Source organism: Algoriphagus sp. Y33, assembly GCF_014838715.1.
In the GTDB taxonomy this organism is placed as follows: domain Bacteria; phylum Bacteroidota; class Bacteroidia; order Cytophagales; family Cyclobacteriaceae; genus Algoriphagus.
In genome coordinates this window covers 5,368,084-5,483,426 of sequence record NZ_CP061947.1, presented here as the reverse complement: position 1 = coordinate 5,483,426, position 115,343 = coordinate 5,368,084, and the positions used below count along the sequence as shown (strand labels likewise).

Annotated in this window: 107 protein-coding genes and 1 riboswitch (2 of these 108 only partly in view); of the genes, 43 read left to right on the top strand and 64 right to left on the bottom strand. The window is 42.3% G+C overall.

Annotated elements, in window-relative coordinates:
* On the bottom strand, positions 1 to 225 hold the 5' portion of the coding sequence (locus tag ID165_RS27175; protein WP_370539715.1) for a helix-turn-helix transcriptional regulator. It extends 195 nt beyond the left edge of the window; 225 of the gene's 420 nt are visible here — the first part of the coding sequence; its start codon is at positions 223 to 225; its stop codon lies off the left edge, out of view.
* A gap of 39 nt (positions 226 to 264) precedes the next feature.
* Positions 265 to 498 (bottom strand): helix-turn-helix transcriptional regulator, encoded by a 234-nt coding sequence (locus ID165_RS27170; RefSeq protein WP_370539714.1) that lies wholly within the window; start codon positions 496 to 498, stop codon positions 265 to 267.
* Positions 499 to 1,034: 536 nt separating this feature from the next.
* On the opposite strand from ID165_RS27170, the gene ID165_RS22465 reads away from it, so the two are divergent.
* Positions 1,035 to 1,850 carry a hypothetical protein gene (locus tag ID165_RS22465; protein ID WP_192347659.1) on the top strand — a complete coding sequence of 272 codons (816 nt, stop codon included), beginning with the start codon at positions 1,035 to 1,037 and terminating at the stop codon, positions 1,848 to 1,850.
* A 243-nt stretch (positions 1,851 to 2,093) separates the two neighbouring features.
* Here ID165_RS22465 and ID165_RS22460 read toward each other — a convergent pair whose 3' ends face one another.
* From ID165_RS22460 to ID165_RS22450, 3 genes are all read right to left on the bottom strand, one after another.
* Positions 2,094 to 2,609, bottom strand: a complete 516-nt coding sequence (locus tag ID165_RS22460) for a peptidylprolyl isomerase (protein ID WP_192347658.1) — start codon at positions 2,607 to 2,609, stop codon at positions 2,094 to 2,096.
* Positions 2,610 to 2,946: 337 nt separating this feature from the next.
* A complete protein-coding gene (locus ID165_RS22455; protein WP_192351720.1) occupies positions 2,947 to 4,650 on the bottom strand; it encodes a capsule assembly Wzi family protein in 1,704 nt (567 codons plus the stop codon).
* Positions 4,651 to 4,655: 5 nt separating this feature from the next.
* Positions 4,656 to 5,321: a hypothetical protein gene (locus tag ID165_RS22450; protein ID WP_225586876.1), complete on the bottom strand. Its 666-nt coding sequence runs from the start codon at positions 5,319 to 5,321 to the stop codon at positions 4,656 to 4,658.
* Between the two features lie 136 nt (positions 5,322 to 5,457).
* Here ID165_RS22450 and wecB point away from each other — a divergent pair, with 136 nt between their 5' ends.
* Together wecB and ID165_RS22440 are read left to right on the top strand one after the other, a co-directional pair.
* Positions 5,458 to 6,558: a non-hydrolyzing UDP-N-acetylglucosamine 2-epimerase gene (gene wecB, locus ID165_RS22445; RefSeq protein ID WP_192347657.1), complete on the top strand. Its 1,101-nt coding sequence runs from the start codon at positions 5,458 to 5,460 to the stop codon at positions 6,556 to 6,558.
* 1 nt (position 6,559) lies between these two features.
* Positions 6,560 to 7,048, top strand: a complete 489-nt coding sequence (locus tag ID165_RS22440) for a cupin domain-containing protein (protein ID WP_192347656.1) — start codon at positions 6,560 to 6,562, stop codon at positions 7,046 to 7,048.
* Between the two features lie 41 nt (positions 7,049 to 7,089).
* On the opposite strand, the gene ID165_RS22435 is transcribed toward ID165_RS22440, so the two are convergent.
* The 5 genes from ID165_RS22435 to ID165_RS22415 form a co-directional block, all read right to left on the bottom strand.
* The gene (locus ID165_RS22435; RefSeq protein WP_225586875.1) at positions 7,090 to 9,993 is read right to left on the bottom strand and encodes a TonB-dependent receptor; all 2,904 of its coding nucleotides are present in this window, start codon (positions 9,991 to 9,993) and stop codon (positions 7,090 to 7,092) included.
* An 84-nt stretch (positions 9,994 to 10,077) separates the two neighbouring features.
* Positions 10,078 to 11,313: a hypothetical protein gene (locus ID165_RS22430; RefSeq protein WP_192347655.1), complete on the bottom strand. Its 1,236-nt coding sequence runs from the start codon at positions 11,311 to 11,313 to the stop codon at positions 10,078 to 10,080.
* A 184-nt stretch (positions 11,314 to 11,497) separates the two neighbouring features.
* Positions 11,498 to 12,469, bottom strand: a complete 972-nt coding sequence (locus ID165_RS22425; protein WP_192347654.1) for a MoxR family ATPase — start codon at positions 12,467 to 12,469, stop codon at positions 11,498 to 11,500.
* A 346-nt stretch (positions 12,470 to 12,815) separates the two neighbouring features.
* Positions 12,816 to 13,436, bottom strand: coding sequence for a pseudouridine synthase (locus ID165_RS22420; RefSeq protein ID WP_192347653.1), 621 nt, complete (start codon positions 13,434 to 13,436; stop codon positions 12,816 to 12,818).
* A 10-nt stretch (positions 13,437 to 13,446) separates the two neighbouring features.
* Positions 13,447 to 13,623, bottom strand: a complete 177-nt coding sequence (locus tag ID165_RS22415) for a hypothetical protein (RefSeq protein WP_192347652.1) — start codon at positions 13,621 to 13,623, stop codon at positions 13,447 to 13,449.
* 143 nt (positions 13,624 to 13,766) lie between these two features.
* Between ID165_RS22415 and ID165_RS22410 the strand changes: the two genes are divergently transcribed.
* A complete protein-coding gene (locus tag ID165_RS22410) occupies positions 13,767 to 14,891 on the top strand; it encodes an amidohydrolase (protein WP_192347651.1) in 1,125 nt (374 codons plus the stop codon).
* Positions 14,892 to 15,062: 171 nt separating this feature from the next.
* On the opposite strand, the gene ID165_RS22405 is transcribed toward ID165_RS22410, so the two are convergent.
* The 3 genes from ID165_RS22405 to ID165_RS22395 all read right to left on the bottom strand — a co-directional run bounded on the left by ID165_RS22405 (position 15,063) and on the right by ID165_RS22395 (position 19,139).
* A complete protein-coding gene (locus ID165_RS22405) occupies positions 15,063 to 15,842 on the bottom strand; it encodes an NIPSNAP family protein (RefSeq protein WP_192347650.1) in 780 nt (259 codons plus the stop codon).
* Positions 15,843 to 16,170: 328 nt separating this feature from the next.
* Positions 16,171 to 18,501 (bottom strand): M1 family metallopeptidase, encoded by a 2,331-nt coding sequence (locus ID165_RS22400; RefSeq protein WP_192347649.1) that lies wholly within the window; start codon positions 18,499 to 18,501, stop codon positions 16,171 to 16,173.
* A gap of 56 nt (positions 18,502 to 18,557) precedes the next feature.
* A complete protein-coding gene (locus tag ID165_RS22395; RefSeq protein ID WP_192347648.1) occupies positions 18,558 to 19,139 on the bottom strand; it encodes a HupE/UreJ family protein in 582 nt (193 codons plus the stop codon).
* Positions 19,140 to 19,222: 83 nt separating this feature from the next.
* Here ID165_RS22395 and ID165_RS22390 point away from each other — a divergent pair, with 83 nt between their 5' ends.
* The 8 genes from ID165_RS22390 to ID165_RS22355 all read left to right on the top strand — a co-directional run bounded on the left by ID165_RS22390 (position 19,223) and on the right by ID165_RS22355 (position 28,574).
* Complete coding sequence (locus ID165_RS22390; protein ID WP_192347647.1) at positions 19,223 to 19,714, top strand: DUF6702 family protein; 492 nt, start codon at positions 19,223 to 19,225, stop codon at positions 19,712 to 19,714.
* Between the two features lie 304 nt (positions 19,715 to 20,018).
* Positions 20,019 to 23,123, top strand: coding sequence for a TonB-dependent receptor (locus tag ID165_RS22385; RefSeq protein ID WP_192347646.1), 3,105 nt, complete (start codon positions 20,019 to 20,021; stop codon positions 23,121 to 23,123).
* 18 nt (positions 23,124 to 23,141) lie between these two features.
* Entirely contained in the window at positions 23,142 to 24,662 is a 1,521-nt protein-coding gene (locus ID165_RS22380; protein ID WP_192347645.1) for a RagB/SusD family nutrient uptake outer membrane protein, read from the top strand.
* A 371-nt stretch (positions 24,663 to 25,033) separates the two neighbouring features.
* A complete protein-coding gene (locus ID165_RS22375) occupies positions 25,034 to 25,429 on the top strand; it encodes an RNA polymerase sigma factor (protein ID WP_225586874.1) in 396 nt (131 codons plus the stop codon).
* Complete coding sequence (locus ID165_RS22370; protein WP_192347644.1) at positions 25,407 to 26,693, top strand: hypothetical protein; 1,287 nt, start codon at positions 25,407 to 25,409, stop codon at positions 26,691 to 26,693. The genes ID165_RS22375 and ID165_RS22370 overlap by 23 nt, the downstream gene beginning before the upstream one ends.
* 91 nt (positions 26,694 to 26,784) lie before the next feature.
* Complete coding sequence (locus ID165_RS22365) at positions 26,785 to 27,171, top strand: 2-polyprenyl-6-methoxyphenol hydroxylase (protein ID WP_192347643.1); 387 nt, start codon at positions 26,785 to 26,787, stop codon at positions 27,169 to 27,171.
* Positions 27,172 to 27,174: 3 nt separating this feature from the next.
* Complete coding sequence (locus ID165_RS22360) at positions 27,175 to 27,711, top strand: YceI family protein (protein ID WP_192347642.1); 537 nt, start codon at positions 27,175 to 27,177, stop codon at positions 27,709 to 27,711.
* Complete coding sequence (locus ID165_RS22355) at positions 27,711 to 28,574, top strand: DUF5777 family beta-barrel protein (RefSeq protein ID WP_192347641.1); 864 nt, start codon at positions 27,711 to 27,713, stop codon at positions 28,572 to 28,574. The genes ID165_RS22360 and ID165_RS22355 overlap by 1 nt, the downstream gene beginning before the upstream one ends.
* Positions 28,575 to 28,763: 189 nt before the next feature.
* On the opposite strand, the gene ID165_RS22350 is transcribed toward ID165_RS22355, so the two are convergent.
* On the bottom strand, positions 28,764 to 29,330 hold the full coding sequence (locus ID165_RS22350) for a 2'-5' RNA ligase family protein (protein WP_225586873.1): 567 nt from the start codon (positions 29,328 to 29,330) through the stop codon (positions 28,764 to 28,766).
* Positions 29,331 to 29,576: 246 nt separating this feature from the next.
* Between ID165_RS22350 and ID165_RS22345 the strand changes: the two genes are divergently transcribed.
* Complete coding sequence (locus tag ID165_RS22345; protein WP_192347639.1) at positions 29,577 to 30,491, top strand: universal stress protein; 915 nt, start codon at positions 29,577 to 29,579, stop codon at positions 30,489 to 30,491.
* 123 nt (positions 30,492 to 30,614) lie between these two features.
* Here the strand turns inward: ID165_RS22345 and ID165_RS22340 are convergent, their stop codons facing one another.
* From ID165_RS22340 to rbfA, 4 genes are all read right to left on the bottom strand, one after another.
* Positions 30,615 to 32,402 (bottom strand): ABC transporter ATP-binding protein, encoded by a 1,788-nt coding sequence (locus ID165_RS22340; RefSeq protein WP_192347638.1) that lies wholly within the window; start codon positions 32,400 to 32,402, stop codon positions 30,615 to 30,617.
* Positions 32,403 to 32,671: 269 nt separating this feature from the next.
* Positions 32,672 to 33,271, bottom strand: coding sequence for a hypothetical protein (locus tag ID165_RS22335; protein WP_192347637.1), 600 nt, complete (start codon positions 33,269 to 33,271; stop codon positions 32,672 to 32,674).
* Positions 33,272 to 33,565: 294 nt separating this feature from the next.
* On the bottom strand, positions 33,566 to 34,795 hold the full coding sequence (locus tag ID165_RS22330) for an FtsX-like permease family protein (RefSeq protein WP_225586872.1): 1,230 nt from the start codon (positions 34,793 to 34,795) through the stop codon (positions 33,566 to 33,568).
* Positions 34,796 to 34,806: 11 nt separating this feature from the next.
* Positions 34,807 to 35,193 (bottom strand): 30S ribosome-binding factor RbfA, encoded by a 387-nt coding sequence (gene rbfA / locus ID165_RS22325; protein ID WP_192347636.1) that lies wholly within the window; start codon positions 35,191 to 35,193, stop codon positions 34,807 to 34,809.
* 89 nt (positions 35,194 to 35,282) lie between these two features.
* On the opposite strand from rbfA, the gene ID165_RS22320 reads away from it, so the two are divergent.
* From ID165_RS22320 to ID165_RS22280, 9 genes are all read left to right on the top strand, one after another.
* A complete protein-coding gene (locus tag ID165_RS22320) occupies positions 35,283 to 36,665 on the top strand; it encodes a hypothetical protein (RefSeq protein WP_192347635.1) in 1,383 nt (460 codons plus the stop codon).
* A 184-nt stretch (positions 36,666 to 36,849) separates the two neighbouring features.
* Positions 36,850 to 38,220 (top strand): ethanolamine ammonia-lyase subunit EutB, encoded by a 1,371-nt coding sequence (locus tag ID165_RS22315; RefSeq protein WP_192347634.1) that lies wholly within the window; start codon positions 36,850 to 36,852, stop codon positions 38,218 to 38,220.
* Positions 38,217 to 38,978: an ethanolamine ammonia-lyase subunit EutC gene (gene eutC / locus ID165_RS22310; protein WP_192347633.1), complete on the top strand. Its 762-nt coding sequence runs from the start codon at positions 38,217 to 38,219 to the stop codon at positions 38,976 to 38,978. The genes ID165_RS22315 and eutC overlap by 4 nt, the downstream gene beginning before the upstream one ends.
* Positions 38,959 to 40,272: an ethanolamine permease gene (gene eat, locus ID165_RS22305; RefSeq protein ID WP_192347632.1), complete on the top strand. Its 1,314-nt coding sequence runs from the start codon at positions 38,959 to 38,961 to the stop codon at positions 40,270 to 40,272. The genes eutC and eat overlap by 20 nt, the downstream gene beginning before the upstream one ends.
* Positions 40,273 to 40,485: 213 nt before the next feature.
* Positions 40,486 to 41,139 (top strand): DUF4433 domain-containing protein, encoded by a 654-nt coding sequence (locus ID165_RS22300; RefSeq protein ID WP_192347631.1) that lies wholly within the window; start codon positions 40,486 to 40,488, stop codon positions 41,137 to 41,139.
* A gap of 9 nt (positions 41,140 to 41,148) precedes the next feature.
* Positions 41,149 to 42,177, top strand: a complete 1,029-nt coding sequence (locus ID165_RS22295; protein ID WP_192347630.1) for a macro domain-containing protein — start codon at positions 41,149 to 41,151, stop codon at positions 42,175 to 42,177.
* A 393-nt stretch (positions 42,178 to 42,570) separates the two neighbouring features.
* Positions 42,571 to 44,205 carry a S8 family peptidase gene (locus ID165_RS22290; RefSeq protein ID WP_192347629.1) on the top strand — a complete coding sequence of 545 codons (1,635 nt, stop codon included), beginning with the start codon at positions 42,571 to 42,573 and terminating at the stop codon, positions 44,203 to 44,205.
* A gap of 292 nt (positions 44,206 to 44,497) precedes the next feature.
* Positions 44,498 to 44,989, top strand: coding sequence for a mobile mystery protein A (locus tag ID165_RS22285; protein WP_370539713.1), 492 nt, complete (start codon positions 44,498 to 44,500; stop codon positions 44,987 to 44,989).
* Positions 44,980 to 45,579 carry a mobile mystery protein B gene (locus ID165_RS22280; protein ID WP_192347627.1) on the top strand — a complete coding sequence of 200 codons (600 nt, stop codon included), beginning with the start codon at positions 44,980 to 44,982 and terminating at the stop codon, positions 45,577 to 45,579. The genes ID165_RS22285 and ID165_RS22280 overlap by 10 nt, the downstream gene beginning before the upstream one ends.
* A 75-nt stretch (positions 45,580 to 45,654) precedes the next feature.
* Here ID165_RS22280 and rpiB read toward each other — a convergent pair whose 3' ends face one another.
* From rpiB to glyA, 3 genes are all read right to left on the bottom strand, one after another.
* Positions 45,655 to 46,092, bottom strand: a complete 438-nt coding sequence (gene rpiB, locus ID165_RS22275) for a ribose 5-phosphate isomerase B (RefSeq protein WP_192347626.1) — start codon at positions 46,090 to 46,092, stop codon at positions 45,655 to 45,657.
* A 190-nt stretch (positions 46,093 to 46,282) separates the two neighbouring features.
* On the bottom strand, positions 46,283 to 47,137 hold the full coding sequence (gene tatC / locus ID165_RS22270; protein WP_192347625.1) for a twin-arginine translocase subunit TatC: 855 nt from the start codon (positions 47,135 to 47,137) through the stop codon (positions 46,283 to 46,285).
* Positions 47,138 to 47,153: 16 nt separating this feature from the next.
* Entirely contained in the window at positions 47,154 to 48,422 is a 1,269-nt protein-coding gene (glyA, locus tag ID165_RS22265) for a serine hydroxymethyltransferase (protein ID WP_192347624.1), read from the bottom strand.
* Between the two features lie 147 nt (positions 48,423 to 48,569).
* Between glyA and ID165_RS22260 the strand changes: the two genes are divergently transcribed.
* A complete protein-coding gene (locus ID165_RS22260) occupies positions 48,570 to 48,944 on the top strand; it encodes a UDP-glucuronosyltransferase (protein ID WP_192347623.1) in 375 nt (124 codons plus the stop codon).
* Here the strand turns inward: ID165_RS22260 and ID165_RS22255 are convergent.
* Positions 48,941 to 49,168, bottom strand: a complete 228-nt coding sequence (locus ID165_RS22255; RefSeq protein WP_192347622.1) for a hypothetical protein — start codon at positions 49,166 to 49,168, stop codon at positions 48,941 to 48,943. The two genes, ID165_RS22260 and ID165_RS22255, sit on opposite strands and share 4 nt — an antisense overlap.
* Positions 49,169 to 49,272: 104 nt before the next feature.
* Here ID165_RS22255 and ID165_RS22250 point away from each other — a divergent pair, with 104 nt between their 5' ends.
* Positions 49,273 to 50,181 (top strand): AEC family transporter, encoded by a 909-nt coding sequence (locus ID165_RS22250; protein ID WP_192347621.1) that lies wholly within the window; start codon positions 49,273 to 49,275, stop codon positions 50,179 to 50,181.
* On the opposite strand, the gene ID165_RS22245 is transcribed toward ID165_RS22250, so the two are convergent.
* From ID165_RS22245 to ID165_RS22195, 11 genes are all read right to left on the bottom strand, one after another.
* Positions 50,182 to 50,985, bottom strand: coding sequence for an inositol monophosphatase family protein (locus ID165_RS22245; RefSeq protein WP_192347620.1), 804 nt, complete (start codon positions 50,983 to 50,985; stop codon positions 50,182 to 50,184).
* 22 nt (positions 50,986 to 51,007) lie between these two features.
* Complete coding sequence (gene rsmI / locus ID165_RS22240) at positions 51,008 to 51,700, bottom strand: 16S rRNA (cytidine(1402)-2'-O)-methyltransferase (RefSeq protein WP_192347619.1); 693 nt, start codon at positions 51,698 to 51,700, stop codon at positions 51,008 to 51,010.
* On the bottom strand, positions 51,697 to 51,930 hold the full coding sequence (locus tag ID165_RS22235; protein WP_192347618.1) for a 4a-hydroxytetrahydrobiopterin dehydratase: 234 nt from the start codon (positions 51,928 to 51,930) through the stop codon (positions 51,697 to 51,699). The genes rsmI and ID165_RS22235 overlap by 4 nt, the downstream gene beginning before the upstream one ends.
* Positions 51,931 to 51,941: 11 nt before the next feature.
* Complete coding sequence (locus ID165_RS22230; protein ID WP_192347617.1) at positions 51,942 to 52,211, bottom strand: DUF493 family protein; 270 nt, start codon at positions 52,209 to 52,211, stop codon at positions 51,942 to 51,944.
* Positions 52,212 to 52,292: 81 nt separating this feature from the next.
* Positions 52,293 to 54,404 carry a SurA N-terminal domain-containing protein gene (locus ID165_RS22225; RefSeq protein ID WP_192347616.1) on the bottom strand — a complete coding sequence of 704 codons (2,112 nt, stop codon included), beginning with the start codon at positions 54,402 to 54,404 and terminating at the stop codon, positions 52,293 to 52,295.
* Positions 54,405 to 54,488: 84 nt separating this feature from the next.
* Positions 54,489 to 55,772 (bottom strand): hemolysin family protein, encoded by a 1,284-nt coding sequence (locus ID165_RS22220; RefSeq protein ID WP_192347615.1) that lies wholly within the window; start codon positions 55,770 to 55,772, stop codon positions 54,489 to 54,491.
* 2 nt (positions 55,773 to 55,774) lie between these two features.
* Positions 55,775 to 56,035: a hypothetical protein gene (locus tag ID165_RS22215; protein ID WP_370539712.1), complete on the bottom strand. Its 261-nt coding sequence runs from the start codon at positions 56,033 to 56,035 to the stop codon at positions 55,775 to 55,777.
* A 27-nt stretch (positions 56,036 to 56,062) separates the two neighbouring features.
* On the bottom strand, positions 56,063 to 56,563 hold the full coding sequence (gene lptC, locus ID165_RS22210) for an LPS export ABC transporter periplasmic protein LptC (protein WP_225586871.1): 501 nt from the start codon (positions 56,561 to 56,563) through the stop codon (positions 56,063 to 56,065).
* A 131-nt stretch (positions 56,564 to 56,694) separates the two neighbouring features.
* The gene (locus tag ID165_RS22205) at positions 56,695 to 57,996 is read right to left on the bottom strand and encodes a lipopolysaccharide assembly protein LapB (protein ID WP_192347614.1); all 1,302 of its coding nucleotides are present in this window, start codon (positions 57,994 to 57,996) and stop codon (positions 56,695 to 56,697) included.
* Between the two features lie 98 nt (positions 57,997 to 58,094).
* Positions 58,095 to 59,378: a hypothetical protein gene (locus ID165_RS22200; protein WP_192347613.1), complete on the bottom strand. Its 1,284-nt coding sequence runs from the start codon at positions 59,376 to 59,378 to the stop codon at positions 58,095 to 58,097.
* Positions 59,368 to 60,084 carry a type III pantothenate kinase gene (locus ID165_RS22195; protein WP_192347612.1) on the bottom strand — a complete coding sequence of 239 codons (717 nt, stop codon included), beginning with the start codon at positions 60,082 to 60,084 and terminating at the stop codon, positions 59,368 to 59,370. The genes ID165_RS22200 and ID165_RS22195 overlap by 11 nt, the downstream gene beginning before the upstream one ends.
* Before the next feature lie 105 nt (positions 60,085 to 60,189).
* On the opposite strand from ID165_RS22195, the gene ID165_RS22190 reads away from it, so the two are divergent.
* From ID165_RS22190 to ID165_RS22180, 3 genes are all read left to right on the top strand, one after another.
* Positions 60,190 to 61,263 (top strand): anhydro-N-acetylmuramic acid kinase, encoded by a 1,074-nt coding sequence (locus ID165_RS22190; protein ID WP_192347611.1) that lies wholly within the window; start codon positions 60,190 to 60,192, stop codon positions 61,261 to 61,263.
* Positions 61,264 to 61,334: 71 nt separating this feature from the next.
* Entirely contained in the window at positions 61,335 to 62,561 is a 1,227-nt protein-coding gene (locus tag ID165_RS22185) for a Glu/Leu/Phe/Val dehydrogenase dimerization domain-containing protein (protein WP_192347610.1), read from the top strand.
* A 181-nt stretch (positions 62,562 to 62,742) separates the two neighbouring features.
* Positions 62,743 to 64,263, top strand: coding sequence for a sodium:proton antiporter (locus ID165_RS22180; RefSeq protein ID WP_192347609.1), 1,521 nt, complete (start codon positions 62,743 to 62,745; stop codon positions 64,261 to 64,263).
* Positions 64,264 to 64,266: 3 nt separating this feature from the next.
* Here the strand turns inward: ID165_RS22180 and ID165_RS22175 are convergent, their stop codons facing one another.
* The gene (locus ID165_RS22175) at positions 64,267 to 64,854 is read right to left on the bottom strand and encodes a DNA-3-methyladenine glycosylase I (protein WP_192347608.1); all 588 of its coding nucleotides are present in this window, start codon (positions 64,852 to 64,854) and stop codon (positions 64,267 to 64,269) included.
* Between the two features lie 294 nt (positions 64,855 to 65,148).
* Between ID165_RS22175 and alr the strand changes: the two genes are divergently transcribed.
* Positions 65,149 to 66,303: an alanine racemase gene (gene alr, locus ID165_RS22170; protein WP_192347607.1), complete on the top strand. Its 1,155-nt coding sequence runs from the start codon at positions 65,149 to 65,151 to the stop codon at positions 66,301 to 66,303.
* Here alr and purU read toward each other — a convergent pair.
* From purU to rfbC, 9 genes are all read right to left on the bottom strand, one after another.
* A complete protein-coding gene (purU, locus tag ID165_RS22165; protein WP_192347606.1) occupies positions 66,300 to 67,154 on the bottom strand; it encodes a formyltetrahydrofolate deformylase in 855 nt (284 codons plus the stop codon). The genes alr and purU overlap by 4 nt on opposite strands.
* A gap of 81 nt (positions 67,155 to 67,235) precedes the next feature.
* The gene (locus ID165_RS22160) at positions 67,236 to 67,511 is read right to left on the bottom strand and encodes a hypothetical protein (RefSeq protein WP_192347605.1); all 276 of its coding nucleotides are present in this window, start codon (positions 67,509 to 67,511) and stop codon (positions 67,236 to 67,238) included.
* A gap of 74 nt (positions 67,512 to 67,585) precedes the next feature.
* Positions 67,586 to 68,323, bottom strand: coding sequence for a shikimate dehydrogenase (locus ID165_RS22155; protein ID WP_192347604.1), 738 nt, complete (start codon positions 68,321 to 68,323; stop codon positions 67,586 to 67,588).
* Entirely contained in the window at positions 68,320 to 69,255 is a 936-nt protein-coding gene (locus tag ID165_RS22150; RefSeq protein WP_192347603.1) for a DUF368 domain-containing protein, read from the bottom strand. Before ID165_RS22150 ends, ID165_RS22155 begins: the two co-directional genes overlap by 4 nt.
* 58 nt (positions 69,256 to 69,313) lie before the next feature.
* A complete protein-coding gene (locus ID165_RS22145; protein ID WP_192347602.1) occupies positions 69,314 to 70,084 on the bottom strand; it encodes a phosphosulfolactate synthase in 771 nt (256 codons plus the stop codon).
* Between the two features lie 16 nt (positions 70,085 to 70,100).
* Complete coding sequence (locus tag ID165_RS22140; protein WP_192347601.1) at positions 70,101 to 71,516, bottom strand: tetratricopeptide repeat protein; 1,416 nt, start codon at positions 71,514 to 71,516, stop codon at positions 70,101 to 70,103.
* 144 nt (positions 71,517 to 71,660) lie between these two features.
* Positions 71,661 to 72,614, bottom strand: a complete 954-nt coding sequence (locus tag ID165_RS22135; RefSeq protein ID WP_192347600.1) for an NAD-dependent epimerase/dehydratase family protein — start codon at positions 72,612 to 72,614, stop codon at positions 71,661 to 71,663.
* Between the two features lie 15 nt (positions 72,615 to 72,629).
* On the bottom strand, positions 72,630 to 73,376 hold the full coding sequence (locus tag ID165_RS22130) for a tyrosine-protein phosphatase (protein WP_192347599.1): 747 nt from the start codon (positions 73,374 to 73,376) through the stop codon (positions 72,630 to 72,632).
* The gene (gene rfbC / locus ID165_RS22125) at positions 73,376 to 73,927 is read right to left on the bottom strand and encodes a dTDP-4-dehydrorhamnose 3,5-epimerase (protein ID WP_192347598.1); all 552 of its coding nucleotides are present in this window, start codon (positions 73,925 to 73,927) and stop codon (positions 73,376 to 73,378) included. The genes ID165_RS22130 and rfbC overlap by 1 nt, the downstream gene beginning before the upstream one ends.
* Before the next feature lie 201 nt (positions 73,928 to 74,128).
* Here rfbC and hflX point away from each other — a divergent pair, with 201 nt between their 5' ends.
* Positions 74,129 to 75,379, top strand: a complete 1,251-nt coding sequence (gene hflX, locus ID165_RS22120) for a GTPase HflX (protein WP_192347597.1) — start codon at positions 74,129 to 74,131, stop codon at positions 75,377 to 75,379.
* Positions 75,380 to 75,923: 544 nt separating this feature from the next.
* Entirely contained in the window at positions 75,924 to 77,585 is a 1,662-nt protein-coding gene (locus tag ID165_RS22115) for a PQQ-dependent sugar dehydrogenase (protein ID WP_192347596.1), read from the top strand.
* A gap of 221 nt (positions 77,586 to 77,806) precedes the next feature.
* Here ID165_RS22115 and ID165_RS22110 read toward each other — a convergent pair whose 3' ends face one another.
* The gene (locus ID165_RS22110) at positions 77,807 to 79,459 is read right to left on the bottom strand and encodes a M1 family metallopeptidase (RefSeq protein ID WP_192347595.1); all 1,653 of its coding nucleotides are present in this window, start codon (positions 79,457 to 79,459) and stop codon (positions 77,807 to 77,809) included.
* A 265-nt stretch (positions 79,460 to 79,724) separates the two neighbouring features.
* Here ID165_RS22110 and ID165_RS22105 point away from each other — a divergent pair, with 265 nt between their 5' ends.
* The 3 genes from ID165_RS22105 to ID165_RS22095 are packed head-to-tail and all read left to right on the top strand — an operon-like array spanning position 79,725 to position 80,650.
* Positions 79,725 to 80,087, top strand: coding sequence for a n-acetylglutamate synthase (locus ID165_RS22105; RefSeq protein ID WP_225586870.1), 363 nt, complete (start codon positions 79,725 to 79,727; stop codon positions 80,085 to 80,087).
* A gap of 42 nt (positions 80,088 to 80,129) precedes the next feature.
* A complete protein-coding gene (locus ID165_RS22100) occupies positions 80,130 to 80,348 on the top strand; it encodes a hypothetical protein (protein WP_192347594.1) in 219 nt (72 codons plus the stop codon).
* Positions 80,345 to 80,650 carry a type II toxin-antitoxin system RelE/ParE family toxin gene (locus ID165_RS22095; protein WP_192347593.1) on the top strand — a complete coding sequence of 102 codons (306 nt, stop codon included), beginning with the start codon at positions 80,345 to 80,347 and terminating at the stop codon, positions 80,648 to 80,650. Before ID165_RS22100 ends, ID165_RS22095 begins: the two co-directional genes overlap by 4 nt.
* Positions 80,651 to 80,977: 327 nt before the next feature.
* On the opposite strand, the gene metE is transcribed toward ID165_RS22095, so the two are convergent.
* Positions 80,978 to 83,305, bottom strand: coding sequence for a 5-methyltetrahydropteroyltriglutamate--homocysteine S-methyltransferase (metE, locus tag ID165_RS22090; RefSeq protein WP_192347592.1), 2,328 nt, complete (start codon positions 83,303 to 83,305; stop codon positions 80,978 to 80,980).
* A gap of 187 nt (positions 83,306 to 83,492) precedes the next feature.
* Positions 83,493 to 83,691, bottom strand: a riboswitch (cobalamin riboswitch).
* Between the two features lie 286 nt (positions 83,692 to 83,977).
* Positions 83,978 to 85,354, bottom strand: a complete 1,377-nt coding sequence (locus ID165_RS22085) for a tRNA/rRNA cytosine-C5-methylase (RefSeq protein ID WP_192347591.1) — start codon at positions 85,352 to 85,354, stop codon at positions 83,978 to 83,980.
* Between the two features lie 274 nt (positions 85,355 to 85,628).
* Here ID165_RS22085 and ID165_RS22080 point away from each other — a divergent pair, with 274 nt between their 5' ends.
* Both ID165_RS22080 and ID165_RS22075 read left to right on the top strand, forming a co-directional pair.
* On the top strand, positions 85,629 to 85,991 hold the full coding sequence (locus ID165_RS22080; RefSeq protein WP_192347590.1) for a DUF1304 domain-containing protein: 363 nt from the start codon (positions 85,629 to 85,631) through the stop codon (positions 85,989 to 85,991).
* A 104-nt stretch (positions 85,992 to 86,095) separates the two neighbouring features.
* The gene (locus ID165_RS22075; protein WP_192347589.1) at positions 86,096 to 86,473 is read left to right on the top strand and encodes a GxxExxY protein; all 378 of its coding nucleotides are present in this window, start codon (positions 86,096 to 86,098) and stop codon (positions 86,471 to 86,473) included.
* Between the two features lie 81 nt (positions 86,474 to 86,554).
* Here ID165_RS22075 and ID165_RS22070 read toward each other — a convergent pair whose 3' ends face one another.
* Both ID165_RS22070 and ID165_RS22065 read right to left on the bottom strand, forming a co-directional pair.
* The gene (locus ID165_RS22070) at positions 86,555 to 88,078 is read right to left on the bottom strand and encodes a magnesium chelatase (RefSeq protein WP_192347588.1); all 1,524 of its coding nucleotides are present in this window, start codon (positions 88,076 to 88,078) and stop codon (positions 86,555 to 86,557) included.
* A gap of 5 nt (positions 88,079 to 88,083) precedes the next feature.
* Positions 88,084 to 89,184 carry a VWA domain-containing protein gene (locus ID165_RS22065; RefSeq protein ID WP_192347587.1) on the bottom strand — a complete coding sequence of 367 codons (1,101 nt, stop codon included), beginning with the start codon at positions 89,182 to 89,184 and terminating at the stop codon, positions 88,084 to 88,086.
* A 189-nt stretch (positions 89,185 to 89,373) separates the two neighbouring features.
* Here ID165_RS22065 and ID165_RS22060 point away from each other — a divergent pair, with 189 nt between their 5' ends.
* Positions 89,374 to 89,601 (top strand): hypothetical protein, encoded by a 228-nt coding sequence (locus ID165_RS22060; protein WP_192347586.1) that lies wholly within the window; start codon positions 89,374 to 89,376, stop codon positions 89,599 to 89,601.
* Here the strand turns inward: ID165_RS22060 and ID165_RS22055 are convergent.
* Positions 89,598 to 89,996: a PIN domain-containing protein gene (locus ID165_RS22055; protein ID WP_192347585.1), complete on the bottom strand. Its 399-nt coding sequence runs from the start codon at positions 89,994 to 89,996 to the stop codon at positions 89,598 to 89,600. The two genes, ID165_RS22060 and ID165_RS22055, sit on opposite strands and share 4 nt — an antisense overlap.
* A 7-nt stretch (positions 89,997 to 90,003) precedes the next feature.
* Positions 90,004 to 90,261, bottom strand: coding sequence for a DUF6364 family protein (locus ID165_RS22050; RefSeq protein WP_192347584.1), 258 nt, complete (start codon positions 90,259 to 90,261; stop codon positions 90,004 to 90,006).
* Between the two features lie 101 nt (positions 90,262 to 90,362).
* Between ID165_RS22050 and queG the strand changes: the two genes are divergently transcribed.
* The gene (gene queG / locus ID165_RS22045) at positions 90,363 to 91,298 is read left to right on the top strand and encodes a tRNA epoxyqueuosine(34) reductase QueG (protein ID WP_192347583.1); all 936 of its coding nucleotides are present in this window, start codon (positions 90,363 to 90,365) and stop codon (positions 91,296 to 91,298) included.
* A gap of 15 nt (positions 91,299 to 91,313) precedes the next feature.
* Positions 91,314 to 92,429, top strand: coding sequence for a magnesium/cobalt transporter CorA (gene corA, locus ID165_RS22040; protein WP_192347582.1), 1,116 nt, complete (start codon positions 91,314 to 91,316; stop codon positions 92,427 to 92,429).
* Between the two features lie 2 nt (positions 92,430 to 92,431).
* Here corA and ID165_RS22035 read toward each other — a convergent pair whose 3' ends face one another.
* The 3 genes from ID165_RS22035 to ID165_RS22025 all read right to left on the bottom strand — a co-directional run bounded on the left by ID165_RS22035 (position 92,432) and on the right by ID165_RS22025 (position 94,380).
* Positions 92,432 to 92,836: an META domain-containing protein gene (locus ID165_RS22035; protein ID WP_192347581.1), complete on the bottom strand. Its 405-nt coding sequence runs from the start codon at positions 92,834 to 92,836 to the stop codon at positions 92,432 to 92,434.
* Between the two features lie 85 nt (positions 92,837 to 92,921).
* The gene (gene nadC / locus ID165_RS22030) at positions 92,922 to 93,782 is read right to left on the bottom strand and encodes a carboxylating nicotinate-nucleotide diphosphorylase (RefSeq protein WP_192347580.1); all 861 of its coding nucleotides are present in this window, start codon (positions 93,780 to 93,782) and stop codon (positions 92,922 to 92,924) included.
* A 199-nt stretch (positions 93,783 to 93,981) separates the two neighbouring features.
* Complete coding sequence (locus ID165_RS22025) at positions 93,982 to 94,380, bottom strand: DUF4783 domain-containing protein (protein WP_192347579.1); 399 nt, start codon at positions 94,378 to 94,380, stop codon at positions 93,982 to 93,984.
* Positions 94,381 to 94,517: 137 nt separating this feature from the next.
* Between ID165_RS22025 and gpmI the strand changes: the two genes are divergently transcribed.
* A complete protein-coding gene (gene gpmI / locus ID165_RS22020) occupies positions 94,518 to 96,041 on the top strand; it encodes a 2,3-bisphosphoglycerate-independent phosphoglycerate mutase (protein WP_192347578.1) in 1,524 nt (507 codons plus the stop codon).
* On the top strand, positions 96,041 to 96,613 hold the full coding sequence (locus tag ID165_RS22015; RefSeq protein WP_192347577.1) for a hypothetical protein: 573 nt from the start codon (positions 96,041 to 96,043) through the stop codon (positions 96,611 to 96,613). Before gpmI ends, ID165_RS22015 begins: the two co-directional genes overlap by 1 nt.
* Positions 96,614 to 96,680: 67 nt before the next feature.
* Here the strand turns inward: ID165_RS22015 and ID165_RS22010 are convergent, their stop codons facing one another.
* Positions 96,681 to 98,360, bottom strand: coding sequence for an amidase (locus tag ID165_RS22010; protein ID WP_192347576.1), 1,680 nt, complete (start codon positions 98,358 to 98,360; stop codon positions 96,681 to 96,683).
* A 30-nt stretch (positions 98,361 to 98,390) separates the two neighbouring features.
* Here ID165_RS22010 and ID165_RS22005 point away from each other — a divergent pair, with 30 nt between their 5' ends.
* Positions 98,391 to 98,870 carry a hypothetical protein gene (locus ID165_RS22005; RefSeq protein ID WP_225586868.1) on the top strand — a complete coding sequence of 160 codons (480 nt, stop codon included), beginning with the start codon at positions 98,391 to 98,393 and terminating at the stop codon, positions 98,868 to 98,870.
* Between the two features lie 235 nt (positions 98,871 to 99,105).
* Here ID165_RS22005 and ID165_RS22000 read toward each other — a convergent pair whose 3' ends face one another.
* The gene (locus ID165_RS22000; protein WP_192347574.1) at positions 99,106 to 99,426 is read right to left on the bottom strand and encodes a hypothetical protein; all 321 of its coding nucleotides are present in this window, start codon (positions 99,424 to 99,426) and stop codon (positions 99,106 to 99,108) included.
* A gap of 273 nt (positions 99,427 to 99,699) precedes the next feature.
* Here ID165_RS22000 and polA point away from each other — a divergent pair, with 273 nt between their 5' ends.
* Together polA and radA are read left to right on the top strand one after the other, a co-directional pair.
* The gene (gene polA / locus ID165_RS21995; protein WP_192347573.1) at positions 99,700 to 102,528 is read left to right on the top strand and encodes a DNA polymerase I; all 2,829 of its coding nucleotides are present in this window, start codon (positions 99,700 to 99,702) and stop codon (positions 102,526 to 102,528) included.
* A 143-nt stretch (positions 102,529 to 102,671) separates the two neighbouring features.
* Positions 102,672 to 104,045, top strand: coding sequence for a DNA repair protein RadA (radA, locus tag ID165_RS21990; protein WP_192347572.1), 1,374 nt, complete (start codon positions 102,672 to 102,674; stop codon positions 104,043 to 104,045).
* Positions 104,046 to 104,348: 303 nt separating this feature from the next.
* Here radA and ID165_RS21985 read toward each other — a convergent pair whose 3' ends face one another.
* The 9 genes from ID165_RS21985 to ID165_RS21945 all read right to left on the bottom strand — a co-directional run.
* Positions 104,349 to 105,209: a phosphoenolpyruvate hydrolase family protein gene (locus ID165_RS21985; RefSeq protein ID WP_192347571.1), complete on the bottom strand. Its 861-nt coding sequence runs from the start codon at positions 105,207 to 105,209 to the stop codon at positions 104,349 to 104,351.
* A 174-nt stretch (positions 105,210 to 105,383) separates the two neighbouring features.
* Positions 105,384 to 106,661, bottom strand: a complete 1,278-nt coding sequence (locus ID165_RS21980) for a Tm-1-like ATP-binding domain-containing protein (protein ID WP_225586867.1) — start codon at positions 106,659 to 106,661, stop codon at positions 105,384 to 105,386.
* Between the two features lie 137 nt (positions 106,662 to 106,798).
* Entirely contained in the window at positions 106,799 to 107,758 is a 960-nt protein-coding gene (locus ID165_RS21975; RefSeq protein WP_192347570.1) for a glycoside hydrolase family 43 protein, read from the bottom strand.
* 286 nt (positions 107,759 to 108,044) lie between these two features.
* On the bottom strand, positions 108,045 to 108,899 hold the full coding sequence (locus tag ID165_RS21970; RefSeq protein WP_192347569.1) for a sugar phosphate isomerase/epimerase: 855 nt from the start codon (positions 108,897 to 108,899) through the stop codon (positions 108,045 to 108,047).
* A 6-nt stretch (positions 108,900 to 108,905) separates the two neighbouring features.
* A complete protein-coding gene (locus ID165_RS21965) occupies positions 108,906 to 110,021 on the bottom strand; it encodes a Gfo/Idh/MocA family protein (RefSeq protein WP_192347568.1) in 1,116 nt (371 codons plus the stop codon).
* 61 nt (positions 110,022 to 110,082) lie between these two features.
* Positions 110,083 to 110,811, bottom strand: coding sequence for a ThuA domain-containing protein (locus ID165_RS21960; RefSeq protein WP_192347567.1), 729 nt, complete (start codon positions 110,809 to 110,811; stop codon positions 110,083 to 110,085).
* Between the two features lie 238 nt (positions 110,812 to 111,049).
* Entirely contained in the window at positions 111,050 to 111,598 is a 549-nt protein-coding gene (locus ID165_RS21955; RefSeq protein WP_192347566.1) for a plastocyanin/azurin family copper-binding protein, read from the bottom strand.
* A 7-nt stretch (positions 111,599 to 111,605) separates the two neighbouring features.
* Positions 111,606 to 114,716 carry a PVC-type heme-binding CxxCH protein gene (locus ID165_RS21950; protein WP_192347565.1) on the bottom strand — a complete coding sequence of 1,037 codons (3,111 nt, stop codon included), beginning with the start codon at positions 114,714 to 114,716 and terminating at the stop codon, positions 111,606 to 111,608.
* 275 nt (positions 114,717 to 114,991) lie between these two features.
* Positions 114,992 to 115,343, bottom strand: the final stretch of a protein-coding gene (locus tag ID165_RS21945) for a two-component regulator propeller domain-containing protein (protein WP_192347564.1). The gene runs 3,728 nt beyond the window's last position; the window shows 352 of its 4,080 coding nt (coding positions 3,729-4,080); its start codon lies beyond the right edge, outside the window — the gene reads right to left on this strand; its stop codon occupies positions 114,992 to 114,994.

Genomic DNA, 115,343 nt, shown 5'->3' with positions numbered 1-115,343 from the left:
GTTTTGCCCGTTGGTGTAGTCTATTCTGATTAGATGAAAGTTCGTGAGCGCTTGTTGTAATTCAGAAATGTTGTTGCTGCTTCTTTCTCTGTTTATGTTTTGTTCAAAGCGGGTTCTGTCGGCAAGTAAATTTGCTTTGTCCTTGTCCGTCTGTTTTAAAACCGCCTTTATTTTGTCAATTGCTTCTGAATAGTCCTTTATGAAAGATGTGTCTTTATTTTTCAAAACCAATTGTTCTGCAAGAATTAAAGCATTTGCTTGGTTTTAGGTGAACATTACAGGAGGAATTTTATAGCCGTCCATTAATGTATAGCCTTTACCATCTTCTGTCAAAATGGGAACTCCTGCTTGTTCTAAAGCTCTTATGTCGCGATAAATTGTTCTAATACTCACATTGAATTTTTCTGCAAGGTTTGTCGCCGTCAAAAGTCGTCTCGTTTGCAATTGCGTTAAAATCGCAGTCAGTCGTGAAAGTCGTCTTGTATCGTTATCGTTCATTCGTCAATTTGTCGGTGCGTTGTTTTGATGCAGTTTGTTTTAAATGGCTACTAACGAAAGTGGTCACTCCACTTCTGTAGTCCTATTGCATCCAGATCGCCATTGCCCACAGTTCTTTCGGCTTTTGTTAGAGCAAGTTAATAAATGCTTTTATCCTTTTGAACTCGCTAGATTAGTCCACGGTACTAATCCTAAACGCCAGGCCCTATCTGACACTTTCATATGATCATATTTTGTTTTTTCAATAGTCGATAACCCGTCCCGAACTCGATCCGCGAGAATCCCGCACCGTGAATAATCACGTCTTCCGAAATATATGGCCGTCTTCTCTTACCCTTATTTCTACTCTTTAAATCACCAATTCTACGGAATGAAGCCAGAAAGCAAATGAGCCCTGTCAACTGAAACTCCTTACAAACGACTGATCGTCAGATCGTCCAATGTTAAGTTTTGGAGAACTATTCGCTATAATGTTACCAAATTATTAACTTTACATTACATTGGTCGTATGTTTAGTAACATTAGCTTCATTCAAGGTGAAAAAAGCGCTCCTCACATATATCCTTCTATCCACCATAGGCCTCCATGCTATGGCTCAGAATGCTATTGAGACACTACGCTTTGACAGCAATTCGGAAAAGGAGCTGTGGATGACAGGGCAAGCGAATCCCTATTTTTTATTTAGAGCAGTTCAGGCAGAAAGTGCTCCTTCTGACCAAAAATGGAATGATTTAGTAGCTGAATTGGATCAAAAATTCCATAAAAAAGGAACACACATCAGTCTACTTCGCCAACTCTTCCAGAAATCCCACCAGCATCTCTTCAAGACCTATGAGCAACATGCTACATTCAATGATATGCTTGGCATAGGCTTATACGATTGTGTAAGCGCATCCGCCGCTCTGGCGTTACTTTTGGATCGTTACGATTTTGATTACAAAGTCGTCGAGACAGATTATCATGTATTTATAGTGGTATATCATGAAAATAAAGACATCATTTTGGAAAGCACACTTCCTGTAGGCGGAATGATCACGGCCCCCCCGGAAGTCGCCTCTTACCTAGAAGGATATAAAGCTGATGATTCCATGCGTCCCAAGTCTTTTAATCAACGATTGGGGGCTCCAAAAGTAGATTTATCAGATAACACCATTTTCAGAAAAGTCAATCTCGCCCAATTGGCCGGTTTACAATACTATAATGATGCGATCTCTCATTTTAATGAGCAAAGCTTTGAAAAAGCATCTTCCCAATTAAGTAAAGCCTTGAAGCTTTACAACTCCGGGCGTATAGAAGGTCTAAAAGTTTTGGCGGACGAACAAGCAACTTTAGTAGCTCGCTCAAATCAATAATAACATCCTTGACCAAAGTTAGAACTAATCCCTAGTTCAAAACTATTGCAACTGTCCCCTGCCTGCTATACAGAAAATGTGGCTGTCTCTCTCATGGCTAGTTTTTCCTGTCAGGCTAAGCAGCCAGTCTGCCGAAGGCATGAGAGTCGAAGCCCTTTTAGTGCCATTTTTTAAGCATATTTCGACTTCCCGCCACAACGAGGCAAGCTGCTCAATGTGACGAATACAGCCTCATTGAGATAGTCAATGGTGGTGATGTCCATCCGGACCATGGGCGTGTCCATGTTCGAGTTCTTCAGGAAGCGCATCCCGCACGGCAATGATCTTTCCCTCAAAGAACAAATCATACCCGGCCAGCGGTGGATTAAAGTCCATATGAACCCCTTTGTAATCAATCTTGGTAATCTCTCCACGGATCTGCCCTCCCTTGTTATCCTGCATAGGAATTACATTGCCTACACGAAGAAGATCCTTATTTTTCTTTCCTTTTTCTTTAAAATTAGCTTTCGGAATGATCGTTTTTTTCTCTTCGATATAATCCCCATAAGCATCATCAAAGCCTAGAAGCACAGAAAATTCCTCTCCTGCAGATTTGCCAAGTAATGCCTCTTCAAATTTGGGAAATACCTCTCCTGCATTAAACAAAAAATAAAAGGGCTTATCCTCAGGCACATTTTCATAAGGAACCATACCCGTCTCTCCATCATCTACTTTTAGGTCATAGCACAGTGCTACCACTGTGTTCTTTTCTATTTTCATCTGTTTATAATTTGATTTCCAATGGTCATATGGAATCTCGCATGGCTTATAATCATCCCAGTGTGTGTCGCTCTCGACATGCTCGATTTCATCTGTTTATAATTTGTTTTTCATTGGCCACACAGAATCTTTGACGAGTAAACTAATCATTGCCCTGCGTACTTTAATGATGATTTTAATCGTGTCGATATCCTATGATTACAAATTTTCCTTAAGGGCCATATGCCCCCTGTCGTCGGACAGGAAATCTCTGCAGGTCACATTGCTTATAATCATCCCGGTACGTGACGCCTGAGTTGAGTCATGCCCAATTTCATGTTTCTGTTGAAGCTAACTCCTATTGGAAGATATACGCCAATCCTACCTGAGCTACAAAATTCTTGCGGTCATATCCCGGAACAAAATATTCGTCAGGGCTATTTTCCAAATACCATTTATAGTTTAAGGTATTCACGTATTGCAAGCGGGCGTTTACCAAAACACTTCCAAACTTCCAATCTCCAATAAGTGAAGGCACCAGATCTATGTATTTGTTTCTCCAGTCCTTAGATGCCTCATATCTATAGTAGTAATAATCATTGTTGTAGACAATTCTCTCCATCTGAAAACCAATTCGGTTCATCTTATTCACCCAAGCCAACTCCACAAAAATCACATTACTAGCCGGGCCATTTCCGGCACCAAGCACCTGTCCCTTGTGTGTGTAACCTTCCATGACATGACCGTGAATGTACCAAGTTTTGAGATTTCGAATATCTTCCCTAATTGTCTGACCTGTTTGGGTCATTTCCGAAGAAATCTGGAAATAATGATCCGGTTTTTTTAAGCTCATCAGGTGGGAAAATCCAAAAGTAAATGCCCTTCCGGACTCCGGAGTAGCCATAAAGTCATTGAGCTTTCTGTCGTTATCCCGGGTTCCATATTCACCGTAAAACTCAAAATGCCCCTCTGGACTAAGCCATCTAAAAAACCCTGAACTAAACTGCTGCCTCTTTTCTTGGGTAGGGTCGACGATATTCTGAGCTTTCTTTCTTCCATTGAAAACAGGCAGGACATCGCCCAAGCCGGAAATCTCACTTCTGTACATCTGGCTGGTAGAACCATAGCCAAGGAACAATCCCGGTACCCATTTGGGCTGATAGGTCAATACCAACCCTGACATAAAGCGTCTACTGTCTTCCCTCCTAGGGACTAACACATTAGTTTCTTGAAATCGGTAATCCGGCCAAGGCGGCAAAAACCCGGAAGATTTCAAGAAACCTCCTATCAATTGTCCTTCAAAAGATCCAACTTTGGTTTTGACCGGTTTTCTCGTATTTGCCGTGAAATGTATAAATCCCGGGGCATTATTTCCCAATAAAAGTGAATTCCTTCTGCCCGGTCCCCACCACAAATTCTCAGAAGATACTCCTATCGAGTACTCTTGGTAATTGAAACGAATACTGGATTGACCTAAATATGCCTGTGTATATCCACTACTACCGAATCTCTCCGGCATGTCAATACGATTCATAAAATCGTAATAGAATAGTATACTTGATTGATGCTCGATTGGAAATCCCTTATAATCAGAATTCTGTGCCATCAGCAGCTCAGGCTGAAACTGCACACTCAATGGCCCATACTCCAAATACGCACCGGGACTTAAGATAGTCTGAATACCGCGATTGGGGATAAACGCTCCATCATTGACACCAAAAGCATAGGTAGAATTGTATTGAAATTTGGCTACTGCCGGCATCATCAAGAACTTACCTTTATTATTCCTGCCAAAAAACTTATGGACGGTTGTCAGATCCATATCCACCACGGAGCTGTCAAGATCAAAACCATGCTCAACCCCAAATGCTGACACCGGATAAAGAGGTCTGATCATAAATGATGAGGCAGAATCGATATCACCAAGCAATTGTGCACGTCGTAAATAATCATCCAGTACGGGAGATCCCACGGGCACTGTCTGCGCCGGTGAATAATGACTTACCAAAAGGAACAGCAACGAAGCTCCTAAACAGCTATTTAAAAATTTCCTTGTCTTCATCATACTCATTTCAAGGTAAGGGCTTCAACGGTTATTCCTGCAAGGGACCATGATTCATCACATAGCGGATCAGGAGAATTCTCTGCCACCAAATCCGAATTCATATAGATTCTGCCTGTAGATCCACTATGTTCCAGTATTTTTGAAATACTGTACCGTGTCGTGAAATTTGCCACTGTATCATATAGGCAAAGTCCGGGCATATTGGTTTGAATTGCACCTGTTTTCGGTCTATTTGTTTTAGAAAAGGTATCAGGATAAGACTGATAGAGGCAATAAGTCGATTCGCAAGGAGTATTGGAAAAAGTAGTCCTGAAAACCTCCTCATTGTCAACCCCAAAAAACCATTGGTCTGGCCCACCTACTCCATCAGAAGTGTTACCATCCCAGGTATCGTGAATCAAAATCTCAATAGTCACCTTCAAAAGATTGTGGGAAGGAAGGCCGGTGAGATTGAGAGCTACTTCTTCATTATGATAATGTCCCATTACAGTATCATTTTGGAATACCATAAATCTGCCATTCTCAAAACCGTCAAGATTCATATCAGAAAAATCATTGGTATAGGCGACCGTTTCTGACTCCAGGGTATCCGCACAAGAGAAAAATATGGCTACGACTACTAGTAGTAAAAAGGGCTTAAACGCTTTTGGCAAAATATTGCAATCCATCTACTTCAGTTAGTTAGGAAAATATAACCCTGCAAAGAAACAAAAAAGGAACCAAATGAGACTTACCAAGAGAACGCTAATTTATCAAAAGCCTTCAAAAGGATTTACTAATTTTAGCAGATCATAAAACGAAGCAATGACTACTTTTACCATCGTCGCAGGTGCTCGGCCCAATTTCATGAAAATTGCACCTATCATTCATCAATTGATCAAAAAACAGCAAGAAGGGATCCCTGTGGAATTCCGGCTGGTACATACCGGACAACATTACGACAAGAAAATGTCGGGAGACTTTTTTGAACAACTAAACATCCCCGAACCCCATGCAAATCTGGGAGGTGGGGGTGGCTCCCAAGCTGAACAGACAGCGGCAATTATGGTCTCTTTTGAGAAAGAACTGCTGGAAAATCGCCCAGACCTTGTGTTGGTAGTAGGAGACGTGACCAGTACCCTTGCCTGCTCGATCACTGCCAAAAAACTCCAAATCGATGTGGCACATGTGGAAGGAGGGATCCGCTCCGGCGACTTGACAATGCCTGAAGAGATCAACAGAATGGTAACAGACAGCATCACGGATCACTTTTTCACTACTTCTGAAATCGCCAATACCAATCTTCTGAAAAGTGGTTTTGCAGAGGAAAAGATTCATTACGTAGGCAATGCAATGATCGATACGCTCATGGCTCAAATGCCCAGGTTTCGCAAACCCCAAGGTGAAATATTTGACAAATTAGTGTCAGGACAGTACTTTGTCATGACAATGCACCGACCTGCGAATGTAGATCAGGAACACAAGCTGAAAGCTATGATTGATGCGATACTGGAAGGAACAGAAGGACTCCCTGTCATATTCCCCGTTCATCCAAGGACCGCCAAAAACCTACAGACTCTCGGTATAGATGCCGATAATCTGCATATGAGTGACCCTTTGGGTTACCTGGAATTCAATTATCTGGTAAAAAATGCAAAAGGCGTGATTACCGATTCCGGAGGAATTACGGAAGAAGCATCAGTTATGAACGTGCCATGCATCACTTTACGGGATAATACTGAGCGGGCTGAAACCATACATCTTGGAACCAACGAACTCGTAGGAACGGATCCGGCCAAGCTAAAACCTTACCTAGAAAAAATCATGAATGGAAACTGGAAGCAATATCAGGGAATACCACTTTGGGATGGGAAAACCGCTGAGCGAATTGTGGATATTTTAATAGATTCCTACCCTACTGGCTAAGATGAAGGTTAAAGACAGAATAGCTTTTTTGGTAGAAAAATTACGACTTACCCCACATCCGGAGGGCGGGTTCTATTCAGAGACGTATCGATCCGGAGATTGCATAAGTACAGATTCAGGCAAAAGAGACCTAACTACTGCGATATACTTTCTTCTCACCTCGGAAAACGTATCCAAATTCCACCGTATCAAAAGTGATGAGCTTTGGTTTTTCCACGAAGGAAGTAAGTTGACCGTCCACACCTTGAGTGAGATAGGTCATCAGCAGTACTCACTTGGATATCCTTCTAGCAATGCTAAAACTGTTCCGCAGCATTTGGTGCCCGCAAATACTATTTTTGGAAGTTCCGTGGATGAACCGGGTAGTTATGCTTTAGTTTCCTGTGTAGTAGCTCCAGGATTTGATTTTAGGGATTTTGAGCTTTTCAATGAGCAAAAGCTCATTACCCTATTTCCTAAACATGCAGATATAATCAAAAAATTGACATAGAAAAGGCTCCGATTAGGAGCCTTTTCTATGTAGAAGACATCTTAGAAAGACAATGCCAATCTTAAGTTTATTTTTGTTCCCGGAGATAGGCTGCTGAAGATTTGATCCTCGGCTTGATAGGACTGAAACACATATTCTCTCTTAGAATTCAGAAGATTTTGCACACCTACTCCGGCTTGCAGACGCTCATCCGCTCCGAAAGTTTTGTTGATATTCAGATTCAAACTGTTGAATGGTACCGAATACGTATCCGTTCTGTTACCAAAACCTACATATTGAAGAGACGAACCTTGTACATTATAAAATATTCCCGCTTCCCAGCCAGTGACATAAGACTGGTAGCTCAAGCCTGTATTAATCAAGTAAGGAGCTTGGCCTGCCATATCCCTAGTATCTTTGATCTCCTGCCCCTCTCTAGCACTAAGCTGTCTTGATCTATACTCAGATTCAGACATTTCGATCTTGGATTTGGTGACCGTCACATTCGTATTCCAAGTTAAATTCTCCAAGCTAGGAGCAATAAATTTCAGGGATTTTCTGAACTCAAATTCCAATCCGGCCACTGTTCCATTGCCTACGTTTCTTGGCTGAAAAGTACCCGGATCAGCTAGAAACTGAACCATTTCGATCGGCTTCTCAAAAGTCTTATAGAAAGCACTTACTGATAGCATTTGCCCTTTATCTTGGAAAGCCTCCCATCTCAAGTCAAAGTTATTCACGTGAGTAGAGACCAAGTTTCCGTCCCAAAGAACTTCAGTTCCACCATTGGTAGTTTCAGGATAAAGACCTCCGATGAATGTTCTACCGGTAATCGGATCAAGGATTTCGGCGTAAGAAAGCTCTTTGAAAGAAGGTCTGGCAATAGTTCTGGAAGCTGAAGCACGAAGGTTTTGATTTTCTTTCAAGTTGAAAATCAAGTTGACTGTAGGGAAGAAATCCATATCATCCAGTACTTCTACCAAATCGAAATTGATAGTTCCTGTCTGGTTGGTTCCGGTATAGTACTGGTTGAATTTTTCTACTCTCAAACCAACAATAGCCTTTAGTTTTTCGGCGGGATTGGCCTCCAGAGAAGCATATCCTGCCATGTTTGTAGCAATGGAATTATAAGCATTGGCATTGATCGGAATAAAATCCGCATTATACCTTACCCCATTTCTATTTTCTTCAGAGAAAAGATTCCCATCAAGCAATATCTCATTGGGATCTCCTGTAAATTCGGTGTTTCCTGTGGCAAACTGAAAGCTCTGGATATTAAAGTCACGCTCTTTGTACACATAATTGCCCCCAAACTTCACTTTGCCCTGTCTTGAGAAAAGAGTCAGATTCTTCGCAATATCTCCCTTACCCACGATGCTGTATTCTTCTAGATTTCTCCAGATTCTGGCAGGCAAACCCACCTCTGTCGAAATGTTATTGGTAGGCTGTCTAAATCGGGTAAATCTAATGTCCGGATCATCGATGGTAGATCTGGTAGGAGCAAGTTTCCAATTGATTTCCCAATCATTTCCATTGAGGTAATGTGTACCACCAAGCAAGATGCTAGTCAAACCTCTTTGGCTGTATTCCAAGTTATATTGCTTTGCTTCGAAGTTTGCGCCCAAATTGGTATTGACAAAATCAAATTCTCCGGCTTTTGATTCCCCGTTTTGCAAGTGCATCAGGTTCAGTTTGAGTTTGGAATGGGTAGTCTTCAAAGCAATACCCGCTATTCCTCCAAGCAACACATTATTCACACCGAAGTCCCCACGCTGTCTTTCCAACGGTTCAAGTTCTGTTTGACCAGCCTCTCTGGGCTTGGCATAGAGGTTATATTCCGCATCCTGATAGAACTCTGTCTCATTCTTATAGGTCAGTGCGAAGTTGTAGCCCCAAGTTGCTTTTGGTCGGGCAAATTGATTTCCCAAAGAGAAACTTACACCGACATCCATAAGACTGTTGGTCCTGTAGCCCCCCAGTGTTTTGTTGAAATTTCCCAGAATCTCTTGGTAAGCCAATCCTCTCGGACTGTTGGGATTGCCCACGGCATCGCCATACTGGGGAATGTCAGTTCTTCCATCTGTAGGAATAGCTCTGGTTCCGTCGTCGAAACCCAAAAAATCAGTATTACCACCATCATATTTCAGGTAGTTTGAATTGAAGTGCATCGATGGATTGATTCCTCCACTTAGGCTCAAGCGCATTGATTTTTCTTCAGGAAAATCTTTTGTCTCAATATCTACCACGCCGCCCGTAAAATCTGCGGGAAGATCGGCTGTGAAAGATTTAGAGACGATAATATTATCAATCACATTGGTAGGAAATATATCCATTTGGATTGTATTTCTGTCAGGATCAAGACCCGGAATATCCACGCCATTCAAAACAGTTTTAGTGTATCTGTCACCAAGCCCTCTTACAAAAATATATTTACCACCTTCGATGGATACACCGGTAACCCTTTTTACAGCAGAAGCAGCATCTCCGTCTCCAACTTGGCGAAAAGTACTTGCAGAAATACCGTCGATCAGGTTAGCTGCATTTCTTTTCACAGATAGCAACGCTGATTCTGTTGTTCTGATTGCCGCAGCTGATACGGTCACTGCCTCAAGATCCGAAGCTTCGTCAGCCATCAATAGATCGCCGATTACATTCACTTCTCCCGCTTTTACCACTACTTCGGTAAGGTTGATAGAAGCGTATGAAATGTAAGACACCTGAAGTGTATAACTACCGGGAGTCACTTTTATCTCAAACTTTCCATCGAAGTCAGTGACGGCCCCCGTGGACGTTTCCTTTACTAATACAGAGACACCATATAAGGGCTCTCCTGTACTCTCTTCATAAATAGTACCTCGAATAGTACCGTTTTGGGCAAAAACAAATCCCGCAAATACTTGAGATAGTACCAGCAGAATTAAGACCAGAAATCCCTTCATAAGTGGATAGGTAGATAGTTTTTTCATACAGCAATTAATTTGGATACTTAAAAAGAAGGAAGAAAGTAACCTTGCAAGTCCTTCCTTCCTTCGTTTAAAAGTGTTTGATTATTATAGATCAGAAATGGCTCCTGCAGCAGCTGCCCAAGACCAAGTGCTGGCAAAAGCAGTCTTGTCCGCACCTACTGTGTTTTCACCGGCCGCTACGCTTGTGGCATGAGCAGCAGTTCCATTTTTGAACACCGCAGAAAGTTCTACGCCTTCAGCAAGCGTGATCTCAAGGTTTGCAAATTTCAAAGAGCCATCAGCGAAAGTTGCCAATGTTTTGTCTCCGCTTAGAGAAAAATCTCCACGACCGTCAGTATCCGCAGGATTGGCAAAATTGAAGAAGTAAATGTTTTCAAAAGTACCTCTTGCTCCATCTCTGAAGTCACCTAGCTCAGCAACATTATTGCCTTTAACGGTTCCATTTTTCAAAGTATGAGCAGCATTGAAAGACCCTTCTGGACCGTCGATCTCAAGTGCGTGATCAGTTTCGCTACCACAAAGCACAATGAAGTTGTCCATAGTACCTGACCAAGCCTGATCAGTATCCAAACCGTCATCACCGGCATTCCAAACAAGTGCATTTTTCACGCTTACAGCACCACCGAACCATTCGATTCCGTCATCTTGATTAGCGATCACTTCTACGTTTTCGATTACCGTGCCTGAGCCTACGCCACCTAATGTAAGGCCGTTGATTTCGTTACCTTCGCCGATATTGGCACCGCCATGACGGATAGAGATATACTTAAGGACGCCGGAATTGTCAGCATCATCAGAGCCGCCGTAAAGTCCGTTTGTATCGGATGGAGGGATACCTTCAATCTGAGTCTCCGTTACATCTCCTGCGAGAGAAGCCTTAGCATTTCCGAGAACTATTAATCCTCCCCATAGTCCTGAAAGATCCGGTTCTAGGTTTGGAGAAGCGATTTGACCTGGAGCAATTTCATCGGCAACAGTGGTGAAGATAATCGGAGAAGTGGCAGTTCCCTGCGCATCGATCTTGGCACCTCTGGCGATGATCAAAGCAGTAGCGTTAGATCCGGACCCAACTTCACCTTTTACAATTACACCCGGCTGAATAGTAAGTGTATTTCCGGAAGTGACAGCAATTCTACCACCAAGGACATACGTTTTGCCTGTCTCCCAAGTAGTGTTGCTAGTTATATTGGATTCTACTCGTAGTACATCATCCTCACCCGGGACTACGGGAGGGGTAGGGTTGTCATTGCCGTCCACACAGCTAGTGAATCCAATCACTACGGCAGCAAACATGGTTAATAGGGAATTGAATTTTTTCATTGGATATAAATTAATTATGGTTTGCCTTATTTGACATTGCAAATCTGTCTCAATTTTTAGCCTCAAAAGAATTATCCGAATTATCCTTTTTTTAATAAAGAGTGCAGAATTTAATATTGGAATAACAAAAAGGGCATAAAAAAAGGCTTCTCTTTCGAAAAGCCTTTTTTTGATGATATAGCTGTTATTTCAATGTTACGGATTTGTTAATCGGAACTTTCTCCATTAGGATTCTCACCAAATCCCGAGTATTAATACCGTCTGCCTCAGCCTCATAATTGAGAATAATCCTGTGGTTCAGTACATCTTCTGCTATTTCTTTGATGTCTTCGGGCAATACATAATCCCGTCCATCCATGAAAGCAACTGCCTTGGAAGCCAAATTCAAATTGATACTCGCACGTGGAGAAACACCAAACTGAATGTATTTAGCTTCTTCTTTAAGCCCATATTGGTCAGGAAATCTTGTCGCAAACACCAACTCTATAATATAATGCTCCAAGGGTTCAGCCATCTTCACGGCATTGATCTGATTGCGAATATCAAAAATCTCCTCTTTGGAAAGTATCGCATTGACTTCCGAGCTAAATGACATGTTTGCCATCCTACGCATCACTTCCATTTCGTCAGCTTTACTTGGATAGTCGATATGGACTTTCATCATAAATCTATCCACTTGCGCCTCCGGAAGTGGATAGGTGCCTTCTTGATCCACCGGATTTTGGGTGGCAAGTACCAAAAAAGGTCTGTCAAGCTTGTAGGTAGTATCACCGATGGTCACCTGCTTTTCCTGCATTGCCTCCAGAAGCGCTGATTGAACCTTCGCCGGTGAGCGGTTAACCTCATCTGCCAATATCACATTGGAGAAGATCGGTCCTTTCTTCACTTCAAAATTCGCCGCCTGCTGATTGTAGATCATCGTACCGATCAAATCTGCCGGGAGTAGATCCGGTGTAAACTGAATTCTATTGAAATCAAGGTGAAGCACTTTGGCCAGGGTATTTACTGTCAGGGTTTTCGCCAAGCCCGGCACACCTTCCAGTAGAATGTGACCGTTGGTAAAAAGTCCGATCAAAAGCCTGTTGACCATTCTTTCTTGACCTACTACTATTTTCTTAACTTCCTGAATTACGTCTGCTATTTTTTCCTGGTGCATGGAATCTGAATCTTTTGGTGCTATTAAAGGGAGACTAAAATAGAGGTTTTTGTCCCAAAGGACAATCTTAAATCTTAGAAGTGGTAATGCATAGCCAAGAAAGGGAATTTATGATATTTTAAGAAAGTGGATTCTCGCAGCGGCGCAGCGTTGGATAACCTTTGAGGTTTTGGAAACCTCGAAGGTTTTGCCGGTGAAATTAAGCAAAACGCTCGAAGTAGTGGAAGACAAAAACTGAGCCTTACGATTTTCAATCTACAACGTCTCCCAAAATCTAAGGATTTAAAAGAATTCTTGGGATTTTTCGCCAATCTAACATCACGCCGCTGCGCCGCCGCAAGAAAAGTCACCTTCCGGATCTCCTCGTACCATTCGTCTTCTTAAATCCCGTCAACCCCAGCTTATGGTAAATCGCTGCTTCATCGATCTCCTGCACTTCGCCCACTTTAAACCCTTCTATCGTCAATTTCTCCATTGACCAACGCACAAGTCTTAGTGTGGGATATCCTATCGCCGCAGTCATCTTGCGTACTTGACGGTTTTTACCCTCTATCAACGTCAGGGAAATCCACGTATCAGGAATTGAAGCCCGGTAGCGAATCGGAGGATCCCGATCGGGAAGCGATGGAACCGGATCCAAAGCTTTGGCTATGGCCGGCTTGGTCTTGTAGTCCCTCCCTTCCACATTAATGACTACACCCTGCATCAGTTCCTTCAAAGAGGCCTGTTCTGGAGTTCCCTCCACCTGCGCATAGTAGGTACGTTGATGGCCAAAGCGGGGATTCAGAAGATGGTGATTTAATGATTTGTCGTCAGTAATAATCAGGAGTCCTTCAGAGTCCTTGTCCAATCTACCGACAGGATATACCTCCTTCGGAAAATCAAAGAGAGAGGCAAGCGTCTGCCCCTCTCCGGAAAATTGACATAAAACCCCAAAGGGTTTATAAATAATAAAGTATCTAGCCAACGTTAGGTGATTAACTTCCGCAGCCTATACAGTCTATGCTGGAATCTGTAGGCTTCACACCGTCACGCTCCATTTTGAGATTGTGGATTTTGTCACGAATCTCCATGTCCGCGAACATGTCGCCGGTGATTTGTGCTTCCAGAGCTTGGATTTGCTCGTTGTAGTTTTGTATTTGTACGTCGCTCATAAAAGTTAGATTTGAAGGGTTGAAATGATATTCTAAAATAGCCCGGGATCCTGAAAAGTTCCTGATCGAAGCTTCAAATTTTTCATCAAAAATGATTCCAACTGAGCGATAGAAACTTACCTTCCAAAAAATATCCGATAAAAATGTCTATTTCAAAACTTAAGAAACTCCGTCAGACTTTACATCAAAATCCAGAAATAGCAGGGGAAGAAGATGCCACGGCGGAGAAGATTTTAGCATTTTTCACCGAACTCCAACCGGATCAGATTGTAGAAAAGTTAGGCGGAAACGGGCTTGCATTTATTTTCAAGGGAAAAAAACCGGGAACAAGAAGCCTGTTTCGTGCTGAACTGGATGCGCTTCCCATTCAAGAAACAGGGGATGCCGTCTATAAAAGCAAAACAGACGGCAAAGCACATCTCTGTGGCCATGATGGACATATGGCAATCATCTGCGGATTAGGAGAAAAATTAGCCTCAGAAAGACCGATGAAGGGGGAAGTGATTTTACTTTTTCAACCCGCTGAGGAAACGGGAGAAGGGGCAAGATGGATTTTGGATGATCCGAAATTCCCGGAAATCAAACCCGATCACGCCTTTGCACTCCATAACCTTCCCGGCTTCCCTCTCCATCAGGTGGTGATCAGAAAAGGCACATTTGCGGCAGGAAGTACAGGATTGACGATTTCACTGACAGGAAAAACTTCCCATGCGGCTCACCCCGATGATGGAATTAATCCGGCAAAGGCAATAGCACAGCTTCTTCAGACGCTTCCAAAGCTGCCTGAAAACCTCGAAACGTTTGCTCTGGTCACCGTTATTCATGCTGAAATCGGCAGTTTGGCTTTTGGAACCAGTGCCGGAAAAGGGTCATTGAGCTTAACCATTCGCGCCTTTGACCAAACAGATCTTGAGAGATTGATCGATATGATCATGCATGAAACGCAAACAGTGGCTGCAAAAGAGAAGCTTGGGTGTGAATTTAACTTCCTGGAGCAATTCGCCGTATCCGAAAACGATCCAAAGGCAGCAGAACTAGCAGAGAACGTAATGAAGGATTTAGGACTGGATATATTAGAGAAAAAAGAGCCCTTCCGCTGGTCTGAGGATTTTGGCCTGTTTAGCCAAAGCTGCCCCTCCTATCTTTTCGGATTAGGGGCAGGTGAAAACAGCCCCCAGCTTCATGAACCCGGTTATGATTTCCCCGATGAGCTGATCGCCACCGGTGTGAAAATTTTTGAGGGGATTGTTAGAGAAGTGAATGGATGAGCAAAGACCTTCCAGGCTTTGAAAACCTGGAAGGTCTGCAAAGAGTTTAGCTTCTAAGTCCTGCTTCTCGAGAAGCAGGACAACAAAAAACTGAGCCCTCTGCGAAAAACTCTGTGTTCAACTGCGGTTAGAAAGATAAAAAAACCGACGCTCGCCGGCTTTTTCAATTTTCTACAAATCTGAATATTCTGCCGGGTAGAGCAATTTTGTATCGTTTCGTGATACTGTATTGGCATATTCCGGAAGGTCTTTCATTCCTGCCCAGTCCGGATCCGCACCGAATTGCTTCCAGTGTTCATTTCTGATATCCATATTTTCATGGGTAGTCATATACACCAGATTAGGCATATTTGCTCCGGCAATTGTCTCGGCATAGAAGATTGGGCTGCAATTTAATTTGCTGAAAATATCCATTTCTCCCTCGTTGAACATCTTCACTTTTTGCTTATACAGTCGCTCAGTCGCTGCTTCATAGCTTCTCATTTCATAGACCCTGTCCTTCTTTGCATTTGTCAGTTCCGACTCTGTAAATTTAGGCTGACCTGTCATTGCCTGAAGCAGGGAAGTTTCTATTCTTTTATAAGGAGGCTTATCATGTGCTGCATTGATATATGCGCTACCGGCAGTCTGGTAGGCCTGGTCTTTTGCCAATTTTCCTTCTAAGGCTACATATTCATCCAGCGACTTAAAAGGCACAAAGAGATAAACTTCCTTTCCGGCATTTGGCTGGGAAGCTATCGGTTTGAACACGCCAACTTTGGCAATACCATGCTTATGGACTGCCGGAATAAATGCGTTCGCAAGATAATCATCCAGCATAGCTTCCTGTTCAGCACTCTCTATATGATAAGTTCTCAGTTCGTAAAAATCTCTTTTTTGAGCCTGGAGATTTAAACTCATTAAAAAACACAAGGCTATGGCACCAAGGGAAATCAGGTTTTTTACTTTCATTTTAGGTTTGTTTTAGGTTTAATTGTTTGGAATAGTGTATATCCCATCTACTAAAGTACTGCTTAGGGGACAAAGATAAAAACCATTCGTGGATTAGAAAAGGAATGGTTAATTCTATCTCGCTCTTTCAAAGTTTTTGTTTAACTATTTTCATCGAAGCCCAGCCTTTTAAGCAGGATTGAGATATTTTGGGCTTTCATCCCTCACATCTAACTATTAATTCTAACCCGCTAAGTCCGGACTTGGACACAGCAAAAATAGTTGCGGCCTCTGCGTAAAACGCTGTGGTTAATTAACAAGAAAAGCCGACTCTCGCCGGCTTTTTTTACTATTGGTTCCTTTTTGCTTCTTTCATTGGATTACTTCCTGTAGATGCTCCCCTTGCGGCACCCGATCCTTTAAACAATTCAAACCGGCTTGGCTGATATTGTCTTGGCCAATAATTACTGGACTCATCAATATCGGCAGTTTCACGTTTAGGATCAAGGATAATTTGAGTGACTTCCTTCTCTTTTACAAACACCTTGGTAACTTCAGTTTCATTTTTTCTCCAGATTTCCACAGGGATTCTGTCTATCTCTGAAGTACCGTCTGCATACTGGAATTCGACAATAATCGGCATTACCAATCCACCTACATTTCTGAAGGTAATCTCATAGAAATTCAAATCACTTTCCATCAGTTCTTTTTCTTTCGGAGATAGACTGGCCATAAATCGCTTATAGCTTTCCTCATCTTCCGGAGTTACCGTGAAAGGATTATAAGAAGTGTAGAAATCGTGTGTTTCAGGATCTGTCTCGATTACCGTTTCTTTCACGTCAGTTCTATTGAACTCTTTAGAAACATAATCCTCCTCCCGGTCAGCTTCAGCCTTCATCCCGGCTTTCTTCTCTGCAGGAGTACGGTTATCCATCTTATAGAGTGCTACATTTTCAATTGCGATATCCACCGGCTCTGTGCCATAAAACCATCCTCTCCAAAACCAATCCAAATCCACGGCAGAAGCGTCTTCCATCGTACGGAATAAATCCTCAGGAGTCGGATGCTTAAACATCCATCTGCGGGCGTACTCTTTGAAGGCATAGTCAAACAGCTCACGTCCCATTACCGTCTCCCGGAGGATATTCAAGGCTGTGGCCGGTTTGGCATACGCATTTGGACCAAACTGTATGATGTTCTCAGAGTTGGTCATGATAGGCTCAAGGGTGTTCTTGGCACTTCTCATATAAGGGACGATCTTATGTGCCGGCCCGCGTCGGGAAGGGAAATTACGGTCCCATTCTTGCTCGGCCATAAACTGCATAAACGTATTCAGCCCCTCATCCATCCAAGTCCACTGGCGTTCGTCAGAGTTTACGATCATAGGAAAAAAGTTGTGTCCCACTTCGTGAATAATCACACCGATCATTCCGTTTTTGACAGCCTCAGAATACGTTCCATCCGGATCAGGACGTCCGTAGTTAAAGCAGATCATCGGATACTCCATACCATTGGCGGCTTCTACAGAGATCGCCGTTGGATAAGGATAATCAAAGGTATGGGATGAATAGGATTTGATCGTATGGGCGACTACACGGGTAGAGTATTGGCCGTATAGCGGATTGGCTTCCTTGGCATAATAAGACATCGCCATCACATCTTTTCCTCCCTGCTTCACGGCCATTGCATCCCAGATAAATTTACGGGAAGAAGTCCATGCAAAATCACGGACATTCTCTGCCTTAAACTTCCACGTTTTTTTCGATGTAGCTTTCCCTTTTTCCAGCTCAATAGCTTCATCCTGTGTACGTATGACTACGGGTGCATCGTAAGTTTTCTTGGCTTTGTTCCATCTATCCAGTTCGGTAGACGACAACACCTGACTTGCATTTTGCAATACGCCTGTAGCTCCGACCATATGGTCAGACGGCACAGTGATATTCACTTCGTAATTTCCAAAAACCAGTGCAAACTCCCCAGAACCCATGAATTGCTTGTTTTGCCATCCTTCAAAATCAGAATAGACAGCCATTCTTGGAAACCACTCAGCCATCGTATATAAATAGTTGCCGTCACTTTCGAAATACTCATACCCCGGGCGTCCGCCAATGTACCCTACTCTATTCGTGATGTTAAATGTCCATTCTACCCCGAAGGTGAAGCTTCCACCCGCTTTCAGGGGAGTAGGCAGATCAATCCGCATCATGGTTTTGTTCACTGTCACGGGAAGAGGATTCCCTTTGGCATCCTTTACTTCCAATACTTTGTATCCAAAATCCTCATTTGCCCAGATAAGTCCTTCAAGATTCCGAAGGGTCATCTTAGGATGGATGGAGCTTTCAGCTGCTTTTGGAGAATCAGAATCCAGTCCTCGTTGATTTTCTTCCAGCTGCACCCATAGGTAGGTCAGCTGATCGGGAGAATTATTGATATAAGTTACTTTTTCCGATCCTTTGACGGATTGATTGGCATCATCCAGTTCCACGTTGATCACATAGTTGGCCTGCTGCTGCCAATACATATGACCCGGCGCACCGGATGCAGTCCGGTAAACATTGGGAGAGCGAAGCATGGTGCCGAGCTGTTCAAAACGCTCTGCGTGATTCTGCTCCGAATGCTGCGCAAAAGCAGGGAAAATCCCCGTGATTGCCAGTGCAGTAAGTGCAATTAGTTTTCTCATAGTTACTAAATTGGTCAAAATACGCTAATATATATGCCTAGGCTTTGGGTTCTCTATTACCAAAATTTTGTTTCCAACATCAACATCAATGCAATGCCAAAAACCATGGACGCAACTATCAATGTCCACTCCTTTCTACTAACTCCTATAATTCCAACTAAAATGGAGGTGATAAGTAGAAATGCTGCGACTATAATCAGTTGGCCCAATTCCAATCCCAGGTTGAATGCAAGCAGTGGCTGCCAAATACTCGCTTCTTTTCCCAGAAGACTTCGGAGATAGGTAGAAAATCCCAGCCCGTGAATAAGTCCAAAGAACAAAGCGAAGATATAATTTAGGGAAATCCCTTTGCCGGAGGAAGGTTTTGGTCGGAGAATTGTGATGAACGCGGTGATCGCTATTGTAACCGGTATCAGAAACTCGATCAGATCGGAGTTCACATTGATCAACCTGAAGGTAGCCAGAGCCAAGGTAATAGAATGTCCAATGGTAAAAGCGGTCACTAAAATCACAACTTTGCGCCAGTCTCTGGGAATAAAGACAGCGCAGAGAGCCAGCACAAATAGAATGTGGTCGTAGCCATGGATATCCAAGATATGCTGAAGACCAAGACGAAAATATAATTGAAATGAATTCATAGAAAGGGTGAAATACCTCTAAAGAAGTAAATTGCGCAATTATACGGCATAATTAGCAGAAAAGACAGACTACAGAACACCAAATGCAACACTTTTACATATCCATGATCAGCTTGGGATGGCTGGTAGCCATGCACCCTTTTCACCTCAGTTTGACAGAGATAAAATGGAATGCCCGTACGGAGCAGCTGGAGATTTCCCAGAAAATATTCTGGGATGATCTGGAAATTGCCTTGAGCGGCTATCATGATGAACACATTGATTTTCTGAATCCTGCCAACAAGGATAAGCTCAACAAACAAATTGAGTCTTACCTGCTAGCACAGAATCTGATTTGGATAGAGGACAAAGCGATCACTCTAAATTTTATAGGATATGAAGTAGAAGAAGATGCAGGATGGTTCTACCTAGAATCGGAAAGAATAAAAGAACCTGCTTCTGTCAAAGTCAAAAACTCGCTGCTGATTGAATACTTCCCTGATCAAAAGAATGTAGTCCAATTTTTTTTTAAAGCAAATTCTCCCAAAAGCATAGTTCTTGGGAAGAATCAGGAAACGGGAACTTTAAATAAATAACAAAGCACCCGTCTTAGCAAGAATATTATCAATATCCCCTTCCCATTCCAAGATTATTTTTTTAAATAAGGACTGATTTATTATTTTTTTTATCAAAATCAGATTCTTAGTTAATAAATAATGAAATAGCGGAAATAGCTAATTTACAGGCATATTATATCGGAAATTAATATTTATCCAGAATATTATTGGCGGTAAACTTTTATCCTTACATTCATAGTCAAATCCTGTAAATAAGGATTTTACAATTTACCCATCTCAAACCTAACAGGTTAAACGAACCTGTTAAAAATTTTCTTAACTTATGTGTAAACCGATTTACCAAAAATCCCGGGCATTACCTCCATGGAACCTTTTTCATGGCTTTTTGCTCACACTTGTCCTGTTGATTTTCGCAACAGGAAGTATTCTCGCCCAAGGAAGAAATGTCAGGGGCGTGATCAAATCATCCACCGGCGAAACCATGCCTGGTGTGAATGTACTGATTAAGGGCACCACCACCGGTACAGCCTCAGATATTGAGGGCAACTTTAGCTTATCTGTCCCCTCGGACGAATCCATCCTAGTATTCTCGTTTATTGGCTACAGCTCCAAAGAGGTGCGTGTAGGAAATTCCAGCGAATTGAGTGTAGTGCTGGAAGAGGATCTTTCTTCCCTTTCGGAAGTAGTAGTAGTCGGCTACGGCACCCAAGAACGAGCCAAAGTAACCGGAGCCATTTCCTCTGTAGGCTCTGACGAAATTCGGGCTTTGCCTGTTCCAAGTTTGGCATCGGCCCTTCAAGGCCGTGCTGCCGGAGTGAACGTCACCAACTCTGGCTCGCCAGGCACCAATCCTATCGTTAGGATTCGGGGTATAGGTACTGTCGGAAACAATGATCCTTTGTATGTTATTGACGGGATGCCAGCAGGAGGATTAAATGAAATCAACCCTGCAGACATAGAGTCCATAGAGGTTCTCAAGGATGCCTCCACAGCTGCCATCTATGGCTCTAGGGGAGCAAACGGTGTGATCTTGGTGACAACCAAAAAAGGTAAAAAAGGAAAGCCGCTAGTGACCATGGATGCCTATTATGGATCTCAGCAAGCCTGGAAAACCCTTGACATTCTTAATAGAGATCAATACATAGCATTCGGTAGAGAGTTATTGGCCAATGCAGGTGATGAAGCTCCAGCACGGTTTGACAATCTGGGAGAATTTGCCAATAATGATATTGACTACCAGGATGAGATGTTCCGTACCTCCCCTATCCAGGACTACAACCTAGGAATATCAGGTGGTACTGACAATGTCCTCTACAATTTCTCTCTGGGCTATTTCGCCCAGGAAGGTATCATGAGAGGGACAGATTTCGAGCGGGTATCTATGCGCTCGAATACTGAATACAAAGTCAACAACAGAGTGAAAATAGGTCAGACACTGACTATTGCCTATTCCAATAGAAATATTGAGCCTTTTTCCGGGGGCAGGAGTCAATTGGAGCATATAGTAAAAGCCGTCCCTTACATTCCTGTCCGGGATGCTTCAAGGCTGGGTGGGTTCAGAGCTTCCGATAGAGTGGATGGTTCTGATCCAGAGAACCCGGTACTTAATGCCGAACTGAGGGAAAACAACAGTCAGGAATACAAAATCTTAGGCTCGGCTTATGTCAGCGTAAATATCCTAAAAGGACTAGACTATAAATTTCTGGTAGGTTTGGATGTGGGAATGGGGGATAATCTCCAATACAGCCCTAGTTTCAATGCAGGAGACTTTAGTGTTTCCCCTTTTGCTACAATCTCCAAGACTAAAACAAATTTTGTATCTCCACTTTTCAGCAATCAGCTGACCTATGAGAAAGATTTTGGCAAACACCACATTGATCTATTGGGAGTAATTGAGAGACAAACTTCCATATCTACTAGCTTAAATGGACAAGGACAAAACTCGCTGACCAATGATGTAAGAGAACTTCAAGGAGTAGAAAACCAGACGACCACAAGTTCCCGTACAGAATACTCGCTGATATCCTATGTAGGACGGGTTAATTATGACTATGCGCAGAAATACCTGGTAAGTGCAAGTATCAGGAGAGATGGTGGCTCAAGGTTTGGCCCTGACAATAAGTGGGGTACTTTCCCCTCCGTATCCTTAGGCTGGAGAATTAGCGAAGAGGGATTTATGAAAAGCCTGACGGCTGTGAGTGATTTGAAGTTACGGGCAAGTTACGGGGAGACCGGAAATGACAGAATAGGAGACTATGCCTATCAGGCCACCATCAACTCCAATTTGTTTTACAATTTTGACGACAATCTACTTACCGGTAGTACTATTACAGCCCTTGCCAACGCAGAATTGAAATGGGAAACCACGATCATGAAAAATCTGGGTTTAGATTTAGGTTTATTCAATGACCAGTTCAATCTGTCCTTAGAAATTTATGAGAATACCACAGAAGGCATGCTTCTCGGAGTACCTATTCCGCCTTCCTTAGGATATGATGGAGCACCGGTAGCCAATGTAGGAACTGTAAAGAATTCCGGTTTTGAAATAACAGCCGGATACGATCTACGTAAAGGCGATTTTCAAATGGGGATCAACGGTAATATGGGATTTGTAACCAATGAATTGACTTCTCTAGGGACAGGGAGCACTATATTTGGACCAGATTTCCAAGGAGATGCCATGACTCTTACCGAAGAAGGTCAGCCTATTGCATATTTCTATGGATGGGAAGTGGACGGCATATTTCAGAATAATGAAGAGGCTCAATCCGCCCCAAGGCAAAACCTACCGGACGATCTAAGTGACTATGACCCTACTATACATACAGCCGCAGGTGATATCCGATTTAGAGATATTAATGGCGATGGGATCATCGATGCTAACGATAGAGTAAACTTAGGCCACTATCTGCCTGACTTTACCTATGGTTTAAATGTTAATGCCTCCTACAAAGGATTTGACTTTACTATGTTCTGGCAAGGTGTATCAGGTAATGAAATATTCAACAATCTTCGTTACCATACCGAAGGTATGACTCGTCTGTTTGGCGCGAGTGATGTGGTTCTTGACCGCTGGACGCCTAGCAATACCAACACTGACGTACCGCGTGCAATTTCAGGTGACCCTAATAGAAACGCCAGGGCAAGTTCCAGATTCGTAGAAGATGGCTCTTATCTCCGTTTGAAAAACATCTCCTTGGGCTATAGTATCCCTAACACTGTTTTAGAGACTTGGAGCAAAGGGACTATTTCCAAACTTAGGGTATATGTATCTGCCCAAAACCTGCTGACATTCACAGGGTATTCCGGATATGATCCGGAAATAGGAGTAAGAACAGGCATCAATTCATCCCTTGGTTCCGGGATTGATTATGGGCAGTTTCCGGCAGCACGTACAATCATGGGAGGAATTCAACTTGCATTTTAATTTATAAAAGGAAAAATCATGAAAACAAGATCCACACTTTTGGCAATTATCATGTCTGTTGGTATGATCGCCTGTGATGAGGAGGTATTGAATCCGGTTAATCCCAACCAATTGGGAACTGAGACATTCTACCGTACCGGTCCTCAACTTGTAGCAGCAGTCAATGCTGTTTATGCCACGCTTCAGGGAAATAATTTATACAATAGAGAGTATTTCTTCCTTCACGATCTGCTATCAGACGATGTAGAAAGTGGAGGCGCACAACTTGAGGCGCCTAGAGCGCAAATGCTAAATCACGGCTTTGATGGCTCTAATCCTCTAATAGAGGCTAATTGGAGAGGATGGTATCGATTGATCCACCGTGCCAACCTCGTTCTGGAAAACGCAGATAATGCAACGGATAACATTACCGATGCACTCCGTTCTAGAATCGTAGGAGAAGCCTATTTCTTAAGGGGTTTAGCATTCTATGAGCTATCCACTTTATGGGGAGGCGTTCCATTGATGCTATCTACTGCCAGCACCCCTGAGGGGCTGCCAAGATCTACTCAGGAGCAGTCATTTGCGCAATCTCTGAGCGATCTCAATGAGGCAATCTCAAGGCTTCCTTTGAGTTCTACCTATTCTGGAACCGATGTGGGAAGGGCAAGTAAAGGCGCAGCCCAGGCAGTTGCTGCAAAGCTTCTCTTGTTTCAGGGTGATTTCGCAGGGGCAAAACCTTTCCTCACGGAGATTATCAACTCAAATCAATATTCGTTGACTGACCGGTATCTGGATAATTTCGAGGAGGAAAATGAAAATAACTCTGAGTCTATCTGGGAAGTCCAGTTTACGGAATCCTTTGGAAATGAAGGCGGATGGAATGCTGATGGCACAGGTATAGCTGAAGTGACATTCAGAGGACAGGAATATGGCCCAAATGCGTGGAGAAACTTGATACCAAACACGGGATTGGTGGCTGAATTCGAAAAACCGTCCAATGGAGCTCCAAAAGAAGACCCAAGAATGAGTTATAACTTCTATCGCCTGGGCGATACGTTCAATGCCGGAGCAAGTGTACTGGACGAAACTACGGTACAAGGTGATTTTAATAAGCCAAGCTGGAGAAAATATCAGACGATCTACAAGAGAGATAATGAAAATACCCAGTCGGGCATCAATTTCCGAGTGATCAGGTACGCAGATGTATTGCTGATGATGGCAGAGGTGGAAAATGAGCTCACAGGCCCCTCAGCAGCCTTGCCTTACCTCAATATGACCAGAAACAGGGCGGATGTAAAAATGCCTGAATATCCAACAGCACAGTTTCCAACAGGAACAAAAGAACAAACCCGCATAGCAATTCAGCATGAGCGAAGAGTAGAAATGCCTGGTGAGCAAGTTAGAAACCGTGATATACGAAGATGGAGACGATTGGGCTTTTTGGAGAGTGAACCTATTGCAGGCTACCAATCCAGAAATGACCTACTTCCTCTCCCAACCGTAGAACTGGATAACAATTCTGCACTAACAAATGCCGATCAAAATCCCGGGTATTAAACAATAATTCTAACCTATAATCTGAATAGCCGGGAAATCCCGGCTATTTTTTTGAGAAGTCCCTAAAACCACAAAGCACAGCAATTCGGCAAACTCACCAATCGAGAACCTTAGAAAACATTTAAAGAAAAAGACTTTACTTATTTTTAATTACCCACGCAACCAATTTATAAATCCTCTTGTATGGGCTAGAGCAAGCTTGGCAATGTGAAATCTGAAATTCTGGACAAAAAAATCTGGCAAGGTCTGGTAAATAAAAACCGTAAAGACCAAGAGGTACTGTATAGACTCTATTACAGTTATGGGATGAGTATATGCCTTAGGTATACTTCTAGCCGTGAAGGAGCAAAGGAATCCTGCATGATGGATTCATGGTGCTGTTTGCCGACCCTAAAAAATACAATCCCGATAAACCATTCAAACCATGGTTTAGAAAAGTATTGGTGAATCTCTGTATCAATTATTATAAAAAGCACCAACAGCAAGTCCATGAAACAGGTTTCGAATTTATTCCCGAATCAAAAGATTCCCAGCCAAGCGCTTTGGATGACATGCAGTACGATGAACTGGCCCGGTTGATCCAGAGATTACCCACAGCATATCGTACGGTATTCAATCTCTACATTCTGGATGGATATACCCACGAAGAAATAGCAGGGATGATGGATATCAGTATTGGAACCTCCAAATCCAATCTTTCCCGTGCAAGAGAAAAATTAAGAGAGCTGTTAAAACCCAGGAACCATGAGAAAGAAATCCTACGATAGGAGTGATAAGGAGCTGGATGACATTCTGAGGAAAATATCTGACTCTGCCGAGATTCCTTTCTCTGAGGAGGATTGGGAAGACATGCAAGCCCGTCTTGATCAAATTTCCACTCCCCCAGCTTCTTGGCTTGGAAGTAAAGGATTGGGCTGGGCTGGAGCAATATTACTAAGTTCAATGATTTCGCTGTCAATCTGGAACTCTCATCAGGAAGATCTAGATGCAGACCAAAATAGGATTGCCTATGAAACACAAAATAAACTGTCCATCCTGAATTCAGGGGATTCTGAAAGGTCTGAGAAAACCCAAGTAATGGATCATTCAGCCCAAGTAGGGGAAAACCCCATAATACCCGACATCAACAATAAGTTGTCTATGGGGTCAGTCGGGAATTCTTCGGTAAACACCCAAATTCAGAATTCAAAAAATTCAGTAAAGGTCATCCAAGCAGGCAAGAAAGGCCAACTATGGACACGGGGTAGGACATCCACCATTCCGGTAATTTCAAGTTTCAAAAACCCGGAAAACAATCCACTAATAATATGGGAGATCAATCAAATACCTCTAGTGGACTTAGGAGCCTTTCCTCTCAAAAAAAATGCTTCCCAAATTAGCGAAATCGAAGAGACACACACAAACCATGAAGAGGTAAAGGAAAAAAGGAACAAGCAATTTGCGGGTAAATTCAACGTCTCTCTTCAGGCTGCTCCGGATCTGAGCGGGATCAAACTGAACCAAGTAGGGAAGGCAGGTCAAGCCGTAGGAATAGGTGCTGAGTACTTTCTGCGACCTCAAATCAGTATTGCCAGCGGAGTCTTCTATTCCTTTAAACCCTACAGTGCTGATGATGGGTATCAACTTGGCTACGGTGATCAGCCTGACAGAGTGCTAGGCGAATGTGACATTTTGGATATTCCTCTCAACGTGAGATTTTATCCAATTGAAGGCAAGCTTCAGCGGTTTTTTGCCAGCGCAGGACTTTCTTCCTATTTGATGCTCAGGGAACATTATAAACTGGAATACAGGAATATCCAAACTGGCTACCCCTATTCCCATGAATTAGATTTCAAGGGAGCCAATAACCATTTCTTTGGTGTAGTCAATTTCAGTGTGGGATACGAAAGAAAATTAGGAAATAAATTAAGCGTACAGGTGGAACCCTACTTCAAAGTACCCATCACCGGTGTGGGAGAAGGAGACATTTCCCTGAAAAGCACCGGTTTATTTGTAGGACTTAAATTTTACCCAAACCTGCCAAAAAGGTAATAATCAGAAATAATCTTAATCAAGTTGCGCTCTCCATTTCAGGGAGTGGCAGAAATCTAGTTGTCTAATAAAAAACCAAACCTTACTTACCATGCAAACGAACATTTCAATTCAAAAACACCAGTGGGCCATTTTGGCGAGTTTCGCAGCGTTACTCCTTATTTCCATCTCCTGCTCTTCCGAGTCGGAAGATCAGTTGCCTCCTCCCACTACAGATAGGTGTGAGGACAGTAGTGCATCGCTTTCGGCCGATATCATTCCCATACTTCAGCAAAGCTGTGCAGTATCCGGCTGCCATGTGGCAGGTACAGGTAGGGTAGATTTTACGGTAGATGATAACATCATACAGTTTGCCTCCCTAATCAGCTCCAATACCCAATCGGGAACTATGCCTCCATCCAGTTCGGGCAGATCACTCAGCAGCGAACAAAAAGAACTCATCTTTTGCTGGGTAAGTGGTGGAGCAAAAGACAACTAAATTATGAAAAGATTAGTCCTTTTATCCTTTCTTCTCTCCATGGCAATGCAGGTTCATGGTCAATCCCTGCGCTCAGAATCGGGTTACGTCCGCTTTTTTAGCAGTGCATTAATAGAAGACATCACTGCAACGAACAAAAAAGCCACGGCGGTTTTCGATCCGGTAAGTGGGGAAGCCGTTTTTCTTATTCCCATCGCTGCATTTGAGTTTAGAAAATCCCTAATGAAGGAACATTTCAATGAAAACTACCTGGAATCCGACAAATTCCCTGAAGCTTATTTTCGGGGAAAAATATCCGGATATACACGGGGAAGTTCTCAATCCGATGCCGTGGCTGAAGGGGAGCTTACTATACATGGTGTAACCAAGCCGGTGAAAATCCAAGGAACCATCACGGAGAAGAGTGGAAAAATAGAGATGCAAGCAGTCTTTAATGTCGTATTGGAAGATTACGATATTGAAATCCCCCGGCTCATGTTTCAAAATATAGCCGAAGAGGTAGAGGTAAGTATAAAATTTGAATTTAAAAGCCAAAACTAATGGATTTAAAAAAGCACTACCTCATTTTATTTGTTTTACTTATCACCCTTTCTGCCCAAAGTCAGGATATGCTGGAGCAACTGAGAGCGCAATCCGGCGTGGAGCCGGAAACTGTTTTGGGTACGTTCAAGGGGACTCGGATAATCAACGGTCAATCGGTAGAAACCAGGGGAAAGGGGAACCTCGATGTCATTATCTCTCACCGATTTGGAAGAATAAATTCCGGAGGATACAATCTGTTTGGTCTGGATGATTCAAATGTAAGGCTGGGATTGGAGTACTCTTTTTCGGATCGGATTACGGTGGGATTTGGCAGAAATTCTGTCAACAAAGTATACGACGGATTTGTAAAAGGTCGGATTTTAGAACAAAAAACCGAAGGAATGCCACTCTCTGCTACTTGGGTAAGTGATCTCTCTCTCTATAGCCTTAAAAGACCTGAGTTACCCATGACTTTCCAGCGAAGGCTCCGATACGTTCATCAAGTTATAGTAGCCCGTAAGTTCAGCCCCTTATTTTCTTTGCAACTTATGCCCACGTTGGTTCACAGAAACTTGGTTTCCACGCAAACAGACCCCAATAATCTGGCAGCACTGGGGATAAGCAGCAGATTGGCACTCTCAAGAAGAGTCAGTCTGACAGGAGAATATTACTATAGGTTTGGAAAAGAGCTACCAGGGCATAATTCCCTTGGGATAGGGGTAGATATAGAAACAGGTGGCCATGTATTCCAACTGCATTTTACCAATTCCAACGAAATGACTCCTGCCGGCTTCATCCCCTCCACTCAGGGAAATTTCTTTGATGGGGATATTCATTTCGGATTTAATGTGGCAAGGTCATTTCAGCTTGGAAGGAAGTAAACCAAAAACGCTGTAATGTCTATGTTTTTTAGGTTCTATTACATCAATTGGCCTATTTCAAGGATTTGATACTCTTAAATCCTCCCTTTGAATTCCGAACTGGCAGAAAGTTAACTGGCTATCTGTAAAGTAATTTCACTAATACGATTCCTTCCCTTGGGCTATTCCAAGGGAAGGAATTTGCGGTGTTTAACTGACACTCTTTAATCCTCCCCCCACTTTTATTTCTTTGTACAAAAACCATCGGCTATTTAATCTCTTTAAAAGCCAAATTTCAGAAATCTCCATTTCCCCATATACATTTAAATCCGATGAAAATTGAACAATATTTTGAAACTGAGGTTTTTTAATGTCTTTGAATGCTACGGTCATATGGGGGTGATAATTCCGGTCACTCAACTCCTCAACCAGATTCAGCTCTCTTTTACAGAAAGTTCTTAGTTCCTTTTGAAAAACATATAAGTTTTCTCCCGCTTCTACACCTAGATAGATAACCCGGTCACCAAATGTCTTCACTCCCTGTATAGTCAAAGTCATGGGCTCGTAAGCGCCAATGAAGCCCTCAAGTTTCTCTATTAGCTTTTCTTCTTTCGCTTGATTATATACAAAGGGCATTTTCAAGGTAATATGTGCAGGTGACTTTAGAGCATATTTAGCTTGGTAGCGATCTTTGATATCCAGCTTTAACTTGCGCACACGCTCCTGAAGCTCACCCTCAGGTACGATTGCCAGAAAATACTTTTGCATCACTTTCATGTGTTTGTAATTTGATTTCATTTGGCCACATGCCCGCCTGTCGTCGGACAGGGAATCTCTCATGGTTATAATCATCCCAGTGTGTGTTCCCGTACGTACGGGATCATTCCTACCTAAAGGCGGTAGGCAGGCTCGATTTCATCCCGCTAAATTACCTCGAAAAGGAATTCACAAGCTAAAAACAAAAAAACTGTTCGATAAACTGGATCAAAGCTTTAAATTAAGGAGAATTTATACTTAAGAGCTATGAAGCATTTTTATAAGGCCATGATTGGTCTTGATTTGACTGAGATGGATGATATCCTGATCAAGAAAACGATTGTGTACCTGGATTTCCTCGGGATAGAAAAATGTTACTTTGTTCATGTAGCAAAGGATTTGGCTGTGCCGGATGAAATTCTTAAAAATCATCCCGAATTGTTAGCTCCGGGAGATGAGTCCATAGAGGCGCTGATCAAAGCCAAACTTTCTGAATTTGATTTCCCTACCAATATGGACATTGAAGTCTTTGCTGAAGAGGGTGATCACCCGTTAGATACATTTCTTCGCTGGGCAAAGATCAAAGATGTAGATCTTATCATCATGGGGAGAAAAGAAGAACTGGCAGGAAGTGGATCTCTGGCTAAAGGAGTTGCTAAAAAAGCACCTTGTTCTATTTTACTATTGCAAGAGAGAAGACCTCCGGGACTGCCTAAGAAAATCATGATTCCTTCAGATTTCTCAGACCATACAGATTTGATCTATGATTTCGGAGAGAGGATCTCGGAGGAATTGGGAGCAGAGCTTATTCCTGTCCACCTATACGAAGTACCTCAGGGATATTCTAAAACAGGTAAAACATTTGAAGAATTTTCTGAAATCATGAAGGAAAATGCCCAAGAAGACTTCAGACGATTCATACAAAAATTTAATCACCCGGGTTTGACCTGTCGATTTGTCCTAAATAACGGAGAGGGCCAAGGCAAAGCACTGCTTGAAGAAGCTCAGCAAGTCGGAGCGGATATGATTTTGCTTGGATCACGCGGCAGAACAAAATCAGCCGCTATTCTTCTTGGAAGTGTCGCCGAGAAATTAGTCATGGTAAATAATATTCTGCCTATGCTGATCTTTAAGAAAAAAGGTGAGACAATGGGTTTCTTTGAAGCCTTATTCAAGGTTTAGACTGTAATCATACCTGAATCTCTTTGCCCTCCGTATTTATAGCGGAGGGCTTTTTTATTCAAACAGCAAAACGTCATTGAATCCATTAGCTTGATCAACATCAATTTCAACCCGCAACTTGGGTTAATCCGCGAACTGCAAACGAACGAGATTGGCATAAAAACCGGCTTCTCTACCCAAAAGATCGATATGATTGCCTTCTTCTATGATTTCTCCGTCGCTGAGGACATATATTCTATCCGCCTTGCGGATAGTTGCCAATCGATGCGCAATAATAATGGTAGTTCTTCCTTTCATCAACTCATCCAATGCCTCTTGCACCAGCGACTCGGACTCAGCATCCAAAGAAGATGTCGCTTCATCCAAGATCAAAATTGACGGATCTTTCAGAATAGCACGGGCTATTGCAACCCGTTGTCTTTGACCTCCCGAAAGCTTTACTCCGCGCTCACCCACTAAAGTATCCAGTCCTTCAGGAAATTGAGAAATAAACTGCCAAGCATTGGCTTTTTTCGAGGCTAAAATAAGTTCCTCTTCGCTCGCTCCCGGCTTTGCATAAGCGATGTTCTCTCGAATTGATCCTCCAAACAGCAGCACTTCCTGAGGAACCATTCCTACATGAGAACGAAGATTCTGCAAATCCCATTCGCTTAACGGACGATCATCTACGTGAATTGACCCTTGTTGCACATCATAGAATCGCATTAGCAATTGAATAATTGTTGATTTACCCGCACCTGAGTGACCTGCCAAAGCAACTTTTTCTCCGGGGTTCACATGAAAAGTCAGATCTCGCAATACTTCCATTTCTGGCCGTGTAGGGTAATGAAAACCTACATTTCTGAAAGCTATCTTTCCTTGGAAATCAGTAGCCTTTGTGCCTGAGACGGACTCTGGTTCTTCCTCTAATATTTCCAATACACGCTCAGAAGAACCTATAGCTTTTTGAACTTGACCATAAATATCTCCAAGTCCAGCTATGGATCCCCCAATAAATGTGGTGTATAATACAAAAGAGACCAACTCACCCACGCTCATTTCACCGGAGCTTACCAGACTCGCTCCGTACCACATCACCCCTACTATCCCCCCAAACAAGGCAAATATTATAAACGAAATAAACGCTCCTCTGTACTTGGCTGCCCTTAAGGCTACTCCAACTACCCTATTTAATCCACCTCCGTACCTGGCAGATTCGAACGCCTCTCCCACAAAGGATTTTACCGTGCTGATCGACTGCAGCGTTTCCTCAACTATCACATTGGCAGCCGCAAGTTCATCCTGGGTACTTTTGGAGAGTTTTCGGATAAATTTTCCAAAAACCATCGCTATCACCACTAAAACAGGAAAAGTAGCAAGCATGAATAAGGTCAATTTGGGCGTGTTAATCATCAAGAAAATCACACCGGCTACAAGTGTAACCACCTGTCGGAAAAGCTCAGCCAAGGTCACAGAGAACGTATCCTGAAGCATACTCACATCAGAAGTAATTCTGCTTATCAATTCTCCGGTTCTACGCTTGTCAAAAAATGTCATAGGGAGCCGCAGCATCCTGGAGTACAAAGCCAATCGAATATCCCGCATGGAACGCTCGGAGACTAAAGCAAAAAGCCAAACACGAAAAAAGGAGAAAATACTCTGTACGGCCAAAATTCCCACCAATAGCAACGCGATGGAGTTTATATCACTGACTATCCAATCCGTACCCTGAGCGGTATCTATAAGCTTGCCGGCTACATAGGGAAATGTAAGTAGAGTTAATGACGAAAAAACAAGGAAAACCAATCCTAAAAAGAATGCTCCCTTATAAGGCATCAAAAACTGAAAAATGCCTCCCAGTTTGCTTAAATTCTGCTTATTCAGCTTCCTTTTTTCGCTCTCATCTAAAGCAGTTCCTCTTTTCTTAGCCATCCGTTGATTTTGGTATTGAGGGGACAAACTTAAGGCTTTTTTGCAAGGATTACTTAAGTAAAAGAGAAAGGATTTAAGATCAATTTCGATTAATAAACCCTTTTTAGAAAGTATCCCTCTCACTAATGCCTCTAACTAAAAAAAATCAAGAGAGCGTGAAATTCTTTTGTATCCTCAGATTTCCAAGTCTCCGATATACTGCATAATTGCTGAGGGACAAAACCATGCTTAAAATAAAGCATGCAGGCCAGACATGAGGAATGAAGGTACTATCTGCCCAATTGCGCATCAACCAATTCACGCTTCAGCTTACGCTCGCGATCCAACATATTTTTGCGGTGATTGTCAAATTCTTCCTGTACTTCAGCCAAATCCTTCTGGGCTTTTCTAATTTTTTTGAAGCTGCTGAAATACTGAAAAGAGAAAATGGCCAGTGCTCCTGCAAGTACAGCCACCACAATCCACATCATGGAAGAATAAACTGCCTTGTGAATTCCCATCCCCAGAAAAGAAAAATTATCTTTCTCGGCAATCGCTTCTTGCTTTTCTGTCTCTGCTATGGCCAAGATAGCATTCAAATTCTTGATAGAATCTTTCTCACTTACTATCAAAAGCTTAAGATCCCCTACCTCAGTTCTCATCGTGCGCATTGAGTCCAAAATATTAGATTTGAGCTGATCCAGATTGGTTCTTTTCACAACCTTATATTCCTGAAAATTATTAGAAACACTGTAGATATAGTCAAACTGGCTATCAATTGTTCCCGACTTAAGTGATCCCTTTTCCTCATTGTCTTCTTGCGCAAAAGAAAATGAAGGCACGGCTATCAAAGAAATCAAAATAAGGAATAGGGGCAATACGCTCTTCATTGGATAATCAATTTACAATCTAGGGTGAACTACTTAGGTGACCAATAAACATGCCTTTGAAAAGAAATGCAAGTACATTTTTTTCGATTGAAAATGGCCCTGTTGACGCTTTCACAAATCCTGCCTGATTAACAGCAACTTACCGCAAGTTAAAAACTATTTTACTGCCGCAAATTTCTGTATAGCTGAAAATGCTCTTCCAGCGATCGAGCCGCAAATTGCCCGGGTATTAAGCTTAGATCGGAATAAAATGAATACCATTACTTTGCATATGTTTCGGTATGTGAAACTCCTTTAAAGTTCTTTGACGGTATCCACCTGAGAAGCAATCCAGGCAGGCCTTGAAGAAGCAAGAAAAGTAATCCCTATCATGGCTAGACTAATCCAGAAAAAATCACTCCAGATCATTTTCACAGGATAAGCATCTACTACGGCCGAGGAAATTCCAAGCGATATCAACCCATAAGACTGCTGTAGCCAGCAAACCAGATAGCCCAAAACTAGCCCAATCAGTGCACCGCTAAAAGCAATTAGCACCCCTTGCTTCAAGAAAATTCTTTTGATTAATTTCTCCGGAGCACCCATTGCTTTCAGCACCGCTATATCTTTCTTCTTTTCAATCGCCAACATACTCAGCGAAAAGAAAATATTGAAGGAAGCTATCGCCAATATGAAAGTCAATGTGAGGAATACAAATAGCTTTTCCATCTTGACCGTACGAATAATTCCCGCATGCTGTTCGTCAGTATTTTTGACCATAAAATCGGCTCCTAAATGATCTTTTAACCTTTTTTGGACTTTGGCGATAGAATGTCCTTTGGCAACTTTCACTTCCAATGAGGTCCTTTTATCACCATACTTCAGTAAATCTCTGACAAAGAAAAGCGGTGCAATCACATATTCATCGTCAAACTGACGCTCACCAATACTGAAAAATGCTACAGGATCCAGTACGGCAGACTCATAGAACTGTGAAGGATCAATCGACGCTGCACTTCGAGGGGCTTTGGGGTAATAGATTTTCAGAGGGACATTCACATTGTCCAGATTCACCGAAAGGAAAAAACCGACGCCTCTCCCCATGATTGCTGCTGGATTTAATTCAGTGCCAAGCGTAGTGTCACCCCAAAAATAGCCTCTGGCAAATCTCTCCTGATCCAAAAAATTTTCCGAGACTCCTTTGATCCTGCCTATCATCTGATTGCCATTATAATCCAGCAAAGCATTGTCTTCTATCACCTCCGTGAGAATAGCCACCCCTTCCAGATTTCTAATACTATCGAGCCATTCTTCGCCGGTCACAAAGCTTTTCCCCACCGCAGCTTCGATTTTCAGCTCTGCATCAAAGCTTGCAAAAAGTCCGCGAATCAAATCCTCCAACCCATTGAATACAGACATCACTATCACCAAAGCCATCGTACCTACAGCGACTCCTATCATAGAAATTCTGGACAAAATGGTGATGAAATTCCGCTTCTTCTTACTGCGAAAGTACCTGGAGGCTATAAAAAAACTAAGATTCAACGGTCGCTTGATTAATCCTCTTCTTCCTGATCTTCTTCCTCAGTTGGAGCAGGCGGTATGGCAAGATCGGAAATCACCTTGTCCATATGCTGCGCATAAGCGGCAGAATCATCAGGAAAAAAGGCGATTTCTGGGATAATACGTACGGATTTCCCGATTCGCTTGGCTAGCTGATGCCTGATTTCCTTTTTGTGGTCATTGATAAGATTAAATGTCGCTTCAGGATCAGCTAACAAAAAGCTGAGGTAAACTTTTGCCAAACCCAAATCAGGACTCATCATTACGCGTGTAATCGTCACCATAGCGCGACCGACGAGGTGTTTTGATTCTTTTTGGAAAATATCACCAAGTTCTTTTTGGATCAGCTTGGCGTATTTCTGTTGTCTTTTACTTTCCATATAAAGTATTTATGGTACAAATTTAGCGAAATAGTTGGGCAAGCTTTAATTTCGGGCAAAACCAACCAAACACTCTTCTCCAATTTACTTTGTTCAGCTTTTTTAAATTAAATGATCCTTTCAGGCTAATCGGCATAGGAATATACGTTCTCCTGCTGACATTCGTCTATTTGGCACTTATTCATTTCCCTCTTACCAATCCCCAATTGATGTGGATGCTTCTTGGTGAGCGCTTGGGCCAGGGATATTATTTATACCAGGACATCATTGATGACAACGGTCCCCTTTCAGCGGGATTTTTCACATTCATAGATTTGCTCTTTGGACGCAGCCTGCTTGCGTACGAAGTGGTAGGCAGAATTCTAATATCATTCCAGATACTGTACTGGAATTCCATGTTGATCAAATTTAAGGCTTTCGATGTTAATACCTATCTGCCTGCAATCATTATGGCAGCATTGTTTCATTTCTCATTTGACTTGCTGAGTTTGAGTCCGGCACTGTTGGGCAGTACCTTTTTGATATTATCGCTTGGACAGCTTTTTTCCCAAACAGTTCTGCAGAAAGACACCAGTGAATCCACTTTGCTAATTGGGATATATGCAGGCCTGGCTACTGGCTTTCATCCAAATTACATCCTCTTTCTACCCTATATGATCTTTACTGGAATCGCAATCAGCAGCTTTTCCTTCCGTCAATTGATGCTTTCTCTCGTTGGATACTTCCTCCCGCTGTTACTGATTACGTTATTTTACTTCTGGAATGATGGGCTGGAAGAAGCCATTCAGATTTGGCCGCTTACATTTCTTTCAGAGAAATATGAGTATCAGTCATTATTGGACTGGCTGTTCTTGGGAATATTTCCTCTCCTGCTTGCGATAGCGGGATATTTTATGGCTACTGTATTGCGAGGCTCTACAATCAATCAGCAAAAGCAGCGTCAGCTTGTCATCATATGGTTACTTTTTTCCGTGGCTCAGTTTTTCATTATCAAAAAACAAGCTGCTTATCAGTTGGTGATTCTGATACCCGGGCTCACCTATCTTATCACCCAATTTTTCTTGAATATTAGAAAAGAGATTATTGCCAAACTTGCTTTCTACCTTTTGGTGCTGGGACTTCCCTCAGTTGCGCTATGGTACTGGCAACAAAAAATCACCGGTTCAGAGTATTTCGTAGGCCAAAGCGAAGTGAAATATTCCGGAAATATATTGGTATTGGGGGATGATCTCTCACCTTACCTGAATGGAAAACTAGGCGGTCCATTCCTCAATTACCGATTGAGTAAGCTCTACCTTGAGCAGGATCGTGATCTAAGGGAAAAAGCCCGGCTTTTTCAAATGCTTCAAAAACAAAAACCCACAACTGTAGTGGATCCAAATGGGGAATTTGAAAAATTATTCAGACAATTTCCCGCCTTGGAGTCACAATACAGTAAAACTTCCCCCGGTATCTTTATATTGAAAAAATAGAAAGGGCAGTTGGGCATGACGGCAACATGAAAAAAGACAGAACAACTTCCCGGATATCCTTTTTGATGTTTTCGTCAAAAAAGCTCACACGTTAAAACAAGCTTTTAGAGCCCGCTTATTGTTAATACCTTAATCTATTTCGTTCATTATTGGAGAATTACAAATAAATCAGCATTTTCATTGCATGGTTTACAAACACTCCCTTGGAAATTTCTGCTACGCCTTTCCTAATCTGAAAAGCGTTCTGGCGAAAGCATCTTCCGAAAAGTCCGGGGATCAAATGGCAGGATTGGCTGCTATAAATGAGCAGGAACGAATCGCCGCCAAACTGGTTTTGGCTGATATTCCTTTGAAACAGTTTTTAAGCGAGGAAATTATTCCCTCGGAAATTGATACAGTCTCTCAGCTAATTCAAGAATCCTTTGATGCCAAATCCTTTACATCTATTTCTCACTTAACAGTCGGCGGTTTTCGCGATTGGCTGTTGGCTTATGAAACTGACGGTACAAAGATCAGTCGGCTATCTTCCGGTCTCACACCCGAAATGGTAGCAGCTGTCAGCAAAATCATGGCAAATCAAGACTTGATTCTGGTAGCTTCAAAGATTCGAGTGATTTCTAAATTTCGTAATACTCTTGGCTTAAAAGGCCACTTTTCTACCCGCCTACAACCCAATAATGCAACCGACGATGCCAAAGGCATTATGGCAAGTACGATAGATGGACTTTTGTACGGTGTCGGAGACGCGGTCATCGGAATAAATCCTGCCTCAGATTCAGCAGAGTCCACCTTGAAATTGCTTGAAATGCTAGACAAGCTTAGACAACAATATGAAATCCCAACTCAAACTTGCATCCTTTCTCATGTAACCACCACCATTGAGCTGATCAATAGAAATGCACCCGTTGATTTGATCTTCCAATCTATCGGAGGAACAGAAAAGACAAATTCCAGCTTTGGATTCGACCTGAGTATTTTAGATGAAGCTTATCAGGCTGGTTTAGCCTTAAATCGAGGAACAGTTGGAAACAATTTCATGTATTTCGAAACCGGCCAGGGTAGCGCACATTCAGCCAATGCACATCAAGACGTAGATCAGCAAACATGCGAAGTTCGCGCTTATGCGGTCGCAAGAAAATACAATCCCCTACTCGTCAATACTGTGGTAGGTTTTATTGGCCCAGAATATCTTTACGATGGTAAGCAGGTAATCAGAGCTGGTCTGGAAGACCATTTTTGTGGCAAACTCATGGGTTTGCCCATGGGCTGCGACATCTGCTACACTAATCATATCAACGCTGATCAGGATGATATGGACAATCTCCTTACTTTACTTGGGGTTGCCGGCTGTAATTTCATCATGGGAGTGCCGGGCGCGGACGACGTGATGCTGAACTATCAGAGTACCTCATTTCACGATCAGTTGTATATCCGCCAAGTGCTTGGTCTCAAAAGAGCGCCTGAGTTTGACGAGTGGCTGGTAAAAATGAACTTATCAGACAAAAGTGGGAAACTACTTGACATCAATCCCGGAAGTAAACTTTTGGAAATATGAGCGATTCTTCCAATTCCTGGGAAAAGTTAAAGGAATTCACCGATGCCAGAATCGCATTAGGAAGGACGGGTGGCAGCCTCAAAACAGCTGAACTATTAAGTTTTCGAAAAGACCATGCACTGGCAAAAGATGCTGTTTGGACTGCGCTGGACTTTCCTCTATTGCAGCGAGCGTTAGAGAAATTAAACCTTCCTCACCTTATGCTGAACAGTGAAGCCCAAGACAGGGAAACCTACATCAAACGTCCGGATCTGGGGAGAAAACTCAGTAGAGAATCCATCGCAACAATAACAAATTCAAATCATGCACCGGCAGATATTTCCATCCTTGTCGCAGATGGTCTTTCCGCTAATGCCATTTCAATCCATGCGATTAACTTCCTAGAGGAATTTTTACCCTTGATAACCCAATTTTCACTGGCTCCTATTTGTCTGGTCAGTCAGGCTAGAGTTGCAATCAGTGATCAGATAGGAGAATTATTTTCCAGTAAACTATCAATTATCCTGATCGGGGAAAGACCCGGTTTGAGCTCTCCCTATAGCATGGGGATTTATTTGACATATAACCCAAAAGCAGGAAATACGGATGAAAAAAGAAACTGCATTTCCAATATTCGAACCAGCGGTTTGCCCTATGCTTATGCAGCTGGAAAACTCGCTTTCTTATGCTCAGAAGCACTGAGATTGAAACTTTCCGGTGTCCTCTTGAAGGATACTTTTGACCATCATCTCCTAAAAAATGAATCAGGAAAAAACTGAATTAAAACGCACGCTGGGGCCTTTTATGCTTTGGGGCTTGGGTGTAGGCTATGTGATATCAGGAATGTATTTCGGCTGGAATCTTGGACTTGCCGAAGGTGGTACATTGGGCTTGGCAGTGGCTACATTTTTTATCATTATTATGTATGTGACCTTTACCTTCAGCTATACTGAGATGGCCTGCGCTATTCCCAAAGCAGGAGGAGCATTTGATTATGCCCGGTTGGGATTAGGGAAAAACTGGGGATTCTTGGCAGGAATGGCGCAAAGCATTGAATTTATATTCGCTCCACCGGCCATAGCTGCTGCAATAGGTGCCTATTTCAATGTCTTTTTCCCTGAAATCAGTGTCACCACCATAGCGATTGGCGCTTACCTCATTTTCACTTTTATCAATATTACTGGTGTAAGATTCGCTGCCTATTTTGAATTGGTCATCACTATTATCGCGGTTCTTGAGTTGCTGATTTTCTCAGGAGTGAGTTTCACCGCATTTGAGTTTGAAAACTTAACTACCAATGCCTTGCCCAACGGCTGGGGTGGAGCCTTCGCAGCAATACCTTTTGCGATCTGGTTCTTCTTAGCTATCGAAGGCGTGGCAAATGTGGCGGAAGAAGCCAAGAACCCGCAACGGAATATTCTGATTGGATTTGGCTACGCAATCTTGACATTGGTGATTTTATGCGTTTTGACGTTTACTTCTGCAGTAGGAGTAAATGGTTGGGAAGCCATCGTTTACCCTCCCGGAAGTGCTGAGCCATCAGATTCTCCCTTGCCGCTTGCACTGGCCAAGATCGTCGGAGAAAGCAATATTCTTTATCATCTATTAGTTACAGTTGGTTTGTTTGGTTTGGTTGCTTCCTTTCATGGGATCATTCTGGCTGCAGGCAGATCAACTTTAGAACTTGGCAGAGAGCGCTACGTGAGTCCTTTTGTGGGAAAAGTAAATGCGAAAACCAAAACTCCTGTCAATGCGCTTCTAGTCAATATGGGCATTGGAATTTTGGCATTGCTCACTGGTAAAACAGGCGAAATTATCACCATTGCATGCTTTGGTGCCTTGACGCTTTACATTGTCTCTATGATTGCATTCTTTGCTTTAAGGAAAAATCATGCAGATTTAGAGAGACCCTTCAGGGTACCCCTTTTCCCCTATTTCCCAGCTATTGCCTTGGTGATTGCTGTAATTGCCATGGTGGCCATGAGCATCTACAATTTGACTTTAATGGCAATTTTCTGGGGATTGGTAGGTTTTGGGTATGTGAGTTTTCGATGGTATCAGAGGGAGGGGTAAAGCTCTGAAAATTGCTCTCTAAAATAATAGGCCAAAAAATATTTTTTACTTACTAAAAGAAAAAAATCGATTAGCTTCTAGAAAACAGTAATTTTGAGAATGCAAAGAAATTTAGGGAACTTCAAATTAAAAGTTGTCAATAATTGTCGTTGCTCACAATGTGACAAATATCTTTTTCTTGTTTATGACCTAAATTTTGGCTAATCTGTCCTAATGAATTTGGAGCAAATAAAAATCTATAGAATACTCCATATTGAGAATATCCCTCATGTTCTTGCCAACGGTATTACTCATAAAAATTCTTCAAATTCAAATCCTGATTTTGTCGGAATTGGTGACCTAAGCCTGATTAGTAATCGAAAAACGAGACGGGTTAATATTGATAACGGTAGTACATTTGTGCCGATTGAAGAAATCATACTAGGTGAATTCACTCCATTTTACTTCGGTGTTAAAATGCCGATGTTGTATGTAATACAGCATGGAGGAAATTTTGTAGAAAAAGCAAGTAAACCTGAAGATATAGTTTACCTTGCATGTTCCTTACAATCGATAGTTAACTCAGAATTGATTTATTATTTTTCGGATGGCCATGCGACAGATTCACTAACAACTTTCTATAGCAAAGAAAAAATTACAAGTTTACCAGCAATTATTGACTGGGATTCTGTCACTAAATCATACTGGGGTGGGCATGAAAATCTTAATATTAAAAGAAAGAAACAGGCTGAATTTTTAGTAAAGGGAGACATTCCGACTGACTTCATTATTGGATATGTTTGTTATTGCGATTCTGCAAAGATTAAGCTCATTGAACTCGGCATTAATGAGCAAATAGTTAAAGTTATTCCTAATGCATATTATTAATCCATAAATATGATCACTTACTTAACAGGAAATATTCTTGACAGTAAAGCTGAGGCTTTAGTAAATACGGTCAATACAGTTGGAGTAATGGGAAAAGGTATCGCCCTACAATTTAAAAAAGCTTATCCAAATAATTTTAAAGCTTATAATTTAGCATGTAAAACCGATCAAGTTAAAGTAGGTAAACTTTTCGTTACTAAAGAAGCCAATATCAGTGGTGGTGAAAAATTCATTATAAATTTCCCTACAAAGAAAGATTGGAGAAAGCCTTCTGAATACGAATACATTGAAAATGGTCTTCAAGATTTAATAAATGTGATTAACACCTATAACATTAATAGTATAGCTATACCTCCATTGGGGGCAGGTAATGGTGGATTAGAATGGGAAAAAGTAAAAACCATAATAGCTAAATATTTAAATGGAGTTGATATTGAAGTCTTTGTTTATGAACCAAGTTCTTTTATTAAAGAAAAACTTAAGAAAGAGAGAGTAAAACTTACAGATGCAAGAGCACTACTTTTATATGTTCTTTATGATTTAGTGAGAAATGGAGAATATGTATCTGAATTCTCAAGTGAGAAAGTTGCATACTTTCTTCAAAGATTTGGCGCCAAAAAATTCTTTAAATTAACTTATGAGCCAAATTTTTATGGGCCATATTCTAGTAAAGTAAGGTTTTTGTTGAACACTTTAAATGGCAGTTATGTAATGGGTTACAGTGATATGAGTAAAAAACCATTTGACCCACTAACCCTTGTTTCGGATGGATTCGAGGAAGTTAATAACTATATTGAAAACAGGCCTGAGTTGAAAGTAATCGCAACAAGAACAATTGAATTCTTAAATGGTTTTTATTCTGATTTTGCACTTGAACTACTCTCATCAATAGACTTTATTTCTCAAAAAGAGAACAGTTTAAATCGAGAAATTATCACAGAAAAGCTTGATACATGGAGTGATCGAAAACGGTCAATGTTCTCAAACCCAAAGTACATAGATATCTCCTTAAAACACCTTAGTAAGGTTCAATTCTGAACTTTTAGAAGCAACTTTAGTAATTCTATCCTTATGGCCGATTAATTTTTGCTTCACCTAAAAACTCCATTTTCAAGTTAATAGAAAGAACTTAGCTATATCCTCTAGGAGTAGTTTTCAGCTATACCCTTCTATCCCTTTGAATTTGCAATTCCTCATTTCAGACTCATAGAAAGCAACCCCAACTACCTCCCCATAATCTTCTTCCTATGCAACAACCCCAAAAATTTAGCTCGTCCAATACTTTTTCTAGGGAAATGCAATGCGGGGTAATTGAATATGGATTTTGAGAATTATCAATAAAAAAATCCATTCAAGTAAAACTAAGCTTACTTCACCATTTTTAACATGTGAAATTTGGCTCTTTTTGTATCCCGGGCGTTACTTTTAACTATGATTAAAAGCAAGATTCAAATTTTGGCTGGGCTAGGCATTGGCCTATTGGTAATGGGATGTAATTCCTCATTAATATTGACAGCTCCTCCTATCAGTTACACAAATACCAACATGAAAGTAGCCAAACTCTCAGATCAAGAATCCAAACACTGGGGACATTTAGATTTACAAAAGGATACTATTCCCGGAATGAGCGTGGACCGTGCCTATTCAGAACTTCTAAAAAAGAAAAAAGGTGAGCAGGTAATCGTAGCAGTTATTGATTCCGGAATTGACCTTGATCATGAAGATATCAAAGATGTGCTTTGGACCAATCCAGGCGAGAAGCCGGGAGACGGGATAGATAATGACGGCAATGGCTATGTAGATGACATCCATGGATATAATTTCTTGGGAGAATCTTACAACGAGCAATTGGAAATGGCCCGGATCTTACGATTAAAAATCGGAGACGAAGCTTATCAACAAGCCGCCAAGTCACAATTGGATGAGAAGCTAGATGAAGCCAAATCAGCTTTACCTCAACTCAAACAGATAGAGCAGTTAGTTAGCATGGCTGATCAAAACATGCAAAAAAATCTGGGCAAAGAATTCTACTCTCTTGCAGACTTGGAAGGCTATCAGCCAAAAAATGCGCAAGAAGAAAGATCCTTAGGTATGCTAATGCAGGTAATTAGCTATGGAGAGGAAATTCCAGCCGCCCTAAAGGATATGCAGAAAGGAATCAAGTATTATGGTGAACAGCTCAAATACAATTTGAACGTGGACTTCAATGGACGCACTCCGGTAGGAGACGATCCTTATGATATTTCCGATACTGACTATGGCGATGGAAATCCGGCTATCAGAGACCCCGAAGAAAGCCATGGTTCACATGTGGCAGGGATCATTGCCGCTACCAGAAACAATAAAAAAGGGGTGAATGGGGTAGCTAAAAAAGTCAAAATCATGTCCATTCGGGCTGTTCCAAATGGAGATGAATACGATAAGGATATTGCTCTCGCCATCCGATATGCGGCAGACAATGGAGCTAAAGTGATCAATGCCAGTTTTGGAAAAGGATTTTCCCCCAATTCAGAATGGGTATATGAGGCCTTGAAATATGCCGCTTCCAAAGATGTTCTGTTTGTCCATTCAGCAGGAAATGACGGGATTGATCTCGACTCTCCAGAGAACACTAATTTCCCTAATGACCATTCTATTGAATACTCACAAGAAGTGGCCAACAACTACCTTACAGTGGGAGCATTGACATCTGCTTATGGATCAGATCTGGTCGCGGTATTTTCCAATTATGGAAAAAACAATGTGGACATCTTTGCCCCCGGGGATAAGATATACTCCACTATGCCCCATGATTCTTATGAATTTCAGGGAGGGACTTCCATGGCAGCTCCGGCTGTAGCAGGTTTGGCTGCAATGATAAGATCTTATTTTCCAAGCCTGAGCGCCGCCCAAGTAAAGCAAATCATTATGGAATCAGGAATCCCATCTACCATGAAAGTTCAGGTAGGCGGACCTGAAGGGGAAGTAAAATCCTTTTCAGAAATCTCCAAATCCGGTAAAATTGCCAACCTGTACAATGCGCTAATCCTGGCAAGCCAGGTTTCTAACGGAAACGTAAGCTTGTAAGCACTTCATTCAGACAAATAAAAACTTCCGTTTGCTCCAATCCTTTTGTTTATCAAAAAAGCCACTCCTGGATCACAAGATGGGCTTTACTACTTATTGAAATCCTTATTAACTACAGGCAATCTTACTCACTCGATTCTGATGTCTTCTACCATCGAAGGCTGCGGACAGGAACGTTTTATCCAACATCTCTGAGACTTTTGTAATCATTTTTATTTACATTTTTTAACATTTGTCAATATATTCATTGACTTTTTTACCATTTTGTAAATGAATATGTTTACTTTTTTATATGTTTGTAAACATATTCATTTACAAAAGGATGAGAAATAAAAGTAAACTTCTAATCGAGCAATTGGACCAAAAACTTAAAGCTTTCCAAAATACGGAAGACGTTATGGTACCTACCAAAGGTTGGATACACACAATTCGTACTGCACTCAATATGACCTTGGCACAGCTAGGTGCCAAGCTGAACATCACTAGACAGGGTATGAAAAGAATAGAGGAAAGTGAAGAAAAAGGAGCTATAAGCATAAATACATTGAGGCAATTTGGAGAGGTTCTGGAATTAAAATTCGTCTATGGTTTTGTGCCAAAAGACGGAACAATAGACAGTTTAATCAATAAAAATGCCGAGAAATTAGCTAGTAAAATAGTCTTGAGAACTCATCAAAATATGCAATTGGAAAACCAAGGAATCAAGGAGGAAAAAATCAATGAATTTATTAAGGATTTGGCAGATGAAATAAAGAGAGAAATGAGAAAATCATTATGGGATTAAAACTTCAGTATGATGATGGACAGACGCCAATCAATGAAGAAGAAAAAGATGGGCTAAAGATTAATTCAATTACTACCCAAAAGGAATTGGATGAATTCGAGCAGCTGAACATCGAAAAAGCTGTGGAGTGGACAATTCATACCAATCTAAAAGCTGAAAAAATCCTAACAGAAAAATTCATCAGAGACTTACATAAAAAAATGTACGGAGATGTATGGAAATGGGCTGGCGAATTTAGGAGGAGTAATAAAAATCTTGGGATACCTTGGAATCAGATTGGGGTAGAGTTAAAAAACCTGATTGACGATACTAAATATTGGATCGAGCATAATGTTTTTAAGCCAGATGAAATAGCTATTCGTTTCAAGCATAGAATTGTAGCAATTCATTGTTTTCCAAATGGGAATGGACGACATTCAAGAATGATGGCAGATATTATCATGGAATCCATATTTAAAGAAGAAATATTCTCATGGAATAAATCGAATATGATCAAAGCGGACGAAACGAGAAAAGCATATATTTCTGCTCTAAAAAATGCTGATCAAGGAGACATAAATCCATTAATAATCAACTTTGCAAAGCACTAATACATAAAAATTATTCAACCCAAAAAAGCCCATCCTGGATTACAAAATGGGCTTTACTACTTATTAAAATCCTTATTAGCTACAAGCAATCTTACTCACCCGATTCTGATGTCTTCCGCCTTCGAATTCGGTAGTTAGGAATATTTCTGCTAGTCTCTCTACCAACTCATAAGAGATAAATCGGGCTGGTAATGCAAGCACATTTGCGTTATTATGCTGACGGCAAAGTGCAGCCAACTCTTCGTTCCAGCAAAGAGCAGCACGGATACCCTGATGCTTATTGGCAGTAATCGCCACACCGTTTCCACTTCCGCAGATCACAATTCCAAGCTCATATTCACCATTTTCAATAGCGGTGCTTAGCGGGTGAACATAATCAGGATAATCCACAGAAACATCTGAGAAAGGACCAAAGTCCTTTACTTCGTAGCCTAGTGATTCTAGCTTGCCGATAAGCTTCCCTTTGTATTCAACCCCTGCATGGTCTCCTCCTATTGCTATTTTCTTTGCCATAATTCTTTGAAGACACAAGACGTTAGACAAAAGACATTAGTAATTAATACCTCCTATCTTGTCTTTAATTTTTTAGGTTCTTTTCAATTAACTCTTTTAATCTAAAGCCTCCAACCTGACATCTTTCCTCTGGGCTCATGGCTCTTTCTTCTAAAATCTAGCTATTGATACTTAAGTCTAGCTTCTACGCTTAAAGCGCATCGTCTATATCTTCCTGAGCTTTTCTCTTTGCTCTTTTCTTCTCCAATCTCTTTGCAATCTGAATCCCTGCTTCATATAAAACGAGGATAGGCATTGCAATCAAGATTTGGCTGATCACATCGGGAGGGGTGATTATCGCTGACAAAACCAAGATCACCACAATGGCATGCCTTCTGTAGGCTTTTAGCATACCGGAAGTCACCAAACCTGACATAGCCAGGAAATAAACCACCACAGGAAGCTGGAACATAATAGCCGATGCCAGAACCAGCATCGTCAATGTAGAAATATAGGAGGTGATGTCAAACTCATTAAGGATCGAAGGATCTAATTGATAGTTTGACAAGAAGTTGATAGAAAGTGGAGATAAGATAAAGTACCCAAATCCAGCACCCATAAAGAACAACAAACTCACAAAGAACACTGCTCCCCTTGCGGCATTCTTCTCCTGATCATACAATCCCGGGCTGATAAACCTCCACACTTCCCAGAAAACAAAGGGAAACGATGCAATAAATCCCACCACAAAACTGGAAGTCATGTGCATAGTAAACTGCCCTGTCATCTGCCTACTCTGAATAGTAAACGGCAACTCGTCTATACAGAGTGCCGGCAACCCCACATAATCACTGAGTTCACACAACCATCTATATGTGACAAAGTCAACCTTGGAAGGGCCAAGGATTACTACGCCAAAAACAAAGCTTTTGGCCAAAAAGGCCGCAACAGACAAAATCAGAATAGCTGCTACTGAACGAAGCAAATGCCAGCGCAAAGCCTCTAAATGGTCCAAAAAGGACATTCCTTCTTCTTCCTCTTCTTCTTGGTATTGGTCTAAAGCCACGGGTGGTATCTATAATCTAGTATAATGGAAACTCATTCATCCAAGCATTTACTTCACTGCGGATAGTTGCCAGTTCGGCTTCATTTTCATTGTTCATCAGAGCTCTGTCGATCAAATTCACAATCTTCACCATGTCATCTTCTTTCAAACCTCTTGTAGTAATAGCTGCAGTACCTATCCTCATTCCAGAAGTAACAAACGGAGATTTGGTATCAAATGGAACCATATTTTTATTGATGGTAATATCCACTTTCCCCAGCGTCTGTTCTGCGATTTTACCGGTAAGGTCTTTATTTCTAAGATCGATAAGCATCATATGATTGTCCGTACCGCCAGAGATAATCTGATATCCCAAACTTACGAACTGATCAGCCATTACGGATGCATTCTTTTTCACCTGAAGCACGTAATGCATGTATTCATCAGATAGACATTCCTGAAAAGCTATGGCTTTGGCAGCAATAATATGCTCCAAAGGACCTCCTTGGGTGCCCGGGAATACACCCATATCCAGCAAAGCAGACATTTTCTTGATTTCTCCTTTTGGAGTAGTCAATCCCCAAGGATTATCAAAATCTTCACGCATCATGATCAAACCGCCTCTAGGGCCTCTTAGCGTCTTGTGAGTAGTCGTAGTCACAATATGGCAGTGATCCAATGGATCATTCAAAAGTCCTTTAGCGATCAGTCCGGATGGATGCGAGATATCTGCCAAAAGAATAGCTCCTACCTGATCTGCTATCTCTCTCAACCGAGCATAATCCCAATCTCTTGAGTAAGCCGAAGCACCGCAAATAATCACTTTTGGAGAAACTTCCAATGCTTTTTCTTCTACTTTGTCGTAGTTGATTCTTCCTGTTTCTTCCTCTACTCCATAGAAATGAGGATCATAAAGTTTACCTGAGAAATTCACAGGAGAGCCATGCGTCAAGTGCCCCCCATGAGAAAGGTCGAATCCCAAAATCGGATCACCGGCTTTCAGGCAAGCCAATAAAACCGCTGCATTAGCTTGCGCACCTGAATGAGGCTGCACGTTGGCCCAAGTAGCACCGAAAAGTTCCTTTGCGCGGTCGATAGCCAATTGCTCAATCTTATCCACTACTTCACAACCGCCATAATAACGTTTGCCAGGAAGGCCTTCTGCATATTTGTTTGTCAGCACGCTTCCTGCGGCCTCCATCACTTGTTTACTGGTGAAATTTTCAGAAGCTATCAGTTCGATGCCTCTCTTTTGTCTGTCTTCTTCTTCATTGATAAGGTCGAAAACAAGCGAATCTCTTTTCATAATCAGGGGTTTGAAAGCCAATTTTTATGGAACGGTAGCCAAATGGCTTACCTGCAAATGTGCCCAAAAATAGTCCGAAAGTCCCGATTATCCAATCCAAAAATAGGATTGGGATTCTCAATTCTGAGGAATTGCTATTTTTGGCTGATGATTGATTTCAAATTCACCCCCGAAAGCTATTTTACTGACGAGACAACCTCTGTTTTATTAGTAAAACTGAATTATCCCGAAAGCCAATGGGGAGAACAAATCAGCATTTATGCGCATTGGCTGGAAGCAAAAATCCAATTTGAAGCGGTAGATTTCTATGGAAATGAATACTTACTCCACCCTTCATGGAGCTACGACAGTCTTTCCATGGAAGACATCATCTATCTGCTAGAAGGTATGCAAGTGAACACTGATGCAATCGAAGGTAATATGGAATTAATCCTAGACGGAATCCCGGAAGTGGAAAGCGACTTCTACCCCGAGCTTGAAAGGTATTTTGAGGAAAAGAGAAAAAATTTTGGTTTGGACTAGAAATCCAGCAAGGCCTGCTTCTGCCCGGAAACCTGATGGGTCCGAAACCAGTACTCGTAAGTCTCAAAATCCAGACAATCGCTAAATTCAACTCCTTGAAATATGATTTTCTTGAGGCAGCTTACGGGGAGCCATGATTTTAATTTTGTCGCCTGTTCTTCTGAAAGCTGAGAGAGCTGAATCCATTTTCCTCCGTTGATAAAAATTGGTATAAGTTTGGTCATAGACTTATGGTTGTATGGCTCAAAAGTATACTGATAATCAACAAAGTACAACTATATAAAATTATTTCTATGTTAATAAAAATTACAGGGTTTAAAAAACAGCTATGGTAGGAGTGTCAATAGCATTTGCATGTCTTGTATTGGGCCTTTTTCTCCAGAGACAACCGAACCTCCCGCTAGAAAAAATTACAAAATGGGTCAATGCCTACTTATTAAACATTGTCCTCCCTGCACTTGCCCTACTTTATATTCCTGAAATACAACTTGGATGGGATTTACTCTTGCCCGTTTCATCGGCTTGGTTTGCCTTTTTGTTATCCTGGTTGATTTTTGGTTTTTTGGGAAAAATCCTAAAATGGGACAACCAAACTACCGGTTGCTTGGTGATCGTCGCAGGACTGGCCAATACCTCTTTTTTGGGATTTCCTGTGATAGAAGGCCTATACGGTAAGGAAGGCTTGCCAATAGCTCTTCTGATAGACCAAGGTGGCTCCTTTTTGCTCGTTTCTTCACTTGCGATTCTGGCAGGTTCTATCTATTCCCATAAAGAAGGTAATCTGAAGGAAGTACCACTCAAAATATTGCGTTTCCCTCCTTTTGGATTTTTATTGATAACTATCGCCATGAGTATTCTGGGATTGAAAACTCCCGAAATCCTCATTCCAATAGTTTCTCTGATTGGAAAAACAATGGCCCCCATGGCCGTTTTCGCAATCGGCCTGAAATTCTCAATTGACTTCGACTCACTCAGTTCCAAATTCTATTGGTTGGGAATGGGCTACAGGCTTTTGCTTGCTCCTTTGGTAGTTTGGCTGATCTATAGAAATTTCTTGCCTGTAAACAGCCTTGAGTTCAAAGTGACCGTCCTGGAAAGTGGCATGGCCCCTATGATCACGGGATCTATTGTCGCCATCCAATACGACCTAAAGCCAAAATTAGCCACTCTTCTTGCGGGATTGGGAATCCCTATCTCTATCCTGACTATCTTGCTCTGGTACTTCTTCCTTGGCTAACTAAGCCCAAGCCGTCTTTAGGTCTTTTAGGATTTCCCCATGAATTTTCTCATTGGTGGCCAAAATCTCTCTGCCAAACACAAAATCCCTTCCACCGGAAAAATCAGTCACTTTTCCACCCGCTTCCTCCACGATCAACGTGCCTGCAGCAACATCGTAAGAATTTAGATTGTATTCAAAAAAGCCCTCAACCCGTCCTGCTGCAACATAACATAGATCAACGGCAGCACTTCCAAATCGCCGTGCACCATGAGAAGATTTCATCAATGACTTTAGCGCAGCTAAGTACTTATCAATCAAATCGAAATTGTAGTAAGGAAATCCTGTGGCAATCAGCGATTCAGAAAGCGTCTTTGCCGCACTTACTTTGATAGGTGTGTCATTACAAAATGCACCGGCACCTTTCATCGCATAGAAGCATTCATGAAGGTTCACTTCGTACACTACGCCTAGAATAACTTCGCCATGCTCCATTAATGCTATGCTAACTGAAAAAATAGGCACACCATGGATAAAATTAGTAGTTCCATCCAGGGGGTCAATTACCCAGTTGAATTCTTCTGCCCGGGTGGTGTTGGTACCCTCCTCTGTGATGAAGCCTGCCTCAGGCAAAATTTGAGACAGTTTGTTCACTATTATCTTTTCAGCCTCCTTATCCACATAAGAAACAAGGTCATTGAAGCCCTTATGCTCTACCTTGTTTAGGTCGAAATGCTGTCTCTCCCTACGGATAAAAGCGCCTGCTTCTTTGGCTATACTTTGAGTTTGCTCGAGAAGCTGTGTAAGTCTTTCTGTTGAGATCATAAAAGTCGGTTGTAGTAATCAATCAGGCTTTAGGATTCTTACCTGCCACGGTAAGCACTATTTCACCTTTTAATGTATTGGTCTGATAATATTCTATTAACTCGGCTAACGTGCCTCTGACGTTCTCTTCATGGAGCTTGGTAAGCTCACGGGATACGCAAGCCTGCCTTCCGTCACCAAAAGCCTCTGCAAGTTGTCCCAACGTTTTCAATAAACGATGCGGAGACTCATAGAAAATGATGGTTCTGACTTCTTCCATTAGACCATCTATTCTTGTCTTTCTCCCTTTTTTATGAGGCAAAAAACCTTCGAATACAAATCGATCATTTGGCAGTCCACTATTTACCAAAGCGGGAACAAAAGCAGTAGCACCGGGTAGGCATTGGACGTCCAATCCCGCAGCAAGCACTTCTCTCACCAATAGAAAACCCGGATCCGATATAGCCGGTGTACCCGCATCACTGATCAAGGCAAAAACTTCTCCCCTGTTCATTCGCTCCACAAGTTTTTCTACAGTCTTATGCTCATTGAAAATATGGTAGCTCTGAAGTGGTCTGGAGATTTCCAGATGCTTTAGCAACTGCCCACTGGTACGTGTGTCCTCTGCCAAGATGATGTCGGCGGTTTTCAGTACTTCAATGGCCCGAAGGGTGATATCCTTTAGATTGCCAATAGGAGTAGGTACCAGATACAGGTTGGGGGAAGTTTCACTCATGAAATCAACTCATCAATAGCCTTAGCCAATGTATGATCTTTCTTAGTCACTGTATTTCCTGCATCATGAGTGGTCAGCTCGATGACTACCGTATCATACACATTGCTCCAATTAGGATGATGCTGCATACCTTCCGCCAAAAAAGCCACTCTGGTCATAAATGCAAACGCCTCCTGAAAGTTGGTAAATTTAAAAGTTTTCTTAAGCTTATTATCTTCCTCTTTCCACATAAGTCAATGAGTTAAAGTGAGATTAATCCTTCTATGTTGGCAGCTTGCTCATAGATCTTGATGATCTGATCAGCACTTTGCATCATAGCCTGAGCGGTCGTACTTACATATTTACCTCCGGAACTCGCTTTGGTAGTTATTTCATGGGTTGGAAATAAAGCTGCTACCTCGCTTTCCTTTCCGGTAGGAACTATGAATTTAAACATATAAAGCTGGGGAAACTCTCCGCTGGCTTCTAATTTCTCTTTGAAATTTTCTTTGTCGAATTCCTTTTTGTCCATAGCAAGATTGATTGGCAAATTATGTTCGAATATAAATAAAGAACCCATGCTGTGTGGCATGGGTTCCTAATCTAGTTTCTATTAAAAGAATTTATATCGATAGTCTTTGACACCAGCCAGATCTTGCAGGGCCATCATGACCGAGTATGTCGTTCGTTGAGAGGCATTCTGAGTCAATTGCCTTTGGTAAGATGAGTAGTCACCTATCTCAGCTGCCGGAGTCAAAGCATTCAGCTTTCCTACTATCACACCTACATCTTCACCGATAGGCTGAGTCATTTCGCCTTGCTCCACTCCGAAGATAGCGCCAATAGCGCGTGGGGCGAAACCAATGCCGGGAATTACATTGGCACTTAATTTCAAATCCGGAATCTCATTCAAAGAAGCTTCATTAGGGTAAACGGACTTCATATCTTCCAAAGAAGTTTTTCCCGCAAGCTTAGATTTGATCACTTCAGCTTTCTTTTCATTTCTGACCTGAGCTTCTACTTGCTCTTTCACGTCAGCCAATTTCACATCTCCTTCATCCCGCTTGCTTACAAGAGTAGCCACCACATACGCATTGTCCAATTCAAAAACAGTAGAAACCTCTCCGGTAGAAGTACCGTCTGCAAATGCCCAGCGAATCACTTCCCTTGCATTTTGAAGGTTGTTGATATTTCTGGCGTTCGCATCTATGTTATTAGCCTGTAGAATTCTATAATTCCCTGCTGCGGCATTTTCAGTAAATTCATTTCTGTTGCCGGCACTTGCTGCAAAAGTATCAGCGTTTCTGAATGCTTCATTTCGGGTAATATCGCTTGCCGCCAACTCAACCTCCAAAGAAGCTATTTTGGTATAGGTAGTCTTAGGCATCTCAGTTACTTTCACTATATGGTAACCATATTCTGTTTCCACCAGACTAGAAAGCAAGCCCGTAGATTTAGCAGCATAAGCAGCTTCTGCAAATTCAGTCACAAAGTCATCCTTGGCAAACCATCCCAAATCGCCACCATTCTGCGCAGTGCCATCTTGGCCGTATTGTCTTGCAGCCACTTCAAAGTTGCCATCCGCTTTCACTTGGGCAAGAACTGTTTCAGCTTGGGCTTTTACATCAGCTTTAGCAGCATCGTCCATTCCTTCTGTGCTGAATAGAATGTGAGAAGCTCTTAATCTAGGCGTTCCTTCATACTGATCAGAGATCTTGTACGATACATAAGTAGAATTACTCGTGATGAAAGGACCATAAGTCTGCCCTGCTCGAATATCCGAAACATTACTGGTCAAATTCGCAGGAAGTGCATCACCCGCCCTGATCGTCAGATAGGGAGAAGGTGAATCGGAATTTCTCAAAACAAAAAGAGAATCATTTTCAGCAGTCCTTAATTCTTCAGTCAATTCGTTAATCTGAGAAATAACTTCTGCTGAATCTGTTCCGCTTGGCTGAATACTAAAACTCACATACTCAAGACTTGCCGCATTGCCAGATTTGAATTTACTCTTATTTTTTTTCAAATACGTCTCCATATCACTGTCAGAAACAGTGATTTCTGCATCAGGCACGGCGTAGAAAGGGACAAAAAGAACGGTAGCATCCGCAATAGTATTCGCTGCCTTATATTCTCCCTTAGCCTCGGCTTGGGTGGCAAACTCAGAAGTTGCCAACATATTGTCGTATTTGATTCTCAATCTAGAGTTGGCAAACAACTGCTCTTGTTGATTCCAATATGCCTGTTGAGCGGGATCTGCTGTTTCCAGCGACTGCAGAAAAGAAACCAATTGACTTTTATCAAACTGACCCGTCTGTGGATTCACCAGCTGCTGACGCAATTCCGGCACTATATTTTTGCCCTGAACCATATCAACCAATTCGGCATCCGAAATAGTCAGACCTAACTTCTCATATTCTTCCTTGAATACACGCTCCACAATCATTGACTGCCAAGCCTGCTCTCTGATCGAGTACATTTCTACTTCAGAAGGGACCCTTCCGGTTCTCTGTTGATTGGCAACCTTGTATTCTTCCACGCGGGCGATATATTCTTCATAAGTAATATCTTCCCCTGCGATCTCGCCTACGATATTATTTCCCGAGCTGAGAAGTGCCGAGTTAGGACTCAGTAAGTCTCCTCCCAGAAGGAATAAAATTAATCCGCCGGCAATCACGCCGATCAACAGACCTGTCCTTTGTCTAATTTGTTTAATTAACGCCATTATTGTTACTACGCTTTTTTAGAGAGTCGCAAAATAATAGCATTACTAACGAAATTCAAAATATATTCTGAATCAAACGCTTAACTAGAAAATTCCGGAGGTGTTGATTTTTAAGCGAACAGTCTCAATTCTATGCTCTTGCTTGGTCATTACCGTAAAGGTATAAGACTCATATGTAACCGATTCTCCCTTCTTTGGTAGGTTCTCAGTAAGTGAAAGAATCAGCCCCGATAGGGTCTCAAAGTCTCCAATGGGCAATTCCCATCCATATTTATCATTGAGATAGTCTATTTCGTGGCGCGCACTCAGCAGATATTCCTGATCAGAAATTTTCTGCTCAATCAAATCATCGCTATCATATTCATCTTCGATTTCCCCAAAAATCTCTTCAATAATATCTTCCATAGAAACTATCCCCGAAGTCCCTCCAAACTCGTCCACGACCAATGCAAGGCTTTTTCTTTCCTGAATAAACTGGATCAGCAACTCATTTGCCAAGGCGGATTCCGGGGCAATAATAATAGGAGTAAGAATTTCTTCAATCGTTTTGGGCTTCTTAAATAATTCCAATTGATGGCAATAACCAATCACATCGTCAATAGATTCCCTGTAGACAATCACCTTGGAATGTCCACTTTCCTCAAATACTTTCTTCAATTCTTCGATAGGATCATCCACTTCCACTGAGACAATGTCTGTTCTAGGCACCATACATTCCCGCACACGGACAGTTTTAAACTCCACTGCATTGTCAAAAATCTTTGTGTCTATCTCTACATGCCCCTCTTCTTTTCCTTTGTGCATATGATTCTGGACAAAACTGTTCAGATCGGTTACAGTGAAGACTGGCTTGTCTTCACTGTATTCTAAACGGAGTACTTTGGTGATAAAGAATCTGGAAAGTCCCACTACAGCCCAAACTACAGGGTAAAAAAGAATGTAAATCATGTAAAACGGCAGCGTAAAGAAACTCAACATACTGTTGGGATTCAGCATAAAAAGACTTTTAGGCAAGAACTCAGCAGTAATCAAAACCACCATAGTGGAAAGCAAAGTCTGTGATAATAAAACAAATGCATCATTGTTAAGTCTATCCGGAAGCAATATTTCCAGAGGTTCCTCCATCAAATAAGCCATAAAAATCCCATACAGGACCAACGAGATCGTGTTTCCCATTAAAGTAGTACCTATAAATTGGCCTGGGCGCTGAACAAATACACTTAACAGGCGCCCGGTAAGATCTCCCTGTTTATTCTGAAGTTCTATCTGAAGCTTGTTGGAGGAAATAAACGCAATCTCCATTCCCGAAAAAAACGCTGAAAAAACCAGCGTAATGATTACATAAATCAAATCATAATTTAATTCCATGCTTAGCGTTTTTTGCCGGGTTTGGTCTTTTTCTTAGGAGCGGGTGGTTCTTCGGGCTTTTTCATTCTGCGATACTGAAACCAAAATAACAAGGCTACCGCAAACATAAAAATCGCATAGGAAGCCTGCACGCCTTGGGTGACTGTCTGGTGAATGCCCACAATCATAAGTGCAAGTGATAGCGATAGTACTAATGCGTCAACTAATTTCATTTTGAATATACGGGAAGTCGGGAAATAATAACATGCTATTCTATCTGTCAAGAGATTTGCTTTTTGCCAGTTCCATCTCTACTGTTCTTCTCCTGGCATCAAAATACGACTGTCCCTTGGGTTTTTGAGCGTATAGTTTGTAAAAGTTTCATCAGCATCAAGTCCCGTACCATTGAAAAGTGTCTCACCATCCTGAACAGTGACAAATTTCTCTGTATATATTCTTTTCTTATTTGGTTCCCAGAAAAGCTCCTCTGACTGTAACTTTTGGTTTTTGATCAAGTTATGCACCTGGACATTTCCTACGCCCTTGTAGACATTTTCTTGCCGCAGAAAGTACCCCTTATCTGCACGAAGTGTAGTACTCAGTTGGCCATCCTTTTCAAATATCTGGATTTCTATTCCTTCGGGAAACTCACGATTCCCATTTGCAAACTCAAGTTGCTTAGGTGCTTGTACATCTGAACGTATTATTGCTGAGTCGCTTTTAACCAAATGAATATTAATGGACATATTCATAGGCCCATCATATACCTCCAGAGCAGAGGCATCAACATCCTCCCTGCAGGAGCTAGTCATTGTACTGATACAGAGGAACATTATGGAAAATAAAGTGGTCTTCACAATTCAAAGATACTTGAAAATTGTTTTACGTCTGTAAGCAAAAAAAGGCAGCCCGCAGACTGCCCTTTTTATATCATTTAACTAAATCAATCTCTTGTAGCCAAAGTAACGGTTTCCCCGATCCAGCATCCGGTGTTAATGGTAGACCCAACTTCAAGGCCTTCAGTGAACAATTCTTCTTTAGAAGGGAATCTAGCTCTGGCTTGGGACATCCCCTTAGAATCTCCTGCTTTTTGATAGGCATTGTAAGCAGCAATATAGATAGAATAATCCTTCGCACGGCTTTCTCCGCCTTTGCAGTCATTGAACGAGTTCATGTACATTCCACCGATCAGTGAGTAAATATCTGCGGTTCTGGAAGGATCCAAATTAGCGACTTCCTTAGCTGCAGTTCTGGCAGCTGATTTCTTTCCTGATTTAGCATAGATTTTAGCAAGTTCCATCTGAGCATCAGCTTTCTGTGTATCGTTTTCCGCCAAGGTCAATGCCTGGTTCCACATTTCCTCGGCTTTATCTGAATTATCTTCCTGCATGTATCTCATGGCAATTACCTGAGATGTAGAGAAAGAAGGTTCTTTGGCATGTTTCATCTCCAGTGCCTGCAAGAATGCATTTGAAGAATAGCATTTGTATTGCACCGAATATTTGAAGATCTGGTCTGCCAATACTTCATTGGTAGGATCAGCCGTCAATTTTGGCCCCATTGTATTTTCGATAAAATCACAATCGATTAGCTCCATCGCTACCAATAGCTGCTCCAAGGAACTCTTAGGACTTGACACATCACTTCCATCTGCAGCAGCTTTATCTAAAATTGCTTGCAGTTTATCGTGAATCGCTAGAATTTCTTCTCCTGTATACGCTTGATGATAGGCAAAATTTCTATAAACTAAATTAAAATATGCAGCTGTAAGACTAGGATTCAGAGTACCATTGAGTTCCATAGCTTTTTCAAAATCAGCAATTGGTCCTTCTAGCTTATCTTTATCATCTTTAAAATACTGATATCCGTAATAAGCTTTATTTTCTATCCAATTTTTCTCGTTGTCATAGATTTCGGCTCTTTTGTTGAAAATGGCGATAACTGAATCCTGATAGATTCTCTTCTGCGCCTCGTCAGTAGTAGCTTTGGATGCTCCATCATAAACTTTCACACCATTTTGGTAGATAGACTCATTCAGCTCAGGTACATTTACCAGTAACCAGTTCAGTGGCTTGGTAGCTTCTACAAACTGCTCCGAACTCAGGAAATCAGTGTAAGCTGCGTTATATTCTCTTGCTTTTTTCTCTTGAGCAGGATCAGACGGAAAGTTCCATCCATCTTGAGCTTGAACCATTCCGGCAACAAGCAGGGCAACTAACCCCAGTAGTGTAGATTTAATTTTCATTTTCATAAAGGTTTGATTCGGCACAATTTAATCTTCCTGTATAAACCCAAGTATGGCTCTTGGATTTAACCATTTTGATTGTATGGTTTGGTTAATTCTTATTCAAATACTCTTTTGTAGAACCAGCTATTATCATTCAGCGACAGTCCCAGGGTAAAGTTCACATAATTCTCTCTGATGAGGCCATTATCAGTGGTTCCTCTTTGTCCTACTTTCACAGCGAAATTCACTAACGAAAGTTGATTTACAGGAAGTGATGCTCCAAAGTTAATGCCAAGATCATTGATATTGGTCGCGTTAAGGTAGTAAGGCGTCTGCTGATATTCCAATCCAAAACGATACGTACCTCGCTTGAGCGCATTATCTATAGCAAGATAATCGGGGGTGATTTGGAAGCCGAGTCCTACCTTGATGGCTTCTCTCAATTGCAACGGATCCCCCAGCAGAGATCTGTACTTTTTGAAGTCCTGATATTGTCCTTCCAGACCAATCACGTACTTGTTGTTTTTTTCATAGGAAACACCGAATCCATAGCGGCTGGGGAGTTTTATACTGCCCGGTTCGTCATTTGAAATCAAGTCTCCATCTGAATCCGGGTTGCTAGCTTGGCCAATTGCAGCGAGCTTGGCAAAAGCTTTTCCACTAACGTCCCCCAAATGCTGATAAATGGCACCCAAGTGCAGCTTGCTTTTTTCGTTCAGTGGCACAAAGTAGTATGCACCTGCTTTGAGCCCAAAATCACTAACTGTTAATCTTTCATAATATTCTGTAGTGATGCCTACCGGACGGCCTTCATTATCAAAAAGTGACAACTGATCAGTTCGGATAGTTGAACCAAAAAGATAAGAACCTTGGAGACCGAGGCTGAAGTTTTTCGTGACTGCATACCCTACACTTAAATAAGCATCCGAAATCCCCCCATCTCCTTCTATAAAATTATAAGCTTGGACATCTGCGTTGTTGACCTCGCTTTCGATAAGCAAGCTGTAATTCACACTGGTGACTTGATTCAATCCCAAGCCGATTGTCATTTTATTTGCTTTCACGGGAAGGGATAAGGCAATATAGGATAACCCTCCTCCATCGATGTCTGATGTCTCAGTACCGTTATCAGCAGCGATCTTTTTATAATTCAACGCTGCTTCAAAATTAAAAATAGTGTTTTTGGTAGACAGGGCCGGATTGACCACATTCGGATTCCACGCAGAACCAAAACTGATACCGAGCCCCCCCATGGCTTGATTATTGGTAAGACCGGAATAATTAAACTCTCCGATACCCAGTGCACTATAGGTAGAAGCACTAGACTGTGCCTGAGCTTCTGTAAATAAGAAAAGGGTGCATAGTACACCCAGCAATTGCAATTTGATTTTACTCAACATTGTGGTTTAGAATAGAATTCAATCCGTAAAGGACCAAATTTGGGACTACAAATATGAGGTCTTTTGCCAATGAATCAAAAGATTGGGCGTCTCCACCGCTAATAAAGACCTCGATTTCTGGAAATTTTTTGGTGTATGCTTCGATTTGCCCACGCAATTCAAACTCGATTCCATGCCAAATACCGATTTGCATACAGGTGATCGTATTATCGCCAATCAACTCCACAGGCTTCACCGTTAGATCAACCAATGGCAATCTTGCCGTTTGTCCATGCATCGCTTTGGCCCGCATCACAAATCCGGGGCTGATAGCTCCACCTAAATAGGTGTTGTTCTCATTGATCAGATCAAAAGTAATACAAGTTCCCATGTCTATTGCCAAGACCGGACCTTTTCCCCGTATAGTCCAAGCTCCAATCGCTCCTGCTATCCGGTCCAAACCCAAACTCGCGGGTGTTCCGTATCCATTGTTGACAGGCAACTTGGTGTCTGGACTGAGAAAGACAAAACGAAAAGGCAGCAACTCCTCTAGCTCGGATCGGTTCCATCTCACAGAGCTCACCAAACATTGATCGAATAATACTGAATCACAATAGTTTACCACATCTTCAAGTTCTGAAAATACTTCTTCTTCAAGTAGCTTTTTGCCTTGAAAAAGTGCCAACTTGATTCTAGTGTTTCCTATATCTATAATCAGATTTGTCATCCAGTTTAATTAATATTTCGCAAAATAGCCATTCAATAAAAAGTAGTGTCTTTTATCCTTGTTAAATTATCTTTGGACCAGTCGTCACTTAACAAACTTTAACCCATGAGTCCTACAAATTACACCATGATCGGATTGATGTCAGGAACTTCAGGAGATGGACTGGACATGGCCCATTGCAGCTATGAACTTCACGATCAGTGGTCTTACGAGATTCTAGATGCCGTTACGGTACCATTTCCAAAGGAAATAGGGGAAAAGCTCATGAATTCCCATAAACTAACCGCTCTGGAATTGGCTCTCTTGGATGTGGATTTTGGAAAGTGGATGGGCAAGAAAGTGAGGGAATATTGCAGCGAAAAACAAATCAAACCGCTAGCAGTCTGCTCGCATGGACACACGGTTTTCCATCAGCCGGAGAAAGGGATTAGCCTTCAGATAGGAAACGGCTGGAGTCTGCATCAGGCAGCTGGATTAAAAGTAATCAATGACTTTCGAATGCTGGATATACAGCTGGGCGGTCAGGGTGCTCCCTTGGTACCGATCGGCGACCGCTTGCTTTTTCCATCCATCGACTTTTGCATCAACCTAGGGGGTATTGCAAATATTAGCATGGAGTCAGCAGGGAAACGTATCGCCTTTGATACTTGCCCATTTAATCTCTTAATGAATGCCCAAGCAAGTGCACTGGGGGCCGAATACGACAAAAATGGAGCTTGGGCAAAAGAAGGCACTCTCAATGAAAAACTGTTTGATGCACTAAACACGCTCCCCTACTATTCCAAATCTGATGCAAAATCACTTGGTCGGGAGAATTTGGAAGACGATTTCTTACCTCTGCTCATTTCAAGTGGTCTTTCTGAAAAAGATATTCTACGAACTCTGGTGGAACATTATGCATTTCAGATAGCCAGAGTCGTAAAGCAAAATCAAACTTCTGATCACCCCTCTGTCTTGATCACAGGCGGTGGAGCATACAATTCTTTCTTTATAGATAGGCTGAACGGTCAACTGGATGGCAAATGGCTCCAAACCTATGCATCCTCCGAATTGATAGAATTTAAAGAAGCACTGGTTTTTGGCTTCTTGGGTGTATTGCGTCTCCGCAATGAAAACAATTGCCTTTCCTCAGTAACAGGAGCAAGTAATGACTCATCGGGAGGACTGATTTTCGGCTAACCGCCTATCAGACGTCAAATAGCAGGACTCGATTATTTTTCTATTTTTGCCCAGATATAAACCCAATTCGCATGCAGGAATTACTTAAAAAGTTTGAGAATAAACAACCCGAAATCATCTTCGAATGGAGCGATAGCGAATCAGAAGCGGAAGGATGGGTGGTGATAAATTCACTTAGAGGAGGAGCTGCCGGTGGTGGCACCCGAATGAGAAAGGGGCTGGACAAGCGGGAAGTAGAGTCCCTAGCCAAAACCATGGAGGTAAAGTTCACTGTGTCGGGACCCGCCATTGGCGGTGCCAAATCAGGAATCAACTTTGACCCAAAAGATCCCCGCAAAGACGAAGTGCTAAGACGTTGGTATAAGGCTGTCATACCCCTATTGAAAAATTATTATGGAACCGGAGGAGATTTAAACGTGGACGAAATCCACGAAGTAATTCCCATCACTGAATCGTATGGTCTATGGCATCCGCAGGAAGGGGTAGTAAATGGTCACTTTCATGCCACTGAACCTGAAAAAATCCGAAAAATAGGCCAACTCAGACAGGGTGTATCCAAAGTTCTCGAGGATCCGGACTTCACTCCAAATGGCACCAAAAAATATACGGTGGCAGATATGATCACCGGATTCGGCGTGGCAGAAGCAGTAAGGCATTATTATAAAATCTGGGGAGGGAACATCAAAGGAAAACGCGCCGTAATACAAGGCTGGGGCAACGTAGGAGCCGCTGCTGCTTGTTTCCTTGCTGTAGAAGGAGTAAAAATAGTAGGCATAATAGATCGCGAAAGTGGAGTGATCAATGAAGAAGGCTATTCGCTGGACGAAGTTCGTGAGCTTTTTCTCAACAGAGACGCAAACAAGCTTGTAGCGGAAAACCAATTGTCTTTCGAAGAGGTTAACAACAAAATATGGGATCTGGAAAGTGAGATTTTCATCCCTGCGGCCGCTTCAAGGTTAATCCAAAAGGATCAGGCAGAGAAAATGGTCAATTCCGGACTGGAAGTTATTTCCTGTGGTGCCAATGTGCCCTTCGCAGACCCTGAGATATTCTTCGGGCCTACCGGTGTGTGGACTGACCGGCGAGTGTCCGTGATCCCTGACTTCATCGCCAATTGTGGTATGGCACGCGTATTTGCTTATCTGATGAGTGATAACGCCGAAGTCACCGATATGGCGATATTCACTGACGTAAGCAAGACCATCGAAAAGGCACTTAAAAATGTACATTCCCTAAATCCACAGAAAGTTAAACTAGCCGAAACCTCCTTTAGTATAGCCCTAGCACAACTCGTGTAAAAGTATACTTGGTCTTTGGATTGGCTGAGTTAATTTTTGATTAAATCAGTCAGAAAGCAAATATTTGATTGTGCTGTATCGGGCAAAAGCTGTAGTTTAGCGGAAGCCATTCTTGATCCGCCCCAATCAAATATTTGCTTAAATTAACCGAAAAGAACCTCTAGCACACCTTATTAGCCTAATGAAGAATTTTATCTTAAGTTTCTCCATACTTTTCGGAATATTATTTTTTGGTGGATTAAATGCACAATCCTCTTACGCTCAACCCATTGATAATGAGCTAGTCTATTTAGCCCAGGCAGATCACGAAACTAATGATCAAGTAGGCCCACATGAGGATATGGTGGCAGAGGCTGTAGATGAAGAGCATCATACAGCACCTATCTGGTTGGTTATTCCATTTGTAGCGCTGCTGCTTATGATAGCAACAGGCCCTCTATTTTATGAGCATTTTTGGCATAAAAACTACCCGAAAATTGCCATAGGCTTCGCATTGCTGGTAGTTTTCTATTATCTTTTTATGCTGGAAAATGTTCATGCTCCTGTCCATGCATTGGCAGAATACATTCAGTTTATCGCACTATTGGCCTCATTGTATATTGCATCAGGCGGAATCCTGATTGAAATCGACAAGAAAGCCACCCCGTTTGCAAATGTAACCTTGCTGATCATCGGTGCATTGGTTTCCAATCTCATCGGAACTACCGGTGCTTCCATGCTCTTGATCCGCCCTTTTATCAGATTGAACAAAGGAAATATTCAAGCTTACCACATTATATTCTTCATATTCATGGTAAGCAATGTAGGTGGCTCATTGACTCCCATCGGGGATCCCCCACTATTTTTGGGATTCTTGAAAGGAATTCCATTCTTCTGGACTTTAGAGCATAACTGGCCTGCATGGATGTTCGCATTAGTCGTATTAGCTGTTGCCTTCTATTTTATAGATAGAAAAATGGGCCGGGCTAATAATGACAGTGAACTGGAAATGACAACCTACTCCAACAAGCTTTCCTTAATAGGAATGAAGAATTTTGGGTGGCTCTTCATCATCATTTGCTCAGTATTCCTTGACCCTAATGTGATAGAAGGTGTTCCTGCAATTACCTATGATGGTCAAAAATTCTCTTACATAAGAGAAATCATCATGCTGACCGTAGCATTTCTTTCGTATAGATTTGCCGATCAGAGAGCGATTAAAGGCAATGAGTTCAACTTTGAACCAATACGGGAGGTAGCATTTATATTTATAGGCATATTCGGCACAATGATGCCTGCCTTAGAACTCGTTGGAGCATTTGCCAAGTCACCTGACGGGGCGGCAATGATCACACACAACACGCTCTATTGGGGTACTGGGGTCCTTTCCGGCTTCCTTGACAATGCACCGACTTATCTGAATTTCTTAGCTGCTGCCATGGCTTCCAAGGGTGCTTCTATCAATAATATTGAAGAAGTCCGTCAGTTTGCGGCCAATGGATATCATGATTCATCTTTTGAATTGATGGCTATTGCGATAGCATCGGTATTCTTCGGTGCCATGACTTATATAGGAAACGGTCCAAACTTCATGGTAAAGTCCATAGCAGAACAGAACGGCATCAAAATGCCGTCGTTCTTTGGCTACATCATTCGATTCTCTCTGCCGGTTCTTCTGCCACTACTATTTTTGGTTTGGTTGGTATTCTTTGCTTTTGTATAAATTCTATACCTCTGCGAAGCGGAAACAAGATTCCAGATGGTCATTGAATAGTCCCGTTGCCTGCATGTGTGCATACACAGTAGTACTTCCCAGAAATTTGAATCCGCGTTTCTTCAAATCCTTGGCAAGCAAATCCGATTCTTTGGTGGTGGCCTGAGCTTCACTCATGGAGGACAGACGATTCTGAATCGGTTTCCCACCTACAAATCCCCAGATGTAATTGGAAAAAGATCCAAATTCCTTTTGAACTTCCATAAAGCGTATCGCATTATTGATCGCAGCACGGATTTTCAACACATTTCTGACTATACCCGGATCTTGGAGTAATTCCTGCACATAATTTTCAGGAAATTCAGCCACTACCTTATAATCAAAGTCTGCAAAAGCTTTGCGATAGCCCTCCCTCTTCTTCAAAATGGTAGCCCAGCTCAAACCTGCTTGGGCGGACTCTAAAATTAAAAATTCGAAATGAACCCGATCATCCCAAACAGGCACACCCCACTCCGTATCATGATAATTGACATATTCCTTGAAGCCAAGACACCAGGGACAACGAGGCTTTTGATCAGAAACTTGAAAGGTGTTTTTCATATGTTTATAATGGTTTTTTTGGTCGCCCCGATTTGTCGGGACAGGCTATGGAATCTCACAGGAGAAATAATCATACCTGTCTGCCTCAGACCGAATCGATTTCATGTGTTTATAATTTGTTTTTCATTGGCCACACGGAATCTTTGACGATTAAAATCATCATTTCCCTGTGTGTTTTAATGATGATTTTAATCGTGTCGATTTCATAAAAGTCAAATTAAGGAATAAAATTAATCAAGAATTGGGATTAGGGAATACAGTACATTACTTTCTCGATTCAATTTGAATACAACTATGATTGCCACCTCCACCCTTGAGATCAGCTCAAAAGCTTACCGTCAAAACATACGCTATATCCGTTCAGAAATAGGCCCAAAACCTATTATCTCTGCTGTAGTGAAAGGCAATGCATATGGCCATGGTATCTCGCAAATGGTAGAAATAGCCGAAAAAGCGGGAATTCGACATTTCAGCACCTTCAGCTCGGATGAAGCTTGGGAAGTCTGGGAAAAATCCAAAAAAGGATCTGAAATCATGATCTTAGGCATGCTTCACCTAGAAGAACTGCCGGAGCTTATTCGAAAAGGAATCAGTTTTTATGTGTTTGATTTTGAAAGATTAAACAGAGCAATCTCAATTTCGAAAGAGATAGGTATTCCCGCCAAAATCCATATTGAAGTTGAAACCGGATTTCATCGAACCGGATTTGATTGGAATCAACGTGAGAAGTTGGCCGAAATACTTCTGGAAAACAGTAATTGCATAACTATTGAGGGACTTTGCACCCATTATGCAGGAGCCGAATCTGTGAGCAATTTCGTCAGAGTAAAAAATCAAATCGCCAGATATCACGAATTCAAGGACTTTTTCAACAAAAAAAACATAGTGTTCAAAACCTACCATACAGCTTGCTCTGCAGCTACACTTATTTTTCCCGAAACTATCATGGATATGGTAAGAATAGGTATAGCAGGTTACGGTTTTTGGCCTACAAAGGAAACTTTTTTCGCCAAACTGAATTCACTCCCAAAAGGGAACAAAAATCCTCTTAAACGGCTGATTACCTGGAAAAGTGGCATTATGAGTTTGAAGACAGTGAAGACAGGAGAATTTGTCGGCTATGGAAACAGCTATATGGCCTTAGAAAATATCCGTCTCGCCATAGTTCCAGTGGGCTACGGGCATGGGTACAGTCGCCTACTTAGCAATCAGGGTATGGTGCTGATCAATGGGCATTATTGCCAAGTAGTAGGGACAGTCACGATGAATGCCATTGCTGTGAATGTGAGCAAGGTCAGAGATTTAAAAATAGGTGATGAAGTAATTCTTATCGGGAAGCAGGGAGGAAAAGAAATCACCGTAGCTTCCTTCTCCGAATCAACCCAACAGGTGAACTACGAAATGCTCACTAGACTACCAAAAGACATACCACGGAAAATCATTCCCTAATAGAATATCACCGTTTTGTTTTTGATCGGCATCACTTTACGGTCTACATGATATTTGATGGCTTTGGAAAGGACTACTTTTTCTACATCCTGTCCGATTTGAACCAATTCAGAAACGGTATTATGATGCCTAACCCGGGCTACCTCCTGCTCAATGATTGGCCCTGCATCCAATTCTTCTGTCACGTAGTGGGCCGTCGCACCTATGATTTTCACACCTCGATCATAAGCTGCGTGGTATGGTCGAGCTCCTACAAAAGCCGGTAAAAACGAATGGTGAATGTTAATAATCCGATTGGGAAAATGGGTAATAAATTCAGCTGACAAAATCTGCATGTATCTACCCAGCACCACAAAATCTATTTGATTAGCTTTCATCAGCTCCAGCTGGTTGGCCTCAGCAGCTGCTTTAGTCTCAGGGGTAATAGGAGTGTAGTGAAAAGGAATACCGAATGCCTCCACGATTTCCCGCAAGCTTTGATGATTGGAGACTACCAAGGGAATATCCACCTCAAGCTGTCCGGCATGATGCCTCCCTAGAATATCAAATAAACAATGGGAAAGCTTGCTGACAAAAATCGCCATCCTCGGCTTTGGAAAGTTAAAATGAAGTTTAAAATCCATCTGAAAGCGATTACCCACTTCACGCTCAAAATGAGTAGCAATCTCATTCTTGTGCAAAGAGAAAGTATCCAGTTCCCAAGCTGCTCTCATGAAAAACATCCCCATCTCCTTATCCACATGCTGGTCCACCTCAAGGATATTTCCTTCATAGGCATAAAGAAATCCAGAAACCGCCGCAACGATTCCCTTTTGATCGGGACACTGTATGATAAGTATGGCTTTTTTCATTTTTTATAAAAGTGGCTTACATGGCAAACGATTACTGTTTAATGCGATTTAATGCATTTCTACAGCGTGTTAGGTGCATTTTCATTTTTTTCTTGATTCCCTTTTGACTTCCATTGCCAATTCCCATAGTTGAGTTCTAAGTATGGAAAAATTTTCATTATTGCGAGTGATTTTCGTTAAGTATGTGTCATTAAATGACCCCATACTACCATATGCTCTAAGAATCTTCGAAACGGAGCTTTCTATATCTTCGCTTAATAAGTTTTTTGCCTCAAGAAACCATTCTGCCCGGTTTTTCTGACTGTCTTGATTCAACAAGGTTATTAGTTTATCTAATATTCTTTCTATCTCGCTCATTTCCGTCACTTTCTTTCAGTTAATTGCACCTAACACTTGCATTGACGATACTTCCGTCATCTGTCTTCCAGCTTTTATGAATTCCAGATTTTCCAGGCAGCTTCTGCTTGAAGAATAAGCATTTCATGTCCATTTTTTGCTTTCCCCCCTTTTGCCAAGCAGGCTTTCATAAGCGCTGTTTCGGCAGGGTTATATACCAAATCATACACAAAATGTTCAGACGTAAGCTGATCCACCGGAATGGCAGGAATACCTTCCACATTGGGAAAAGTCCCCAGCGGAGTAGTATTGACTATCAGCATATGGCTCAGCATCAGATCAGCATCAGAGGCCAGCTCTTCATAGGTGATCTGATCTTCATCTTCTGTGCGGGATACAGACAAGAACTCAATGCCCAAATCCTTCAAAGCCTGTTTGACAGCCTTAGAAGCACCGCCTGTACCCAAGACCAAAGCCTTTGGCTTGACTAAGCCTAGCCAAGAGGAAAGTGATTCTTTGAAGCCTATATAATCGGTATTGTAGCCTATTCGCATTCCATCCTGAATATGGATGCAATTTACGGCTCCGATTTCTTCGCATGCTTCGTCTAGATCGTCCATCAAGGCGATCACATCTTCTTTGTGCGGAATGGTGACATTGATGCCTTCGATTTCAGGATTTTCACTAAGAATCCCTTCTAGCGCATGTACATTGGGAATATCATACAATTCATACGAACAGCCTTCAATTCTTTCCCTTTCAAATTTCTCCGTGAAATACTTCTTAGAGAACGAATGCGTAAGTGGATGTCCTATCAATCCGAATTTTCTCATGATTTCTTTAAATACGCCGCAAGACGGTCGATCCCAAACACCAAAATAATCCCAAAAGCGAAGGCGGCAATGGCCACCATAAGTTTTGGTTCGAAACCCGTTTGCTCCAAATACTCCCCGGGAAATAAATTTTCCGTCAAAAACGGTTTCTCTTCACCACTGGAAGAAGTACGGTATGCAGTGACAATCTTCCAAGGCCAAAGCTTGTTGATAGATCCCAACATAAAACCTGACAGCAATCCAATGGTGACGGAATAAAACCGCTTCAACAACCAAGAAATTATCCGGCTAAAAGATAATAACCCTACAATGCAGCCTAGTGCAAAGACCGCCAACGTAACAAAATCACGGTCCGAAACTGCCTGCAACACCGGCTCATATTTTCCTAAAATCAACAAAATAAAGCTTCCGCTGATTCCCGGCAAAATCATCGCACAAATCGCTATCGCTCCAGCCACAAAGGTAAACCAAAGTGCGTCGGGACTGCTTGTAGGCGGCAATTCAGTAATAAAATATGCTGCCACCGTACCTATGATAAGGGCAAGTACCGCTCCTAAACTCCATTTTTTGATGTCCTTCAATATCAGAAAGGCGCTTATCAAAATCAACCCACAGAAAAATGACCAAAGTGGAATGGGATGCTCTGCCATCAAGTAAGTGATCAGCTTCGAAAGCGAGAAAATACTCGTCATAATCCCCAAGAACAGGCTAAGCAAAAAAGCTCCGTTCACCGCCTGAAAAAAGGCCTTGAACTCAAACTTAAGTAACAGCTTAAGGCTATCTCCATTAAAAGAATTGATGCTTTGAAGCAATTCTTCGTAGATTCCTGTGATCAGCGCAATCGAACCACCGGAAACTCCCGGTACTATGTCTGCCGCTCCCATCCCCATACCCTTCAGGTAGGTGAGTACATATTTTCTGATAAAATCCATGGTCAAAAATAAAGGCTGATCAGAATATTCCAATCAGCCTATAGTAAGTTCATTAGTATTACAATTTGATTTCTCCCAAAAAGTGGTCGAATGTATCGCCTCTTAGTCCCAGTCGAATAGTCTCCAAAGGAATAATTTCGGAAGGGCTGATATTTCCAAGATTCACATTTGCGCCGATTAGCTTGATAAACCAAACTTGCTGAGATTTGATAGGTGCTTCCCAGATGATCCTTTCTTCAGGAATCTGAGTTAGAATTTCTTCCACCAATCCTTGTCTTACTTCTCCTGAATCTCTGAAAAGACCTACATTTCCGCCTTCTCTGGCCTCTCCAATTACTTTCCAGGCACCTGCATCCAACTCTGTCTGCATCTGCTCGATCCACTTATATGGCGGAATGATTTTGGCAGCATCCTTAGATCCTACTTCCGATAAAACCGTTACTTGCTTGGCTAGCGTAGTGATGTATTCACACTTCTTGTCATGATTCAGAGAAATAGATCCATCTGAAACCTCAGCGAAAGAAAGATCATATTTATCCAGTACTTTTCTGTAATCGTCAAATTGACCTCTTACAATAAAAGCTTCGAAAAGTGTGCCTCCCAAGTAGACAGGTATCCCTGCTTCCTTATAGATAGCTAATTTTTCCGATAGGTTTTTGGTCACATATGATGTGGCCCATCCAAGCTTTACTATATCGACAAAATCGGAGCAACTATCGACAAAATCTTCTGTGGCACGTAGGCTTAGGCCTTTGTCCATGGCCATGGTAAATCCTTTGGTTCGTGGCTTTTCAGTCCGAACGGGGATATTATTCAGCTCATAATTCATTAGCGAGGTTTTAATGTTAAGACTCGAGATTTTCCTCTCGATATTGGGCAATAATCTTGTACAAAGCCTTCTGCTGTTTCAGCTCAGGCATCAAATCATACATGATGGTATGCTTATCAAAGTTCAAAGTTAACCCATTTTCCAAAAATGAAAACGCCTCTTTGTAATTGCCCATTTTGATTAGGTACACCACCAAGCGATAATATAGCTCGGCTTCTTCCGGCAACTCCTCAATCCCCTCTCTTGTTACGTCAATTGCCTCTTCAAAGCGGTTTTGCTCAAAATAGATAAGTGCCAGATTTATATAGGTTTCCAAAATACCAGGCTCCAAATTGATCGCTTCTTCGTATGCTTCAGAGCTGGCTTGCATATTTCCCAAATTAAATTCAGCGTCTGCAAGACCTACCCAATAATTTGAGTTTTCTTTTGTAAGATTTAACGCTTTTTTGAAATAATGTATGGCTTCAAAGAATTTCTCCTTCTTCAGCATACACATTCCCAAGCCAAACCAGGCATCATCATACTCCTCATCAAATTTGGCTGACTTTTTAAAGTACTTGAAAGCCTCCTCTATTTTGTCAAGCTTCTCGTACGCCGCCCCCATGTAGCAGCAATTTTCGGCATTCGCTCCTTCACAATTGATCGTGTTTTGATACGCTTCCAGTGCCAGCTCATACTGCTGCGTGTTCATCAGTGCATTGCCCATATTGAAATAAGCAGAGGCAAAAGCATCATCAATCAGTAGGGCATAATCATACGCTTTGATTGCATCTTCAAATCTTCCCAAGCGATTATAAACCACGCCCAAATTGTACCAGGCACCTGCACTGTAAGGATCTTGATCGATAAACTCCTGATAAAAATCCAGAATTTCATCAAAAGAACCCTCTTCCTCAGTAATCATCGCCAACTGGAAAAGAGCATCCTCATGGTTGATGCGGTTCTTTACAGCTTCTTTGAAGTAGTAACTTGCTTTTTCATTGTTATCTTGGATACGGTACAAATTTCCCAAGGAATAAAATACCTCCGCTTTATCTTCTGCCAACGGCAGAAAATTCTCCAACAATTCCACGCCTTCCTGAGGGGTGCCCGCCAAAATGTAAGCGTTAGCCAAAGCAAGAATTATCTCCTCGTTGTTTGGAGATATGTTATTGATATTTTCTAAGATGCCCAGTCCTTCTTCCAATTCATCATTGAAAATCAGACATTGAGCTTTCAGAAGTTTAATTTCCACAGAAAACGGAAACCTTTCCAACGAAAACTCAGCTGCACGGAGAGCCTTTAGGAATTTCTGTTGATCAAAGTAAAATCGTATGATGTCTTCCAATTCTTCCTCTTCGAAGTAAAGGTCCAGATTGGATTGCAGGGAATTTTCAAATCGCTCTACCAGCTTCTTGTCATTTTCCCAATCGTGATCGTGATCTCCGGTCATTAGGATGTGTTATGGTTTATTTAAGTTACCAATTAATTTGATCTCTCAAAATCTCGATTTGTTAAATTTTATCTTCCTCTTTCGGAGATATATTGTTGTCTCTTCGGGGGCTTTGAAAAGAAACGATTCAGATCAAAAATAAGTTTACTTTGACCACTTTAAGGTTTCATCCAAACTATGATAGCTGCTTCCAAGCAGTTTGTTCACTTTAGTATTGTCAAAAAACACTTTTTGCTGCGATATCATCGCTGTCTTCTTGTTGAGCGGGCTTTTGCTCAGCCCTAATTTCCTGAAAATTGCATTGAAAAACACTGCCATGCCCAGCAATGCTGAGCTTACCGGCTTAGACGGAGCTTTCTTGTCAAATACAGCAGCCATTTTTTCAAAGAATTCCCGGTATGAAATCTTATCCCTGTTCAAGATAAACCGCTCTCCCCAGGCTTCCTTTTCCACCAATTCTCTGACTTGTCTGGCAGCATCCCTTACATCTATGTAGTTCAGATCGCCATTTGGGTAGTAGGGATTTTCCGCCAGTACATAATGGTAAATATCAGAAGAACTCCGATCATCACTGACTCTTCCAAGCAGAATGGAAGGGTTTACCACTAGCAAGTCCAGTCCTTCCTGCTCTCCTCTCCACACTTCCAATTCTGCCAAATATTTGGAAACTCCATAATCAGTGTTTAGTGGAGACTCTACCCATTTGAAATTCTCATCGAGCTTCTTCAATTCAGGACTTCTTCCTATCGCAGCTACAGAACTCACATGCACGAGTTTTTTCACACCTGTATTCAGCATGGCATTGACTAGATTGGTAGTGCCGCCCACATTGATACGATGCAGACTTTCCCCATCACCGGCATCAAAAGACACTTTTCCTGCAGCATGAACTACCAAGTCCATTCCTTCAAGTGCTGCCTCCAGAGATTCAATGTCGGAAAGCTCGCCTACATGCCAAATGACAGGGAATTGAGTTCCTTCCAGTAATCTGTACGAAGAATCGCTTCTGCGAAAACCATGAATCTCTCCTAGAGCAGCAAATTCTTTAGCCAAATAGCTCCCAAATAGTCCCGTAATACCTGTAATGAGGATTTTCATTGGCTTATTCACAAATCAAAGAGAGGAATTAAGCACGTTGAGTTCTTTGATTTTGCTGTATAGCTTAGATTTAGGCAAAGCCTCCATCATATCCAAGTAGCGTGGGTTGTGGCAATCAGTGCCAAAAAACCTCACTAAGCCAGTCTCTACAAGCATTTCACCAAAATCCTTTACAGGCTTCGAGTAAAAACCTGTCAAAGACAATAAATTTACCTGAAAAAGAATGTTTCTATCTGTCAAATCCTGAAGTAGCCCTTTATCCCCAATTAAATATTGATAGCGCTCAGGATGAGCGAGAATCGGTCTGTATCCAGCCATTTCCAATTGGAAAATTATCTCCAGCAGCATCTGCGGCTTATTGATAAAACCCGTCTCTACCAAAATGTACTTATCCCCAAAGGTGAGAACCTGCTCTCCGTTCTTGATTTTCTCCAAGAAAATCTCGTCCATATAATATTCAGCAGCAGCCTCTATTTCAATGGAAATACCCTCATTCCTAACAGCCCGACGAAGATCCTCCAAGCCCATGTTGATGATTTCAGGCGTATTACGATAGTACTCCGACATAATGTGGGGAGTAGTTATTATTTTGCGCAAGCCATAATCAGAAAGTCGCTTGATCAAATGAAGAGATTCTTCCATGGTCTTGGATCCATCATCGATACCGGGTATCAAATGCGAATGCATGTCCACTTCTAACCAACTCAAATCAAGGTCTTCGTGTACTTCTGGTGTTTTCTTAAAAAGATCCAAAAATCCCATTACAATCCTCCTTCATCAGTTTTAAATTCTTCCAAAGTAGGCCAGACGGCATCCTTATCAGATGTAATCGGTTCAGCTATTTGCCAATCTATACCTAACGCAGGATCATTCCAAAGGATCCCTCCTTCACTTTCCTTGTTGTAATAATTAGAACACTTATATGCGAAAATAGAATCTTCCAACACGGAAAACCCATGTGCAAAGCCGGCAGGGACATACATCAGGTTATTTCTTTCGGCATCAAGGATGGTTGAGTATTTCTCCCCGAAAGTAACAGAGTCTATTCTCAAGTCTACAATCACATCCAAAACCTTCCCCTGAATCACCCGCACCAACTTCGCCTGTGCGAACTCTCCACGCTGAAAATGCAATCCACGAACTGTTCCCTTCTGAGAAAAGCTCTGATTATCCTGCACCCATTCATGATCCACTCCCGCTGATTGTAACCAATCTGCTCGATAGGATTCAAAGAAATAACCTCTTTGGTCTTCGAAAACTCTTGGGAATATCTCTAAGACACCCGCTAGAGATGCTTTTTTTACTTGGGCCATCTAGGTATATGTTGGTTCCGGAATTAAAAGGCAAAATAACCACCAGTCACATGACTATCCTAATCAATTGTAAGGAAATATGTCGAACTTTGTATCATCTTTTCCCGCAATTTGAAAAAACATAGCTATAAATCACCATTTCTAAAGAATTAGGAAACTAAATTTTAGTCTTTCGCATTGTTTTGACATAGCATTTAACTTATGAGTAAACATTCCCGCAAACTTCAAAAACTATACGATACCGCTGACAAAGAAGAAACTGCCATTTTAGTAAGTGTAGTACGCCAGTATCAAACCGATCAACAGACGGAGGAATACCTGGATGAGTTGGCATTTTTGACAGAGACTCTAGGAGCAAAGACAGTCTATCGCTTTACCCAGAAAATGGAAAAGCCGGATATCAAGACCTTTGTGGGCTCCGGTAAACTCGAAGAGATCCAGGCGTACATCAAACATTTTGAAGTAGATATGGTCATCTTTGACGATGATCTTTCTCCTTCTCAGATGAGAAACCTAGAGAATGAGCTGAAGGTGACGATCTACGATAGATCACTTCTGATTTTGGATATTTTCTTACAAAGAGCCCAGACTGCCCAAGCCAAAACTCAGGTAGAATTGGCTCGCTTCCAATACTTATTGCCACGATTGACCAACCTATGGACTCACTTGGAGCGCCAGAGGGGTGGTACTACTACCCGTGGTGGTTCCGGCGAAAAAGAAATCGAAACGGATAAGCGTGATATAAGAAACCGGATCACTCTTCTGAAGGAAAAGCTCCGAGAAATAGAAAAACAAGGTGAAACCCAGCGCAAAGGCAGAAAAGGAATCGTTCGTGTAGCAGTAGTGGGTTATACCAACGTGGGTAAAAGCACGCTGATGAACCTAATCACCAAGACAAATATTCTGGCCGAAAACAAGCTTTTCGCCACCGTGGATTCCACTGTCAGAAAAGTCGTACTTGAAAATGTCCCTTTCCTACTTTCGGATACCGTCGGATTCATCCGAAAACTCCCCACACACTTAATTGCAGCCTTCAAATCCACATTGGATGAAATTCGTGAGGCCGACTTACTTGTGCATGTGGTCGATATTTCCCACCCTCATTTCGAAGACCACATTGCTGTAGTCACGCAGACACTAAATGAGATCAAAGCTGGGGATAAGCCCATCTTACTTGTCTTCAATAAAATCGATCTGGTAGAAACCATGCCAAGCGAGGAAGAAAGTATGAAAATGACTGAGCTGGAATTGGAAGAAGCCAGTTTTGTGGATTTTGATGCGTTGGCAGAAGCTTACGAGAAGAAAACAGGAATTCCTCCTGTTTTTATGGCTGCTGCAAGTGGACAGAATGTCGCCGAATTCCGTCAGGCTTTGATTACAGAAGTCAAAAAACAACATCGTAAAATATATCCCAATTACTTGGAGGATGAGACATTCACCTTAGAAGGATAAGATGATTTTCTAGAGGCTGTCTCATCGCGCCCACCTGCAGCAGGGTAGACAGTCGAAGCCCCCTTTTGTCAATTACTCAGCTGCCGCTGTTCGTGCCATCACGAACAGCCTTCGTTGAATTAGTAGATTTGCGCTGTTCTGAAAAACCTGACAGGTGGGGTATAAAATTTGACAGAAATAAAACTTGTCAATTTATATCAGCCTATTTGGGAATCAGCTTAAACTCGCCGTTTTCCAATATTCTGATTAATAACATTTAGTAAATGGGGTGAAAAAATATTTAAATATTGATCATATTGAACACCCCACCCGACAGGTTTATCCGGTATTTTTTACATTTAGCGTAATACTAGTTTTAAGGCCTAAGAATTCTTGCGACATAGAACCCTAGCTAGGCGGAGACAGCACATTTTGAATTTTCATGAATTTCCAAAGTAAATGTAGCCTTCTGAAAAATTCTCCCATTATAAAGACAACACATGATAGATAAACCAATTATATCAATTTGTTTGGTGCCATCGGGTAAAACCATTAATTAGCACCAATGAAAAATTTGATATTTCTTTTTATTGCTCTTACGGTTCTTTTCTCCTGCTCTCAGAAAAGTGAATTCGGAAGCGAAATAAGTACTGGTTCAGAACAAATTAAGGCAGGAAAGGCGCTTTTTGAAAATAACTGCAGCACTTGCCACAGTTTCCAACAAAATGGAATCGGCCCCAACCTTAGCGGAGTAACCCATCATGTAGAGACTGAGTGGGTCAGAAATTTCATAAAAAATCCTTCCAAAATCATTGCCTCAGGAGATCCCCGTGCGGTCAGTTTGGTAGAAAAGTACAAAACCCATATGCCTCCTTTTGCAGGACTTTCTGAAGACGAATTGGATGCCTTGTTAAGTTACCTCCACACATACGAAGCGCTTCCTGACTCTGTGCCTGTGGCGGGTTTGGAAGATCCTATTCCGGACAGCATTCCAGACTCCGGGATACGCTTAGAGATAGAATATTTCGCACAGCTCCCTGCCTCAGATCAAAAAGCACCTTTGGCTAAAATGACAAAAATGGAAGCTGAAAATAATTCCGGGCGACTTTTTATCAACGATCAGCGGGTAGGATTGTATGAGTTGATTAACGGAAAACCAACACTTTACCTTCCCATAGCGGAGCTAAAACCCGATCTGGTAAGCCAGCCGGGATGGGCGACTGGCATGGCCAGTTTTACTTTTCATCCTGAATTTGCTGATAATGGACTATTCTATACAGCGCATACCGATGCCGGAGGCGCACAAATAGCCGATTACAGCTATCCGGACAGCATCCGCCATTTTATGCAATGGGTGCTGACGGAATGGAAAGCCGAAGATCCCAATGCTGCAAGATTCAAAGGAACCAACCGGGAAATTGTACGGGTGGATATTCCTTCCCAAGCTCATGGCATGCAGGAAATCACCTTTAATCCCCACTCCAAAAAAGGTGATGACGATTATGGACTGCTATATATTGGCTTTGGGGACGGAGGGCTGACGGAGCAGGGTTTTGCCCATATTTCTGATAGTAGAGGGGGTAATATTTATAGCAGCATTCTGAGAATTGATCCTCAGGGAAACAACAGTGCGAATGGTGCTTATGGTATTCCGCCTTCCAATCCTTTTGCCAATAAAGAAAATAAAGCCGGCGAAGTGTATGCGTACGGCTTCCGAAATCCGAATCGAATCTTCTGGAATGCTGATGGAAATATGTTTGCAACCGACATAGGGCAGCATTCTATAGAGGAACTCAACAAAATAGATCCCGGTAAATTCTACGGATGGCCGATTAGAGAAGGGCGTTTTGTAATCAACCCTTACGGTAAATTCAATGAGATTTTTGTTCTTAAAGATGATGATGAAAAGGCCGGTATCACATATCCTGAGATCCAACTGGACCATGATGAGATAGCTGCAATTTTTGCAGGATATGAGATGCCTTACGGTGATCTGAAAGGCAAATTGATTTTCGGTGATATCCCTTCAGGAAGACTGCTTTTTGCAGATCTTAAGGATCTCGGCAATATGAAAGTGCAAAGCTGGGGAGTGATTTTCGAAGGCAAGGAAATAACCCTGCAGGAGCTGGTGGAAAATGATAGAGTTGATCTCAAATTTGGTCAAGACGCTGATAAGAACATCTATATCATGAGCAAAACAAATGGGAAAATCTATAAAATCAATTGATTATGATTAACCAGAATGATGCCAGTAGCGATATTCTCTTTGGTTTACAGCAGGGAAGACAGAAGACGGGAGACCGAAGTGACAACTTGACACTAAGTTTACCAATCCATAACTGCTTTTGCTTGCTAACTGGCCGAAAATCGGATATACATATGAAATTCTAACAATCTGGCCTCAATCAACACAAGCGGGCAAAGCAATATGCTGCATTCCCCACTTCTTTAATTCCCGGAAATATTCATAGTTCCTACATAGTAGTTTTCATCCACACTGATCTTTGCATTTTTCTGAGGCACGTCCACAGATTGCCAGCTTTGAGTTGGTATCAACCCCGTTTCTTTTCCATCGACGTAGATTGTTACAGGCATTTCGAAGCCATCGACCACATTTTCCCATCGGTAATACAACTCGCCGTCTTTCAGGTTATAGCTAAAAACCGGGATGCGGATATCTCTTAAGTATTGATCAAAAACCGGTTTAAGATTAATCCCGGCTTTTTGGCTGATGTAATTTTCGATTTGACGGGTAGAAACAGTCTTATGGTAAAACTCAGCGTTCAATCCACGTAAAATTGATCTCCATTTCTCGTCGTCATTCACAATCTGACGGATCATATGAAGCATATTAGCTCCTTTGTAATACATATCTCCGGATCCTTCAGCGTTGACATTATAAGTGCCGATGATCGGAATGTCATTATTGATTGCCATTCTTGTACCCAATACATATTCTTTGCTTGCTTCCTTTCCATAGAAATAATCCAGAAAAAGATTCTCCGAATAGGCTGTGAAACTCTCATGAATCCACATGTCCGCTACATCCCGGTAGGTGATATTATTGGCAAACCATTCGTGACCTGACTCATGAATGATAATAAAATCGAACTTCATCCCCCAACCGGTACCACTCAGATCACGGCCTAAGTAGCCGTTTTTATAGTTATTGCCATAAGTCACCGAACTCTGGTGCTCCATACCCAAATAAGGTGCTTCGACCAGCTTGTAGCTGTCCTCATAGAATGGGTAAGGGCCAAACCAATGCTCAAATGCTTTCATCAACCTAGGTGCGTCCTCAAATTGCTTTTTGGCTTTCTTTAGATTATCCCTGAGCACGTAATAATCCATGTCCAGCTCACCCTTTTCACCTGCGTATTTTTCACCGAAGTGAACATAATCACCAACATTAATATTGATACCGTAATTGTTGATTGGATTTTTCACTTCCCAGTGATAGGTCTTGGTCTTGGCTGCTTTATCATGATCTGTCCCGATCAGCCGCCCGTTGGAGACATCCATCAGGTTCTCGGGTACTGTTACACTAAGTAAAACTCCTTGGTCAGGTTCGTCATAACCATGGTCTTTATTCGGCCACCAGATGCTGGCCCCTATTCCCTGATTGGCATTGGCAATAAATGGCAAACCATTCTTATCCGTTTGCCATGTCAACCCCCCATCCCATGGAGGACGAATCGCCTCCACCGGCTTTCCTGAAAAGGTCAATACCACTTCTTTTTCTTCCCCCACATTCTGCGCTGCTTTCAATGTGATAAAATGTGCATTACCATCGTGTTCGATTTCCAGTTCCGTTCCATCTTGCTCTGCTTTCGTCAGCTGCATAGGTGCCTGCAAGTCGATTTGCATGCGTTTCAGTGGCTCCAGCACTTTGTACCGAACAGTGTTTTTCCCCGAAAGCGACTTGGTATCAGGATCTACTTTTACTTCCAAATGGTAATGCTGCAAGTCCCACCAAGCACGCTCAGGCGTAATTGTGCCGCGTAGCGTGTCCTGTCTGGTAAAAGTTTCACCATGGGGGAACATCTGTGCTTGGGCACTGAGGCAAAATAGAAGGCAAAAACTAGCAAGAATGGATCTCATAGGGAAGTTGAAATTTGGGATTAGATATCACAAGATACGGGTAAGGATTAATTGAGAACCCATAATTTTCCACGAAAGGGCTTAATTTTAGTAAAAATTCTATGATTATCCGCAATGATACCAGTAGCCATATTTTCCTTGCTTTACTGGCTGGAAGACCGATGACCGAAGCAGCCTCCTCGCTAAAGTTTACCAAATCTTATATCGCTTTTGCTTCCTTACAGGTAGAAAAGCGGATATACAGTAAAAATTTTAACCTCAACTTATGCAAAATCCAGATGAATCGATGCTGATCAATTATAACAACCGCTCTTTCCGTGCCGTCCAGAACACCGAAAATGGAGAAACATCCGAAGAGACTATTTTTCGTTATAAGCAGGACGCTAACATTCTGACTGCTGAATATGCCGGCGGAAAAATCCTAAAAGGCCATCTGATAGGTTTAGTGGACGAGTCCGGAAACATCAACATGCGCTATCATCAGGTGAATAACAAAGGCGAATTGATGACGGGAATTTGCCATTCTAAACCCGAAATCTTGGAAAACGGGAAAATCCGCCTCCATGAAATCTGGGAATGGACCTCAGGCGATCAATCAAAAGGAGAAAGTGTAATTGAGGAGATTTGATTGGTAAAAGCCTTAAATTAGAGAGACAAAAATCAGCAGATTATGAAAAAGGAAAAATTAAGATCAGATATATATTCCATGATAGCAGATGTGGAGAGCGAAGAATGGCTTGAAGAAATCAAACTGTTTTTGGCCAATCGAGCAGACTATGAGGCAAGATTAAATTCTACTGCACAGGTAAGCGAGGAGGATATAAAATATGGTAGAGTAATGGATATTGAGGAAATAAAGAGAAGAATGTCCAAGAAACTAAATAAATGAGAATCCATTTTACAGAGGAAGCTTGGAATTCACTAGATAAAACGACAGATTTCTATCTTTTTGAACTTGATATCCCTGCTTTCATTGTAGATAAAATTGTTAGAGAATTATTAAAAAAAGTGCAACTGCTGGTTGAAAATCCTTATCTGGGTCAGAAGGAACCATTCTTATCTCATTTGGGCAAAAATCATCGCCGTATTTTTTACATGAATATTAAAATAATTTATAGAATTGAAGAGGATAAGCTATATATAACTGATTTTTTCGACTCTAGACAAAATCCCTCAAAAATGAAATTCTGACTACCAGGAGAGACTTCTTTTAAAGGCAATTGAAGAGGAAGATGATATCAAATACGGAAGATTTTTAGATCTGGAAAAAATAAAATCAAGGCTTTTTGAAAAATTGAAATCACGATCAGAGGATGTGAAAAATGAGAAATTTATCACCCAGGAGGATTTAGAAAAAGAGTCTGAAATCTGGTAAAAGAGTTGTCTGGCCTTCTATGGCAAAAGCGATTCAAAACAAGTACCTCAATGATTAACCTGCGTTCTCTGCGTAAACCTCCGTGCTCACCGCGGTTAGAAAAAATCGCCCAGCGGAATCCTACTCCGCCAGGCAACTTGTTTTTAGCTCACAGGCTCAGTCACTGCTTCACGCAGTTTCTTTGCGGCAGACACCATTTCGATCAGTGCCTTTCTGGTTTCTTCCCAGTGTCGGGTTTTTAAGCCACAATCCGGGTTTACCCATAGATTTCCCGCAGGAATCACTGCTTTCGCTTTTTCCATTAATGCAATCATTTCGGCTTTAGACGGCACCCGTGGCGAGTGAATATCATAGACTCCAGGTCCGATTTCATTTGGATAATTAAACTCCGCAAAAGCATCCAGCAACTCCATTTGAGATCTGGAGCATTCTATCGTAATCACATCCGCATCCATGTCAGCGATATTCTGAATGATATCATTGAACTCTGAATAACACATGTGTGTATGGATCTGCGTTTCGTCTTTCACGCCGCTGGCGGAAATCCTAAATGCACGAACCGCCCATTCCAAATACGCCTGCCAGTCAGCTTTGCGAAGCGGAAGCCCTTCTCGGATCGCAGGCTCATCGATCTGAATTACGCCAATTCCAGCCTTTTCCAAATCCACTACTTCGTCACGGATAGCCAAAGCAATCTGAGTACACGTTTGGGATCTAGGCTGATCATTACGCACAAAACTCCATTGCAGGATTGTCACTGGGCCTGTAAGCATTCCCTTGACCGGTTTATCCGTTAGTGACTGCGCAAAAGCTGACCAACGCACCGTCATAGGCCCAGGTCTATGTACATCTCCATAAATAATCGGTGGCTTCACACACCTACTGCCGTAGCTCTGCACCCAGCCAAACTTGGTAAACGCAAACCCGGCCAACTGCTCCCCGAAGTACTCCACCATATCATTTCGCTCAAACTCTCCATGCACGAGCACATCCATGCCGATTTCTTCCTGCCAGATGATTGACTCTTTGGTTTCTTCCTCAAGCAATTTTTCGTAGGCTTCTTTGGTCAAATCGCCTTTCTTAAATCTCGCTCTCCAAGAGCGTACTTCGGTAGTCTGTGGAAATGAACCAATAGTCGTTGTGGGAAAAAGTGGGAGATTTAAAGCAACTTTTTGCTTGGATTGGCGGCTTGAGAAGCTGCTTTTACGCTGATCATCGGTTTTTACAATAGATTTTACCCGATCTTTGACCTGTGGGTTGTGGATAAGTGCTGAGGATTTTCTGCTGGCGATTGCCACCACATTTTGTGAAAAACTCTCCAAAACCTCTAAATCATTATTGTTTTCTACAAGCTTTTTCAAGGTCACAACCTCTGCGATTTTCTGCTTTGCAAATGCCAACCATTGCTTTACTTCAGCCGGAAGAGTTGCTTCATTTGTCTCCAAATCCAAATCGCATGGAGAATGGATCAGCGAACAAGAAGGTGCTACCCAAAGACGGTCTGCACCGATTTTGTGGGCAGCCTTATCGATCAGTGCAAAGGATTGCTGAAAATCATTTTTCCAGATATTTCTTCCATCCACTACTCCCAGTGACAAGTTGACGTTGGCTTTCAATTTTCCCGAATCCAAAATATCATCCAATTGGGATGGACAACGTACCAAATCCAAATGCAACGTATGAACCGGAAGAGAAAGTGCGATTTCGAGATTCTCCCCGAAGCAGTCGAAATAATTGGCAAGGATAATTTTGAGAGAAGGAAATGCCTTTTTTATCTCCTCATAGACGTATGAAAATGCCTTTTTCTCCTTTTCGGTAAGATCCATTGCCAGAAAAGGCTCATCAAACTGCACGTATTCTACATGAAGTGCATCAAGCTTTTTCAACAGTTCCAAGTAAACAGGAAGGAGGTTTTTGATCAGGTCAATCCGTTCAAAACCTTCCTCTTTTTCTTTACCCAAAAGCAAGTAGGATACTGGACCTATCAGAACAGGCTTGGTCAAAATTCCAAGTTGCTTTGCTTCGGAAAATTCCTTGATGACTTTGGTGGAGAACAGCTTAAACTCCTGATTTTTGGTAAACTCAGGAACAATGTAGTGGTAATTGGTATCAAACCATTTGGTCATCTCCATGGCGGTGATGTCCAAACCGTTTTGCTGATAGCCACGGGCCATCGCAAAATACAAGTCCAGTTCATGTCCACCTTTCTGCAAAATCACTTCATGATAGCGCTCCGGAATCGCACCAACCATCAGGGACATATCCAAAACTTGGTCGTAGAAGGAGAAATCATTGGAGGGTACCAAATCAATTCCGGAATCCTTTTGAAGTTTCCAGTTGTCCTTTCGGATACTTTCTCCAGCAGTGAGCAGGTCAGAAAGGGTGATTTTGCCTGACCAATACTGTTCACAGGCTTTTTTGAGTTCTCGGTGGCTACCAATTCGCGGATAGCCAAGATTATGCGTCTGCATCTCTTTTAACTGTTAATGATGAATAATTCGTTAAAAGCTCTTTAGCTTGATTTCACCATGCAGGCGAGTTGGACAATCTGAAAAGTGAAATACGTACATAGCAGGTTAAGTCTGAGCCGCGTGGCACAGATAAACAGAACTATAAGAAGCGTATCAAACTTGACTAAAAGGCCTCATTTCGCGGAAGCATCGTCAATTCGGAATAGGCAGGTCTCCTGACTCGTAGCGACTTTCATCGTCCTTCCCGTCTCCTTGGTGTTGGCTACAGTGGACATGCGAGGATGATCGTCTTTGGTATGCTACTTACAGTTGCGCGACAGTTCGTGATTTACACACGATTCCCTATTAATCTACAGCTAAGTAAAACCCCTTCCGGTTGATTAAGAAATAAAGTTAAGAACTATTTCAACGGTGAAAGTACGCAATTTTATTGAATGGAATTTATATTAGAGAATTATCAGTAATGATGCGGGTAGCTATATTCCTTTGCTTGTCGGGCTGGAAGAACCGCCACTGCGAGGCTGGCCAATGACGCCTGCCGGTATAGGCAGGGATGACAGAAGTAGCCTTGACACTAATGTTCTTCGAATCGATGTGATTTTGTCCCAGAAACTAAATTTGATCTGATCTTCTGAAAAAGTATTGATACCAAATACTAGCTACTCACTTAAATCACATCCTAATTCTCCACTCCTTTGGGTAATAGTTATTCACACGGTTTCCGAGGTTTTTGATCCAACCAAGCGGTAGCTTTTTACAGGTTATCAACACCCAGCCACTCGGTAGATCACCAACTTCAAAGTCATTTTTTCTAAGAAATTCAACAGCTTCAGCTTCCGAAAGCTCATGTGTGGGAAAATTGTTTTTGGGCAAAACTGAGACAGCCCATTCATGGGTTGGAATCCAGTCATTCTTCTGCTTTTTGCCCAGCTCCACGCCAAAATATTTCAAACTCAAATGCTGCGAAGCCTTCTGAAAATGCAGATTCCAGTCTTTTGAAATTCTGAAAAAAGAATCATTCAGTGTGTAATATTTCCCGCTACCATCAAATCCCAATTCTTCATCCAGATCGAAGGATTCTTTGTTCCAGACCTCCTTCAAATAAGGATGTTTAAAATCCTTCATCCGCTTCGGTTCTTGGATATATGCTTCTGCTGACCGCTTTAAAACCGTGATAAAAAACCCTTCTCCCTCTACCAGATGAGGGAAAAAACGGTACCCATAAAATGTTTTACCATCAGAGTCTACTGACGTCTCCCTTATATTCCAACTGGCATCAAACGGAATCCTGACAGGTTCATAGGAAAACTCTTCCGTCAAAAACCGGATCAAATCCTCATTTTCCCGCTCATTGAATGTACAGGTGCTGTACACCAAATACCCGTCCGCTTTCACCAAAGCTCCTGCCTGATCCATAATCCGCTTTTGGCGGGCGGAACACAGCTGCACATTGTCTATCGACCACTCGTCCCGAGCTTGCGGGTCCTTGCGAAACATTCCCTCTCCCGAGCAGGGGGCATCCACCAAAACCAAATCGAAAAAACCTTCCAAAGCCTCGAAATGTTCTGGATCATTATTGGTCACCACGGTATTTCCCAATCCCCATTTAATGACGTTTTCCTTCAAGATCTGCGCCCTGGACTGGATGACCTCATTGGCAATCAGCGTTCCTTCATTACCCAAATACGAAGAAAGTAGAGTTGTCTTCCCTCCGGGAGCTGCCGCTATGTCGAGGTAAATCCCTTTTGGAACGTCCAAGGAATAAAGAATATGTTCGATAAACATTGATGATGCTTCCTGCACATAATATGCACCGGCATGAATGGCAGGATCAAGTGTAAATGAGGGTCGATCATTAAGAAAAAAGCCATTCCTAGACCAGAAAATTTGCGTGTTTGCCCAAGAAAGCGAAAAATTTTTGGAAGGATTTACTCTGATAGAAGTGCGGGAAGGATTGTTAATAGCCTTTCTAAATTGCTCAAATTCGGCTTTACCGAGTAGTTCGAGCATCTGAGACTCGAAGTCGATAGGAAGATTAGTTTCTGGCATGGGGCAAAGATAAGGTATCAGTTTTCAGTCTCAGTATGCAGTCAGAGAAATAGCTTTTACCAATCAACTCTGTAAAAACCTTCAAGGGTTAATCGTTTTGAAAGTAAACAACTTATTTTGTTGACTGATACCATTATTGGCGAACCCTTGTCTGAATAATCAGTTTTCAGAAACTAATCTTGAGATAAGCAAAACCGAGCAGGTTTATAAGGTCTCTGTCTAAGATTTATTGAACTTAAAAAAATTACTAGATTGTCGAAAATCTCAAGAAATTATGGAAATCGCTTCAAAAATTATCATCGCCCTTATCGCCGCTCTCCATCTCTACTTTTTATATTTCGAAATGTTCGCATGGGAAACTATCGGCAGAAAAACTTTCAAACAACTACCTACTGAATTATTTCCCCAAACCAAAGGTTTAGCTGCCAATCAAGGCTTATACAATGGGTTCTTGGTTGCTGGATTGATCTGGTCACTACTGATTGAAGATCAACAATGGTCCACGTATGTTGCTATTTTCTTTTTGGGCTGTGTGCTTGTCGCCGGCATTTTCGGTGCCTTGACGGCAAGTAAAAAAATCTTCTGGGTACAGGGATTGCCTGCACTGATCGGGTTGATTTTGGTGCACTTGAAATAGGGCGTTTACCGCGGAGACGCAGAGGGCGCAAGAGTAGGTTTAGAATATTTTCGGAATTCTTCTAACTTCGAAATCGTCTAGTTTTTAAAATCTTACTTTTTATCATGACTGAAAACGAAATTTCATCCAAAATTATTGGTGCAGCGATAGAGGTTCATAAGCAACTTGGCCCAGGATTGCTGGAAAGTAGCTATGAAAAATGCTTGGCTTTTGAATTAACACAGCAAGGATTGGAAATAAAAACCCAAGTTGCTGTACCTGTACAGTACAAAGGAATTAAACTTGAAGTAGGTTACAGACTGGATATTTTGGTTGAAGAAAAAGTCATCATAGAAGTCAAGACCGTGTCTGAATTGGCTGCTATTCACAAAGCTCAATTGCTGACATATTTAAAGCTCACGGGAATTAAACTAGGCTTATTGGTCAATTTCAATTCCCTAAAATTAATTGATGGAGTAAAAAGAGTTGCCAATAACTTGTAAAAAGATCCAGTTTCACTAACACAAAAGGCGCAAAGTTTAATTAAAAACTCTGCGCCCTCTGCGACTCTGCGGTGAATCTACCTACAAATCCTCCTCCTCGAACTCATCTTCATCTCCCGGCCCCATATCAAACATGGAACTGAACAAATCCTTAAACTGCAATCCTGTGTCCAGTACTTTTTTGCTGAGTTGGGAGAATTCTGCCAGACCATGTAGCGCAAATTCCATAAAGAATTCCTTCTCTTTTTCAGGCAGATCCTTCACCAGTTGTGTTACTACTTCTTCCAATCCGGGTACTGAATGAAGCACCTTTTTATAGTCCTTGTCAGCTTGAGAAGCCAAAATATCCAGTTCATTACCCTCACCAAACCATGCGAGTGGCAGCACATATGGATTGCCTTGTTTCTCCTTTTTCTTTTGCTCCGGCGAAGGGAAATAATTGACAAACTGAGTACGAATCGCTTTTCCAATTAAATTGTACGCAACCAAACCTGCTCCTTCCTGCTCCCCTTCATAGACCAATTCGACTTTGCCGGTGATAGCAGGGATTACTCCAATCAAATCTGCAATCCGAACGATTGTGTTTTTTTCTCCATTCATATACATCCTTCTCTCAGCCGCGGATATCAAATTTTCATAGGCAGAAATCGTCAATCTAGCAGAAACCCCACTCTTTTCATCGACAAACTCTGAACCTCTTGCCTCAATGGCAATCTGCTCAATCAAATCCTTCATCAGCTCAGGGACATAGATATTATCCACAGGTTTTCCTTTCAGATTGGCTTCTTGGGCAGTGATTTTTCTGCCAATCTCGATGGATTTAGGATAATGTGTGATGATCTGGCTTTCAATTCGATCTTTCAGTGGCGTAACAATACTTCCACGGTTGGTATAATCTTCAGGGTTTGCAGTAAAGACAAACTGAATATCCAGTGGCAATCTCAGTTTGAATCCCCGGATCTGAATGTCTCCTTCTTGCAAAATATTGAATAATGCCACTTGGATTCTAGCCTGCAAATCCGGTAATTCATTGATCACAAAAATGGAACGGTGAGACCTCGGCACCAGACCATAATGAATCACCCGCTCATCGTTATAGCTCAGCTTCATCGTAGCGGCCTTGATGGGATCAACATCTCCGATCAAATCGGCCACAGACACATCCGGCGTGGCCAATTTCTCCGTATAGCGATCATCCCGATGCCACCAAGTGATTAGGGTATGATCCCCTTTTTCCTCGATCATATCCTTGGCAAAAGAGGTCAAAGGTTGCAACGGATCGTCATTCAATTCCGAACCAAAAACCACAGGAACATACTCATCGAGAAGATGAGTCATCATTCTGGCAATCCGTGTTTTTGCCTGTCCTCTCAGCCCAAGCAAATTGATATTATGCCGGGAAAGAATGGCCCGCTCGATATCAGGAATCACCGTGTCCTCGTATCCCCATATACCCTCAAAGACATTTTCTTTCTTCTTGATTTTCAAAATCAAATTATCACGAAGCTCTTCTTTGATGGATTTGGATTGGTAGCCGGCAGCTTTGAGTTGGCCGAGCGTTTTTATTTGGATGAGTTCTTTTGGTGTCAGTTTTTGGTAGTCCATATTGCTTAAAAGCGTTTCGTTCTATTTCGTCTATAATCTTCAAAAATCAGATCCCCAAGCCCTTTCAAGCTGCTGTAGTAGGCATTCCCGTTGTTTACTTTGGTAAATTCCTTTACAAATTCCTTCAAATAGGGATCCGAAGCAATCATAAAGGTAGTCACAGGGATCTTCAGTTTTCGGCATTGCGCAGCAAGTTTCAGCGTCTCACTGAGAATCTTGCTGTCAATCCCAAAAGCATTTTTGTAATATTTAATTCCCACTTTCAGACAAGTAGGCTTGCCGTCGGTGATCATGAAAATCTGCTTGTTTGGGTTCTTTCTTCTTCGAAGTAAATCCATCGCCAATTCTAATCCGGCGACGGTATTCGTATGATAAGGGCCAACTTGCAAATAAGGCAAATCCTTTATTTCTATCTGCCATGCATCATTTCCGAAGACGATGATATCAAGCGTATCTTTAGGGTATCGGGTCTTGATGAGTTCTGCTAAAGCCATCGCCACTTTCTTCGCAGGAGTGATCCTATCCTCCCCGTATAAAATCATGGAATGGGAAATATCGATCATCAGTACCGTGGAAGTCTGGGAGCGAAATTCATTTTCCGCTACCTCCAAATCTCCTTCCGTCAATAGGTAGTCTCCCGAAAAACCATGGTTTGCCTGAGCATTCCGCAGTGAATCCGTCAAAGCAATCTGATCCAAATTATCACCAAATTCATAGGCACGACGATCGGTGCCCCGCTCATCACCTTGGCCCGAATGGGTGGTTTTATGCTGACCTGATTTCCCACGCTTAAGTTTGCCAAAAATCTCTTCCAAAGCCGACTTACGGATGGTCTGCTCAGCTTTTCCGGTAATCTTAAACTCACCCTTCCGGTTTTCCTCAGTCAGGTATCCCTTACTTTTCAGATCTTCGAAAAAGTCTCCAATTCCATAATTGGGATTGGTCATATTATAGCGATTGTCCAAGTTGGTGAGCCAGCTCATCGCTTCAGCCACATCCCCGCCTGTCATAGTAACCAATTGCAAAAATATATTCAGCAGATTCTCAAACGTATTCTTCTCAGGATCCTGAGTGGGCACGAACTGAGTAAATCGAAATCCTTTCATTGTTAGATTTTAGATGCTAGAAGTAAGATTCAAGAATGGTTTTACATCGACCAACGAGTGTCGTACTAAACCAAAATAAGTCGGAAATAATTGAAATTCTAATGTAAGCCTATTTGTAAACTTCCGACAAAGCACATAACACACAGATAGGTAATGGAGTTTAATAAACGGAGCAAAAAGCCAAAAAAGATGAAAGACTACTTGACTGCAGTGGGGATTGTCACGGGTATCCTCATCATATTCATAACTTCTATTCAGTTCAATTTATCTATGTTTCTGATTTGGATACTGTTTCTTTCTAGCCCGATTTTGATCTTCTGGATGGTTTTGTCTGTCCTGACTGCAGATGTGGTGGTCAAGGAAACTTTTGAGGAGAGATGGTATCAGGATACTCCGGAGCTAAACCAAATAAATTAGCTGGCAAAAAATTCTTTTGGCGACATAACTGGAATTTCGCCGTTTGCATAGTTAAAGTCTTTTTTATCCCGTGTGATTAAAAAATCCAGTTTATTGTCCACGGCAGTAAAATATTGAAGTCCATCCTCTTTGTCTTTAAAATCTGAATTCATAGCATTTAAAAATGCTTCTTTTCCCCCTGAAATCACTCGACAAAACTCCATAAACTGCAACAATTTTTCCTTAGCATCAACTAGCTTGTACCTGTCAAAGGACATGTAAATCAACAGACCTAAAGAAACTTCAGAAATAAAAAGTTGAGCTTCTCCTTCAGCTACTAGGGAAAGAAATGGCTTAGATTCCTCAACAAATGGCTCCCGATTTGCCACCAAATCGAGTGCAACATTTGTATCCAAAAAGATCCTATGCATATTTTTTATTCCGGTGTTCGCGGATTAATTCTTTGTCCGATTTTTCAAAGGCTTTGATTGGAGCCTCTCTTTTTAATCTTTCTAAAAATCGTGCGGCAGCAAGCTGTTCCGGGGTTTTCTCTACTTCCGGATTTTCCTTTTCAAAAATCTCCTCAAACATTTTTGAAAGCGATATACCCCTACTGGCAGCTTTAAGCTTGGCTTTCTCTACAATTTCTTTTTCTACAGTGAGTGTAAGTTTTGTTTTCATGATTACACGTGTTTTGATTAAATATACGTGTGTTTTATGGAAAAAAGTTCCACAACGGTTTAAGATTCTTCCTTAAAACCAAACTCCCCTATCTTTACCCCATGACTCCCGCCGAGAAAAATGCTTCCCTTATCAAATCTACCGCCAAGCGGCTGGGCTTTGACTTTTGCGGGATAGCAAAAGCGGGATTTTTGGAAGAGGAAGCACCTAGACTGGAGGAGTGGCTGAATCGTAATTACCACGGTCAAATGGGCTATCTGGCGAACCATTTTGACAAACGCCTTGACCCGACCAAACTCGTGGAAGGCGCCAAAACAGTCGTTTCACTCGTTTACAATTACTATCCTGAGGAAAAGCTGCCAACTGGAAAATCGGATATAAAACTTGCTAAGTATGCCTACGGAGAGGATTATCATTTTGTAATAAGGGATAAGCTCAATGAATTTCTGGAAATCCTCCGTGATGAAATCGGTGAAATCGATGGGCGTGGCTTTGTGGATTCCGCTCCGGTCATGGAGCGACAATGGGCACAGAAAGCAGGCTTGGGTTGGCTGGGGAAGAATAGCCTTCTACTTAATAAAGAGATGGGAAGTTTCTTTTTTCTGACCGAACTCATCATTGATCTGGAAGCTGCGCCGGATACCCCCCTCTCCAAAGATTACTGCGGCACCTGCACAGCCTGCATAGATGCCTGTCCTACTGATGCGATTGTGGATAATGGCGTAGTAGACGGCTCCCGCTGTATTTCTTACCTGACCATTGAGCTGAAAGACTCCATTCCAAGGGAGTTCAAAGGAAAAATGGAAAATTGGGTTTTTGGCTGCGATATCTGTCAGGATGTATGCCCTTGGAACCGTTTTGCCAAACCAAATCAAGAACCACTATTTCAACCCAATGAAGACTTGAAACAATTGTCAAAATCCGATTGGCAGGAAATCACTGAGGAAACTTTCCGTAAGGTCTTCAAAAAATCGGCAGTAAAGCGCACTAAACTTGCTGGACTGAAAAGAAATGTCGATTTTCTTAAATCAAAATAATCTCAGGAGATTCTTATGAGCCCGCAAACGCCAAATAATAGTAAAGCTGTACAGAAGCTTTTCAAACCTAAAAAGAAAAAAAAGAACAAGAACCATAAAATCGGCCTGCCGCCCGCAGCCTTGGTTTTTACCGGAGAAAAAAAACTGGAAGATGTGTTAATCAACCTAACCTCCTATGATGAGGTTGATTTCTACGAGGAATCCATTCATCCCGATCAGCTGGAGGCTCATCTGAAGCTGAAGAAAAAGGTGCTCTGGATAGACATTATTGGTTTGCACGATGTAGAATTACTAGAGAAGATCGGCTTGTTTTTCGGCATACACAAGCTGACTCTTGAGGATATTCTGAGTGTAGATCAACGTCCGAAGATGGAAGCATTTGATGACTACCTTTTTGCTGCCATGAAAATGATTCAATGCTCCAGTCCCGAATCACCAATAGATGAGGAGCAGATCAGCTTCGTGTTAAAAGATGGGATTCTATTGACTTTTCAAGAGAAAAAAGGTGATGTGTTTGAATTTGTACGAAGTCGACTGACAGATCCCAAGCGTGCCATTCGTCAGCGAAAAGCCGACTATTTGCTTTATGCATTGCTGGATGCGGTAATTGACAACTATTTTATCGTTATGGAAAATGTAGGCGAACGTATAGAAAATTTGGAGTCCCAAGCCATGACCACACCCGGAAACGAAACACTTACATCACTCTATGCCCAAAGACGTGAAATGATGGATCTCCGCCGGACAGTGTACCCACTGCGGGAAGTAATCGGTTCCTTCGATAAATATGCTGACGATAAAATCAGTGCGGAAACCAGACCTTTTATCCGGGATCTTTACGAAAATACAATACAAGTCATCGAAACCATGGAAGTCTTCCGCGACATGTCTTCAGGCGTACTGGATCTCTACATGAACAGCCTTTCCAACCGCATGAACAACATCATGAAAGTGCTTACGATCATTTCCACCATTTTTATCCCGCTTAGTTTTGTCGCAGGAGTTTACGGGATGAACTTTGACAATATGCCTGAGCTTCATTGGAAATACAGCTATTTCGTGGTTATGGGAGGAATGACGGCTGCGGTGATAGGAATGTTGCTTTTCTTTAGAAAGAAAAATTGGCTTTAACCTTACTGAAGCTTCAGAATCACTTCTTTTCTACCATTCTTCAGCAGTAGCATCTCTCCATCTACATCATAATACCTGACTTGATCTAGCAAATCCAAGAATCTGTTTTCAAAAGTCTGGTTTTGGCACGTCATCCGTGTAGCTCCCACGTCGGAGAATCTTAAAGATTTTCTTTTATCCAAAACGAAATCTCCAAAAATCCGGTTACACCCTCCACTTCCGTTGATAAGACTATTTTCTGAATTGAATATCAAATGTGCATCATTCGGAGATCCTGAAGTTTGAACAGGGTTCCCCATCATCTCCACCACAGTCAGGTGTCTGCCATACCAGTTTTTGCCCGGAAAAGAACTGGAGCTGCAAGCAGCAAGAATGAAAACAAAAAGGACATACAGTAACTTTTTCATAGTTGGTTTGGTTAAGTCAAACTGAGTTCTAGAAGTCAAATCAGTCTTATTTTACAACTATAGAACAAATACCCTGCGAGAAAGTTTAGTCAAAAGCCTTGAGACTGATATCCAGACTCTTCACGGAGTGCGTAAGTGCTCCCATAGAAATAAAATCAACTCCGCATTCTGCTACTGCCACAAGGGTATCTTCAGTGATTCCTCCTGATGCCTCAGTTTTATAGTTATCCCCCACCATCTCTACAGCTTTTCGCATGGTGTCATAATCCATATTATCCAGCATGATAAAGTCAATTCCGCCCACTTCCATTACTTCGGCTACTTCTTCGAGGGTTCTGGTTTCCACTTCGATTTTAAGGTCAAGGTCATTCGCCGCCAAATATGCTTTGCTACGCTCAATTGCCTGACGGATCCCACCGGCAAAATCCACGTGGTTGTCCTTCAACATCACCATATCGTATAGGGCAAAGCGATGATTGACTCCGCCTCCGATATGCACAGCCCACTTTTCCATCAAACGGAAATTAGGGGTGGTCTTCCGTGTGTCCATCAGACGGGTCTTGGTATGAAGAATCTTCTCAGTCAATCGATGTGTTAAGGTAGCAATACCGCTCATTCGCTGCATGCAATTCAGCACCAGTCTTTCAGAAGAGAGAATAGACGCAGAAGAACCTTTTACTATCAGCCCAATATCCCCATACTTCACTTCATCTCCATCTTTCACAAAAAGTTCTACTTCAAGCTGCGGGTCGAAAGTCTTAAAAATCCGCTCTGCCATTTCTACTCCTGCCAGAATCCCATCGTCTTTGATCAACAATTTTGCTTGGCCGGCTTTTCCTTTAGGAATAGAAGATAGAGAGGAATAGTCCCCTGGGCCTATATCTTCTGCAAAAGCTGCAGTAATAAAGGAGGAAATAGCTTCTTCGGTAAGGTAAGATGGATTCATGCCCAAAAATAGGGATTTGAAGCTCTCACATGGACGTAAAGAAGCAAATTTCTTTTAGATGAGTAAGTCTTGATTTTGCTCTGATGGCTTTACCTTGCCAGATAAATTTCAAAAATCAATTTCCCCGTTACTTTATCAAAATGAAATAAACATCGCTTTCAGCGAAAAACGTTGTTAGCAAATAAGTTAAAAACCTAACCTAGCCTTTGACAAATTCGAGGCTGTAAATTTTGAAGTCTGAGGCTTGCTGGGAAATTTTAATAAAGGCCTTAAAGACACCTTCTACTGTCTGGTAATCACCAATATATGAGCTCAAACTTGGATTGTTTTCACTTCGAAAGACAAGGCTGAATCCTTGGGGCGGGTTCTTCTTAAAAAAATCTCTCAACACAAGTTCTGCCTGATTTTTAGAATAATCTCCCTGTAATCCGTTAATATTTAAAGAAATACTGGAGTCAAAATATTTGGCCAAATCACTGCTTGAGCCATTTTCAATGGCAGAAACAACTGTATCAATAGAATTCAAGGTATCGATTTCCGATACGGGAGATTGGACAAACAGGAAGATTGATACGATTAAACTTAGTACTGAGGTCATTGCCCTTGCTAGGCAAATACTAAGCCAAAAAAGGAATCATGTTCTGCATTTTTAAGTTTAGCAATTACGTTCCCTTGAAGTTTTGTCTAATCGGGATTTCGGGGCAACTTTGCTCCGAATTATAATATATTTGCGGTATGGATAAGAAAGTACTTTTAATGATTTTGGATGGCTGGGGAATAGCCACCAACCCTTCAGTTTCTGCGATTGACAAAGCTAAAACGCCTTTTGTTGACAGCCTTTATACCAAATATCCACACGCTAGACTGGAAGCTTCCGGTCTCGCAGTAGGTTTGCCTGAAGGCCAAATGGGCAATTCTGAAGTTGGACATATGAACATCGGAGCCGGGCGTGTAGTCTATCAGGATTTGGTGAAAATAAATCTTGCCGTAGAAAACAAGGAACTAAATTCACATCCGGTTTTGGTAAAAGCATTTGCGAAAGCCAAAGCTACCAACAAAAAGGCCCACTTTATGGGTCTGCTTTCCGACGGTGGAGTACATGCGCACATCACTCATCTGAAAGGACTCTGTGATGCCGCCAAATTCAACGGAATGGAGAATGTCTTTATCCATGCGTTCACCGATGGAAGAGATACAGATCCAAAGGGAGGCATAGGCTATCTGGAGGATCTTCAGGAGCACTTGACTCATTCCACAGGTCAGATCGCTTCGGTGGTAGGAAGATATTATGCCATGGACAGAGACAATCGCTGGGAACGGGTGAAACTAGCCTATGACGCTATGGTGAAAGGGGAGGGAGAGAAGTCAAAAGACATCATTGCTGCTATGCGTAAATCCTACGAAAATAACGTCACTGACGAATTCATCAGACCAATCATCCATGCAGGTGCTGACAATAAGCCCTTGGCTACAATAGAAGAAGGTGATCTGGTCATCTGCTTCAACTTCCGTACGGATAGGGGCAGAGAGATCTCGCAGGCCCTTACTCAGCGTGATTACGAAGATTTCAACATGAAAAAACTGAATGTAGATTACATCACGTTTACAAATTACGATGCCACATTCAATGGAGTAGAGGTTCTTTTTGATAAAGACAACCTAAACAATACGCTGGGAGAGGTGCTGGAGAAAGCGAATAAAAAACAGATCCGTATAGCTGAAACAGAGAAATATCCACACGTAACCTTCTTCTTTTCCGGTGGAAGAGAAAATGAATTCATGGGCGAAAGCAGATTACTCTGCCCATCTCCAAAAGTAGCTACGTATGATCTAAAGCCGGAAATGAGTGCTTTTGAAATCGCCTCCAAAATCAACGGTGAACTGAAAAAGAAAAGTGCTGATTTCATTTGCCTAAACTTTGCAAATGCGGATATGGTAGGTCACACAGGTGATTTTGATGCAGCAGTGAAAGCTTGTGAAGCGGTAGATGCTTGTGCGGAAAGTGTGATTACTACAGCTTTGGCTAATGACTACACCATCATTGTCATCGCAGATCATGGCAATAGCGACATGATGATCAATGAAGATGGCACTCCTAATACTGCACATACGACGAATCTTGTGCCCTGCATCATGGTAGACAAACATGAAAAACTTACTATTACCGATGGGAAACTGGGGGATTTGGCTCCTACTATCCTTAAGCTGATGGGATTGGAAAAGCCAGAAGAAATGACCGGAAATATTCTGTTGACTTAATGAAGCATTACAAAAGTTTTTCCTTCGGGATTCTCTTTCTTACTTTTTTTGGGCTGTTTTCTTGTGAGGATAAAACTACTAACACACAGGAAAAACAGCCTTATTTTGATCTTAAGGGATTTATCGCAATGAAAATCCAAGAGATCGATAGCATGGAAGTGATTAAAGTTTCTCAAGTTCAGGGTGTAGAAAACCAAACCAATGTCATCTATTCCATACAGGATTGGGAGGAAGAATTTGGCCTGTTTACAGCAGCAGACATCAATAAATCTTCCTTGCTTCAATCCTATCAGACAGAGTCTTCCACTGATTCGCTGACACACACCCTTTATCCCAAGTCAGAAGGAAAAGTGAAATACATCAAAATACTATATTCTAATGATGAAGTAAGCAGTGTTTCAATCAAAGTAGCAGAAGAGAACTTATTTTATACCTCTACTACTTTGGCAGAACTTTATATGGACAGTGTATCTAACGTGGTAGACCATTATTCCATTGAGACCACTCAGAAGATATGGTTTTTGGACGCGAACAAAATGAAGATTCGGGGGGAGATAGTGCCTACACGTTAAGGTTCCGGGAAATTAAAAGCGTAGGCAAGAATTGGAGAAAATCTGCGCCTCTAGCCTTTTTTGTGGATTACTTATCAAACATAGGAGGTCTTTGGGCTTGCCAATCAGTCGCTGTCTGGATTAAATTCCCGAGCATGACCAATTTATCTTCCTCGAATAGATTTGCCAATAAGGTAATTGATGTTGGCCCCCCTTGCTCATTGAAGCCATTGGGAAGGCAAAGAGCGGGATGGCCAGTCAGATTGGTAGCCTGAAGTTGGGAGCCTCCATAGCTCGGCGTGACTATTACGTCATAATCCTTCATAATTTCATGCATTTCCTGGATCAGGATAGTTCTCTGTCTTGATGCCTGCACGTACTCCACCGCAGGGATAAATCTCGCTGCTCGAAAAATCGTCGGCCAGGCATTTTTATGTTGTGCTACGAGCTGATCATCCCAACCCAATCTAGTCAGCTCATCAAATGCAGCCGCTCCTTCGACCGAAAGCATGATCTGAATGGCTCTGGGATCTACTGAGACCTCAAACTCCACAGGATGCAATACAAAACCTTGCTTTCTGAGTAATTCCAATACATCAGTATTATTTTTCATGTTTGGATCATCTCCCTCAAAATAAGCCCTGAAATACCCGATTTTTAATTTTTTCAGATCCTTTCTCGCAGAATAATTAAATGCTGCCTGTATGGAACTGGCATCCATCACATCCGCTCCATTGATCACGGATAAGACAATTCCATTATCCAAGGCGGATCTGGAGATAGGACCGATTTTATCCATTGACCAGCTCAAGGCCATTGCACCATATTTACTCACTCTCCCATAGGTTGGTCTGAGACCCGTTACTCCGTTCCTTGTAGAAGGGGATACGATGGAACCTAAAGTCTCTGTTCCGATGGCAAAGGGAACCAATGCAGCACTTACAGCTGACGCAGATCCGGCTGAAGATCCGCTCGAGCCCTGGATTAGATTCCAAGGGTTTTTGGTCACCCCTCCATACCAGACATCCCCCATAGCCAAAGCCCCAAGAGTAAATTTGCCAATCAGAACCCCTCCGGCGTCATTCAGCTTATTCACCACACTGGCAGTCATATCGATCTCTTGGTCCTTGTATGGCATCGCACCCCAAGTGGTTTTGGTTCCCTTCACCGCCAGAAGATCTTTGATTCCATAGGGAATTCCATGTAATGGACCCCGGTATTTCCCTTCTGCCAACTCAGCATCCATGGCTTTGGCTTTCTCCAATGCAGGACTTTCCAGCAAAGTAATTAGGCATTGCAGCGTATCAGAATAAGTCTTTATCCGATCCAAATAGATCTTAGTCAATCGCTCACTGGACAACTTCTTTGTTTTGATCAACACTGCCAGTTCATGTACAGGCATATAGGCAATATCAGATTCCTTTTCCGGGAGTGGTATCTCCTCAGCCAAGCCCCATTCTAATTGTTGCTGACTTTGATCCGGCTGGAATCCTGTAGGAAGCGGATTGAAAACCAGAGAAGGCACTACAGAATTATCAAGTTTGATTTCCCGCAATGACTCATAGTGGCTGAGCTGATTTTCCAATGCTCCTAGCATGCTGTCTTTTTCAGCCGGTGTAAAGGACAATCCAAAAATCCCCGAAGCCCCTTCAATAGAAATAGGGGTTATTTCTCCCGAATGTTTGCCAAGTGTAAAACCTAGTAAAATGCATCCAACCGAAGCCAGCAATATAAAAGCAGAGGAAGAAATGGTGTTTTTTGATTCCATTGAATAGTTTTGTTAGTATGAAATACCAGAATGCTAAACGCAAATCCAACTACCCAAGATAATCAACCCATGGATCAAACCCCTTCCTTTCCTGTATTTCCCATGCATTTTCGTGGAATTCTTCTTCTTTCGGGCATGTACACATTCTCTTGGTCTGCGCTCTACAGCTTGATTGGAGGATCGCTTTTAGAATGGTTGGCAAATGGAAATTTAATCGACGCCAACTTGCCTGTTTCCTATTATGGAGGATTTGGAATCGTCGTAGGCTTACTTATATTTTTTAGTGCCTTTTACCCTGTCAGTTGGGTGTATCTGATTATCGCAGGCATTACAGGAAAAATAATTCTGGCCATCTGGTTTGCCTTGAGTTTCATTCCTGAGTTAGGGTGGAACAAGCGAACAGCATTTCAGTTGATTTTTAATGAGACCGTATGGCTTATACCGCTTATTGTAGTATTTCTACGTGGACTTCAAGTTAAAAATTACCTGATCGAAAATCCTGAAAAATAACTTCACTGTTTTTGTGGGGAACCGCTGGAGAAAAATTGAATTTATCCTCAGTCCCTCAAGGTACTACCCTGCTTCTCCAAAAGCAGGATAACCAACACGGGACAAAAAAATTGGAATTACTAATCCGCGCTCTGTGTGTAAATCTCAGTGTGCCCTGTTGTTAAGACTGAATCTCAAAAAAGGCGGACAAATCTGATCTGGCCGCCTCTTAAATGGTTGATGGTGATTGATGGGTTTAGGTCACCAAAATCAAGATCAATAAAATAATGATAATGGCACCTACTGAAATGTAAACTCCGCCACCTGCACGCTTGGCCTCTTTTTTCATTTCTTTCAGCTCCATTCTCACATTCTTCTTCTCGTCTCTACTCATAGTACTGAAGTCCATGGCTTTGATCTCGTCGACTCTGGCTTCGATTTCTGTCAGACGCTCTTTTTGGGCTTCTGTCAATTCTGTTTCTCCTTTTTTATTTTTAGTATCATTGTCATTGCTAGATGCAGCCATTACTAACTGGGTGGAGAGAAACAATGCGAAAACTGCGAATACTTTTTTCATGTGCTTATAATTTGATTTTAATTGGACATCCCGATTAGTCGGAGCAGGCTATGGAATCTCGCACTACGAATAATCACCCTTTTGTGTGTCGCTTGCGTAATGCTCGATTTCATATGCTGTTTGATAATGGTTTAGACTAACTAAAGATCAAAATTGCCGCCAATGACTGTCAAGCTATGTGGATAACAAAATGTTTTGAGTCAGCCCTACCGGAAAATTTGTAACTTACAAAGCCTAAAAAGACTTGCCTTTTATCATAAAATAATTCTAAAAATGTCCCAAAAACAGCCCTGTAAGCTTTTTTTACTTGATGCCATGGCGCTTATCTACAGAGCGCATTTTGCCTTCAGCAAGAACCCAAGAATAAATTCCAAAGGACTGAATACCGGCGTGATGCTGGGGTTTACGAATACACTGCTCGAAATCGTCGATAAGGAAAAACCTACCCACATCGGGGTGGCCTTTGATACCCATGCCCCAACTTTCAGACATGTGCAATTCGAAGCTTATAAGGCAAATCGCCAAGAGCAGCCTGAAGATATCGCCACGGCTATTCCATGGGTTAAGGAAATTGTGAAGGCCTTCAACATTCCCATCTTGGAGTTAGACGGATACGAGGCGGACGATATAATCGGAACCTTGGCTAAACAAGCCGAAAGGCAAAACTTCACTGTCTACATGATGACACCCGACAAAGATTATGGTCAGTTGGTAGATGATCATATTTTCCTTTACAAGCCTTCTTTTATGGGCAACGGGGTAGATATCATGGGGCCAAAGGAGATATGCGCCAAATGGGATATCGAGCGTGTAGATCAGGTGAGGGATATTCTGGGACTGATGGGTGATGCTGTGGATAACATACCGGGAATCCCCGGTATCGGACAAAAAACAGCTGTGAAACTCCTGAAAACCTACGGGACAGTAGAAGAACTGGTGAAAAATACAGCCGATCTTAAGGGCAAGCAAAGAGAAAATGTGGAGAAATTTGCAGCCCAAGGAATTCTTTCGAAGGAATTGGCAACGATCAAGTGCGATGTGCCAATTACCTATATAAAAGATGATCTGAAATACGAGGGAATAGATGAGGAGAGAGTCCGTGCAATCTTTACAGAACTTGAATTTAGAACATTGGCTGCCCGTGTGTTCAAGGGCACTGATAAGATCGCAGGAATCCAGAAAAATGACCAACTGGGTCTTTTTGGCGAGACTCCAGCTCCTACAGCTGCAGTTCCGGTAGAAGTAAAATCCGAAGAGGAAACAGTAAATGAAGCTGAGCAGAAAGCTCCGGATACTATTCACAGCAACATACAGAATTACCATAAAATTAAAGGAAAGGCTGAAATCCTTGAATTAGTCGAATTTTTAGAGATTCAGAAAGAGCTCTGCTTTGATACCGAAACGACATCTGTGAATCCAATGGAAGCCGAGCTCGTCGGGATTTCCTTTGCCTATGTAACTGGAGAAGCTTATTATTTGCCATGTCCCGAGGATAAAAATGAAACTTTGGCTATTCTGGAGTTGCTCAGGCCAGTCTTCGAAAATGAAGCTATTCTGAAAATCGGACAGAACATCAAGTATGATATCCTTGTCTTGAAGAATTACGGCGTCGATGTCAAAGGAGTACTTTATGACACCATGCTTGCGCATTACCTGATCGATGCAGACGGCAAGCATTCTATGGATTGGCTTGCAAAACAATACCTGAACTATGAGCCGGTTTCTATCACGGAATTGATTGGAAAAAAAGGCAAAAACCAGGGAAATATGCGGGATGTGGATGAAGACGATGTGACCGCCTATGCCAGTGAGGACGCGGATATCACGCTAAGACTCAAAACAAAATTTGATCCTTTGTTGAAGGAGAATAACCTGACTAAACTTTTTGATGAGGTAGAAAATCCGCTCATCAATGTGCTTGCGGACATGGAGTTTGAGGGCGTTCGTATCGATACCGGAAGCTTGGCAGAAATGTCTGTTTTACTGGAAAAAGAAAGTAAGGACATTGAAAACAAAGTTTATGAAATGGCTGGAGTCCGCTTTAATCTGGCGTCCCCCAAGCAACTTGGCGAAGTGCTTTTCGACAAATTAAAGCTCGATCCCAAAGCCAAAAAGACCAAAACCGGGCAGTATGCTACCGGTGAAGAAGTATTGAGCAAGCTGGCACATGAGCATGAAATCATCCAGAGCATTCTGGATTACCGACAAATGGTAAAATTGAAATCTACCTATGTGGATGCTTTGCCTACGATGATCAATTCCAAAACAGGCAGAATCCACACGACATACAATCAGTTTGTAGCGGCAACCGGCCGTCTTTCTTCCATCAATCCTAATCTGCAAAATATTCCTATCCGCACCGACCGTGGGCGCGAAATCCGAAAGGCATTTGTGCCTAGAGATGAAAATCACATACTTCTGGCAGCGGATTATTCGCAGATTGAGCTTAGGATTATGGCCTCATTCTCCGGTGATGAATCCATGATAGAAGCTTTCCGTACCGGCCGCGATATTCATGCTACTACAGCAGCCAAGATATTTCAGGTTCCCCTGGAAGAAGTGACTTCTGATATGCGTAGAAAAGCCAAAACAGCCAATTTTGGGATTATTTATGGTATTTCCGCATTTGGACTTTCCCAGCGGTTAGCTATACCAAGAGGAGAAGCCAAGGAGATAATTGATTCCTATTTCAAAGAATTCCCGGCTGTGAAAGAGTACATGGATGGAGCCATCGAAAAAGCCAAAACCCATGAATACGTAGAAACTATCCTGGGTCGTCGCAGATATCTCCGGGACATCAACAGTCGGAATGCTACCATGCGTGGCTTCGCTGAGCGAAATGCAATCAACGCACCGATTCAGGGTTCAGCTGCCGATCTGATCAAAGTAGCTATGATAGACGTGCATAAATGGATGAAAAAGGAAAAGTTGAAGTCAAAAATGATCCTTCAGGTTCATGATGAATTGGTTTTTGATGCGCACAAGGATGAAGTGGAAATTCTTAAAGCAAACGTTCCAGGACTAATGTCAAATGCAATCAAAATGGCCGTTCCCGTGGAAGTGGAAGTGGGTATAGGAACGGATTGGCTACAAGCACATTAAATAGATGTTAGACCCAAGAAATAGATGTTAGACCCAAGATTTAAGATATTAGATTTTTGACATATGTTATTCTGTTCTTCAACTTAGTTTTTTACACCCCGATGATGTCTAGCGTCTTGTATCTAGTTTCTAAAATCTAAAAAATGGCCAAAATAAAAACCACATTCTTCTGTCAAAATTGCGGAGCTCAAAGTCCAAAATGGCTGGGAAAATGCCCTGCCTGTGGGGAATGGAATACCTATGTGGAAGAAGTAGTTCAGAAGGAAGAATCCGGCAAAGGAACATGGAAGTCGCCAACTTCAGGCAACAAAAAAGCAAGCGTTCCAAAGAAAATTCAGGAGGTAAATTACGAGGAGTCCCCAAGATATGTAACGGGAGATAATGAACTCGATAGAGTTTTGGGAGGAGGGATTGTACCTGGCTCACTTGTGCTGATCGGTGGAGAACCCGGAATAGGCAAGTCCACCTTGATGCTTCAGATTGCATTGATTTTAACGGGGAAAAAGATTCTTTACGTCTCTGGGGAAGAAAGTGAAGCCCAGATCAAAATGCGCGCTGATCGGATGACTGCAGAGAATCCGGATTGCTATGTGCTTTCGGAGACAAATACCCAACAGATTTTCCAGCAGATCGAGGCACTCAAACCCGACTTGCTGATTATAGATTCCATCCAGACACTGACTTCCCAGTATGTAGAGTCAGCTGCAGGATCTGTATCCCAAGTCCGGGAGTGCACCGCCGAACTTATGAAATTCGCCAAAGAGACGGGCACACCCGTGTTCTTGATCGGACATATTACCAAAGACGGATCCATAGCCGGACCAAAAGTCCTGGAACACATGGTGGATACAGTCCTGCAGTTTGAAGGCGATAGACACATGAGCTATAGAATCCTGAGAACCTCCAAAAACCGCTTCGGGTCCACCCACGAACTGGGAATCTACGAGATGCGGGTGGAAGGTCTTCGCCCTGTCGCAAATCCATCAGAAATCCTGTTAACCCAAAGAGAAGAAGTTCTGAACGGAGTTGCCATCGGTGCGATGATGGAAGGAAATCGACCCCTTCTGATCGAAATCCAGTCTTTGGTAAGTCCGGCAACCTACGGCACACCCCAGCGAAGCAGCACAGGACACGATGCCAAGCGCTTGAATATGCTCTTGGCGGTCTTGGAAAAGCGTGGTGGAATGCGGCTCGGCCAGCAAGATGTCTTTCTAAATGTAGCTGGTGGACTCAGAGTGGATGATCCGGCTCTGGATCTGGCAGTGTGTGCCTCCTTGATCTCCAGCTACGAAGACACACCCGTTTCGGAGCATATTTGCTTTGCCGCAGAAGTGGGTTTGGGCGGAGAAATACGTGCTGTCCACCGTATAGAAAACCGTATTGCTGAGGCTGAGAAACTTGGCTTTAAAAAAATCATCGTCTCCAAATATGCTGTGAAAGGACTGGATCTTGATAAGTATAAAATCGAAGTGATGCCGGTTAGTAAGTTGGAGGAGGTTTATCAGGGGATTTTTTAGTGGGCTGGACAAGGCTGGACAAGTGAATCAATTGCCCACATCCAACGCAAGTCTCCTTGTGCTGAACTAATTGCAGTCTTTAGACTGCTTTTTGTGAATATGCTAATAGATTCATAGATTCTCCGGTCTAAACAAATTGAAATGATTCATATACCGAAGCTATACCAAGTAAACGCTTTGTATGAAAACCAGACACGGCTGTAAAAACGCAGTCTGAAGACTGCATTTCTGTAAGTCCAAGTCTGAAGACTTGAACAACTTATCTAAATGGTCTGTGCGGACACAGACGATGGTGAGAAATACCTACTTTATCGTCAGCTTCTTAAATTCCTTGGTCAGATTTGTCAACGATTCCTCCACACCCATTCTTTCCAGGGAAGATGCACCGACAAATCCATGCACATCCGCCTTTTCCAAGACTTCACGCACGTCTTCAGGCGTGTTGATAGGACCACCATGCGCTAAGAAAAAGAGGTCAGGATTAACTGCTTTAGCCGCAGCTACAATTTCATTTGTTCTCGCGACCGCTTCTTCCATGCTACAACTGGCTCCGGTGACACCAATCGATCCTCCTACTGTGGTTCCTACATGGGAGATAATTGCATCTGCTCCGGCTTCAGCCATTTGTCTAGCTTCTTCAGCTGTTGCCACATAGACGATGGAAAACAAATCCATCTTATCGGCGATTCTCACCATTTCCACTTCCTTATCAAAGCCCATTCCTGTCTCTTCCAACACCTGTCGGAAATGCCCATCTACAATGGAATGGGTAGGGAAGTTATTGATTCCGGAGAATCCCATTTCCTTCACCTTCAGCAAATGATGCCATATGCGTCTTCGAGGATCGGAACCGTGTACTCCGCAGATTACAGGGATCTCCTCCACCACAGGCAGCACTTCGAACTCTCCGATTTCCATGGCAACCGCATTGGCGTCGCCATAAGCCATCAGTCCCGCTGTGGAGCCATGTCCTGACATTCTGAACCTTCCAGAGTTGTAAATGATCAATAGATCAGCACCTCCTTTTTCTATGAATTTGGCAGAGATGCCTGTCCCCGCCCCCGCAGCAATAATGGCCTTCTTCTGCGCCAAGGTATTTTTAAGTCGGTCTCTTACTTCCTGTCTTGTGTATGGATTTCCCTTTCCAGTCCATGGATTTGGCATAATTTCTACTTTTTATTGTTTTTTTTAACCGCGGAGGTCGCAAAGAATACCGCGGAGAGCACAGTTTTTAAAATTTATTTTCAAGTTGTCCTGCTTCTCCAGAAGCTGGACTTTTCACTAGGTCTCTCACCTTAACAACTCCTCTGACTTTGTCCTCACAGACCGAAAAATCCTTCACTTCATCATCCCCATCAATCTTTCCACCGCTTCGGTTGCAAACCCCCAGTCGTTGATATGAAAAGGCAAGTTGACAAAAGGTATTTCCGATTTCAAGTTTTTTTGGATGGATTTTGAAAGTGTCTCATTTGATTCAGGATTGTAAAATGCATTTCCTTCAGCATCAATTTGAGACAATCCTTTATCCGGGAAAAGAACTGCTGCTGATCCTTTTGCTTGATTAAGTTTCTTGGCTAAAATTTCCCCAAGTACCTCATTCTCTTCTGCATTTGTCCTCATCAGCGTAACTGTCGGCACCCAACTGTATAATTGGCGGCTATTATATTTCTCAGGCACCGAGTCCAAAGTACCAAAGTTGACCATATCCATACAGCCTGATACGACCACCTGGGGAATTTTCATTTTGCCAGCCGCTTCCAATCTATTTGGTCCAGCGCTGCAAATCCCACCACATAGTTCATCTGCCAATTCAGTAGTTGTAATATCCAAAACACCCACAAAACATCCTTCCATTGTCAGACTTTCCATCGCCTTACCTCCCACTCCGTTTGCATGAAAGGTCATCACTTCATAGCCTTCAGCTTCCAGCAATTGCGTACAATAATCCACGCAGACACTGGTATTTCCAAACATGCTGATTGCTATTCTCCTGATATCTGTGGATTCTTTAGGAAGCTGCACTCGGCTCATGGCAACTAGGGCAGCGGCGGCTTGCTGTATGATAGGTTTGATGATGCTGTTTAGCGCTGCGACATCTACGACCGATGGCATCAGCAGCACATCCTTCACTCCTACAAGCTCTGTAAGATCCTTAGTGGCCAAAGTAGAAATACAGATTTTCGGTAATCCCAAAGGCAAAAACTGCATGGATTTCAGCGTAACGTAAGTTCCGCTGCCTCCTCCCATTCCTATCACCGCATCAAATTTTCTTTGCCTCCACAATTCTTCCAACACCTTTGCCGCGCCCCTACCCATGATTTCCATTGCGTTTCCACGATCATTTTTATCCCGAAGAGCGACCAGATTTGTACCGCCTGCCTCACAGATTTCCTCTGATTCAATGGTTACCGGAAAAAGCTCTGTTGTGCCCAAAACCCCTACATTCACCGTCATAACTTCCGCTCCCTGAGCTATAAGGCATTCTCTTAGAAAAGCGAAGATCTCGCCTTTCGTATCGAAGCAGCCTAGCATCAAGATTTGTGGTTGTTGGGTCATTGTGAGTATTGCCTCGGTCTGTGCCTGTGCGCCGTGGAGCATCTCCACAGACCGAAACATTTAGATATTTAAGCTCTATATTTTGATGTGTTTTTCTTCATATTCCATCACAAACCATAAATCGCAGTGGTCTGCGAGGACACAGACCACGGCGTTGATTTCTTCATCCCGATCTGGGTTTCACAAAACGGGATTTACTACTTTAACTCAAGAAATTTAAAACTCCCTTTCTTCACTTCCAAAACATCGGCTTCATTTCCATTTGATTTAAATTCCAGTTCGATCAGGGCAGTTTTTCTCGGTGAAACCCCCTCATCGGAATGATGTGTATGAAGTACATATCGAAGTTTGCCTTTAGCATCCACAAAGAAATCTCCGTGGCCGGAACCGTTGATACCCGCATCGGCTTTGTCGAAAATCGGATTAGTTGGACTCTTCTTCCATGGCCCCATCGGGCTTTCACTTACTGCATAGCCCACTGCGTAGTCAGGATTACGGAAATCATTGGCTGAATAGATAAAGTAATACAACCCCTCGTGTTTGACAATAGTAGGTCCTTCAGACACCGTCCAGTCTACGTTTTGGGTGTTTTCCCAAGGCTCTTCCGCATGAAAGCAATACGTCAACGTTTCCTCTTTAATGCCTGAGAAATCATCTTTCAGTTCCGCTACAAATAACCTATTCCCTTCTGTCAACCTCACATGATACAGGTACTTTTTCCCATCCGTATCTATGAATACATAAGGATCAATCTGCTTGACTGGAGCCTCCAAATCTTTGATTTCGGCCTGGGTAAATGGTCCCAATGGACTATCGGAAGTTGCGATGGCCATATGTTCATTGGCAGTGTAAGCCATGTAGAATTTCCCCTCCAATTCAAAGACTTGCGGTGCCCAGAATCCTTTGTCCCCATAGGACTCGCCTTTTTTCAAGGCAAATCCATCATTTAACGCTGACTTTTTCCAGGATTTAAGATTTTTGGAAACGTACACTTCAAAGCCTTTATTGCTGTCTTTTCCACTGGTACCGTACAGATAGTAGGTATTATCATGGAAGAATATAGTCGGGTCTGCAAGGAGAATCGGTCCTTTTTCGGGAGCTGAGAAGAAGCTTAGGCTAATCCAAAATGCCGTGATAAGGAGATAGTTTAAGTTCATGGTTTAATGGGTAATGATGTACTTATAAGCTTTTCCAAAGTTTGGAACTTTGGAAAAGCTAGTGATGTCCCGTCTCTAAAAGACCGAAATAGCGATGGTCTGCGGGACACAGACCACGGCTGTAATTTTTATTATATACTTTTCCCTTCGACTTTCATCCCTTCGGCAGACTGGCTGTTCAGGGTGACAAACATTGATATGTCGTTTCAATAAGTAATTAGATATGTCAGTCCGGGCGAAGTCGAGCACCATACTACTAGTTATTCTAGAATTAGAATAAACGACATTATCTATTCCCAAATTGATTCTTATAAAAAGCCAATCCTTCACTTGCCAATTCATCGGCGCTATTCGCTAAGGGTCGCCAGATGCAAGTGGCTTTGGCCATTTCCTTGGACACCGCTCCGAAGGTCTCTATTACCATCGCACCTTCGTAGCCGATTTCATCTAAGGCTCCCTTGATCTCATCCCAAGCCAAATTTCCAGTTCCGGGAGTGCTCCTGTCACTCTCATTTCCCTGCACATGACAAAGCAAGTCCTTGCCAACTTTACGGATGGAAGCAGCGATATTTTTCTCCTCAATATTATTGTGAAAGGTATCAAGCTGGATTTTTAGAAAAGGTGAATTCACGGCTTTTACGATTTCCAGCGCTTGATCCACGGTGTTTACCATATCACTTTCGAAGCGGTTAAGTGGCTCCAAGCCTAAGGTAATCCCATATTCCTCCGCAGTTATACAGGCTTTTTTCAAGTTATCCACACACCAGTCAAATTCCTGTTTCTTTTGCTCTGCTGAAATTGATCGAAGCTTGCCCACAGCCGAATACAGTGGTCCTCCAAAGATAGGACTACCCATTTTCGCTGCGATCTTGATAGAATCCTCGATGTATTGCAGCCCATTTGCACGAATGGAAGGATCCTCACTAGAGATATCACGATCTGCTCCAAATGCACCGCTGATACTGACTTTCAAACCCCATTCGTCAGTGAGCTTTTTTAACGCATCCCAATCTACCAGATCTTTATCCTCCACAGGCACTTCGATGATATCAAAACCCATCTCCTTCACCTTGTGGACAAGGTCAAAAGAATGGGTATCGAAAGGCGATACCCATAAAAATGTACTTACTCCAAATTTCATTTTTGACTAATCAAAGGTTGGTACCTGGATTCTCTCTCCGCCTTTCATGGCAGATTCATGCGCGCAAATACCTGCGCAGGTATAGTTGGCAGCGATAGAAGCATCTACGGCGGAATCACGCCCTTCTACAATAGCAGCGACGAATTCCTGCACCAAATGTGGATGGGAACCTCCATGGCCTGCGCCCTGCAAGAAAGACACATGGTTTGGATCGTCAATGGTCTGCCTTTTTGTGAAGTGCTTGATCGGTTCGATCAGCAACTCGTCTGTGTCCGGCACATCGATTCTGCGGGCATTTTCTCCTCCGTCAAAGATCACATGACTTTCATCTTCCAATTGCTCCCATTCGAAGGACATTTTGGTACCATACACATCATAAGATTCACGGTATTGACGGACTACGTCGAAAAGAGAACGTGTAGCTTCTGCAATTACGTCTGAGTTTTTCAGGGTAAACGTGGCAGTTTCCATCGCAAAAGGTGACCCGTGACGGCTTGCCAAATCCTCGCTCAAGCGACCCGAACCGTGACAAACCACCGTTTCAGCTTTTGTATTGTTGATTCTGAGAAGTGGGGAAATCGCATGTGTACCGTTCAACATCGGTGGGAACCCTTTCCAGTATTCATCCCAACCCGGCATGCTCATATCCTGGATATGCGAACCCCGTACCATCTGAATTCTGCCCAATTGGCCAGTCTCTGCCAAATTCAACCCATACAAAAATTCACGTGTATAAAGAGCCGTTTCCATCATCATATAGACTTTGCCAGACTTCCTTTTCGCATCTACGATCGCTGCGCAATCTTCCTTAGTCATCGCCATTGGAATGGTGCATGCCGTGTGTTTATTGGCATTCAGGGAGGCTAACGTCATTCTGGCATGATCCGGCACAGGCGTCACAATATGAATGGCATCTACATCCTCACGCTTTGGCACATCTTCGAAGTTGGTGAAGCATAGGTCCCGGTCTAGGTTAAACTTCGTAGCCAACTCATCGATTGTCTTTGGGTTCCTTGTACAGATCCCAACCTTTTTGATATTAGGATGCGCTTGGTAAATAGGGATAAACTCTTTGCCGAAGCCAAGTCCGACTATAACTACAGTGATTTGTTTTTGACTCATTTTCGTATTCTTTAGATTATGGTTTTACTGTTGAAAAAGATAGGTTTAATAGGTTGGGCGTTTATTTAGCTACCCATTGTACAGCATTTCGGATAAGCATTTTGTAAGCTTCCAACTCGTGGGAAGCTGCATCATGACCCAGAGCGATTCCGACGATTTTGGCCTTTGGATGCTTCACGATGAAAATGGAAGGAAAAGGATCTGTATCGGTATTACTAGCTTGTGCCAGAATCTCAATTCCAGGACCGGCAGGATCCACTTTGTAATAGTAAAGCTCATCATCCAAGGAGAAATTTTTAGGCATTCCCTTAGTCACAGGGTGCTTTTCGGTCAGGCTCACATTGAAATTCCCATAAGCATTATGGCCTCTGGAGCCCCCGCTGACCATTGTCTTGTTATATTCAGGCCAATCTTCCCAGTTGTACCAAAGAGCAGGATGCGCTAGAACCAGACCTTTTCCAGCTTCTGCGAAAGCAAAAATTGCTTTGCGCGTAGCATCGTCAGCGATAGGCTGATTGTTTGCCAGGAAAAGGACATCCATATCGCCCAAATATTGCAAAATGGTGGACGGATCATCTGTGTAGGTAACTTCCGCCAAGCCATCTTTTTCCAAAGTCTCCACATCCGCGCCTTTGTACCAAGTGTCGAAATCGTGTGATGACCCACCGCCCACCATGAGTACTTTGATAGGCATTTTGAGAGCAGGATTCTCTTTTGCCAATAGGCTTGTTGCCATGCCTAAAACCAGAATCAGGCCCAGGAAAGGAATTTGTGTTTTTTTGAATTTCATATTTTGGGATTAAGGTTTATGTTTTTACTATTTGTGAATGCTGCTCATAGTGGGCATGTCGGAAATAAATTGAGTCTCATTTTTTAAACATGGATCTTAGGTGAGACTTTTCACCTTTTACCACTTAACAGAGATTGCTTCATTCGTTCCTCATTCGCAATGACGCAAGAATTTGCTGACACTGATCACTGAAAATTGATCGTTTTGCTTCCGTCTTCGGTCTCCCGTCTTCCAGCTTTTATTCTTCTACCACCATTATCCCATTCATCATCCGCCAGTGTCCTGGAAATGTGCAGACAAAGGGATAGTTTCCCGGCTTAGCCGGTGCAGTAAAAGTCAATGTGTACAATTCCTGAGGTCCAATCATTTTTGTGGAAAAAAGGACGTCTGGGATCTCCGGTACATAGAACTTCTCAGAAGCCTTTGGATCTCGTAACATCGCATCAGCCGCAGCACCGACTGTGTCCAGCATACCGGGTTTGGTGATCAGCAGATTGTGCTGCATTCCATCAAGATTGTCTATCTCCAGGATGATTTTGTCGCCCGCTTTCACTGTAAAGGTCTCTTGGTCAAACTTCATCATCTCCGGCACGATTTCAAGTAAAATTGTCGTTGCCCTATCCTCTTTATTTCGCTGAATTCTGATGGTATTTCTTGGTTGATAGTTTTCGATACCCAGTGTTGCTTCACAAAGTGCAATTGATCCGGACACATTCGCTTCTCCGGGATCAAACCAATGTCCAAACAACATCATGGCTATCATGGGAAATAAGGTTGCTTTAATCATGGTATTCTTACTTTAATTCCAGTAAAATATTTCTCAGGTTGCCTTCAAAACTGAATTCGTCTTTATAGGCACCTACATTTCTATTTCCCCCGAAGTCACGTCCGGATCTTACACTGGGTGAAAGGTTTCCATTAAATGCGCCGCCGGCTTTTGCAGTTGCCACAGACTTTCCGTCAACCAATATTTCCATTTTGCCGTCTTGAGCAAGAGAAGCCTGCACTTCATAGCTTTCAGGCAATGTTGTATCGGTTACTGCTTTGTGTGATTTGCCGTCTTGTATCACTATCCAGTGCAGCTTGCCTGCTTCCAGATAGAAACTGTAGCCATTGTTGGAATCTCCATGTGCGATGATCACACCAAATGGCTCCTCATCTCTTCTTTGGGAGATTTGTGCGGAAATGGAAATAGCTTTGCCTTTGACCTCAGGAGAATACTGAAGCGTACTTCTTCTTCCCAGTTCATATTTCTCATCTTTCACAGCACTTATTAATCGATTGGTTAAGTCCGTTTTTTCAGTACCTATAGCATCGATAAAGAATTTTCCCTGCTCAGCAGCTGCCGCAAAAATCGCCTTTTGCAACCAGTCATCTTTGGCATTTACAGCATCCAAACTTGCTTCATATAGCATCTTGCCTGCTTCAGCATTTCCGGGTAACTCCGCCAATTTCAATATCGCATGCATCAGCACATTCAGATCCTTGTCTTTCGTTAGCCCTGCTGATTGAATCGCTTGAGTGCTGGCCTGATCATTTGCCAACACAGCGATGGCAGCTTTTCTTACGCCTGATGCAGGATGAGACAAAGCCGCAGTCGCAACTTTCATTGCATCGGCATTTTCTCCATCGAAAGCTCCCAATCCATGCAACGTCCATAAGGCATGTACTGCCGGGCTATTCAATCCGATTTCATCCACTGATTTATCATTGACGATTTTGTACAGCTCACCAAATACCTGTTGATTCCCGGATTCTACCAGCAATCGCTGGGCGGTCATTCTCCAGAACATATTGTCGTTTTTCAAGGCTGCAATCAACGCTTTTGGATCATCCTTGGACAATTTTATAGCCTTACCCTTGTTCCCTTCTTTGTAAACCACGCGGTAGATCCTTCCATGATTGGTATCTCTAAGCTTACTTTGAAAAGCATTGCCCTGTCCATGTGGCTGATCTTCAAATGGCAAAACCATTCTCGATGGAGCCTGACGCTCCACGAAAACATTGTGCTGAATAATGAAATTGTACCAATCAGCTATCCAGACGGCACCATCAGGTCCAACTTCCGCCTGTACCGGCCCAAACCACTCGTCTGAACTTGCAAGCAAATTCCAACCGTCTTTTTCCATAAAACCCGCTCCATTTGGTTCAATGATCGCATTATGAGTGAGACGGATAGTCGGCTCACTGACAAAGGCAATTCTGTTCCAATATTCCTTAGGAAAATCCCTGGCGGTGTAAAGTTTGAATCCAGCTGCGGAAGTAAATCCACCTACTACGTCCACTTGTCTCAGATTTGGGGTCATCGCATGTGCATCGTAGTGCCCGTCTATTTTTTGGATGGATTGGATTTCAAACTCCGGAGAGATTTCATCTTCAGCTGCTTTGGGGAAAGCACGCTGCAAATATTTCGCAGGGATAGAATAATATCCCGCATGTGTATTATTTGCCGTGGACATAAAGACATTGTTGTCTTCGGAGAATCCCAATCCCCAGGTATTATTACTGGAACCGGCTAAGTACTCAAAGTCTTTCCCGTCAGGATCAAATCGGTAGATACCCTGAGAAAAATTCATTTGCTCTCCATTAACAGTTCCGTTGAAGCCAGAATATCCTGTTACTCCCCAAATTTTATTGTCAAAACCGTATTGTAGGTTGGAAGGTCCGGCATGGGTATCGTTTTTGCCCCAACCTGTCATGATCACTTCCTTCACATCTGCCACGTCGTCGCCGTCCGTATCTTTCATCAAGACAAAATCAGGCGCCATGGATACAATCACACCGCCGTTGGCAAACACCATACTCGTTGGGATATTCAGTCCATCAGCAAATACAGTGAATTTATCAGCTTTGCCGTCGCCGTTGGTATCTTCGCAGATTTTGATCCTATCATTGGCTTGGCCATCGGTTTCTTTGAATGTATTCGGATAATCCACCGATTCTACGATCCAAAGCCTTCCTCTTTCGTCCCATGCCATGGCAATAGGATTCTGGATATCAGGCTCAGAAGCGAAAAGTTCTATGGAAAAATCTACCGGCTTCTGAATTAGTTTTTTGGATTCTTCAGGGGCTAAAGCTTCTTGTATTTTTGGCACTTCATACCTAGCTGTGAAATCTGAAATGGTCTCTTCATAGATTGATACATCCGGAATATTCAATGCTGTTACGTTGGCTTTTACCTCATCTCCCATAGCCCAAAAAATACCGTTTTTCACCAATTCCAAAAATCCGGCGTTTTTCCATGTTCTCTCGTCGTGGCCGTAAGCGGTATAGAAAACTCTGCCTTTACCCACATTTCTAACCCAAGTGTACGGCTCCCTGTGATCTCCCTCCACACGCTCCATGAGCACAGTCATATCAGAATTAATCCGCTGATGCACATAGGTTTCATCCCAGGTTGCAAATGGCATAAAACCCTGCATGATCGGATGATCGGATGAGATGGATTCGGCAGTAAACTCGCCTTCCCCATGTGATTCAAATTGTCCTCCGATAGTCTCTATATACCAATCTGAATTCTTAAAACAACCTGCGGCAGAATGAAGAGGGATCAATCCTTTGCCACTTTCCACGAAATTTTTCATGGCCGCTTCCTGCTCTTTGGAAAGTACATCGTGATTGGCATAGATTACCAAACCGTCGTATTTACCCAGATTATCCTTGTTTAGATCTTCAAGTTTCTCTGTATAAGTAATGTTGATGCCGCTTGCAAAAAGAGCCGTGGCGAGCCATGGCGCATACAAACGGGAATTGTGATGCTCACTGGCATGTCCAAGAAAAAGTACTTCTGCCCGTCTCGGTTCCGGACTTACCCTTGAATCGAAAGCAAGGGAGAAGGAATTGTGGCTAAGGAAAATAGTCACAATTAGCAGGCATAACACATTAAAGCATCTACTTAATCGCATGATTAATTCGGTTTATAAGGGTTTATCAAAATGATGTTGATTTAAAGTAAATACTTTGGTTCAACTTAGGCTGTAAAACTACCGATTGACATCGTGTCCGATTAGTCACAAATCTTCAAAAAATAGCAAATTCCCAGCTTTTCGAAGAATTGGATTCTTATAAGGCATTGATTTACAATTACGAGGCATTTATACGCATTTTTTCAGCATTAACCCTTGAAGGGCTCTTTGCTCTAGGTTTATTCAAACCAGCGCACAGACTTACTTCTTAGAACTCACAAGACATCGGACTTTTTGGAAAAATCCTTTGGGAGCTCCCCAAAATGTTTTTGAAAACATTTGGTGAAATAGGAAGGACTGTTGAAGCCTACCATTTCGCTGATCTCGGCAATGCTGTGCAGGCCATCACCGAGAAGCTCCGCAGATCTTTTCAGGCGAACCAGCCGGATATAGCCATTTGGAGTGAGTTCAGAAATACCCTTGATTTTGCGCAGCAAACTTGATTGACTCATGTGCAGTTGATCAGCAAGTTCGGATACGCCAAAAAGCTCATTTTCAATATTTGCCAAAATTGCTTCGTTGATTTTCTTCAGAAATTCCTCATCGGCTTTAGAATGCGCAATGGTA

Coding starts and splice junctions, on each gene's coding strand:
- ID165_RS27170 (WP_370539714.1), bottom strand. CDS start 498: ATGAACGATAACGATACAAGACGACTTTCACGACTGACTGCGATTTTA.
- ID165_RS22460 (WP_192347658.1), bottom strand. CDS start 2,609: ATGAAAATAGAAAAGAACACAGTGGTAGCACTGTGCTATGACCTAAAA.
- ID165_RS22455 (WP_192351720.1), bottom strand. CDS start 4,650: ATGAAGACAAGGAAATTTTTAAATAGCTGTTTAGGAGCTTCGTTGCTG.
- ID165_RS22450 (WP_225586876.1), bottom strand. CDS start 5,321: ATGGATTGCAATATTTTGCCAAAAGCGTTTAAGCCCTTTTTACTACTA.
- wecB (WP_192347657.1), top strand. CDS start 5,458: ATGACTACTTTTACCATCGTCGCAGGTGCTCGGCCCAATTTCATGAAA.
- ID165_RS22440 (WP_192347656.1), top strand. CDS start 6,560: ATGAAGGTTAAAGACAGAATAGCTTTTTTGGTAGAAAAATTACGACTT.
- ID165_RS22435 (WP_225586875.1), bottom strand. CDS start 9,993: ATGAAAAAACTATCTACCTATCCACTTATGAAGGGATTTCTGGTCTTA.
- ID165_RS22430 (WP_192347655.1), bottom strand. CDS start 11,313: ATGAAAAAATTCAATTCCCTATTAACCATGTTTGCTGCCGTAGTGATT.
- ID165_RS22425 (WP_192347654.1), bottom strand. CDS start 12,469: ATGCACCAGGAAAAAATAGCAGACGTAATTCAGGAAGTTAAGAAAATA.
- ID165_RS22415 (WP_192347652.1), bottom strand. CDS start 13,623: ATGAGCGACGTACAAATACAAAACTACAACGAGCAAATCCAAGCTCTG.
- ID165_RS22410 (WP_192347651.1), top strand. CDS start 13,767: ATGTCTATTTCAAAACTTAAGAAACTCCGTCAGACTTTACATCAAAAT.
- ID165_RS22405 (WP_192347650.1), bottom strand. CDS start 15,842: ATGAAAGTAAAAAACCTGATTTCCCTTGGTGCCATAGCCTTGTGTTTT.
- ID165_RS22400 (WP_192347649.1), bottom strand. CDS start 18,501: ATGAGAAAACTAATTGCACTTACTGCACTGGCAATCACGGGGATTTTC.
- ID165_RS22395 (WP_192347648.1), bottom strand. CDS start 19,139: ATGAATTCATTTCAATTATATTTTCGTCTTGGTCTTCAGCATATCTTG.
- ID165_RS22390 (WP_192347647.1), top strand. CDS start 19,223: ATGCAACACTTTTACATATCCATGATCAGCTTGGGATGGCTGGTAGCC.
- ID165_RS22385 (WP_192347646.1), top strand. CDS start 20,019: ATGTGTAAACCGATTTACCAAAAATCCCGGGCATTACCTCCATGGAAC.
- ID165_RS22380 (WP_192347645.1), top strand. CDS start 23,142: ATGAAAACAAGATCCACACTTTTGGCAATTATCATGTCTGTTGGTATG.
- ID165_RS22375 (WP_225586874.1), top strand. CDS start 25,034: ATGGTGCTGTTTGCCGACCCTAAAAAATACAATCCCGATAAACCATTC.
- ID165_RS22370 (WP_192347644.1), top strand. CDS start 25,407: ATGAGAAAGAAATCCTACGATAGGAGTGATAAGGAGCTGGATGACATT.
- ID165_RS22365 (WP_192347643.1), top strand. CDS start 26,785: ATGCAAACGAACATTTCAATTCAAAAACACCAGTGGGCCATTTTGGCG.
- ID165_RS22360 (WP_192347642.1), top strand. CDS start 27,175: ATGAAAAGATTAGTCCTTTTATCCTTTCTTCTCTCCATGGCAATGCAG.
- ID165_RS22355 (WP_192347641.1), top strand. CDS start 27,711: ATGGATTTAAAAAAGCACTACCTCATTTTATTTGTTTTACTTATCACC.
- ID165_RS22350 (WP_225586873.1), bottom strand. CDS start 29,330: ATGAAAGTGATGCAAAAGTATTTTCTGGCAATCGTACCTGAGGGTGAG.
- ID165_RS22345 (WP_192347639.1), top strand. CDS start 29,577: ATGAAGCATTTTTATAAGGCCATGATTGGTCTTGATTTGACTGAGATG.
- ID165_RS22340 (WP_192347638.1), bottom strand. CDS start 32,402: ATGGCTAAGAAAAGAGGAACTGCTTTAGATGAGAGCGAAAAAAGGAAG.
- ID165_RS22335 (WP_192347637.1), bottom strand. CDS start 33,271: ATGAAGAGCGTATTGCCCCTATTCCTTATTTTGATTTCTTTGATAGCC.
- rbfA (WP_192347636.1), bottom strand. CDS start 35,193: ATGGAAAGTAAAAGACAACAGAAATACGCCAAGCTGATCCAAAAAGAA.
- ID165_RS22315 (WP_192347634.1), top strand. CDS start 36,850: ATGGTTTACAAACACTCCCTTGGAAATTTCTGCTACGCCTTTCCTAAT.
- eutC (WP_192347633.1), top strand. CDS start 38,217: ATGAGCGATTCTTCCAATTCCTGGGAAAAGTTAAAGGAATTCACCGAT.
- eat (WP_192347632.1), top strand. CDS start 38,959: ATGAATCAGGAAAAAACTGAATTAAAACGCACGCTGGGGCCTTTTATG.
- ID165_RS22300 (WP_192347631.1), top strand. CDS start 40,486: ATGAATTTGGAGCAAATAAAAATCTATAGAATACTCCATATTGAGAAT.
- ID165_RS22295 (WP_192347630.1), top strand. CDS start 41,149: ATGATCACTTACTTAACAGGAAATATTCTTGACAGTAAAGCTGAGGCT.
- ID165_RS22290 (WP_192347629.1), top strand. CDS start 42,571: ATGATTAAAAGCAAGATTCAAATTTTGGCTGGGCTAGGCATTGGCCTA.
- ID165_RS22285 (WP_370539713.1), top strand. CDS start 44,498: ATGTTTGTAAACATATTCATTTACAAAAGGATGAGAAATAAAAGTAAA.
- ID165_RS22280 (WP_192347627.1), top strand. CDS start 44,980: ATGGGATTAAAACTTCAGTATGATGATGGACAGACGCCAATCAATGAA.
- rpiB (WP_192347626.1), bottom strand. CDS start 46,092: ATGGCAAAGAAAATAGCAATAGGAGGAGACCATGCAGGGGTTGAATAC.
- glyA (WP_192347624.1), bottom strand. CDS start 48,422: ATGAAAAGAGATTCGCTTGTTTTCGACCTTATCAATGAAGAAGAAGAC.
- ID165_RS22260 (WP_192347623.1), top strand. CDS start 48,570: ATGATTGATTTCAAATTCACCCCCGAAAGCTATTTTACTGACGAGACA.
- ID165_RS22255 (WP_192347622.1), bottom strand. CDS start 49,168: ATGACCAAACTTATACCAATTTTTATCAACGGAGGAAAATGGATTCAG.
- ID165_RS22250 (WP_192347621.1), top strand. CDS start 49,273: ATGGTAGGAGTGTCAATAGCATTTGCATGTCTTGTATTGGGCCTTTTT.
- ID165_RS22245 (WP_192347620.1), bottom strand. CDS start 50,985: ATGATCTCAACAGAAAGACTTACACAGCTTCTCGAGCAAACTCAAAGT.
- rsmI (WP_192347619.1), bottom strand. CDS start 51,700: ATGAGTGAAACTTCCCCCAACCTGTATCTGGTACCTACTCCTATTGGC.
- ID165_RS22235 (WP_192347618.1), bottom strand. CDS start 51,930: ATGTGGAAAGAGGAAGATAATAAGCTTAAGAAAACTTTTAAATTTACC.
- ID165_RS22230 (WP_192347617.1), bottom strand. CDS start 52,211: ATGGACAAAAAGGAATTCGACAAAGAAAATTTCAAAGAGAAATTAGAA.
- ID165_RS22225 (WP_192347616.1), bottom strand. CDS start 54,404: ATGGCGTTAATTAAACAAATTAGACAAAGGACAGGTCTGTTGATCGGC.
- ID165_RS22220 (WP_192347615.1), bottom strand. CDS start 55,772: ATGGAATTAAATTATGATTTGATTTATGTAATCATTACGCTGGTTTTT.
- lptC (WP_225586871.1), bottom strand. CDS start 56,563: ATGACTAGCTCCTGCAGGGAGGATGTTGATGCCTCTGCTCTGGAGGTA.
- ID165_RS22205 (WP_192347614.1), bottom strand. CDS start 57,996: ATGAAAATTAAATCTACACTACTGGGGTTAGTTGCCCTGCTTGTTGCC.
- ID165_RS22200 (WP_192347613.1), bottom strand. CDS start 59,378: ATGTTGAGTAAAATCAAATTGCAATTGCTGGGTGTACTATGCACCCTT.
- ID165_RS22195 (WP_192347612.1), bottom strand. CDS start 60,084: ATGACAAATCTGATTATAGATATAGGAAACACTAGAATCAAGTTGGCA.
- ID165_RS22190 (WP_192347611.1), top strand. CDS start 60,190: ATGAGTCCTACAAATTACACCATGATCGGATTGATGTCAGGAACTTCA.
- ID165_RS22185 (WP_192347610.1), top strand. CDS start 61,335: ATGCAGGAATTACTTAAAAAGTTTGAGAATAAACAACCCGAAATCATC.
- ID165_RS22180 (WP_192347609.1), top strand. CDS start 62,743: ATGAAGAATTTTATCTTAAGTTTCTCCATACTTTTCGGAATATTATTT.
- ID165_RS22175 (WP_192347608.1), bottom strand. CDS start 64,854: ATGAAAAACACCTTTCAAGTTTCTGATCAAAAGCCTCGTTGTCCCTGG.
- alr (WP_192347607.1), top strand. CDS start 65,149: ATGATTGCCACCTCCACCCTTGAGATCAGCTCAAAAGCTTACCGTCAA.
- purU (WP_192347606.1), bottom strand. CDS start 67,154: ATGAAAAAAGCCATACTTATCATACAGTGTCCCGATCAAAAGGGAATC.
- ID165_RS22160 (WP_192347605.1), bottom strand. CDS start 67,511: ATGAGCGAGATAGAAAGAATATTAGATAAACTAATAACCTTGTTGAAT.
- ID165_RS22155 (WP_192347604.1), bottom strand. CDS start 68,323: ATGAGAAAATTCGGATTGATAGGACATCCACTTACGCATTCGTTCTCT.
- ID165_RS22150 (WP_192347603.1), bottom strand. CDS start 69,255: ATGGATTTTATCAGAAAATATGTACTCACCTACCTGAAGGGTATGGGG.
- ID165_RS22145 (WP_192347602.1), bottom strand. CDS start 70,084: ATGAATTATGAGCTGAATAATATCCCCGTTCGGACTGAAAAGCCACGA.
- ID165_RS22140 (WP_192347601.1), bottom strand. CDS start 71,516: ATGACCGGAGATCACGATCACGATTGGGAAAATGACAAGAAGCTGGTA.
- ID165_RS22135 (WP_192347600.1), bottom strand. CDS start 72,614: ATGAAAATCCTCATTACAGGTATTACGGGACTATTTGGGAGCTATTTG.
- ID165_RS22130 (WP_192347599.1), bottom strand. CDS start 73,376: ATGGGATTTTTGGATCTTTTTAAGAAAACACCAGAAGTACACGAAGAC.
- rfbC (WP_192347598.1), bottom strand. CDS start 73,927: ATGGCCCAAGTAAAAAAAGCATCTCTAGCGGGTGTCTTAGAGATATTC.
- hflX (WP_192347597.1), top strand. CDS start 74,129: ATGAGTAAACATTCCCGCAAACTTCAAAAACTATACGATACCGCTGAC.
- ID165_RS22115 (WP_192347596.1), top strand. CDS start 75,924: ATGAAAAATTTGATATTTCTTTTTATTGCTCTTACGGTTCTTTTCTCC.
- ID165_RS22110 (WP_192347595.1), bottom strand. CDS start 79,459: ATGAGATCCATTCTTGCTAGTTTTTGCCTTCTATTTTGCCTCAGTGCC.
- ID165_RS22105 (WP_225586870.1), top strand. CDS start 79,725: ATGCAAAATCCAGATGAATCGATGCTGATCAATTATAACAACCGCTCT.
- ID165_RS22100 (WP_192347594.1), top strand. CDS start 80,130: ATGAAAAAGGAAAAATTAAGATCAGATATATATTCCATGATAGCAGAT.
- ID165_RS22095 (WP_192347593.1), top strand. CDS start 80,345: ATGAGAATCCATTTTACAGAGGAAGCTTGGAATTCACTAGATAAAACG.
- metE (WP_192347592.1), bottom strand. CDS start 83,305: ATGCAGACGCATAATCTTGGCTATCCGCGAATTGGTAGCCACCGAGAA.
- ID165_RS22085 (WP_192347591.1), bottom strand. CDS start 85,354: ATGCCAGAAACTAATCTTCCTATCGACTTCGAGTCTCAGATGCTCGAA.
- ID165_RS22080 (WP_192347590.1), top strand. CDS start 85,629: ATGGAAATCGCTTCAAAAATTATCATCGCCCTTATCGCCGCTCTCCAT.
- ID165_RS22075 (WP_192347589.1), top strand. CDS start 86,096: ATGACTGAAAACGAAATTTCATCCAAAATTATTGGTGCAGCGATAGAG.
- ID165_RS22070 (WP_192347588.1), bottom strand. CDS start 88,078: ATGGACTACCAAAAACTGACACCAAAAGAACTCATCCAAATAAAAACG.
- ID165_RS22065 (WP_192347587.1), bottom strand. CDS start 89,184: ATGAAAGGATTTCGATTTACTCAGTTCGTGCCCACTCAGGATCCTGAG.
- ID165_RS22060 (WP_192347586.1), top strand. CDS start 89,374: ATGAAAGACTACTTGACTGCAGTGGGGATTGTCACGGGTATCCTCATC.
- ID165_RS22050 (WP_192347584.1), bottom strand. CDS start 90,261: ATGAAAACAAAACTTACACTCACTGTAGAAAAAGAAATTGTAGAGAAA.
- queG (WP_192347583.1), top strand. CDS start 90,363: ATGACTCCCGCCGAGAAAAATGCTTCCCTTATCAAATCTACCGCCAAG.
- corA (WP_192347582.1), top strand. CDS start 91,314: ATGAGCCCGCAAACGCCAAATAATAGTAAAGCTGTACAGAAGCTTTTC.
- ID165_RS22035 (WP_192347581.1), bottom strand. CDS start 92,836: ATGAAAAAGTTACTGTATGTCCTTTTTGTTTTCATTCTTGCTGCTTGC.
- nadC (WP_192347580.1), bottom strand. CDS start 93,782: ATGAATCCATCTTACCTTACCGAAGAAGCTATTTCCTCCTTTATTACT.
- ID165_RS22025 (WP_192347579.1), bottom strand. CDS start 94,380: ATGACCTCAGTACTAAGTTTAATCGTATCAATCTTCCTGTTTGTCCAA.
- gpmI (WP_192347578.1), top strand. CDS start 94,518: ATGGATAAGAAAGTACTTTTAATGATTTTGGATGGCTGGGGAATAGCC.
- ID165_RS22015 (WP_192347577.1), top strand. CDS start 96,041: ATGAAGCATTACAAAAGTTTTTCCTTCGGGATTCTCTTTCTTACTTTT.
- ID165_RS22010 (WP_192347576.1), bottom strand. CDS start 98,360: ATGGAATCAAAAAACACCATTTCTTCCTCTGCTTTTATATTGCTGGCT.
- ID165_RS22005 (WP_225586868.1), top strand. CDS start 98,391: ATGCTAAACGCAAATCCAACTACCCAAGATAATCAACCCATGGATCAA.
- ID165_RS22000 (WP_192347574.1), bottom strand. CDS start 99,426: ATGAAAAAAGTATTCGCAGTTTTCGCATTGTTTCTCTCCACCCAGTTA.
- polA (WP_192347573.1), top strand. CDS start 99,700: ATGTCCCAAAAACAGCCCTGTAAGCTTTTTTTACTTGATGCCATGGCG.
- radA (WP_192347572.1), top strand. CDS start 102,672: ATGGCCAAAATAAAAACCACATTCTTCTGTCAAAATTGCGGAGCTCAA.
- ID165_RS21985 (WP_192347571.1), bottom strand. CDS start 105,209: ATGCCAAATCCATGGACTGGAAAGGGAAATCCATACACAAGACAGGAA.
- ID165_RS21980 (WP_225586867.1), bottom strand. CDS start 106,661: ATGTTTCGGTCTGTGGAGATGCTCCACGGCGCACAGGCACAGACCGAG.
- ID165_RS21975 (WP_192347570.1), bottom strand. CDS start 107,758: ATGAACTTAAACTATCTCCTTATCACGGCATTTTGGATTAGCCTAAGC.
- ID165_RS21970 (WP_192347569.1), bottom strand. CDS start 108,899: ATGAAATTTGGAGTAAGTACATTTTTATGGGTATCGCCTTTCGATACC.
- ID165_RS21965 (WP_192347568.1), bottom strand. CDS start 110,021: ATGAGTCAAAAACAAATCACTGTAGTTATAGTCGGACTTGGCTTCGGC.
- ID165_RS21960 (WP_192347567.1), bottom strand. CDS start 110,811: ATGAAATTCAAAAAAACACAAATTCCTTTCCTGGGCCTGATTCTGGTT.
- ID165_RS21955 (WP_192347566.1), bottom strand. CDS start 111,598: ATGATTAAAGCAACCTTATTTCCCATGATAGCCATGATGTTGTTTGGA.
- ID165_RS21950 (WP_192347565.1), bottom strand. CDS start 114,716: ATGCGATTAAGTAGATGCTTTAATGTGTTATGCCTGCTAATTGTGACT.